The organism is Sphaerotilus sp. FB-3 (assembly GCF_023706025.1).
GTDB lineage: Bacteria > Pseudomonadota > Gammaproteobacteria > Burkholderiales > Burkholderiaceae_C > Sphaerotilus > Sphaerotilus sulfidivorans.
Genome location: NZ_BQWE01000031.1, coordinates 1 through 112,478 on the forward strand (window position 1 = coordinate 1; position 112,478 = coordinate 112,478).

A 112,478-nucleotide genomic window follows, 5' to 3' on the forward strand; every position below is an offset into this window, starting at 1 on the left:
TACCTGCAAGGGCTCTTCGGCTTGACGCCCGGTTCAGTCAGCCATGCACAAATTTCGAGCGATGGCTAATGCAATCGCCCTGAGCGTCCGCCTAGCCTGCTCGTCGCGCATCCGGCGCAGGTCATCGCCGACTGCGACCCAGTTCGCCGGCAGTTGCACCTCGCCGTATCGTTCCAGTTGATACCGCGCCGCCGATTTCAGCTCCAGCATCAGCCGCGCCATGCCATCGCCACGCTTGGCGCTGCAATCGGCGACGCGCAGCCGCTCGAATCCGTGGTCGGCCGGTATCGGCGGCGCCCTGCTCACGTCGAGCTCGCGGTCGCACTGCGTCTGCACGACGATCACCGGCGCCTTCGGCCCCGCCAGCGAGCGCACATATTCCAGCCAGTACCGCAACGGCCGATTGCGCATCGGAACGCCGTTTTCCTCGCACTCGTCGGTGTTCTCGTGGCTCGGCGTCCACGCGATCACGTACACCGCCCGGTCGTCGAGGAACAGCGCGTGTGTGCCCAGATAGACATCTTGGCCGCCGAAGTCCCAGAAGCGGAGATCGACAGCCTGCTCGGGCGGATCGGCCTCGGTGTCGCCTTCGATCAGGCGGGTTTGGCCGAGGCTGATGCCATGCGTGGAAGGGATGGACGCATCAAAGCCCTCACCTTTCAAGCGGCGGCAGATCTGCGTCTTGCCGACGCGGCCGTTGCCGAGAACGAAGAGTTTCAGGTCAGCATTCGAGGCGACGCTATCGGCGAGATCGCGGAGCCAAGCCTTGATGCGAGGAAGGCAGTTGTCCGTGTGGGAATTCTCTGAACCCAATTCGACCGGGGATCCGATCAATCGATCTGCAAAGAGCGCTCTAAGATTAGGCCACCACGTCAACGGCAAATCGCCAAGACCAACAGGTAACGCGACAGACCCACACAAATTGAGCTGCTGCAAGCCCGTCAGGCTGCTCAGCACGCTCACATCCGTCAGTTGGCTGCACCAGCTCAGGTTGAGCTGCTGCAAGCCCGTCAGGCTGCTCAGCACGCTCACATCCGTCAGTTGGCTGCACCCGCTCAGGTTAAGCTGCTGCAAGCCCATGAGACTGCTCAGCACGCTCACATCCGTCAGTTGGCTGCACCCGCTCAGGTTAAGCTGCTGCAAGCCCATGAGACTGCTCAGCACGCTCACATCCGTCAGTTGGCGGCACTCGCTCAGGTCGAGCTGCTGCAAGCCCGTCAGGCTGCTCAGCACGCTCACATCCGTCAGTTGGCGGCACCAGCTCAGGTCGAGCTGCTGCAAGCCCGTCAGGCTGCTCAGCACGCTCACATCCTTCAGTTGGCTGCACCCGCTCAGGTCGAGCTGCTGCAAGCCCGTCAGGCTGCTCAGCACGCTCACATCCGTCAGTTGGCTGCACCCGCTCAGGTTGAGCTGCTGCAAGCCCATGAGGCTGCTCAGCCCGCTCACATCCTTCAGTTGGCTGCACCCGCTCAGGTCGAGCTGCTGCAAGCCCGTCAGGCTGCTCAGCACGCTCACATCCTTCAGTTGGCTGCACCAGCTCAGGTTGAGCTGCTGCAAACTCTTCAGATCGGACACCGGCTTTATGTCGGAGAGAGCAAATGACTGCTCCCACCAGCTCCCTGCATTTGTGTCCACGCCGCAGAGCAACGTTTTCAACCCCATGAGGCACGAGACAGCCCGGATATCCGCCAGCTTCTGGCATCCGCGCAGATCGAGTGTTTCCAGACGGGTCAATGTCCGCAGACTGTCCGACAGCCGATCAATGTCCAGCCCTCGCAGCGACAGCTCCCGCGCCCCGCTGGCCTTCGCCTCCGCAATCCGCCGCTCCGCTTCGTCGTAGTCGCCAGCCATCGACTGTCACCCGTGTTTTTCGCGCATCAAAACCAACAAGCCGCAGATGGTAAATCTGCGGCTCGTGCGGCGGGAAGATGCGGAAGGTCAGGTCACGCGGTCAGGAACAGCCTCTCCGCCGCCCCACCATCGGCCAGCCGCACGCGGCGCCAAGACGATCACCACGCCGGCATCCGCTGCAGCCGCTCGACCGAGCGCCGCAGCCCTTGCGTGACCGTCTCGAACACCCGCGCCGAGAACCCGGCGGGCAGCCGCGCCCCGACCTCATCCACCACGCGGTCGGTCGCCACCAGCACGCGCTCGATCAGCGACTCGGCATCCGGCCCATGCCCGCAGTGCGGCGCCATCGCGTTGAAATGCCGCCGCTGCACGTCCTTGAAGTGGTAGTGCCGGTGCTTGCCCACCACCGCCATCGCCAACCGGGCCTTGTGCCATGACCATTGGCTGGGGCCGCTGCCGACCACCGGCCAGATCGACATCACGTCGTACAGCGGCGCCAGCCGGTAGCGCCCGCCGGGCAGCAGGTGCAGGCTGAAGTTCTTCGCGTGACCGTCCGGTGCGGCGAGCAGCCAGAACAGGAGCTGCGCCAGCAGCAGGGTCTCGATGTCGCGTGCTGCCTCGTCCGACTGCCGCAGGATCTGCGCCAGATCACGCACGCCGGGGCCGCCATCCGACTCGTATTTCAGATGCGGTGGCAAACCCAGCGCCTGGCAGAAATCCTCCTGCGGCAGCCGCAGCCACCACCGCCCCGACGAGTGCAGCCGCCGATCGAACCGCTCGACGCTCAACACCTGCCGGGCGCCGAACGTCAGGATCTCGCACGAGGGCACCGCCAGACCGTACCAGCGCAGCAGGTTCAGGCACAGCCACTCGTTCTCGACCGACGACGACAAGTCCACCCGGCCATTGCCCACCAGCCCGAGCGGCAGCTTCAGGATGTGGGTGGTCGGCGTGGCGCGGTGCGGGCGCAGCCACTGGCCGCCGTGCCACAGCAGCGCCGTCTTCTCCTGTGCGCCGGCCAGCGACAGGCGGAAGTCATCCTCGTCCGCATCCTGCGCACCCGGCGCGGCGGCCGAGGTGACGCGCATCAGGTGCTGCTCGACCGCCTCGTCGCTCAGCGCCATGCCCTCGATCCGGTCGAAGCCGCTCGGCGTGTCGTCCTCGGGCAGGATCTGCACCGCCCCGACACAATCGCGCCCGATCGCCTGCAGCAGATCAAACGCCCCGGTGGACGCCGTCCTGAGCCGGCTGGCCAGACGCCTGCGGATGTCGTCGCTGTCGGGCAGCAGGTTCTCGAAGTAGTGCGCGACCTTCTCGCCGACGTGCGGCGCGTCGTCCGCCCGGAACGGCAGGGACAGCGAGAGCGGCCGGCCTTGCGGCGAGGCCATCCAGGCGGCGTCGTAGCGGAGTTCCATCGGGCCATTCACCGGCAGGCGCCAGGTGCCGACCCGCTCGCCGTTGGACCAGATCGACAGCACCCGGGTCGCGGATCGGCGGGCCATGCCTTGCCTCACCTCGGCCTGTTCACCACTCGGCCGGCGTCGCGGCCGGCTCGTCCGTCCCGCGCACCTGCAAGGTCAGGTCCAGCCCCAGGCTCCCGCACAGCGCCAGCAGTTGATCGACCGTCATCGACCCCGGGTTCTGCTCCAGCTTCGACAGCCGCGACTGGCTCAGGTTGATCCGCACGGCCAGTTCGGTCTGCGACCAGCCGGCGCGCTTGCGGGCCGATTGCAGCAACTGGCCGAGTTGGTAAGTGGTGCGCAGGAGGTGCTTCATGGGGACATTTTATTCTTCCGGAGAATAAGATGGTTTTATTCCCCAAAAGAATATCGCCTCTGACCGAGCGCAGCCTCTGCTCTCGAAGGCGTGGCAGCGCATGACCATGATTTGCCAACACCATGGCACCGGCAAGCTGCTGTCAACCGGCCAGCATCTCCATCGGCACCGAGAACCGCGCCGCCAGCGCCCGCACCTGCCGCAGGTTGAGCTGCCGCTTGCCAGCCAGCACCTCGGAGACCACGCCCTGCGAGCCGATCTCCGGCAGGTCGGATTGCCGCAGCCCGTGCTCGTCCATCAGGCTGGCGAGCACGCTGGCCGGGGTGCTGGTGTCAGGCCACGGATGGACGCGGCCTTCGTATTCGCGGATGCGGTCGGCCAGGATCTCCACCAGCCCGCCCAGCGGATGCGCCGGATCGGCGGCCACGGCGTCGAAAAGCTGGTCCACGACCGCCAGCATCCGTTCGTAGTGCGCGTCATCGGCGATCGGGGCGCCCAGGCCGAGCGCCTCGTGCAGCGCGACCCAGTGCGTCGAGATGTCGGAGAGGTTCATTTCCAGGCTCCTTTGTCGTCCATGCTCTGTGCTGCGCGTGCTCGCCAAGGCTGATCTCCCTCAGCTCGGATCCAGCCCATCCACCGACAGCCCGCTGTCGGCCATCCATTCCTTGGCGGCGCGGAAGGCCTCGATCGCGGCCGGGGCGCCGGCGTAGGGGGCGACGTGCAGCAGCACCTCGCGGATCTCGGCCAGCGTGGCGCCATTGTTCATCGCGCCGCGCAGGTGGCCCTTGAGTTCCTGGCTGCGGCCCAGCGCGGCCAGCATCGCCACGGTGCACAGGCTGCGCTGCTTGAGCTCCAGCCCCTCGCGCAGCCAGGTCGAGCCCCAGGCGTGCTCGTTGACATAGGCCTGCAGCGGCTTCGAGAAGGCGTCCGCCGCGCCCAGCGCGCGGTCGACGAAGGCGTCGCCCATGACTTGGCGGCGGCGCTGCTCGCCGGCGGACGGCGCGGGGGAGACGGCGGAATCGGGGCGATCGGTGCTCATGTCGGTCTCGTGTCGAAGGAAGAGGAAAAGGAAGAAGGCGGCTGCCGGGGCGGCATCAGGCGGCAGTATCGGGGCGGCCGTCGTCGGCCTCGTCGCCGGGCAGCCGTGCCCAGTGGCAGGGGCGCTCGCGCGTGGGCACGAAGGGGAGCGCAGGCACGGCGGCCTCGGTCGCGCCGGCGGGTCGGCTCGGCCGCGCCTGGCGCCAGACCGCCGGCGTCAGCCCGTGGCGGGCGCGGAAGGTGCGGATGAAGTAGCCCGAGGACGCGAAGCCGCAGGCCCAGGCCACCTCCTTGACCGCCAGCGCCGCCTCGTCGGCCAGCAGCCGCTCGGCACGGTCGAGGCGCAGGCGCACGATGTGCGCGGCCAGCGTCTCGCCGGCGTGGCGGTGGAAGAGGTGCGAGAGGTAGTCGGCGCTGCAGCCGCAGTGCGCGGCCAGATCGCGCACGCTCAGCGTGTGGTCGCCCAGGCGGTCGCGGATCAGCGAGCGCGCCCGCGCCAGCAGCGGCGGCTCGACGCTGACCTCGGTGGCCGCGCCGGCCTCGAGCACCCGGCGCACCCCGGCCAGCGCCGCGGCCACCAGCGCACGGCGCTGCAGCGCCAGCGCCGCGTCGCCCTCCTCGCCCGGCAGCGCCGCGTCGGCCAGCCAGTCCTGGATGCGCGCGACCTGCGCATGGCCGCGCACCTCCAGATGCAGGATGCCGGGGCGGCCGGGATGCACCTCGTGCGCCAGATGACTGCACAGCGAGCCGGCATCGGCGTGGATCACCAGGTTCTGGAAGGCCTGCGCCGGCGCCGGTCCGGCCGCGCGCACATGCTCGTCATGCAGCAGCTTCGGCGGCACCAGCAGCATCTCGCCGGGCTGCAGCAGCCGCTCGGCATGCGGGAAGACGAAGCGGGTCGTGCCCGAGACCTGCAGGAACAGCTCGGCGGCCAGATGGAAATGGCCCTGGCCGCGACCGGGCCAGGCCGCTGGATGCGGCGGCAGCCACAGCGGCGCACGCCCCTCGGCCGCCGCACGCGCGAAGCGCTCGACCAGCTCGCGCAGGCGCTGCGCCGGCTCGGCCGGCAGGTCGGCCGTCATCGCCGCGGCATCCAGGTTTTCTGACATGGTTCGAGGTTTTGTGCTGTCGGCAGCCGTTGCCGCCCAGCCGGGGAAAAACCTATTCTGCCGACATGCCAAGCCCCGCTCCCTTGCCCGCGCCACCAGCGCGGATTTCTGTCATCGTCTGGAACGAGTTCCGCCACGAGCGCACCCGGCCGGAGGTCGCCGCGATCTATCCGGACGGCATTCACGCCACGATCGCCGCCGCGCTGGCCGAGCGGCCCGGTCTGGGCCCGGGCGCACGCGCGCTCGAGATCCGCACCGCCACGCTCGACGAGCCCGAGCAGGGCCTGTCGGAAGAGCGCCTGGCCGGCTGCGACGTGCTGGTCTGGTGGGGCCACCGGGCGCATGCCGAGATCGAGGACGCGGTCGTCGACCGGCTGCAGCGCCATGTGCTGGCCGGCATGGGCCTGATCGTGCTGCACTCGGGCCACTTCTCGCGCCTCTTCCGCCGGCTGATGGGCACGCACTGCTCGCTGCAGTGGCGCGTCGCCGGCGAGCGCGAGCGGCTGTGGGTGGTCGAGCCCGCGCACCCGATCGCCGCCGGCCTGGACGACTGCATCGAGCTTGCGCAGGAAGAGATGTACGGCGAGCGCTTCGACATTCCCGCGCCCGACAGCACCGTGTTCATCTCCTGGTTCGAGGGCGGCGAGGTCTTCCGCTCGGGCTGCTGCTGGCAGCGCGGCCACGGGCGCATCTTCTATTTCAGGCCGGGCCACGAGACCTTTCCCACCTATCACCATCCGCAGATCCGGCGCGTGCTGGCCAACGCGGTGCAGTGGGCCGCGCCGAACTCGGCACGCCGGCCCGACCGCTGCCCGAAGGTCGAGCCGCGCGAACGCCTGCACACCCCGAAAGATTGAACAACATGACGACGACCTTCCCTGCCTCGCTCGGCCAGACCGGGCCCGGCCCCTCGCCCTCGCGGCTGTCGCGGGCGCGCCGCTCCACCCGGGTGCTGTTCGCGGCGCTCGGGCTGGTCGGCGGCGCCTGGGGCGTGCACATCCCGTCGGTCAAGATGCACTACGGCCTGGACGAGGCCATGCTGTCGCTGGTGCTGCTGTCGGCGGCGGCCGGCGCGGTGGTGTCGCTGTTCACCGCCGGGCGCATCGTCGCGTGGCTGGGCGCACGCGGCGCGGCGCGGGCCTGCGCGCTGGTGATGGGCCTGATGCTGGCGCTGGTGCTGCACTGGCCCTCGCTGGCGCTGCTGCTGCCGGCGATGCTGGTCTTCGGCGCGGCGATGAGCCTCTACGACGTGGCGATCAATGCCGAAGGCTCGGCGCTGGAGGTCATGGGCGGGCGCGCCATTCTCAGCGGCCTGCACGGCATGTTCAGCCTCGGCGCGATGGGCGGCGCGGCGCTGGCCGCGGGCCTGCTGCGGCTGCAGGTCACGCCGGAGCATCAGCTCGCCGGCTTCGGCCTGCTGATGGCGCTGGCGGTGCTGGCGGCCGCACGCGGCATGCTCGACACCCATCCGGCGCCCGAGCCGCACGAGGGTCCGCAGGCGCAGTTCGCCTGGCCGCGCGGCCAGCTGCTGGTCATCGGCCTGCTGATCTTCGCCGGCATGAGCGCCGAAGGCGTGATGTACGACTGGTGCGTGCTCTACCTGAAGCAGGAGCTCGGCATGCCGCAGGCCCAGGCCGGCCTGGGCTATGCCGCCTTCGCCGGCGCGATGGCGCTGGCGCGCTTCGCCGGCGACCGGCTGCGCGCGCGGTATCCCGAGGACCAGCTGCTGGCCTTCAGCGCCGGGCTGTCGGCCTTCGCGATGGCGGTGGTGCTGATCAGCGGCGATCCGTGGGTCTCGCTGATCGGCTACGCGCTGGTCGGTGCCGGCCTGGCGCCGGTGGTGCCGATCCTCTACAACGCCGCGACCCGGGTGCCGGGCACCAGCCGTGCCGCGGCGATCGCCTCGGTCTCGTCGATCGGCTACAGCGGCTTCCTGATCGGCCCGCCGCTGATCGGCGCGATCGCGCACGCGCTGACCCTGACTGCCGCGATGGGCGTGGTGGTGGTGGCGGCCAGCCTGCTGTCGATCTTCTCGCACCGGGTGCCGATGGCGGACCGCGCATCCAGGCCTTGAAATCCCGGCCAGGCCCCCGCAGATCGGCAGATCAGGACACCCCGCCGCAGGAGCCGACCATGCCGATCATGCCGACCCGTCCCGAACGACTTCACCACGATCTCGGTGCCGTGCTGGCGCTGGCGCGGCTGCTGGAGCGGCTCGACCCCGGCGCCTCGGAGCGTGCCGCGGCGCAGTACCGCCAGGTCGCCTCGACGCTGGGCGCGCTGCTCGACGCGGCCGAGCCCGGCCCGGCGCTGAATGCGCTGCTCGACGCGCATCCGGCCGCCGCCGAACTCTACGAGAACCTGCACTACGCGCAGGCCGGGCTGTGCCGGCATGCGCTGGGCGCCTCGCTCGGCAGCGAGATCGCCGCGGTCGACCTGATCCGCCGCGCCCGCACCCGGCGCTGAGGCGCGGCCGCGCTCAGGCCGGGACGCCGTCGGCCTTGAGCATCGCCTTGATGCCGCGCACGGCCACCATTGCTATCGTCCAGCTCAAAAAAGCGAGAATCGCCGTCTGGCAGAACATCACAGGGCGGCTCAGGCTGGATCACATTGGACGCGACACAACGCTACTGCTACGGCCTGAACTTCAAGAACGTGTTTTTGACCGAAAAAGGCAAGGCGTTCGAGAGCTTCTTCGCCCGCGTGATGACGTGCGGCTTCACTGGAGACTTCCAGCCTGTGCGGCCCTATGGCGCCCAGGGCGATCTGAAGTGCGATGGCTTCCGAGCAAGCGATGGAACGGTTTTTCAGTGCTACGCGCCGGACGCGATGAAGCTGGCCGATCTTCTGAAGAAGATCGACGAAGACTTCCACGGCGCAGTGGCGCACTGGGGAGCACGGATGCAGAGATGGGAGTTCGTTCACAACGATGTGCGCGGGCTTCCTGCGGAGGCCGTTCAGAGGCTGCATGACTTGCAAACAGCTCATCCCAGCATCAGAACCAGCGTCTTTGGTGAGGCAGAGATGCGCAACGTGGTCATGTCGCTCGCCTTGCACCAGCTTGAAGATTTGTTCGGTCCCGTTCCTTCGCAGCAGACTCTGGAACGGCTGGGCTTCGCACAACTGGCCCCCATCTTGAAGGCGATTAGCCGTCGGGAGCCGCCCGCTGATCCTCCGACGACTGCCCCTTCTGCTTCCAAGCTTGAAAACAATGCCCTGTCAATCGACGCGGCAGGACTGCTGCGCCAGGGGCGTCTGAGGGAAAGACTGGTTGAAGACTGTCTTGCTCAGTGGCCTGATCCCGGCTTGGGCGAGGAAGTCGCCGAGGGGTTCAGGAACCGCTATCGTGGACTCAAGGCGATCGGGCACACACCCGATGAAATCTTCGCAGACTTGCAAGAATTTGCGGGAGGCATGCACGGTGAGCCGGCCCGCCAGGGTGCCGTCCTCGCCGTGCTGTCCTATTTCTTCGAGCGTTGCGACATCTTCGAGGATGCCAAACCAGATCCGACCCCATCACCATGATCCTTCCCACCAAGCACATCCGGCCTGATCGAGCCTTGCTGACCGTCGGTGGGGAGATCCTCGGCTACCTGCACGAACCTGCGACCGTCTCGCGACTGTGGGATCTGGTGCGCAACGCCCGCAAAGAGACACACCAAGCGGCACCGATCAACTACGACTGGTTCATCCTGGCTCTGGATCTGCTTTTCATGGTGGGCGCGGTTGACCTCGACCGGGGACTGGTCCGCAAGGCCTCCGCACCATGATCCACACCATCACCAGTGACCTTCCCGGCTTCAAGTCCCTCACGTTCAAGCCGGGGCTGAACATCCTGCTGGCGGACAAGAGTGAAGGTGCCACGGATCGCCAGTCCCGCAATGGGGCAGGCAAGACCAGTCTGGTGGAGCTGATCCACTTCTTGATGGGGGGCACCGCGGACAAGGACAGCATTTTCCGATCTGCTGCGCTGGCGCCGTGGACGTTTGAGATGTGCGCAGACATTGGGGATACCCCTGTGAACATCGGACGTTCCGGCAGCAAGCCGTCCCGTGTTCGTCTCGACGGCTCTGTGGTGAATTGGCCTGTACAACCTGAGCGAGAGGCCAAGACAGGGGAGTTTCAGCTCAGCAATGACCAGTGGCGGCATCTCCTGGGTCGCTTGCTCTTTGGTTTGTCTTCCTCAAGCGCTGAGTCCAACCATCGTTTTGGCCCTACGTTCCGATCGCTCTTTTCCTATTTCGCCAGACGCCACAACAGTGGCGGCATGTTGCATCCCACCCAGCATGCGTCAAAACAGCAGGCGTGGGATCAGCAGGTCGCTGTGTCCTACATGCTGGGCCTTGATGCACACATACCGCAGGAATTCCAGAAACTGCGCACTGAGGAAAAAGCCATCGCAGAACTGCGCAAGGCCGCCAAGGACGGGGTGCTGGGGCGCTATTTCAGTTCGGCGGCAGATCTACGAACGCGCGTGGTCATCACGGAAGCACGTGTACGCCGCATGAAAGAGCAGTTGGCGACTTTCCGTGTGGTGCCGGCCTACGCAGAACTGGAGAAGGAAGCTTCGACCATCACGCGACAGATTTCATCACTCAGTGACGAGAACACCTCGGATCGCGAACTGATCCTGCAATTACAGGATTCCCTGACGACGGAAAGCCCGCCCGCTGTCACGAGCTTGGAACGAGTTTACCGGGAAGCCAAAGTTGTTCTGCCGGACACGGTCAGCAGGCGTTTTGCAGAGATCGAGCAGTTCCATCAGGCGATTGTGCAAAACCGCAAAGCCCATCTCGGCGCGGAGATCAGTTCGGCAGAACTTCGGATCACAGAGCGGGAGCGCACGCGCGAGCAGCTGGATATTCGGCGCCAGCAGATCATGGGCATTCTCCAGTCAGGCGGTGCCTTGGAGCACTACGCCCTTCTGCAGGAAGAGGCCAGCAGAGCCGAGGCAGAAGCCGAAGGCTTGAAGCAGCGGCTGCTCATCGCTGAGCGCATCGAGAGTACCAAGGCAGAACTGGAAATTGAACGGGCGAGGCTGCACAAGGCCCTTCAAGAGGATCAGCATGAGCGCAGAGAGTTGATTGATGAAGCCGTTCTGATTTTCGAAGACCTGTCCAATGCGCTGTACGAGAGGGCCGGCATCCTGACCATCAGTGCCACACACAATGGCCCCTCGGTCGAAGTGCGGATCGACTCGCAACGCAGCAAAGGCATCACCAACATGCAGATCTTCTGCTTCGATCTGATGTTGGCCGACCTGGCGACTCGTCGAGGCATGGGTCCAGGATTCCTGGTTCACGACAGCCATCTTTTTGACGGCGTCGATGAGCGCCAGATCGCCAAAGCGCTTCAATTGGGTGCGGACCACGCCAAGGCGGTGGGGTATCAGTACATCGTGACCATGAACTCCGATGCCTTGCCCAAGGATGGATTTCGCCCTGGATTCGACATCGGAGAGTTCATTTGTCCGGTCAGGCTGACAGATGCCACCAACAGCGGCGGCCTCTTTGGTCTGCGGTTCGATTAGTCGGCCTTGAACATCGCCTTGATCCCCCGCACCGCCTGCCGGATCCGCCCCTCGTTCTCGATCAGCGCGAAGCGCACATGGTCGTCGCCGTGGTCGCCGAAGCCGATGCCGGGCGAGACGCAGACCTTGGCGCGCTCCATCAGCTGCTTGCTGAATTCCAGCGATCCCAGCGCCGCGTACTTCTCGGGAATCTTCGCCCAGATGTACATCGAGGCCTTCGGGCAGTCCACGTTCCAGCCGGCCTCGCGCAGGCCCTTGACCAGCACATCGCGGCGCTTCTGGTAGGTCGCGGCGATGTACTTCACGCAACTCTGATCGCCTTCCAGCGCGGCGATCGCGGCGACCTGCAGCGGCGTGAAGGTGCCGTAGTCGTGGTAGCTCTTGATGCGCGCCAGCGCGGCGACCAGATCGGGATTGCCGACCATGAAGCCGATGCGCCAGCCGGCCATGTTGTAGCTCTTGGAGAGCGTGAAGAACTCGACCGCGATGTCCTTGGCGCCCTTGACCTGCATGATCGACGGCGCCTTCCAGCCGTCGAAGCAGATGTCGGCGTAGGCCAGATCGTGGACAACGAAGATGTCGTGCTTCTTCGCCAGCGCGATCACCCGCTCGAAGAAATCGAGTTCCACGCACTGCGCGGTCGGGTTGCTGGGGAAGCCGAGAATCATCATCTTCGGCTTCGGGTAGCTGCCGCGGATGGTCTTCTCCAGCTCGGCGAAGAAGTCTACGCCGGGCACCAGCGGCACCGAGCGGATGTCCGCGCCGGCGATCACCGCGCCGTAGATGTGGATCGGGTAGCTCGGGTCGGGCACCAGCACGGTGTCGCCGCGGTCGAGCGTGGCCAGCATCAGGTGCGCCAGGCCTTCCTTCGAGCCGATGGTGACGATGGCTTCGCTGTCCGGGTCGATGTCGACGGCGTAGCGGTCCTTGTACCAGTGCGAGATCGCGCGGCGCAGGCGCGGGATGCCCTTGCTGGCCGAGTAGCCGTGGGTGTCGGGGCGCTGGGCGACCTCGGTGAGCTTGGCGACGATGTGCGCGGGCGTGGCGCCGTCGGGATTGCCCATGCTGAGGTCGATGATGTCCTCGCCACGGCGGCGCGCGGCCAGCTTCAGCTCGGCCGTGATGTTGAAGACGTAGGGGGGAAGGCGATCGATGCGCGCAAAGCGGCGCTTGCCCGAAGAGCTGGAAGAGGACATTGGCAGAGATGAACGTGAGCGCCCGGAACCGTCCGAGCGACGCTGGCTGCTGGGCAGCCAGTGCACATCCTAGGGTCTGTTGACGCAGATTGACAAGCCCTGAACCTGGCCGGCCGCACCTTCTGCGATTTGTCGATCAGTCCCCCAGCATCGCCAAGTCGCGGCGCCACGCCTCGCGTGCAGCCCGATCACGCGCCTGCAGATCACCGGGCTTGCGCAGCACCAGCTTGTGCGGCGAGCCTTGCCGCAGCGTGGTCGCGGTGAGCGGTGCGCCCGCGGCCTCGAACTGTGACTGGACATGCTGGCGGCGCGGCTCGGCCATCGCCAGCACGAGCGGCTCGGCGCTGGCGGACTCGGCCCAGGGGATCATGACCATGCAGTCCTTGCAGCGGCACACCCACTCCACGCCGCACAGGCGGTGGTCCGTCAGGTCGCGCAGCGGTTCGTTCAGGGCGTTGCGGAGTGCCTTGGTCACGCGGTCGTGCAGCAGGCGATCCTGCGGCCACTGGCGCGACAGCGCACCGACGGACTGCACGAAGGGCGCCAGTTGCGTGGCGGGGTACAGACCCGGGTGCGCGAGCATATGGTCGATCAGGACGCGCAGATCCTCGATCCCATCATCCGCCCGCAGAACGAGGGACTGCGCCAGCTCATCCACCGCCTGCAGCATTGCGGGCTGCAGTTGCATCCGGTTGGCCGGCTTCGCCTGCACGCGGGCCTGATCGAAGCGCTTCAGCGCAGCCAGGCAGGCGTCGAACCAGTCGTCCAGCAGCACCAGACTCCAGCCCGCGTCCAGGGCAGCCTGCGTGAATGCCGGCAGCGGTGTCGGCCACAGCGCCGACAGGGACAGGTGCGAACCCCATTGCACACGCCATCCTGTCACGGCGGCGAATCGCCGCGCCTGCGGATCGTTCCAGCGCTGCAGCACGGTGCGCAGCCAGAGGGTGCCGCGCGCGTGCTGCAGCCGAGCCAGGACCGCCGCATCCTCCGGCAGGAAACCACTCGGATCGAAGCCGGCCAGCAGCGCCGTGGCGGCTTCAGAGTTCGGCAGGGCGGCGGCGATCTCGGCATAGGCGTCGAGCAATGTGCGACCCCGGGCACTCACCTGACCGGCCAGCGTGCGGGCCGCCACTTGCACGCGACCGGCCAGGGTGGCTGATTCTTCGGGCAGTCTGGCCAGCCGCTGCAGGTCTGCCAGGGCCGCGTCAAAATCGAGTGCGAACCGGTCCCGCTCGACCGCCAGCGGTGACTGGATCACCAGCGCGGCGCGCCGGTACCAGTAGTCCAGCGTATCGCCGTAGTTGCCCATGTAGCCTTCGTACTGCTCGTCCACAAGGTGGGCACTGCCGGTCTCGGTGAAGCTGGTGGTGTCGTCGAGCCTCACGGACAGGCTGCTGCGCGGGCCGACCTGGTCGTGTTCATCGACCCAGAAATCCAGCGACAGCGACTCGTCGATCAGCTCACCCCGTTGGGGATCATCCTCATCGCCATGGCGGCTCCAGCGCGATCGGGGCGCAGGCTCGGCGCTCCAGGTCTGGTGCAGCTCGGCCAGCGCCAGGTGCAGGCGCAGCCCGAGCGCCTCGGCCGCCGCCCGCAGCGCCGCCACGCGCCAGCGGTCATCGCCCTTGAGCAGCGGCCAGCGCAGGCCGTGTTCGGTGTATTCATGGTCCAGCAGCAGCACCCAGGGCGCCATGCCCGGCGTGTCGCCGTCCAGCGCGAACTGCTGCCGCAGCGCGTGTTCCAGCGCCGTCTGCAGCCCCGCAGGGACGGCCGGCCGCGCTGCCTCGGCGGGCAGCACCAGATCGAAGGTCAACGCGACGCGCCAGCCCTCCTGTACCGGCAGCACCTCGTGCCGGCAGTCGGCATAGAAGGCGAACCAGCGGAGGTCCTGTGCCTGCAGGTGCTGCGACGACAGGGCGGTTTCCTGCTGCCCCAGTTGCACCCGCAGCGTCCCGCCAATGTGCGGCGAAGGCCAGACCAGCACCAGCGTGGCGACCATGCCGGGGTGTTTCTCGGTGTCCTGGTGCGGCTTGAAGAACTGGCCGGGGCCGTAGATCAGCAGGTTGTGCAGCCAGGCGTCGAGTTGTTCCACGCCGAGTGCCTGGGCGACCGACTGCTTCAGCGCGGCGAAGGCGCCGGGCTGCCAGTCGAGGCTGAGCAGGTCGGCGCTGATCTCGCCGGTGTGGCGCACGGTGGTGTCCAGCAGGGTCTGGTCGCGCAGGCCGAATTGCGCGGGTTCGCTGAGGTCGTGCAACGCCTGGGCCTGGGCGGGCGGCAGCGGCTGGGGCAGCGGGCCGAGTCCTTCGACCTCGATCGCCAGGTGTCCGGCGGGCAAGCGGCCTTCCGCCCAGAAGCAGTCCGGGGTGGTGGAGCCGTCTGGCGAGGCGGGTCGCGGCGTGGCCGGCTGGCGCAGGAGGTCGAGCAGGGTGTTCATGGTCAGTCATTGTGGCAACACCGACCTGAGACCGTACACCGCACAGCCAGCCGTCCCCAGATTGAACCGCACCGGCTTCGTGCAGGCCAGTGGGTGTGAGTCAGACCTCGGCGGGCGAGACGTAGTCGATGGACTCCAGCAAGCGATGGCGGTTGAACCACGAGGCCCATTCGAGCGTGGGGTTTCCAACAGAAGGAGCCTCCTCGGAAGCCGGTGCGATTCATACCGCCGTCGGCCTCCTGGATCAGGCCGCGCTGGCCATCACGCCGCGCGCGTCGGTCAGCAGCACCACACAGCCCAGGCCGGCGACCTGGCGATAGAGCGGCTCCAGCCCGGAAGTCCTCCATCTGGTCCTGATGCTCACGCAGCCGGGACGGCATGGACGGATCTCCGGACGGCTGGCCGGCCACTGTGCCGTAGCCCGACCGGCACGCTTCATGCACATTTCGACCATGGCTTCCGATTCCGCTGTACCGACTCCCCCCGCCCCGCCCGCAGCCGAGACCGAGCGCGTGCGCCGCCACACCCTGTTCGAGGACGCGCAGGCGCTGTTCACCGGCACGCTGTTCGTGTCGCTGGCGCTGATCATGTTCCGCCAGGCCGGACTGATGACCGGCGGCACCGCAGGCGCGGCCTTCCTGCTGCACTACGCCACCGGGCTGAGCTTCGGACCGCTGTTCTTCGTGCTGAACCTGCCCTTCTACGGCTTCGCCTGGAAGCGCATGGGGCTGGCGTTCACGCTCAAGACCTTCCTGTCGGTGGGCCTGCTGTCGCTGATGACCTCCTGGTCGCCGGCGCTGTTCGCGATCGAGCGGCTGCATCCGGCCTACGCGGCGGTGCTCGGCGGTCTGCTGCTGGGCTCGGGCTGCCTGTTCCTGGCGCGGCACCACGCCAGCCTGGGCGGCGCCACCATCGTCTCGCTCTACCTGCAGCGCGCGCGCCAGTGGCGAGCCGGCCATGTGCAGATGGCGATCGACGGCACGATCCTGGCGCTGTCGTTTGCGCTGATCGAGCCGCAGAAGGCGCTCTATTCGATTCTCGCCGCGGTGACGATGAACCTCTTCATCGCGATCAACCACCGACCGGGGCGCTACGCGGTGCTCTGACACCGACGCCCCGGCATTCCAGGAGACAGACAAGATGGCCGTCAGCGTATTCGACCTGTTCAAGATCGGCATCGGGCCGTCGAGCTCGCACACCGTGGGGCCGATGCGCGCCGCACGGCTCTTCGTCGAGCGCCTGATCGCCGAGGGCCGGCTCGAGGCGGTGGCGCGGGTGCGCGTCGAGCTGCACGGCTCGCTGGGCGCCACCGGGCGCGGCCACGGCTCGGACAAGGCGGTGCTGCTCGGCCTGGCCGGGCATGATCCGGAGACGGTCGACGTCGACGCGGTGCCGGCGCTGCTGGCGACGATGCGCGCCGAGCGGCGCATCATGCTGGCCGGCCGCCATCCGGTGACCTTCGTCGAGCGCGACGACCTGGCGATGCTGCGCCGCCCGCTGCCCTTCCACGCCAATGGGATGCGCTGCCTGGCCTTCGACGCCGACGGCCGCGAACTCGATAGCCGCACCTACTACTCGGTCGGCGGCGGCTTCGTCGTCAGCGATCAGGTCGCCGCCGACGGCCAGCGCCAGCGCGTCATCGCGCCCGACGCCTCGGTGCTGCCGCATCCTTTCCGCAGCGGCGCCGAGCTGCTGGCACTGACACGCTCGCTGAGCACCTCGATCGCTGGCGTGATGCGCCTGAACGAGCGCCACTGGCGCGACGACGCCGAGATCGACGCCGGCCTGCTGCGCATCTGGCAGGTGATGCAGGACTGCGTGGCACGCGGCTGCCGCACCGAGGGCGTGCTGCCCGGCGGCTTCAAGGTGCGCCGGCGCGCCGCGGCGCTGCACGCTCAGCTGCTCGCGCACCCCGAGGCCGCGCTGCGCGACCCGCTGCAGACGCTGGACTGGATCAACCTCTACGCGCTGGCGGTCAACGAGGAGAACGCCGCCGGCGGTCGCGTCGTGACCGCCCCGACCAACGGCGCGGCCGGCATCATCCCGGCGGTGCTGCACTACTACGCACGCTTCCACCCTGGCGCCAGCACCGCCGGCATCGCCGACTTCCTGCTCACCGCCGCCGCCATCGGCCTGCTCTACAAGGAGAACGCCAGCATCTCCGGCGCCGAGGTCGGCTGCCAGGGCGAGGTCGGCGTGGCCTGCTCGATGGCCGCCGGCGCCCTGTGCGCCGTCATGGGCGGCACGCCCGAGCAGGTCGAGAACGCCGCCGAGATCGGCATGGAGCACCACCTGGGCCTGACCTGCGACCCGGTCGGCGGCCTGGTGCAGATCCCCTGCATCGAGCGCAACGCCATCGCCTCGGTCAAGGCGGTCAACGCCGCGCGCATGGCGCTGCGCGGCGACGGCTCGCACCATGTCAGCCTCGACAAGGTCATCAAGACCATGCGCGAGACCGGCGCCGACATGCTGACCAAATACAAGGAGACCGCCCGCGGCGGGCTGGCGGTCAACATCGTCGAGTGCTGAAGCGCCAGGGTGGCACCCACCAATTGACGTTTACGTAAACGTCATCAACAATCGCCGCGCTGTCGCATCCGGACCGCAGCCCGTCGGGCCGTACCCGCTTCGTGCCCGGATGTCAGCCACGGACAGGCCCCCTGACGCAACAATCGCTGTCCATGAGCACAGAACTGAACGAACTCTTCGAACGCAATCGCCAGTGGGCAGCCGACACCGAGACCCGCGAGCCGGGTTTCTTCTCGCGCCTGTTGAAGCAGCAGACTCCGCAGTACCTGTGGATCGGCTGTGCCGACAGCCGCGTGCCGGCCAACGAGCTGGTCGATCTGCTGCCGGGCGAACTCTTCGTGCACCGCAACATCGCCAATGTGATCGTGCCCAGCGACCTCAACGCGCTGTCGGTGATCCAGTACGCGGTCGACGCGCTGCGGGTCACGCATGTGATCGTCGTCGGCCACTCCAACTGCGGCGGCGTCAAGGCGGCGCTGAACAATCTGCGCGTCGGTCTGGTCGACATCTGGCTGCGTCATGTGCAGGACGTGCGCAACCAGCACCGGGCCTTTCTCGACAGGCTGACGCCCGAGCGCCAGGTCGACGCGCTGGTCGAGCTGAACGTGCTGGAGCAGGCGCGCAACGTCTGCCGCACCACCATCGTCGAGGACGCCTGGCAGCGCGGCCAGGAGGTGGTGATTCACGGCTGGGTCTACGGCCTGCACAACGGCCTGCTGGAGGATCTGCGCATCACGGTGTCGAAGCCTCAGGACATCGAGCCGGCCTACGAGCGCGCGCTGGAGGCGCTGAAGCAGCGCTTTGCCCCAGCCTCGACGGCTGAGGCGGCCGCCGACTGACCCGGATGCAGCGAAACGCGCCGATGTTCCCGCAGCAGCTCGACGACACCCGCGCCTTCGACATCGCCTGCGCGATGCTGGAGGGATTCAACCGCCACTACCAGCTGTTCCGGGAGGCCAGCGCCAGCGCACGCGCACGCTTCGAGCGAGGCGACTGGCACGGCCAGCACGAGGCGCAGCGCGAACGCCTCGCGTTCTTCCCGCGCCGGGTCGAGGAAACGGTCGAGCGGCTGCGGCGCGACTTTCACGCCGGCGCGCTGCAGATGGCAGTCTGGCAGCAGGTCAAGCTGCACTACATCGGCCTGCTGACCGGCCACCGCCAGCCCGAGCTGGCCGAGACCTTCTTCAACTCGGTGACGACCAAGATCCTGCACCGGGACTATTTCCACAACGACTTCATCTTCGTGCGGCCGGCCGTCTCGACCGAATACATCGAGAACGGCGAGCCGCAGCTGCGCCCGAGCTTCCGCGCCTGGTACCCGAGCCGCGAGACGCTGCGCGAGGCGCTGGCGCAGCTGGTCGGCCATTTCGGGCTGCAGGGCGCATGGGCCGACCTGGAACGCGACCTCGACGAGGTGCTGGCCGAGACCGAGGCGGCCATCGGCCCGGGTCGGCTACGCACCAATTTCCAGATCCAGGCGCTGAGCTCGCTGTTCTTCCGCAACAAGGGCGCCTATGTGGTCGGGCGCATCATCAACGGCTACAACGATCTGCCCTTCGCGCTGCCGATCCTCAAGGACGAACAGCAGCGGCTGTTCATCGACGCGGCGCTGTTCGGCGAGGACGATCTGCAGCGGCTGTTCAGCTTCGCGCGCGCCGACTTCATGGTCGACATGGAGGTGCCTTCGGCGTACGTGCAGTTCCTGCGCGCGCTGATGCCGCGCAAGCCGCGCAGCGAGCTCTACAGCCAGCTGGGCCTGCACAAGCAGGGCAAGACGCTGTTCTACCGCGACTTCCAGTCGCACCTGCGCCACTCGAGCGACCATTTCCGCATCGCGCCGGGCATCAAGGGCATGGTGATGCTGGTGTTCGACCTGCCGAGCTATCCCTATGTCTTCAAGGTCATCAAGGACCGCTTCCCCGCGCAGAAGGACACCACCCGGGAGCAGGTCAAGGGCAAGTACCTGCTGGTGAAGCAGCATGACCGGGTCGGGCGCATGGCCGACACGCTGGAGTTCAGCAATGTCGCCTTTCCGCGCGCGCGCTTTTCCGAAGCGCTGATCGAGGAGATCCGCCGCGAGGCGCCCAGCCAGCTCGAGATCTCCGACCGCGACGGCGACGGCCAGGAAGAGGTCATCCTCAAGCATGTCTACATCGAGCGCCGCATGGTGCCGCTGAACATCTACCTGCAGGAGGCCACGCCCGAGCAGCTCGAGCATGCGGTCGTCGAGTACGGCCAGGCGATCAAGGACCTGGTGGCGGCCAACATCTTTCCCGGCGACATGCTGTGGAAGAACTTCGGCGTGGTGCGCAACAACAAGGTCGTCTTCTACGACTACGACGAGATCGAGTACATCACCGACTGCCACTTCCGTCGCGTGCCCGCGCCACGCCACGAGGAAGACGAGATGTCGGGCGAGATCTGGTATTCGGTCGGCCCGAAGGATGTCTTCCCGGAGACCTTCGGCCCCTTCCTGCTCGGCCACCGCGGCGTGCGCGAGGTGTTCATGCGCCATCACGCCGACCTGCTCGACCCGGCCTTCTGGCAGGCGCACCAGGCGCGCATCCGCGCCGGCCATGTGCACGATGTCTTTCCCTACGATCCGGAGCGCCGCTTCCTGCACCGCCGGCGTCCGGTCGAACCCGCCGTTCCCCCTGCCCCCACCGTCCCCACCGACTGAATCCCGAAGGAGCGCCGCCATGAGCGTCAGCATCAGCCGCAGCCACGACCCCGTCGTCATCGTCTCCGCCGCCCGCACGCCGATCGGCGGCCTGCTGGGCGACTTCGCCGCGCTGCCCGCCGCCGAGCTGGGCGGCGTGGCGATCCGCGCCGCCATCGAGCGCGCCGGCCTGCCCGGCGACGTGGTCGACGAGGTGCTGATGGGCAACTGCCTGATGGCAGGCCAGGGCCAGGCGCCGGCGCGCCAGGCCGCGCTGGCCGCCGGCCTGCCGATCTCGGCCGGCGCGGTGACGCTGTCGAAGATGTGCGGCTCCGGCATGCGCGCGATGATGTTCGCGCACGACATGCTCGCCGCCGGCTCGGCCGACGTGATGATCGCCGGCGGCATGGAGAGCATGACCAACGCGCCGCACCTGAGCTTCGTGCGCCAGGGCGTGAAGTACGGCGCCGCGCAGCTCTTCGACCACATGGCGATGGACGGCCTGGAGGACGCCTACGAGCGCGGCCGGGCGATGGGCGTCTTCGCCGAGGCCTGCGTCGAGAAGTACGGCTTCACCCGCGAGGCGCAGGACGCCTACGCCATCGCCTCCACCACCCGCGCCAAGACCGCCAACGAGGACGGCTCCTTCGACTGGGAGATCGCGCCGGTGACGCTCAAGGGCCGCGGCGGCGACACGGTGGTCCGCCACGACGAGCAGCCCTTCAAGGCCCGTCTGGACAAGATCGCCGGGCTGAAGCCGGCCTTCAAGCGTGACGGCACGATCACGGCCGCCAACGCCAGCAGCATTTCCGACGGCGCCGCCGCGCTGGTGCTGATGCGCGAGTCGACCGCCGCCGCGCACGGCCTGCAGCCGGTCGCGCGCATCGTCGCGCATGCGGTGCACGCGCAGGAGCCGGCCTGGTTCTCGACCGCGCCGGCCGGCTCGATCCGCAAGGTGCTCGCACGCGCCGGCTGGCAGGTCGGCGAGGTCGACCTGTGGGAAGTCAACGAGGCCTTCGCGGCGGTGACGATGGCGGCGATGCACGAGTTCTCGCTGCCGCACGAGATCGTCAACGTGCACGGCGGCGCCTGCGCGCTGGGCCACCCGATCGGCGCCTCGGGCGCGCGCATCGTCGTGACGCTGCTGGGCGCGCTCAGGAAGCGCGGCCTGAAGCGCGGCGTCGCCAGCCTGTGCATCGGCGGCGGCGAGGCCACCGCGCTGGCCGTCGAGATGGCGTGACGCACGGCATCGGCATGGCCCTGGGTCTGCACGATCCGGCGCTGTTCGCGCTGTCGGTGCTGGTGCTCAACGCCACGCCGGGCGTCGACCTGGTCTTCGTGGTCGGGCGCACGCTGCAGTGCGGACCGCGCACCGGGCTGGCCGGCGCGGCCGGCATCAGCCTGGGCTGCGTGGTGCACGCGCTGGCGGCGGCCTCCGGGCTGGCGGCGCTGCTGGCGATGTCGGCCACCGCCTTCTCGGCGCTGAAGTGGCTGGGCGCGGCCTATCTGGTCTGGCTGGCCGCGGGCATGCTGCGCGCGGCATGGGCCGATCCGGCACGGGCTCCCGCGGCCGCGGTGTCGCCCGGCGCCGCCGACGAGGCCCCGCCGCTGGGCCGCACCTTTCGCCAGGGCCTGCTGACGAATGTGCTCAACCCGAAGGTCGCGCTGTTCTTCCTCGCCTTCCTGCCGCAGTTCATCGATGCCGCCGCGCCTGACAAGGCCTTCAGCTTCCTGGTGCTGGGCGCGTGGTTCGCGGCGCAGAGCGCGCTGTTCCTCGCCGTGCTCGTGGGCATCACCGGCCTGCTCCGGCAGCGTGCACGCTCTTCCATCTTCGGCTCCGCCTCGGCCGGCCGCTGGCTGCAGGGCCTGGGCGGCCTGCTCTTCCTGGGCCTGGCCGCACGGCTGGCCCGCACCGAGGCGCCCGTGCCCTGAGGGCGCAGCGCCGTTCAACACGCCGAAAGAGGCCCACCCATGCTGCTCTCCGACGACCACCGCGCCATCCAGGACGCCATCCGCACCTATGTCCAGGACCAGATCGCCCCGCACGCGGCGCGCTGGGACAAGGAGCACCACTTTCCCGCCGAGCAGCTCAAGGGCCTGGCCTCGCTGGGCTGCTACGGCGTGGCGGTGCCGACCGAGCACGACGGCGCCGGCCTCGACTACCTGGCGCTGGCCCTCATCCTCGAGGAGATCGCCGCGGGCGACGGCGGCACCTCCACCGTCATCAGCGTCAACAACTGTCCGGTCTGCTCGATCCTGATGGGCTTCGCCAGCGAGGCGCAGAAGCAGCAGTTCCTGAAGCCGCTGGCGCGCGGCGACATGCTCGGCGCCTTCTGTCTGACCGAGCCGCACGTCGGCTCGGAGGCCGGCGGCCTGAAGACCACCGCTGTGCGTGACGGCGATCACTATGTGCTCAACGGCGTCAAGCAGTTCATCACCAGCGGCAGGAACGGCGACGTCGCCATCGTCATGGCGGTGACCGACCGGAGTGCCGGCAAGAAGGGCATCAGCGCCTTCATCGTGCCGACCACCACGCCCGGCTACACGGTGGCGCGCCTCGAGGACAAGATGGGCCAGCGCAGCTCGGACACCGCGCAGATCCTGTTCGAGAACTGCCGCGTGCCGGCGGCCAACCGCATCGGCGACGAGGGCCAGGGCCTGAAGATCGCGCTGGCCGGGCTGGAGGGCGGGCGCATCGGCATCGCCTCGCAGTGCGTCGGCATGGCGCGCGCGGCCTTCGAGGCGGCGCTGCGCTACAGCAAGGAGCGCGTGGCCTTCGGCGTGCCGATCTTCGAGCACCAGGCGGTGCAGTTCCGCCTGGCCGAGATGGCGACGCAGATCGAGGCCGCGCGCCAGCTGATCTGGCACGCCGCCTCGATGAAGGACGCCGGCATCCCCTGCCTGAAGGAGGCCGCGATGGCCAAGCTCTTCGCCAGCGAGATGGCCGAGCGGGTCTGCTCGATGGCGATCCAGACCTTCGGCGGCTACGGCTATGTCAGCGACTTTCCCGTCGAGCGCATCTACCGCGACGTGCGCGTCTGCCAGATCTACGAGGGCACGAGCGACGTGCAGAAGATCCTGATCGGGCGCGCGCTGGCGGGCTGACGCGGCCCGGTCACGCCACGATCACGTCCCGATCACGCCGGCGTCATGCCCGCTGCCGACACTCGGCCGGGTGACGACGTCGCTGCCCCTGCCCGCCGCCCTGAGCGGCTTCCGACTGCTGATGTCGGCCCAGTTCGTGTCCGGACTGGCCGACAACGCGCTGCTGCTGGTGGCGATCGGCCGCCTCGCGGCCGAGGGCGGGCCGGTCTGGCTGCCGCCGCTGCTCAAGCTGGCGTTCACGCTGGCCTATGTGCTGCTGGCGCCCTTCGTCGGGCCGCTGGCCGACCGCGCGCCGAAGGCCGCGGTGATGAGCGCGGCCAATGCGCTCAAGGCCGGCGCCTGCGCCGCGATGGCGCTGGGCGTGCCGATGGGCCTGCTGCTGCTGCTGCCGATGCCGCACATCGACCACTGGCTGCCGGCACTGCCGCTGCTGGCCTGCGCCGGCCTGGTCGCCGGGCTGTTCGTCGTGCCGATGAACGCGCTGCTGCAGCACCGCGGCGCCGCGCTGCTCAGCGCCGGGCGCTCGATCGCGGTGCAGAACTTCAACGAGAACGCCAGCGTGCTGCTGATGCTGGCCGGCTACGCCTGGTTCAGTCGCCAGGACCTGCCGCTCGAGCTGCTGATCCGCGGCTTCGGTCTGGGCATCGCGCTGCTGATGGCGCTGATCGCGCTGCATCACCGCCACCACTACCGGCACCACCACCGGCAACCCCATCGCCACAAGGAGATCGCCTGATGAGGATCGTCATCGTCACCGACGCCTGGGAGCCGCAGGTCAACGGCGTGGTGCGCACGCTGAAGATGACCACGCACGAGCTCGGCCTGCTCGGCCACGAGGTGCACATCGTCTCGCCGCAGGGCTGGCCGAGCGTGCCCTGCCCGACCTATCCGGACATCCGCCTCGCCGCGGTGACGCCGCGCGGCATGGCGCGCCGGCTCGACGCGCTGCAGCCCGACTGCCTGCACATCGCCACCGAGGGCCCGCTGGGCTGGGCGGCGCGCGCGGTGGCGCGCCGGCGCGGCTGGCCCTTCACCACCGCCTATCACAGCCGCTTCCCCGAATACCTGCAGCTGCGCACCGGCCTGCCGGTGAACTGGAGCCACGCGCTGCTGCGCCGCTTCCACAGCAGCGGCGTGGCCACGCTGGTGCCCACGCCGCACATGGGCGAGGAGCTGCGCCGCCACGGCTACCGGCACCCGGTGCACTGGAGCCGCGGCGTCAACCTGGAGATGTTCAGCCCGCACGGGCCGGTGCTGGCGCGCCCGGCCGGCCACGGCCCGGTCTTCCTGTACGTGGGCCGGCTGGCGGTCGAGAAGAACATCGACGCCTTCCTGCGGCTGGCGCTGCCCGGCGAGAAATGGGTCGCCGGCGCCGGCCCCGAGGCCGCGCGGCTGCGCCGCACCTACGGCGACGGGGTGCGCTGGTTCGATGTGCTCTCCGGCCCGGACCTGGCGCAGCTCTACCGCAGCGCCGACGTGATGGTCTTCCCGAGCGAGACCGACACCTTCGGCCTGGTGCTGATCGAGTCGATGGCCTGCGGCACGCCGGTGGCGGCGCTGCCGGCGACCGGCCCGATCGATGTGGTCGGCACCAGCGGCGAGGGCGGCGTGATCGACACCGACCTGAAGGCGGCCTGCCTGGCCGCGCTGCGCTGCGACCGCACGCGCGTGCGCGCCTTCGCCGAGCGCTACACCTGGGCGGCGGCGACGCGCCAGTTCGAGCAGGCGCTCCGACCGATCCCGCGGCCGGCCGCGCTGATCGCGGCGACCTGAGCCCGGGGCCGGAGCCTGGGCAGCGCCGGGCCGGCTCGGGCTCAGGCCGGTTGCGGCAGCGCCGCCATCGGCGCGCGGCGCGCGCGCCGGTGCATCGCCTCGGCCCAGTCGTTGATGAAGCTGACCGCCCGCTTGACCTTGAGCTTCAGGTAGCGCGAGAGCGACCAGTAGGGCAGCCCCAGGCGCGCGCGGGCCGAGTTCAGCATCCGGTTGAGCCGCAGCGCCAGCTGGTAGAGGCCGTCGCCGACATGGGCCAGCCAGCGCGCGCACTGGATCACGCCGTCGAACAGGTCGCCGTGCATCACCCAGAGCCGGCGGCCGTCGGCGGTCTGGTGGATGCAGTCCTCCACCACCTCGATGCCGCCGAAGGCATGGCCGGCGTAGCGGCGCGCGAACTCGTCATGGTTGCCGGGCACGAAGATCACCCGGGTGCCCTTGCGCGCCTTGCGCAGCACCTTCTGCACCACGTCGTTGTGCGCCTGCGGCCAGAACCAGCGCCGCTGCAGCTGCCAGCCGTCGACGATGTCGCCGACGAGGTAGAGCGTCTCGCACTCGACCGCGCGCAGGAAGTCGAGCAGCGCCTCGGCCTGGCAGCCGGACGTGCCCAGGTGCACGTCGGAAATGAACACGGTGCGGACCGACAGCGTCTCCTGCGGGAAGGCACTGTCCGGCGCCGCGGCGGCGGGGGCGGTGATGGCGTTCATGGGGCCATCGTCGGCACCCGGGATGACCCCCCGGTGAAGCGCGGGTGACAGCGGCACGACGCGGTATCGGCACGACAAGCCCCTGTCATCGAGCCCCCGGACACTGACAGGCAGGACGCACGACGCCCACCCGAAGGAGCCCTCCGCGATGATGCCGAACCCCGCCGACACCCCTGACGCCGACGATCTGCGCGCCGCACGCCTGCTGCAGCAGGCCCTGGCCCGTCCAGGCGAGATTCTCGAGATCGAGCCCTCCAGCCCGCCGCAGCCCGTCCGGCCCTTCGTGCGCCAGGGCACCGGCCGGCTGTCGCCGGCGATGAAGACGGTGCTGCAGGCCCTGTCCGGTCATGCCGCGCCGCTGCGGCTGGCGCTGACCACCGCCGCCGAGGTCGACCCGGCGGTGTGGCAGACGCCGGCCGGCACGCCGGCGATGCTGCTGATCGAAGTGCCGGCGCTGCGCGACGGCCGCAGCGCCGAGCGCGCCCGCGACGACGAGGATCCGGACCTCACGCCCTGCCTGTGCATCGACGGCACCCGTCACCTGAGCGTGGCCGGCATCGCGCGCCATTTCTGGCGGCGCCGGCCCGAGGCCGATCCGGCCGACCCGGGGGTCGATCTGGTGCTGTGCAGCGATCGCCGGCTGGTGGCGATCGGCCGGCAGTCGCGGGTCTGGCTCTGCAGCTGAGGCCGCGGCGCGCAGCCGCCAGATGAAACCGCGTGAAACAAGAGCGGGCAAGCACAGGGGCAGGCACTGCGGCTACCATCGCGCCCCCCGGTGACAACCGGGCGACATCCGTCTAAAACAATGAATTCCTTAACGCTCGAGGAATGCCCATGACCCACAGGATCTTCCAGCGCACCGACCGGGGCCGTGCCGCCCTGCTCGAGGAGCATGAACTGCCCGCCGAGGCCCTGCGCCTGCTGATGCGCCTCAACGGCTACACCCCCCTGGACCAGCTGCTCGGCCCGGACGAAGGCCGGGCGCAGGCGCTGGCCGCCCTGACGCCGCTGCTGGAGGCGGGCCTGGCCGAGCCGGTCACGCCGAGCACATCGGCGCCGCGCCCCTCGGCCTGGAGCGACTGGTTCTCCGGCAAGCCGGTGGCGCTGCCGGCCTGATCCCGGCCTGATCCCGGCCTGATCCCGGACAAGCCCGACGCGGCAGCGCGCGCCCGGCGTCAGCGCCGCTGCCGATAATCGCGCCATGAACATCCTGATCATCGGCGCCGGCCGGGTCGGCACCAGCGTGGCAGAGCACCTGGTGTCGGAGCGCAACGACATCACCGTCATCGACACCGACCCGCAGCGGCTGCGCGAGCTGCAGGAGCGCCTGGACCTGCGCGGTGTCTGCGGCAACGCGATCCAGCCCTCGGTGCTGCGCGAGGCCGGCGCCGAGGACTGCGACCTGCTGGTGGCCTGCGCGCCGCAGGACGAGACCAACCTGACGGTCTGCAAGGTCGCGCACGACCTGTTCAACGTCACCACCTCCATCGCGCGGCTGCGCTCGCCCGAGTTCGTCGAGGGCGCGCCGCTGCTGGCGCGCGAGGGCGGCTTCGCGGTCGACCATGTGATCTGCCCGGAGCAGTCGGTCACCACCTACATCCGCAAGCTCGTCGAGTATCCGGAGGCGCTGCGTGTCATCGAGTTCGCGGGCGGCCGGGTCACGCTGGCGGGCGTGCGCGCCGGTGCCGGCAGCCGGCTGGTCGGCCACCGGCTCGACGAGATCCCGACGCTGGTGCCGAACCTGGACATGCGCGTCGTCGGCCTGTTCCGGCGCGACCAGCCGTTGAAGGCCGACGGCAGCACCCGCATCGAGGCCGGCGACGAGGCCTTCGTGCTGACCCGCACCGCCGCGGTCACCGAGGTGCTGTGCGCGCTGCGCGAGCGCGACCGGCCGGTGCGCCGCGTCATGATCGCCGGCGGCGGCAAGGTCGGCCTGCGCCTGGCGCGCGAGCTGCGCGGCCGCTGCGAGATCCGCCTGATCGAGCTCGACCGCCAGCGCTGCGAGTACCTTGCCGCCGAGCTGGGCTCGGAGGTGCTGGTGCTGCACGGCGACGCCACCGACGAGGAGCTGATGACCGACGCCAATGTCGGCGAGACCGATGTCTTCATCGCGCTGTCGAGCGACGACGAGGACAACATCCTGTCGGGCCTGCTGTCCAAGCGCCTGGGCGCGCGCCGCGCCATCGTGCTGATCAACCGCCGCGCCTACACCGAGCTGGTGCAGGGCACGCAGATCGACGTGGCGATCTCGCCGCAGCATGCGGTCATCGGCGAGCTGCTGGCCTATGTGCGCCGCGGCGATGTCGAGGCGGTGCACAGCATGCGCCAGGGCGCGGCCGAATCGCTGGAGATCATCGCGCGCGGCGACCGGCGCAGCTCCAAGGTGGTGAGCCGGCGCATCGAGCAGATCGACCTGCCCGAGGGCGTGCAGATCGGCGCGATCGTGCGCGGCGACGAGGTCATCATGGCCCACCACGACACCGTCATCCAGACCGACGACCATGTCATCGTCTTCCTGCCGAGCAAGCGCCAGGTGCGTGCGGTCGAGAAGCTGTTCCAGGTCGGCGCGACCTTCTTCTGACACCGGCCGGCCGATCCGATGCGCTACTACTACCCGGTCTTCAAGGTGCTCGGCGGCGTGCTGATGCTGTTCGGGCTGACGATGGCGGTGCCGCTGGGCTTCTCGCATTTCCTGCATGACGGCATCGAGGAGGGCTTCGCGCTGTCGATGGCGATCACGATGGCGATCGGCGCCGGCCTGTTCCTGCACTGCCGCCATCTCGACCGCGAACTGCAGCCGCATGACGGCTTCCTGCTGGCGACGCTGGTCTGGACGGTGCTGCCGGTCTTCGGCGCCATTCCGCTGCTGCTGCACATTCCCGGCCTGAGCCTCACCGATGCCTACTTCGAGGCCGTCTCCGGGCTGACGACAACCGGCGCCACCGTGCTGACCGGGCTGGAGAAGCTGCCGGTGTCGCTCAACATCTGGCGCTGCTTCATGGTGCTGATCGGTGGCATGGGCATCATCGTGCTGGCGGTGGCGATCCTGCCGCTGCTGGGCGTGGGCGGCAGCCAGGTCTTCAAGGCCGAGACACCCGGCCCCATGAAGGACGACAAGCTCACCCCGCGCATCGCCGAGACGGCGCGCGGGCTGTGGGCGGTCTATTTCGCCATCGCCACCGCCTGCCTGCTGGGCTATCGCTGGGCCGGCATGAGCTGGCCGGACGCCTTCATGCACATGTGCTCGACGATGGGTCTGGGCGGGCTGGCAGGCTATGACGCCAGCTTCGCCGCCTTCGACTCGCTGAAGGTGGAACTGGTGGCCATCGTGTTCATGCTGCTGGCCGGCGTGAACTTCGCGCTCTATTTCCGCATCTGGCAGCGCCGCTCGATGCGACCGCTGTGGCGCGATCTGGAAGCGCGGCTGTTCTTCGCGCTGATGGCCGCCAGCGTCACGGTGGTCACCGTCTTCCTGGTCGCGCACGGCGTCTATCCGGAGTGGACGACCGCGCTGCGCCACGCCGCATTCAACGTCATCTCGGTGGCGACGACCACCGGCTTCGCGACGGTCGACTACGCGCAGTGGCCGATCTTCGCGCCGATCCTGATGCTGTTCCTGTGCGGCTTCGCGACCTGCGCGGGCTCGACCGGCGGCGGCATCAAGCTCAGCCGCTCGCTCTTGCTGATGAAGCAGGTGCAGCGCGAGTTCACCCGGCTGCTGCACCCGCGCGCGGTGCGGCCGGTGACGCTGGGCGGCGCGGTGGTGGAGCCGCAGGTGCTGTTCTCGGTGCAGGCCTTCATGCTGGTCTACGGCGCGGTGCTGACCGCCGGCACGATGGCGCTGCTGCTGACCGGGCTGGACATCGTCAGCGCGTTCACGGCGGTGGTGGCCTGCGTCAACAACACCGGCCCCGGCCTGGGCCAGGTCGGCCCGGCCAACAACTACCAGGGGCTCACCGACGCGCAGACCTGGATCTGCACCGTGGTGATGCTGCTCGGGCGGTTGGAGCTGTTCGCGGTGCTGGTGCTGTTCACGCCGCAGTTCTGGAGACGATGACGATGACCGCCCCGCGCCACCCCAGCTTCGGCGAGGCCTTCCTCTACTGGCTGCGGCTCGGCTTCATCAGCTTCGGCGGCCCGGCCGGCCAGATCGCGCTGATGCATGCCGAGCTGGTCGAGCGCCGGCGCTGGATCAGCGAGGGCCGCTTCCTGCATGCGCTGAACTACTGCATGGTGCTGCCCGGCCCGGAGGCGCAGCAGCTCGCCATCTACCTCGGCTGGCTGCTGCACCGGACCTGGGGCGGCATCGTCGCCGGCACGCTGTTCGTGCTGCCCTCGCTGCTGATCCTGGCGGGGCTGACCTGGGTCTACCTGGCGTTCGGCGATGTGCCCGTCGTGAAGGGTCTCTTCGACGGGATCAAGCCGGCCGTGGTCGCCATCGTGGTCTTCGCGGCGTGGCGGATCGGCACGCGGGCGCTGAAGAACCGGGTGCTGCAGGCGATGGCGGCGCTGTCCTTCATCGCGCTGTTCGGCTTCGATGTGCCGTTCCCGGCGATCGTGCTGGCGGCCGGACTGATCGGCGCGCTCGGCGGGCGGATCGCGCCGCAGCATTTCCAGACCGGCGGCAGCCACGGCGCGGCCCAGGCCGGCCACGGCCCCGCGCTGATCGACGACGACACGCCCGCACCGCCGCACGCCCGGTTCCGCTGGGGCTACCTGCTCGTGCTGGTGGGCGTGGCGCTCGGGCTGTGGTTCGGGACGATGGCGCTGCTGCTCGGCCAGCCGGTGCTGCGCGACATGGGCGGCTTCTTCACGAAGGCGGCGCTGCTGACCTTCGGCGGCGCCTACGCGGTGCTGCCCTATGTCTACCAGGGCGGTGTCGAGACCTTCGGCTGGCTGAGCGGCCCGCAGATGATGGACGGCCTGGCGCTGGGCGAGACCACGCCGGGGCCGCTGATCATGGTGGTGGCCTTCGTCGGCTTCGTCGGCGCGTGGACGAAGGAAATCTTCGGGCCGGACGCGCTGGCACTGGCCGGTCTGGCCGGGGCCACGGTGGCGACCTTCTTCACCTTCCTGCCGAGCTTCGTCTTCATCCTGGCCGGTGCGCCGCTGGTCGAGTCCACCCGCGGCAAGCTGCAGTTCACCGCGCCACTGACCGGCATCACCGCCGCGGTGGTCGGCGTGATCCTGAACCTCGCGGTGTTCTTCGGCTGGCATGTGGTCTGGCCGCGGGCGACGGCCGCCGCGCCCTTCTCGGGCGGGGTCGAGGTGTTCTCGGCAGCGGTGGCGGTGGTGGCCTTCGTGGCGCTGTGGCGCTACCAGCAGGACATCGTGAAGGTGCTGGCGGTCTGCGCCGGGATGGGGTTGCTCAGGAGCCTGAGCCTGGTCTGAGCCGGCCGGCGCCACTCAGCTCGCCCAGCGAGCGACGCCCCATGCCACGCAGCCGGTACAGCAGCCGCCGCAGCCGCCCCGCCCAGATCGACGGCGCCGCGCCGAAGGCCGCGGCCACGGTGCCGGGCGGCACCGCGCGCGCATGGCGCACAAAATCCTGCCCGATCTCCGGGTCGTGATGCTGCTCGCCGCGCAGGAAACCGGCGCGCGCGTAGAACGCCAGCCCCTGCGGATTGCCGACATGGCACTGCAGCGCCAGCCGCGTCAGGCCCTGGCCGGCGGCCAGCGCCTCGCAGTGCGCCAGCAGCCGCGCGGCCACCCCGCCGCGGCGCGCCTCGGCCTGCACAGCGATCAGGTTCAGCCACAGCTCGCCGGCCGCCGGCCGGGGCTGCACATGAATGAAGCCGACCGGCCGCCCGCCCAGCTCGGCGACAAAGACACGGTGCGACTCGTGGCAGAGCCAGTGGCACAGCGCCGATTCGGCCACCAGGCCGGTGAAATGCTGCGCGACCAGCGCATGAATGAAGGCCCAGTCCTGCGGACCGGCCCCGCGGATCGACACCGGAGATGGATTCATGTCTGCTCTGTCGAGGCTCTGTGCTGCGGCGATGTGCCGCTGCTCTGCAGGAAACCGGCGGGAGGCCGGCACCCGTGAAACATCCGGTGACAATACGCCACTCAGGCTGAGCGTGCGCTGATCGAGGCCGCCAGCGCCTCGATCACCCCCTGACCCAGGCCCCGGGCCAGCTCCCTTTCGCAGGTCAGCACCGTGCCCAGGCCCTCGCCGCGCAGCAGCTCGGCCTCGTCCTCGCTGGCGGCGCGCAGCAGCACGCGGATGGCGGGATTGAGGGTGCGGGCGGTCTCGACCATGCGGCGCAGCGCCAGCGCGTCGCCCGCGGTGACCACCAGCATCGCCGCCTGGGCGACATGGGCCTGCACCAGCACCTCCGGCTCGGCCGCGTCGCCGCAGACCGCCGCCAGACCCTCGGCACGCAGACGGTCGACCCGCTCGCGGCCGAGGTCCACCACCACCAGCGGCACCTGGCGCTCCTGCAGCGTCTGCACCAGCGGCCGGCCGACCCGGCCGTGGCCGACGACGATGACCTGATCGCGCAGCAGCTTCTCGTCGGTCGAGATCGGCAGCGCCGACAGCGGCTCGATGCGCGCATCGAGGCGACGGGCCAGGGCGGAGCGCGCCAGCAGCCAGCGCTCGAAGGGCGCGATCAGGGAGAACAGCGCCGGATTGAGCGCGATCGACAGGATCGCGCCGGCCAGCACCAGGCTCTGCGCCTCGGCCGGCATCAGGCCGAGCGTCACGCCCAGTCCGGCCAGGATGAAGGAGAACTCGCCGATCTGCGCCAGGCTGGCGCCGACGGTCAGCGCAGTGCCCAGCGAGTAGCGCAGCATCAGCACCAGCGCCACCGCCGCGACCGTCTTGCCCACCAGGATGACCAGCACCACCGACAGCACCCGCAGCGGCTCGGTCCACAGGACCGCCGGATCGAACAGCATGCCCACCGAGACGAAGAACAGCACCGCGAAGGCATCGCGCAGCGGCAGCGTCTCGTCGGCGGCGCGGTGGCTGAACTCCGACTCGCGCATCATCATCCCGGCGAAGAAGGCGCCGAGCGCGAAGGACACATCGAAGAGCTTGGCCGCGCCGAAGGCCACCCCGATCGCGGTGGCGACCACGCCCAGCGTGAACAGCTCCTGCGAGCCGGTGCGCGCCACCCACCACAGCAGCCGCGGCAGCAGCCGCCGCCCGACCACCAGCATCAGCACGACGAAGGCCGCCACCTTGGCCAGCGTCAGGCCGATGGCGCTCCACAGCGCGGCGGATCCGCCGGCCGCGGCCGCCTCGGTCGTGCCGGAGGCCGGCGCGCCCAGCAGGCCCGAGAGCGCCGGCACCAGCACCAGCACCAGCACCAGCACCAGGTCCTCGACCACCAGCCAGCCCACCGCGATGCGGCCCTGCTCCGACTTCAGCAGCCCGCGCGCCTCCAGCGCACGCAGCAGCACCACGGTGCTGGCCACCGACAGGCACAGCCCGAAGACGATGGCCGCGCCACCGCTCCAGCCCCAGAGCATCGCCGCGCCAGCGCCCAGCAGCGTGGCCACGACGATCTGCACGATCGCGCCAGGCACCGCGATGCGGCGCACCGCCATCAGGTCATCGAGCGAGAAATGCAGCCCGACGCCGAACATCAGCAGCATCACGCCGATCTCGGCGAGCTGGCCGGCCAGGCCCACGTCGGCCACATAGCCCGGCGTGGCCGGACTGACCACCACGCCCGCCAGCAGATAGCCCACCAGCGGCGGCAGCCTGAGCTTCATCGCCAGCAGGCCGAGAATCAGGGCCAGCCCGAAGGCGGCGGCGATGGTGGCGATCAGGCTGACGTCATGGGGCATGGACGGCGCAACTCCCTCGGGTGATGTGTGATGGAACCGGGCGATGGATCCCGATTCTTCCCGACAGTTCAGCCCCAGCGTTCAGCCATCGGCGGGAGACCCCAGACGGCGGGCGCTCAACGGCCGGCCACCTGCGCCGCGATCGCCTCGCCCACCGCCACCGTGTCGGCCGTGCCGCCCAGGTCGGGCGTGCGCGGGCCGTCGCGCAGCACGGCCTCGATCGCGCCGACGATGGCGTCGTGCGCGGCGCGGCCGGCGCCAGTGCCCTCGGTCAGGAAGTCCAGCAGCATCGCCGCCGACCAGATCATCGCGATCGGGTTGGCGATGCCCCGGCCATAGATGTCCGGCGCCGAGCCGTGCACCGGCTCGAACAGGCTGGGGAAGCGCCGCTCCGGATTCAGGTTGGCCGAGGGCGCGATGCCGATCGTGCCGGTGCAGGCGGGCCCGAGGTCGCTGAGGATGTCGCCGAACAGGTTGGTCGCCACCACCACGTCGAAGCGCTGCGGCTGCAGCACGAAGCGCGCGGTCAGGATGTCGATGTGCTGCTTGTCCACGGCCACCTGGGGATAACTTGCGTGCATCGCGTCGGCGCGGCCGTCCCACCACGGCATGCTCAGCGCGATGCCGTTGCTCTTGGTCGCCACCGTCAGGTGCCGGCGCGGCCGGCGGGAGGCCAGCTCGAAGGCGTACTGCAGCACCCGGTCGGCGCCGAAGCGGCTGAAGACCGATTCCTGGATGACGATCTCGCGCTCGGTGCCGGCGAACATCGTGCCGCCGAGGTTGGTGTACTCGCCCTCGGTGTTCTCGCGCACGATCATCATGTCGATGTCGCCGGGCTTCCTGCCCGCCAGCGGGCAGGGCACGCCGTCGAACAGCCGCGCCGGGCGCAGGTTGATGTACTGGTCGAACTCGCGGCGGAACTTCAGCAGCGAGCCCCACAGCGAGACGTGGTCGGGCACCGTCGCCGGCCAGCCGACCGCGCCGAACAGGATCGCGTCCATGCCTTCGAGCTGCGCCTTCCAGTCGGCCGGCATCATCTCGCCATGCTCGACAAACCAGTCGCAGCTCGCCCACGGGAATTCGGTCGTCTCGATCGCCAGGCCGAAGCGCTCGGCCGCGGCACGCAGCACGCGCAGGCCCTCGGGCATCACCTCCTTGCCGATGCCGTCGCCGGCGATGACGGCGACGCGGAACGGGCGAGCGGCGAGGGAGGGTTGAGAAGACACGGAGGTCGGCAGGGTCGAGGACATCGGGACTCCAGGAACGGCAGGAAAACCGGCAGAAGAAGGAATGCCGCGATGCTAGGCCCGCACGGCCGGTTTCCAATGCCCCGGATCGTTGATCCATCGTGCACGATGCGTTGACAATCCGCTGGATGACGACCTCGCCCGCCACGCCCCATCCCGACGATCTGCGCCTGTTCCTGACCGTGGTGCGCCGCGGCGGCTTCTCGGCGGCTGCGACCGAGCTGGGGCTGTCGACCGCCGGCGTGAGCAAGCGGGTGCGGCTGCTGGAGGCGCAGCTGGGCGCGACGCTGCTGCACCGCACCACCCGGCGCATCGGCCTGACGCCGCAGGGCGAGCAGCTCTGCCTGCGCGCGCAGCCACTGCTCGACGCGATGGACGATCTGGTCGGCCAGGTCTCGGCGGTGCGCGCCGAGCCGCGCGGCGCGCTCAGGGTGTGCAGCAGCTTCGGCTTCGGGCGGCGCCATGTCGCGCCGGCGCTGGCGGCGCTGGCGCGGGCCTGTCCGCGGCTGACGGTGCGCTTCGAGGTGCTCGACCGGCTGGTCGACATCGCCGCCGAGGGCTACGACCTCGACATCCGCGTCGGCGACGAGATCGCGCCGCAGTGGGTGGCGCACCGGCTGGCGGCCAATCACCGGGTGCTGTGCGCCGCGCCCGACTACCTCGCGCGGCGCGAGCCCCCGCGCAGCCCGGCCGAGCTGGCCGGCCACGACTGCCTGGTGGTGCGCGAGCGCGACCATCCCTTCGGCGTCTGGCGGCTGCAGCACGCGCAGCAGGGCGAGCGCGAGCAGACGGTGCGCGTCACCGGCCCGCTGTCGACCAACCACGGCGAGATCGCGGTCGACTGGGCGCTGCAGGGCCACGGCATCGTGCTGCGCTCGCTGTGGGATGTGGCCGCACCGCTGGCCGAGGGCCGGCTGGTGCAGCTACTGCCCGACTGGCGCCAGAACGCCAGCATCTGGGCGGTGCATGCGGGCCGGGCCGACGAATCGGCCCGGCTGCGGGTGGCGCTCGACTTCCTGGCGGACTGGTTTGCGCGATCGGCTCAGCTGCGGATGTAGCTCTCGAGCTGGGCGATCATGAACTGCTGCTCGGAAATGATCTCCTTGACCAGGTCACCGATCGAGACCATGCCGACGACCTGACCGCCGTCGAGCACCGGCAGGTGGCGCAGGCGCTTGTCGGTCATCAGCGCCATGCACTCCTGCGTCGTGGTGGCCGGCCCGACATGCAGCACGTCGGGCGTCATCACCTCGGCCAGCCGGGTGTCGGCCGAGGAGCGGCCGCGCACCTCGATCTTCCGGGCGTAGTCGCGCTCGGTGAAGATGCCGACGATGCGATCGCCCTCGGCGACCAGCAGCGCACCGATGCGGTGCTCGGCCATCAGCTCGATGGCCTCGCGCACGGTAGCCTGCGGCGGCAGCGTGCGCACCGGCTGGTTGACGGGCTTGGACTTCAGGATCTGGGCGACGGTGCTCATGGCGACTCCTTGGCGGCGATCAGCGGATCGATGGCCCATCTTCGCGTAATCGCGGCGCCGGCGGGCTGATGGTCTTTCCGGATTCGAGCCCGGAAATGAAACTTCAGCCTCGGGCTGCCTTCGGAATTCAGGAAACGCGACACGGGCGCCGATCTCATGCAAGGATCGCGCCCCGCGGCCGTCCGAACCGCCTTTCGCTCCGACCTCCGAACCGCTCCTCCACCTGATTGCCCCCGATGGCCCAGTTTCCCCAGGGCTTGCGCCAGATCGAATCCCGCTGCAACGCCGGCGAGCGCCGCGTGCTCGACCAGCTGCGCCAGTGCCTCGACGACCAGCACATCGTCTGGCATGACCTGCCGGTCGGCGAGGCCGCGCGCCAGCCCGACTTCATCGTGCTCGGCCCCGGGCTGGGGCTGCTGCTGCTCGAGGTCAAGGACTGGAAGCTCGCGACGATCCGCCAGGCCACGCCCGACCGGGTCGAGCTGGCCACCGCCAGCGGCCCGGTGATGACCGCGCATCCGCTGCGCCAGGTGCGCGATCATGCGATGGCGCTGGCCGACCTGCTGCAGCGCGATCCAGCGCTGGTGCACGACGACGGCCCGCACCGCGGCCGGCTGGCGCTGCGCTACGGCTGGGGCGCGGTGATGTCGAACCTGCGCCGGGCCGAGGTCGCCGCCCTGCCCGGCTTCGACGCGGTCTTCCCGCCAGCGCGCACGCTGCTGCGCGACGACCTCGACGACAGCGTCGATCCGGAAACCTTCGTGCAGCGCCTCTCCGGCCTGTTCACCGTCGACCTGGCGCAGCGGCTGACGCCGGCGCAGCGCGAGCGCATCCGCTGGCACCTGTTTCCCGAGCTGCGGCTGGGCGAGCCGGCGCCCGCCCCCGCCGCGATGCCGCCCGAAACGCTGCCCGAGGTGCCCGACCTGCTGCAGGTGATGGACCTGCAGCAGGAGCAGGTCGCGCGCACGCTGGGCGACGGCCACCGGGTCATTCACGGCGTGGCCGGCTCGGGCAAGACGATGATCCTGGTGCACCGCGCTCGGCTGCTGGCGCGCGAGGCCGAGCCGGCACGCCCGGTGCTGGTGCTCTGCTACAACCGCGCGCTGGCCGACCGCATCGAGGCGCTGGTCGCCCCCGACGAGCCCTTGCGCGCACGGCTGCAGGTGCGCACCTTCCACGGCTGGTGCGCCGAGCTGGCGCGGCGTCACCGCATCGCGGTGCCCGCCCCACCCGAGGGCCAGGACGACGCGGACGCGCCGGCGCGGCTGGCGCAGGCGGTGATCGCCGCGGCCGATGCCGGCCGGGTGCCGCTGGGCGGCCACCATGCGGTGCTGATCGACGAAGCCCACGACTTCGAGGACGACTGGCTGCGCCTGGCCGCGGCGATGACCGATCCGGCCGCGCGCCGGCTGCTGGTGCTCTACGACGATGCGCAGTCGATCTACCAGCGTCTGCGCCGACGCTTCAGCTTCACCAGCGTCGGCATCCAGGCGCGCGGCCGCACCAGCGTGCTGCGGCTGAACTACCGCAACACCGCCGAGGTGCTCGGGCTGGCGCTGCGCTTCGCGCGCGGCCTGCTGCCCGAGCGCGGCCGCGACCGCGAGGCCGGCCGCGACGACGAGGACGACCGCGTCACCGGCGTGGCGCCGAGCAGCTCCGGCCGGCGCGGCCCGCGCCCGGTGCTGATCCGCGCCCGCAGCGCGCACGAGGAGGCAGAGCTGCTGGCCGCGCGCATCGCCGACGCGGTGGTCGCAGGCACGCCGCTCGGCGAGATCGCGGTGCTGTGCCGCACCCGGGCGCAGATGGCGCCGATCGCCGAGGCGCTGGCGCGGCGCGGCCTGCCGCTGCAGTCGATGGGCAGCGCCGGCTTCCAGCATTTCGACTGGAGCCAGGCCGGCATCCGGCTGGTCACGCTGCACAGCGCCAAGGGGCTGGAATTCGCCCATGTGCATGTCGCCGGCCTGCAGCGCCTGCCCTGGCGCGACGAGACGCTGGAAGACGCGGTGCGGCTGGTCTATGTCGCGATGACCCGCGCGACGCAGTCGCTGGTGCTGTCGTGCTGCGGCAGCTCGCCGGTGGTGGAGCGGCTGCAGGCGGCGCTGCAGGAGCAGGGACTAGAGTCTGCGCTCCAATGATTGCTGCAGTGCAGCAAAACCCTTGCACCCCGGACCGGGAGGTCTCTATACTGAAGCCATGCTGCAGTGCAGCAAAACTTCTTCAGTTCTCATCCTCGCGGAGCCCGACCATGTCCCTGACGCCCGAACAAATCGCCGCTGCCAACAAGGCCAACCTCGAAGCGCTGGTGTCGCTGACCCACAAGGCCTTCGAGAGCATCGAGAAGCTGGTCGAGCTGAACATGCAGGCCGCGCGCAACACGCTGGAAGAGAACGCCGCGCACGCCAAGGCGGTGCTGTCGGCCAAGGGCCCGCAGGAGCTGGCCGCGCTGCAGACCGAATACGTCAAGCCGGCCCAGGAAAAGGCGCTGGCCTATGGCCGCCAGGTCTATGACATCGCCGCCTCGACCCAGGCCGAAGTGAGCAAGCTGGCCGAAGCCCAGCTGGCCACCGCCAAGGAAAAGTTCACCGAGCTGGTCGACCAGGCCGCCGAGAAGGCCCCGAAGGGCAGCGAGAGCGCCGTCGCCGCCGTCAAGACCGCGATGGCCAATGCCGACGCCGCCTTCGAGAGCGTGCAGAAGGCCGCCCGCCAGGCCGTCTCGCTGGCCGAGACCAACCTCAAGACCCTGAGCGAGACCGCGGCCAAGGCCACCGGCCGCCGCTGATCGCGCTCCGTACCGCTTGTCTCCTCGGTACCTCCTCGGTACCGTTCAAGGCCCGACCCGACAACGGTCGGGCTTTTTTTCAAGGAGACACGCCGATGACCCCCACCTGGCAGGCCGCCCCCGGCCGCTACGAGACCATGCCCTACCGCCGCTGCGGCACCAGCGGCCTGAAGCTGCCGGCCCTGTCGCTCGGCCTGTGGCACAACTTCGGCGACACCACGCCGCTGAGCGTGCAGCGCGAGATGGCGACCACCGCCTTCGACCTCGGCATCACGCACTTCGATCTGGCCAACAACTACGGCCCGCCCTACGGCAGCGCCGAGATCAACTTCGGCCGCCTGCTGCGCGAGGACTTCAGGCCCTACCGCGACGAGCTGATCATCTCGACCAAAGCCGGCTGGGACATGTGGCCCGGCCCCTACGGCCAGGGCGGCGGCTCGCGCAAGTACGTGCTGGCCAGCCTGGACCAGAGCCTGAAGCGCCTGGGCCTCGACTACGTCGACATCTTCTACTCGCACCGTTTCGACAAGGACACGCCGCTGGCCGAGACCGCCGGCGCGCTGGCGCAGGCGGTGCGCGCGGGCAAGGCGCTGTACGTCGGCATCTCGTCGTACTCGCCGGGCAAGACGGCCGAGATGGCGGCGCTGCTCAAGGCCGAGGGCGTGCCGCTGCTGATCCACCAGCCCAGCTACAACCTGCTGAACCGCTGGATCGAGCGCAACCTGCTCGACACGCTGGCAGCCGAGGGCGCCGGCTGCATCGCCTTCACCGCGCTGGCGCAGGGGCTGCTGTCGGACAAGTACCTGAACGGCATTCCTGCCGACGCGCGCGTCAACCGCCCCGGCGGCGGCTCGCTGATGCGCGAGCACCTGAGCGAGGCCAACCTGGCGCGGGTGCGCGCGCTGCACGCGATCGCGCAGCGGCGCGGCCAGAGCCTGGCTCAGATGGCGCTGGCCTGGGTGCTGCGCGACCCGCGGGTGACGACCACGCTGATCGGCGCCAGCAGCGCCGCGCAGATCCGCGAGAACGTCGCCGCGCTGCAGAACCTGCACTTCAGCGCCGAGGAGCTGGCCGAGATCGACGCGCATGCCCAGGACGGCGGCGTCGACCTGTGGCGGGCGCCGAACACCGACTGGGCCTGAGCCCGCCTCAGTCCCCGCCCGGCACCGGCAGCGCCAGCCCGACCTTCAGCGGCTCGATGACCACCTGCGTGGTGATGCGGCCGATCTGCGGCACCTGCGCCATCCAGCGCGCGCAGAGCCGGTCGTAGGCCGGCATGTCGGCCACGCGCAGGATCACCACCAGATCGTCGTCGCCGGTGGTGCTGTAGGCCTGCTGCACCGCGGGCTCGGGCGCCAGGAGCGCGCGCAGCCGCGCCAGCGCCGCGTAGTGCTCGCGCTCGAAGCCGATGCCGGCGATCAGCGTCAGGCCTGCGCCCAGCGCGGCCGGATCGAGCAGCGCGACCTCGGCGCGGATCACGCCGCGCTCGCGCAGCCGCCGCAGCCGGCGCTGCACCGCCGAGGCCGACAGGCCGATCTCGGCGGCGATCGACTCGGCCGGGCGGTGGCAGTCGGACTGCACCCGCGCGAGGATGCGGCGGTCGAAGGCATCGAGCGCGTGGCCGGGCTCGGCGGCGGTGCTCAGGTCATCGGAATCGGACATGGAAACGCAGTCTAGCGGCGCCACAGCCCCGGCAGATGCGGCCGGCCGGCGCCCGAGCGCGGCGAGACTGGCGGGATGAACCCGCCCGTGCCCGCCGCCCCCGCCCTGCCCTCCGATGCGCTGCCGACGCTGGCGCTGCACGCCGGCCTGCAGATCGACGCCGCCACCGGCGCGATCGCGCCCGGCCTGTGCGCCTCGGTCAACCATCTGGTGAAGCCGGGCGAGGCCGCCTTCTCGGCCGAGGGCGTCGAGGATCTGGCGCAGCTGCCCTACATGTACGCGCGCTGGACCAACCCGACGGTGCGCCAGCTCGAGCAGCGCCTGGCCGCGCTGGAAGGCGGCGAGGACGCGCTGGCCACCGCCACCGGCGTGGCGGCGATCGCCGCAGTCTGGCTGTCGCTGCTGCGCGCGGGCGACCACCTGATCGTCAGCGACGTCTGCTACGCCGGGGCCCGCGAGCTGGCCTCGCGCATGCTGCCGGACTTCGGCATCGAGGTGAGCGCGGTCAACCTCGCCGACCCGGCGGCGCTGGAGGCCGCGCTGCGCCCCAACACCCGCTGGGTCCATGCCGAGACGCCCTGCAACCCGCTGCTGCGCCTGACCGACCTGCGCGCGCTGGCCGCGCGGGTGCATGCGCACGGCGCGCGGCTGTCGGTGGACTCGACGCTGGCCACGCCGGTGGTGAGCCAGCCGCTGGCGCTGGGCGCCGATCTGGTCGTGCACTCGCTGACCAAGTTCATCAACGGCCACGGCGACGCGCTCGGCGGCGCGGTGATCGGGCCGCGTGCGCTGATCTCGACACTGAGAGCGCGTGCCGGCGTGCACCTGGGCGCGGCGCTGTCGGCGCAGGCCGCCTGGCTGATCCTGCGCGGCATCGACACGCTGGACGTGCGGCTGCGCCGCGCCTGCGACAGCGCCGGGCGCCTCGCGCGCTGGCTGCAGACGCACCCCCAGGTGGAGGCGGTCGTCTGGCCGGGGCTGGAGAGCCACCCGCAGCACGCGCTGGCGCAGCGGCAGATGCCGCTGGGCGGCGCGGTGCTGACCTTCCGCACCGCGCGGCCGCAGGCGATGGCGCGCCAGCTCGCCGCGCGGCTGCGGCTGGTGCACTACGCCTTCTCGCTCGGCCACCAGCGCAGCCTGGTCGTGCTGCTCGACACCGCCGCGATGATGGAAAGCTCCTACGATCTGCACGGCGAGGCGCTGGCCGAGTACCGGCGCTGGGCCGGCGAGGGCAGCTTCCGCCTGAGTGTCGGCCTGGAGCACCCGGACGACCTGATCGCCGACCTCGACCAGGCGCTGAACACGCCCCTCGACACCGAATGAAGCCCACCATGACCTCGCCCCTCGACCCCATCGACCCGATCGATCCGATCGCCCAGTGGCTGGCCCGGCGCCCGCACCTGATCCTGGACGGCGCGCTCGCCACCGAGCTGGAGCGCCGCGGCGCCGACCTGCGCGACGCGCTGTGGTCGGCGCGGCTGCTGATCGAGCAGCCCGAGCTGATCCGCGCGGTCCACCTCGACTACTTCCGTGCCGGCGCCGATGTCGCCACCAGCGCCAGCTACCAGGCCACCTTCGAGGGCTTCGCCCGGCGCGGCCTGGACGCGGACGCCGCCGCCGCGCTGATGCGCCGCTCGGTCGAGCTGGCGCAGGAGGCACGCGCGCAGTGGCTGCAGGAGCGCCCGGCCAGCGATGCGCGTCCGACGCCGCTGGTGGCCGCCTCGGTCGGTCCCTACGGCGCGATGAAGGCCGACGGCTCGGAATACCGCGGCGACTACGGCCTGGACGAGGAGGCGCTGATGGCCTTCCACCGCCCGCGCCTGGAGGTGCTGAAGGCGGCCGGCGCCGACCTGATGGCCTGCGAGACCCTGCCCTGCCTGGCCGAGGCGCGTGCGCTGGCGCGGCTGATGGACGCGCTGGGCCTGCGCGGCTGGATCAGCTTCTCCTGCCGCGACGGCAAGCACACCAGCCAGGGCGAGCCGATCGGCGACTGCGCGGCGGCACTGGCGCCCTTCGCCTCGGTGGTGGCGATCGGCGTCAATTGCACCGCGCCGCAGCACATCGCGTCGCTGGTGCGTGCGATCCGCGCCCGCAGCGACCGGCCGGTGCTGGTCTACCCGAACGCGGGCGAGGTCTGGGACGCGCAGGCCAAGGTCTGGCGCGCCGGCCCCGAATGCGCGCACCGCGCCTTCGACGCACAGGCGATGGACTGGGCCGGCGCGGGCGCGCGGCTGATCGGCGGGTGCTGCCGCACCTCGCCGGCCGACATCGCCGCGCTGTGGCGGCGCTGGGAGCAGCAGGGCTGAGCGGCCCCGTCCGGTCGCTCAGCTGACCGGCAGGAAGCCCATCGGTGCATTCGCCGCGGTGACGAAGCGCGACAGGTTGGGCAGCACCGTCGTCAGGTCGGAGGCCGAGGCGCCGAACCAGCGCGCCAGCGTCGCCGCGTAGCGGTCGACCGGCGTGGTCGGCAGCAGCCGGCCCTGGCCGACATCCTCCGGCCCGCCCAGCGCCACCGTCGGCCACTGGCCGTAGAGCCGGTTGCCGTTGACCGCGCCGCCCATGACGAAATGGTGCCCGCCCCAGCCGTGGTCGGAGCCGCGGCCGTTGGACTGCAGGCCGCGGCCGAAGTCCGAGGCGGTGAAGGTGGTCACGTTCGAGGCCACGCCCAGCTCGACGGTGGCGTCATGGAAGGCGGCCATCGCGCTGGCCAGCTCGCCCAGGCGCAGCGCCTGGTTGTCCAGCAGGTTGTCGTGGAAGTCGTAGCCGCCCTGCGCGACGAAGAAGATCTGGCGCCGGTGGCCCAGGCCGCTGCGCGCGGCGATCAGCTGCGCGACCATGCGCAGCTGCGCAGCCAGGCCATTGGCCGGGAACACGGTCGACAGCGCCGGCACCGACGCCAGCGCCTCCTTGGCGCGCTGGCCGGTGGCGATCGAGCGCGCACCGATGGTGGTGTAGGCCTGCTCGAGCATGTGGCTGCGCGGCTCGGTCAGCAGCTTGTTCATCGCCGCGGCCATGGCCGGGTCATGGCGCCAGTGGCCGGGCGTCATCGTCTCGATCACCACCGGGCCCTGGGTGGTGACCTGGTACTGCACCACCGAGGCACCGGCCTGCATGATGTTGTTGCCGGCCAGGGACATGCACATCGACACGCCTGCGCCGGCGTTGTAGGCGCTGGTGGTCATGTCGGCGACCCGGCCGAGCCAGCCGGTCGTCGAGGCCCGGGTCGGCAGGCCGGTCTGCCAGGACGACTGCTGGTCGGAATGGGAGAACAGGCCCAGCGGCGTCTGGACCGTGCGGTTCTTGTACTGGGTCAGCGTCGTCGGCCAGGCCAGCGTGCCGACATTGGCGACGATGGCGCAGCGGCCCGCATCGAACAGCGGCCGGATCGGCGCCAGCGCCGGATTGAGGCCGAGCTGCGGCCCGGTGAAGCCGCTCAGCGACAGCGGCAGCAGCGTGGCCTGAGGCAGCGCGATCGCCGGCCGGGCGCTCAGGTAGCGCGAGTAGGCGCTCGACTCGACCGGCACGATGGTGTTGCTGTTGTCGTTGCCGCCGTGCAGGAAGATGCACACCAGCGCCTTGTGGTCGCCGGCGGTCTGCGCTGCGGCCGCGCCGATCGCGGCGAGGTTGGCGGCGAAGGGCGTGCCGGCCCAGGCCGTCGCCAGGGCCGTGCGGCGCAGGAAGTCGCGGCGGGCCAGATGCTTGTGGATGTAGCTCATGGGGAAGGGTCCTGTCCGTCGCGCGCTCAGCGCTGCACCACATACTCAGGCGAGGTCATCACCAGATAGACCGCCTTCCAGACCCGCAGCCGGCGGGCGTTGGGCAGCGTCACCGGCAGGGTGTTCATCACCTCGGTGATGGTCGCCTTGGTCGAGGCGCTCATCTGCCCGGCGGTCAGCTCCAGGTCGAGCAGGCTCAGCAGCGTCTCGGCGTTGTCGGCCACCGCCTCGTAGCGGCTGTAGCTCGGCAGGATCTTGCCGCCGAAGCCGCGCTCGGCCAGGTAGGACATGAAGTTGCTGTAGCCGGTCAGCGTCGTCTCGTGGGTGATCTGGAACTCCGGCGCCGTCAGGCCGGCGCCCAGGATCGGCCCCGGCGGCGCATAGTCGGGCCGGAAGAAGTTGAAGACGCTGGGCGAGCGCTGCGGGTTCTGGCCCAGGCTGGTCACCGGGTCTTCCAGATTCCAGATCGTCCAGACGCCGTCGTTCGGCCGGGCATTGAAGGCGCGCAGCCAGTGGCCGAAGCGCATCATCGGCTCGCGCAGCTTGCCGTAGCGGGCATCGGCCAGCATCGTGTCGCTGCGGGCCTCGGTGTCGAGCAGGATGGCGCGCAGCACCGCCGCCAGATCACCGCGCACGCCACGGCCGTTGTTGGCCCAGACCGCCGCGACCCGGGCCACATAGGCGCGGCTCGGATTGCTGGTGACGAAGCGCTTGATGAGCTGCTCGCTCATGAAGGGCGCGACGTTCGGATGGTTGGCCAGGGTGTCGAGCGCGATCTTCAGCGAGGTCGGCCCGTCGGTGCCGGCCGGGATCACCACCCCGTTGACGATCGCCTTGGCCGAGGTCGAGGTGATCGCCGGGTTGTTCATCATCGGCGCGTTCCAGGCCCGCACGCCGTTGAAGGTCCAGCCGGTGAAGACCTTGGCCATGCCCATGACCTCGGGAATGCCGTAGGTCGGGATCGGGTTGCCACTGGCGTCGAGCTGGCGCGAACCGTCCTGGTTGAGCTTCCACAGGCCGATGCTGAAGAGCTGCATCACCTCACGCGCATAGTTCTCGTCGGGCAGGCGGCCGGTGGCGGCGTCCTCCTTCTGATTGTTCATGTGCGACAGGTAGATGCCCATCGCCGGACTGAGCGACACCGCCTCGAGCAGCTGGCGGTAGTTGCCGAAGGCATGCCGGGCCAGCAGGTCGATGTAGGCGGCATGCGCGGCCGGCTGGGTGTCGATGCCGCTGTTGACCGCGCTGGTGACGAAGATCTCGGCCAGCGCGATGGTCATGCGCTGGCGCAGCTGGTCCTGGCCGGTGACCGCCTGCGACCAGAAGCTCTCCATGAAGGCGTTGATGTGCTCCGAGGTGCCCAGCGGGCCCTTCATCGCCACATAGTCGAAATGGCTGGGCGTGCTCAGCGGCCGGGCCAGCTGGTCGTCGATCCAGGCCGCCGGCGTCATCGTCGCGGCCCGGGCGATCTCGCTGGCGGTCGCGCCCCAGGTCGCCTGGTTCAGCAGCCGGGCAGCCTGCTTCTGCGCCGGCGTCAGCGGCGCCGGGTACGGCGTGGTCGGCGGAATCAGCACCGTCGAGGCGGTGGCGTAGCAGAACTTCTTCTTGCCGAAGGCCGGATCCTTGCCGAAGGCCGGGCTGGAGCAGGCCTGGCTGCCGGTGGCATAGCGGTAGAGCCACTTGCCCGGAATGCCGTAGGCGATGCGGCGGGTGCCCTCGAAATAGCAGGTGCCCCACTCGGCAGCGCAGGCGGCGCTGGTGTAGGGCACACCGTCGATCAGGAAGGTGGCCCCGGTCTGGGCGACGGCGGGTGCGCCCGCCAGCAGCAGCCCCCCCAGTGCAGTCGCCGCGCGGGCCGCGAGGCGGATCGGCAGACGCCCGGAGCGCCGCTGTCGTCGTTCTTCCACGATCTTCTCCAAATCCTGTTGCCGCGCGAACCCCCGTTCACGCCCGATGCTTTTGCATTTTCGGCAACAGTCCGTGACATATCAGTAACCGAGCGTCAGGCGGCTGGCGAGATGCCCCCCGCAAATCAGGTGCCGCACGGGAAGTCGTGCGATGCATCACGCCCGGACACCGGGGCCGGTGTTGTCCGGGCGGCACACCCGGTCGGGCAGAGCGGGCGGGATGCGCCTATCGTGGCGGCATGCTGATGCGCATCGTCTCGATCCTGTTCCCGCTCTTCGCGATCACCGCGCTGGGCTATCTCGTCGGCCGGCGCTACCGGCCCGACCTGGCCGAAGCCAACCGGCTCAACATGGAGGTCTTCACCCCGGCGCTGGTCTTCGCCGCGCTGGCCGGACGCGAGATCCGGCCGGCCGACGATCTGCCGCTGCTGGGCGCGACGCTGGCGGTGCTGGCCGGCAGCGGACTGGCGGGCTGGGCGGTGGCGCGCTGGCGCGGCATCGACCCGCGCACGCTGGTGCCGCCGATGATGTTCTGCAACAGCGGCAACCTCGGCCTGCCGCTGGCGGTGCTGGCCTTCGGCCCGGAGGCGCTGGCCCCGGCGGTGGTGATGTTCGCGGTGACCAATCTGGTGCACTTCTCCTTCGGCGTCTGGCTGCTGGACCACCACGCGCGGCTGGTCGACGCCTGGCGTTCGCCCTCGGTGCTGGCGGCCTTCGCGGGCGTGGCGGTCAGCCTGTCGGGCCTGGGCGTGTGGCCGCCGCTGATGACCGCGGTCCGCATGGTCGGCGACATCGCGGTGCCGCTGATGCTGCTGGCGCTGGGCGTGCGGATGGCGGAGTCGCGCATCGGCGCGATCGGCTTCGGGCTGAAGGGCGCGCTGCTGCGCCCGCTGGCCGGGACAGCCGCGGCCTGGATGGCGGCACACGCCTTCGGCCTGCCCAAGCGCGAGCAGGGCCTGCTGCTGATCTACGGCGCGCTGCCGCCGGCGGTGCTGAACTACATGTTCGCCGAGCGCTACGCTCAGGAGCCCGACCGGGTGGCGTCGATCGTGCTGATCGGCAACGCCATCGCGCCGCTGGTGCTGTCGGCCGCGCTGGCGGTGGCGCTGCGCTGAGCCGCCACGCACAGCGCGGCGCACAGCCAGGCGCTCCACAGCGTGTGGCTGGGATAGTGCGCGCCGCGCAGCGTCTGCGCCAGCCCGAACAGCACTCCGGCCAGCAGCGTGCCGGCCAGCCAGACCCGCGCCAGCCGCGGCCGGTGCGCGCGCAGCAGGAAATAGCCGCTCAGGAAGCAGAAGGCACCGGCCGCATGGCCGGACGGAAAGCAGTGGCCGGCGCCGCCATCGAACACGCCCCAGGCCCAGTGCGAGACATGCAGCACCGGCGTGGCGGCCTGAGCGCCGAACTCGGCCAGATCCCAGGGGCAGCTGGTGCGGCTGATGCGCTTGAGGCCCGGCACCAGCAGCGCCGCGGCCAGCGTGACCGCCAGCCAGCGGCAGCGCTCGGCGCGCGACGGGCCGGCCAGCAGCGGCCGCCAGGCATCGAAGGCCAGCAGCGCCAGCAGCATCCAGCCGAGCCAGCGACCGCCGTCATGCAGCAGCGAGCGGGTCCACCAGGCCTGGCGCAGCGGAAAGCCGCCGGCATCGCCCAGCAGGCGCATCACCGCCAGGTCCAGCCCGGAGGCATCCCAGGCCAGCACCGCCAGCAGCGCCGCCAGCAGGACAGGCAGGTCGCGCCGGTGCACGGCCGGGGATGCGGGCAGCGTCACGAGCGGCGGCATCCGGCCAGCAGGTCCAGCGCCGGCTCGTGCAGCGCGGTGCGCACGTCGAGCAGGCCCAGCAGCGTGTGGAACAGATGGTCATGCGCGGCCGGCTGCGCGGCGCGCCGGCGCAGGCAGTCGAGGTCGAGCCGCTCCTGGCGCGCCAGGCCGTCGGAGAACCACATCACCATCGGCACGCGCTTCTGCACCTCCGGCGCGATCGCCCAGGGCAGGCCGTGCAAAAAGAGATTCGACTCGCCCAGCGACTCGCCGTGGTCGGAGAGATAGATCATCGCGGTGTCGACCTGGGACGACTGCGCCTGCGCCTGCAGCCGTGCGATCAGCGTGACCAGCACATGGTCGGTGTAGAGCAGTGCGTTGTCGTAGGCATTGGCGATGGCGGTGCTGTCGCACTGGCGCAGGTCATCGCTCTGGCAGGCCGGCTGGAAGCGGGCGAAACGCTCGGGATAGCGGCGGAAATAGGACGGGCCGTGGTTGCCCAGCATGTGCAGCACGATGAGGCCGCTGCCCCTGGCGCTGGCCAGCCGCTCGTCCAGGCCGGCCAGCAGCGCCTCGTCGAGGCAGCGGCCCTCGGCGCACAGCCCTGGCGGGTCGAGACGCACCATCTCCTCGCTGGGCAGGCCGTCGCAGACACCCTTGCAGCCGGACTGGTTGTCGCGCCAGAGCACGTCGACGCCGGCCCGCGCGAGCACATGCAGCAGCGACTCGCTGCCGCGGATGCGGTCCTCGTCGTAGTCGCGCCGGCCCACCGGCGCGAACATGCACGGCACCGAGACCTCGGTGTTGGTGCCGCAGCTGGAAGTCTGCGGGAAGTTGATCAGGCCGGGCACGGCCGCCAGCTCCGGCGTGGTCTGGCGCGCATGGCCGTTCAGGCCCCAGTTGGCCGCGCGTGCGGTCTCGCCGACGACCAGCACCACCCGCATCGGCCGAGTGCGCGCGCTCATGCGCGGCCCCGGCGCGGCATCCAGCCCGATCGGCTGGCGCGGCCTGGCTGCGCCCTTGAGGTCGGCGGCGATGACGCTGCCGGCCGACCACAGCACGTTGGCCGGCGTGATCAGGTAGCGCAGCTCGCGCTGGTTGCGCATCATCGACGACAGCGGCCGGAACTCGATCATCACCGCCGCCACCAGCAGCACCAGCGCGCCGAGCAGCCACAGCGTGCGCGCCAGCGCCGCCTTCGCGAACGGGCGCCGGCGCAGCGGCAGCCACGCCAGCAGCGCGATCGGCAGCGCGGCCTGCAGCCCCAGGCGCAGCGCCAGCGCCGGCCCGATCAGCTCGCGCGCCTCTGCCGGATCGGTGCGCAGCGCGTTGCGCAGCATCGACGGATCGAGGTAGACGCCGAAGGTCCCGATGAAGTGGGAGCCGCCCGCGGCGACCAGGATCAGCAGCGCCGCCACCGGCTTGAGCAGCCGACCGTGGCAGAACAGGCCCAGCACCAGGAAGTTCAGCGCCAGCAGCGCCAGCGCCAGCGCCAGGCCGAAGCCCCAGGAGGACGGATCGCCGAGCGCGCGGCCGGTCAGCGCTTGGCGGAAGAAGGCGGAGTTGGCGCTGAGCAGCAAGAACACGCTGACGGCCAGCAGCAGCCCTTCCGACGACCACGATCGGCGCCAGGACGGCGGCAGCCGCACCGGGGCGGGAAGGGCGAAGAAGGCGGAAAGATTCATGCGGTCGACCCATCCAGGGCGCCCGATTGCGCCGAGCGCCGATGAAGCCAGGCTGAACCTGCGTGAAGGTGCAGCCGCCCGCCGGGACATCGCCCCGCAGCGGAGGCGGAAATGCTAGCGTCGCGCGTCATGAGACTGCTCCTTCTTGAAGACGACCCCATCCTCGGCGAAGGCCTGCGCGATTTCCTGCGGGTGGAAGGCCACGGCGTCGACTGGTTCCAGCGCCTCGGCGACGCGATGCTGATGGCCGGCGAGCCCTATGACGCGCTGCTGGTGGACTGGCAGCTGCCCGACGGCTCCGGCATCGACTGGGTGCGCACGCTGCGCCGGCGCGGCCTGAGCACGCCGATCCTGATGCTGACCGCACGCGACCGGCTCGGCGACCGCATCAACGGCCTGGACGCCGGCGCCGACGACTACCTGGTCAAGCCCTTCGAGCCGGAGGAAATGGCGGCCCGGCTGCGTGCGGTCTGCCGCCGCTCGGCCGGCAGCGCCAGCGACGTGCGGCGCATCGGCGCGGTCGAGATCGAGCTGAGCGGGCGCACCGCCCGGCTCGAGGGCCGGCGCGTCGAGCTGACCGCACGCGAATGGGCGGTGCTGGAGGCGCTGGTGCTGCGCGCCGGGCGCATCGTCTCGAAGACCGATCTGGACGCGCTGGTGCTGGGCAACGATGCCGAAGTGGTCAGCAATGCGCTGGAGGTGCACATCTCGGCGCTGCGGCGCAAGCTCGGCCGCGAGCTGATCGAGACGGTGCGCGGCATGGGCTACCGGCTCGCGACGACATGAGCCGCACCGCCGTCGCGGTGCAGTCGATCGGCGCCCGGCTGTCGTCGGCGCTGCTGTGGATCGCCGTCACCTGGGGCCTGCTGGCCGCGCTGGCGGTCTGGCTGGTGGTCGAGCACGAGGTCGACGAGCTGCTCGATGACGCGCTGATCGCCTCGGCCGGGCTGATCTCCGGCCTGCTGCCGGATGCGGCCACCCAGGACGCGGTGCTGCAGCAGGCCGCGGCCACCGTCTCGCTGGCGCCGGGCAGCAGCCGCTTCTCCTGGCAGGTGGTCGACCGGGGCGAGCATGTGGTGATCCGCTCCTCGCGGGCGCCGGCCGAGCCGCTGCTGCCGCGCCACCGCGAAGGCCTGAGCCATTCGCCCGAGGGCTGGCGGGTCTATGGCCTGGCGCTCGGCCGCGAGGGGCGCATTCTCTATGTCGCCCAGTCGCGCGAGGAGCGGCTGGAGGCGCTGGGCGATGTCACGCTGGGCACGCTGGTGGCGGCGCTGCTGGTCGGCGTCGGCGGTGCGACCGCGCTGCGCCGGCGCGCCCGGCGCGAGCTGCTGCCGCTCGACCAGCTCTCGGCCCAGGTGCAGCACCATGATCCGATGGACAGCGGCACCGCGCTGCCTCCGGCCGAGCGGGTGGAGCTGCAGCCGATCCGCGACGCGATCGACGAGCTGGGCCGACGCCTGGCGCAGCGCATCCGCCAGGAGCGCGCGGTGGTCGCGCATGCGGCCCATGCGCTGCGCACCCCGCTGGCCGGCATGGACGCGCAGCTGGCGGTGGCCCTGCGCGAATGCCCGCCGGAGGCGACCGGCACCCACCAGCGCCTGCAGCGCACCCGGGAGGCCGCCGCGCGGCTGTCGCGGGTGGTGACCGCGCTGCTGACGCTGTTCCGCTCCGGCGTGGACATCGAGCGCCGGCCGGTGGATGCGGCCGAGCTGCTGGCCGACATCCCGATGCCGGGCCTGCGGCTGGACTTTGCCGCGGCCTTCACGGCAGAGGGCCCGGCACGGGCCACGCCGCTGCCCGCCGATGCGGATCTGCTCACCGCCGCGCTGGCCAATCTGCTCGACAACGCGGTGCGCCACGGCGCGCGGCAGGTCAGCGTCGAGCCGGTCGACGGCGGTCTGCGCCTGGTCGACGACGGCCCCGGCATCGATCCGGTGCGGCTGCAGGCGCTGCAGCAGGCGCTCGACACCCAGGCCTACGAGGGCCGCACCGGCCTGGGCCTGATGCTGGCCGACCTGGTGGCGCGTGCGCACGGCGGTCGGCTGCGCCTGGGCCCCTCGCCCTACGGCAGCGGCCTGGCGGTGACGCTGACGCTCAGCGAGCCGGCGGATCAGCGCGACGACGGCGCCGTCGCGGCCGGCAGCGGGCCGAACTCGGCCGGCACCCAGCGGTAGGTCGCGCCCTCGCGGCCGACCCGGCCCAGGCCGGGAAAGGGCAGGTGCGCACCGGCGATCGACCAGCCCTGGCTGGCGGCCTGCTCGAACACCTGGCGGCGGGTGGCGATCGCCTGCGCCGGATCGGTGTCGAACTCGATGCTGACCGCGGGCCGCGCGAACTGCACCGCATGCGAGTGCACCAGATCGCCCCAGACCAGCAGCCGGCGGCCCTGCGACTCGAACAGGAAGGCGCTGTGGCCGGGCGTGTGGCCGTTCGTCGCCATCGCGGTGACGCCGGGCAGCAGCACCTCGCCCGGCTCGAAGGTCGACAGCCGGCCGGCCTCGCGATAGGGCGCCACCGCCTCGCTCGCCATCCTGAAGAAGCCCTGCATCTCCTTCGGTGCGCTGGCGGCGGTCTTCTCGTCGAGCCAGAAGCCGGCGTCGCGTGCGGCGACACGCACGGTGGCGTTCGGGAAGGCCGCGCGGCCCTGCGCATCACGCAGGCCGCAGAGGTGGTCGGCATGCATGTGGGTCAGCAGCACCGTGTCGACCTGCTCGGGCCGGTAGCCGGCGGCCTTCAGGTTGTCCTGGATGCGGCCCAGCGTCGGACCGAAGCAGGCGGCGGCACCGGCATCGACCAGCACCAGCTTCTGCCCGGTATGGATCAGGAAGGCATTGACCGCGGTCTGCACGCCCGGCGTGGTCTCCAGGAACATGCGTGCCAGCAGCGTCTGGATCTCGTCGGCGGCCAGCCCCTTGAGCAGCCCCGGCGCCAGCGGCACGACGCCATCGAACAGCGCGGTGACCTCGAAGTCGCCGAAGGCGGCGCGGTAGTAGCCCGGGACCTGGCTGCGCTGCTGCGCGGGCGCCGCCGCCTGCGCCTCGGCCAGCGGAGCCAGCGTCGCGCCCAGCGCGGCCAGCGGCAGCAGCGCGGCAGCCAGGGCGCGGCGCAGCGGGAATCTCGTCGTCTTCGTCGTCGTCTTCGGCATGATCGTCATCGGGATCTCTCCTGGGTTGGGCGCAACATCGATGTCGACAGCGTAGGCGGGCCGGCATGCGCGCGGCGCTCAGAGTCGTGCGCGAAACGCTCAGCAGGCCCCGTGCTCAGGCCGCCAGCGGCTCGGGCAGCGGCGCGCCCAGACCGATGCGCGAGGGCTCGACGCCGTAGCGCTCGCCGAAGCGGCGCACGAAGCTCGACACCGAGCGGTAGCCGACCCGCTGCGCCACCGTCTTGACCGGCAGCCGGGTGGTGTAGAGCAGCTGCAGCGCGCAGGCCAGCCGCGCCTCGACCAGCACCCGGCGCAGGCTGGTGCCCTCGTCGGCCAGGCGCCGGCGCAGCGTCGCGCCGCTCAGGCCGGTGGCGCGCTCGATGTCGTCGGAGCTCCAGTCCCGCGCCGGTCGCTCGGCCACCATCGCGTGAATGCGTGCAGCCAGCCGCAGCTCCACCGGCGCAAGCAGGCCGGCGTGGCCCAGCTCGCACAGCCGCAGCACCAGCCCGAGCAGCGCATGGTCGGCCTGCAGCGCGCGCCCCTGCTCGACCGCCAGCGCCCACTGCCGCCAGCCCTCGGTCAGCTCGGGATGCACCGTCAGCGCCAGCACCGCCACCTCGCCGGCCAGTCCGGGCACCGGCCGGTCCCAGAGCCGGCGGGCAGCGGCGCGCACCGACTCCGGCACGAACAGCCCGACCGCGACATATTCGCCCGTCAGCCTGTCCGGCCGGTGTTCCATGTCGACCCGCCGGGCCCCCGGCACCACCATCAGCTGGCCGGGACCGACGTCCTGCCACGGCGTCTCGTCGCGCAGGCGCTTGCTGCCGAGCAGCGGCAGCACCAGCACCGGCTGGCTCAGCTCGGCAGACTTGATCGCGTGCCCCTGCACCGCACGCAGGCAGCCACAGGGCGGACGCGTCTCGTCACGGCTCAGCGCCAGCAGTCGCGACAGCAGCAGATCGATCGGAGCGGCGGGAGCATTCATCGGCGGACCTCGGCAGATCCGCCCATGATGCCGCGAGCGGGCCCGGCGCGCCGCTCAGGCCGCGCGGCGCAGCGCCCGGCGGGCGCGGCCGCGGCGGGTGTGGCGGAACAGGTCCTTCGGATCATCGGCAGAGGGCACCAGCTCGATCGTCTCGCCCAGGCCGAGCGCCTCGGCGCGCTCGGCCACCAGCCGCAGCGTCGAGAAGTCCTCCAGCGCGAAGCCGACCGAATCGAAGACCGTCACCTGGTCCGCCCGCTGGCGGCCCTCGGCCTGTCCGGCCAGCACCCGCCAGAGATCCACGACGGGAAAGTCGGCCGGCAGCTGCTGGATGTCGCCCTCGATGCGGGTCTGCGGCTCGTATTCGACGAAGACGCGGGCGGCGCGCAGCACGTCGGCATGCAGCTCGGTCTTGCCGGGGCAGTCGCCGCCGACGGCGTTCAGGTGCATGCCGGGCTCGATCAGGTCCGGCGTCAGGATGGTGGCGCGGGTCTTGTCGGCGGTGATCGTCGTGACGATGTCGGCGCCGCGCACCGCCTCGCGGGTGCCTGCGGCGCGGCGCACCCGCAGGCCCGGTGCAGCCTGCGCGAGGTTGCGCATCAGCTTGTCGGTCGCGGCCGGGTCGACGTCGAAGGCGACGATCTCCTCGATGCCCAGATGGGCGTGAAAGGCCAGCGCCTGGAACTCGGCCTGCGCGCCGTTGCCGATCAGCGCCATGCGGCGCGCGTCGGGCCGGGCCAGCGCACGCGCCGCCATCAGCGAGGTCGCGGCGGTGCGCAGCGCGGTGGCCAGCGTCAGCTCCGACAGCAGCACCGGCCAGCCGGTGTCGACATCGGCCAGCACGCCGAAGGCCATCACGGTGTAGAGGCCGCGCCGGGTGTTGGCCGGGTGGCCGTTGACGTACTTGAAGGCGTAGCGCTGGCGGTCGGCCGCCGGCATCAGCTCGATCACGCCGACCTCGGAATGGCTGGCCACGCGGGCCGACTTGTCGAACTCGGGCCAGCGCACGAAGTCGGCCGCCAGCGCATCGGCCAGATCGCCGAGAAAGGTCTCGAGGCCGCATTCGGCCACCAGGTCGGCCATCGTGGCCACGTCGATGAAGCGGGTCATGGGGGACTCCCCTGCCGGAAAGATTGCGGGATGACGGGCATTCTTCCGGTGCCTGCGGCCAGAAAGAAGCCCACAGACCGATCGAAGCGATCGCAAAATCGAGCGTTTCGCTCACCCGATTGCGCAACATGAGCACACCCAGCCTGGACGAGACCGACCTGAAGCTGATCGCGCTGCTGCGCCGCGACGCCCGCACGCCGGTGGCGGCGCTGGCGCGCGCGCTGGGCGTGACCCGCGCGACGGTGCAGAACCGCATCGCGCGGCTGGAGCGCGAGGGCACGATCGTCGGCTACACCGTGCAGCTGCGCCCGGACGTCGAGCGCCATGCGATCCGCGCGGTGATGAGCATCGCGGTGGAGGGCAACCGCGCCGCCGAGGTTCGCCACGCGCTGACCGGCCACCCCAGCGTGGTGGCGCTGCACACCACCAACGGCCGCTGGGACCTGATCGCCGAGCTGCGCACCGACAGCCTGCAGGCCTTCGACCAGGTGCTCAACACGGTCCGGCTGCTCGACGGCATCTCGACGACCGAGACCAGCCTGCTGCTGGGGACCTACAAGTAGGCGTGCCGCGCCAGCTGCTCGGCCAGCAGCAGCGCCGCCACCGCGATCATCGCCACGCCCGACAGGCGACTGACCCGGCGTGCGGCCGCCGGTCGGGTGCGCAGCACCAGCCGCGAGGCCACCGCCACCAGCGAATAGACCACCGCGCAGTTGAGCATCTGCACCAGGCCCAGCGCGCCGATCTGCAGCTCCACCGCCCAGGGCGCCTGCGCGCGGGTGAACTGCGGCAGCAGCGCCAGCATCAGCAGCAGCGCCTTCGGATTCATGCCGCTGACCAGAAAGCCGCGCCGCACCCAGTCCCGCGGACGATCCGCCGCCCCCTGCCCCGCTTCGGGCACCGCCGGATGGCGGATGACCTGCGCGCCCAGCCACAGCAGATAGGCCGCGCCGGCCAGGCTCATCAGCGTCAGCAGCTCCGGGTGCCGGGTCACCAGCGCGCCGACCCCGGCCGCCACCACCAGCGTGATCGCCAGATAGCCCAGCAGCATGCCGGCGATCGCCGGCGCGATGGCCCGCTCGCGCAGACCGGCGGCGATCGCGTACGCCCAGTCGGCGCCGGGCACCAGCACCAGCGAGATCGACACGGCCCAGAACGCGAGCAGCAGAGCGGCAGACATCGTGGCTTTTCCTTTCATCCTTGCCAGGGATCGTAGGAATTCCGGCCGGGAAAGTGCTGCCGATCTTTCCCGCCACGACGCGCATCCTGAGTAGAATTTTCCGCATGGACGCGATTGACCGGAAGATTCTTGCCGAGCTGCAGCAGGACGGGCGCATTTCTGTCACCGACCTGGCGCAGAAGGTGGGCCTGAGCCTGTCGCCCTGCCACCGCCGGCTGCGCGCGCTGGAGGCCGGCGGCGTGATCACCGGCTATGCGCCGAAGATCGACGCGGCGGCGGTCGGGCTGCAGTTCTCGGCGATCGTCTTCGTCTCGCTGCGCGACACCAGCGGCGAGAGCGTGCAGGCCTTCGAGGAGGCGGTGCTGGGCGTGCAGGCGGTGATCCGCGCCGAGCGCCTGTTCGGCGACCCGGACTTCATGCTCCATGTCGTGACCCGCGACCTCGGCGCCTTCCAGCTGCTGTACGACCGCGAGCTCTCCAGGCTGCCGGGCGTGCTGCGCCTGTCGTCCACCCTGGTGATGAAGAGCATCGTCGCGGACCGGCCGCTGCCGCTGTGAGCGGCTGACACGGCCGCTTCACCGCGCTGTCACCCCCGCTTTACAGAATCTCCGTCGACATCGACACGCACGGAGACCCCTCATGCGCATCCGCATCCGGATCCTGGTGGCCGCGGCCACGCTCTCGCTGCTGCAGGCCTGCGGCGGCGGCGACGACGACGCCACCCCGGCGCCCGCCGCCGCGCCCTACAAGACCCTGAGCGGCGCGGCCCCGCTGGTCATCGGCCACCGCGGCGCCAGCGGCGAGCTGCCCGAGCACACGCTGGCGGCCTACGAGCGCGCGATCGCGCGCGGCGCCGACTTCATCGAGCCCGACCTGGTGCTGACCAAGGACGGGGTGATGATTGCCCGCCACGAGCCGATGCTCGACGACACCACCGACGTCGCGACCAAGTTCGACGCCAGCCGCAAGACCACGAAGCTGGTCGACGGCGTCTCGACCACCGCCTACTTCGCCAGCGACTTCACGCTGGCCGAGATCAGGACGCTGCGCGCGAAGCAGTCGCGCTCGACCCGCTCCAGCGCCTTCGACGGCCTGTACGAGATCCCGACGCTGGCCGAGGTGATCGCGCTGGCGCAGACCGAAGGCGCCAAGGTCGGCCGCAGCGTCGGCATCTATCCGGAGATCAAGCACTCGACCTTCCACAAGGGCCTGTTCGGCGCCAATGTCTTCGAGGACAAGCTGCTCGCCACGCTGCACCCGATCTACGGCAACAGCGCGAGCGCGCCGGTCTTCATCCAGTCCTTCGAGGTCTCGAACCTGCAGTACCTGCGCACGAAGACGAAGATCCGCCTGGTGCAGCTGATCGACGCCGACGATGTCAAGGACGACGGCTCGATGTCGCTGGTGGCGCCCTACCGCCAGCCCTACGACTTCGTGGTGTCGGGCGACACCCGCCAGTTCTCCGACCTGCTGACCAGCTCGGGCCTGGACTTCGTCAAGACCTACGCCGACGCGATCGGCCCGTGGAAGCCCTATCTGGTCAAGACGGTCAACGATCAGGTCGACCGCAATGGCGACGGCAAGATCACGATCAACGACCGCCGCGTCGACGGCAGCACCGGCGTGATCGAGATGGCGCACGCCAAGGGCCTGATGGTGCACACCTGGACCTTCCGCGACGACGCCAGCGGCTACGGCTTCGCCGATCCGAAGGCCGAGATGCAGTACTACATGAAGCTCGGCGTCGACGGCGTCTTCACCGATTTTCCCGCCACTGGCGTGGCGGCGCTGAAGGGGCTCTGAGTCCGCCCCAGGTCGCCCCGCGGCCTGGAACCTTCAGGCGGCCCGCAGCGCCGGCACGGCCTGCTGCTGGCGCGCCTGGCCCAGGCGCCCGAGCCGCTCGGTCACGCCGAGCACCTGGCCCGGCATCACGGCGGGAATGGCGATGTCCATCAGCGCCAGCAGGGTCGGCGCCACGTCCAGGTTGCTGCAGTCAGGGAGGCGCTGGCCGGCGGCGACGCCGCGGCCGAAGAAGGCCAGCAGACCGTCCGGATGGTGCATGCCCTGCTTGACCGTCGGCGCGTCCACCGCCATCAGCTCGGTGATCGGGAAGCCTTCGGCGCGGTCGCCCGGCGCGCCGGGAAAACGGTAGCGCCAGCGGCCGCCGGCCTGCGTCAGCCCGAGCGGAGTCAGGGTCAGGATGGCCTCGGTTTCCTGCACGACGAAGGCCGCCTCGCGCTGGCCATCGCCATTGCCATTGCCCTCGCACTCGCGCCAGGCGTTCTCGAACAGCGCCTTGATCGCGGCGCGGCGCGCCGGATCGGCGACGCGCAGGTTCCACTGCGGCACCATGGTGGGCACCACCTCCGAGATGCCGTCGCGGCCCACCACCGCCAGCAGCCGCTCGATGTCGCGCACCCGCACGATCACCTTGCCCTCGCGGTAGCGCTCGCTGATGTAGGGCTGCTGGCCCATGCTGGAGGCCACCACCAGCACGGTGTCGTCGTCGATCGCCGCCATCGCCCGGCCGATCAGCTCGTCGCACAGCCGGTAGCCCTCGGGCACCGCCTGGCCGTAGCCGCGCCGCTCCTCGGGCGAGGACTTGACCGGGAAGACGCCGTCATCCCAGGCACGCCAGTAGTGGTGCATGAAGTGCGCGGCATGGTTGCTGTGCCATGTGGCGAAGTCGGGACGCTCCCGGCGGTACAGCGCCGAGAAGATGTCCCAGTTCAGCCGCGGCTGCAGCAGCACCCGCCGCCAGCGCTCGGCGCTGCCCAGGCGCTCGCCGACCAGCTGCCGGGCCACATGCGCCATCGTCGACAGGCTCAGCCCCATGCGCAGCAGCGCCAGGCCGGTGGCGGCGTTCTCGGCCAGCGTCGGCGCGCGGGTGGTGCGGTTGTGGACCTGGGTGTAGCGGCGGTTGATCGCCTGCACCGGCTCGAGCCGCGAGGGCCAGGTCGCGTCGCTCGGCGCAAACGGTCCGGGCACGACAAAGCCGTCGAGCGGCGGCGGCGGGTAGGAGCTGATGCTGCCGAACACGCCGACCCGACGGCCGGCCTCGGCAGCGTGATGCCACAGCCGCGGCGCCGCGATCGAATCGGAGGACTGCTCCAGCACCGAGGCGCCATGCACCGCCGGCGGCACGCCGGTGTGCAGCGTGACCCAGGTGATCCAGGGATCGAGCAGCGGCGGGCGCTCCACCGCCGACTGCACCGCCCAGGCGCCCTGCTGGCGCAGCCGGCGGAAGTTCGGCAGGAAGTCCTCGCCTCGCTGCTCGATCAGCCGGTCGACCACGCGCCAGTTGATCTCGTTGAGCTCGACCAGCAGCACCTTGTGCCTGACATCCATCTGCATGTGCATGCGTCCCCCTGGTGGGCGCATTGAAGCCAGCAGAAGGAAATCTTCAAAGTACCGGATGTATCAGGGCGTTTTTTTCCATCTCTCCAGCAGGTCCAGAAACCACCCGCTCATTCGCGGGATGGCAACAAGGCCTGATTCAGGCGTGATCCGCCCGAGGGCCGGCCGGACACGGATTTCATCCGTCTGACAGCGCCCGATCTGAACCTTTTCCGATGACAAGCGGAGCGACCCTGCCCTGCGGGCCCGGACACGGTGAAACAAATTGACACGAAGCGGCTGGCCGGCTGAAAAAGAGGCTCGCCTGATGAGCCACCCAGTCCGGATCGTCCAGCGGCAGATCATGCCCAGCCTGTGCATGCTCGAGCAGCGGCACCTGCCAGGTGCGGGCCAGCCGGCGGCTGCAGGCGGGATCGACCAGCCGGTCGCCCGCGCCGGCCAGCAGCAGCAGCGGCACAGGCGGCGCCTGCTCTGGCGCATGAAAGCGCGCCGCGGCCAGCAGCTGGCGCAGCACATTGCTGTGGCGCACCGGCCAGGCCTGCTGCCAGCCGACCCAGTCGTCCAGCAGCGCTTTCACCCCGGGCGAGTCGGCCGCGATGCGGCTGGTCAGCGCCAGGATGGCCGCTTCGCGCTCGGGCAGGGACATCAGGCCGAGCTGGCTGCGCAGCAGCACCGGCCAGGCGCGCGGCCGCAGGCGCTGCCAGAAGGGATTGAGCGGCCGCACACTGGTGTTGATCAGCACCATGCCGGCCAGCTCGCCGGGATGGCGCTGTGCCCAGGCGATGGCCACCATCGCGCCCAGCGACATCGCCAGCAGATGCAGCGGTCGACCGCCCAGGCCTGCCGCGCCCAGCTGCGCGCGGACCTGCTCGCGCAGCGGCTCGACCATGTCCTCGACCCGGCTGGCGCAGGTCTGCAGATGCGCGCGGCCGTTGCCCGGCAGATCGGGCTTCAGCAGCAGAGGCCGCTCGCCCGACCAGGCCCGCGACAGCCGCGCCGGGAAATCGCCCCAGTGGCGCGCATCGCGGCCCAGCCCGCGCAGCAGCACGCAGACCGGCGCCGTGCCTGATACCGCCACCGACGCACCCGCCGAAACCCGCTCAGGCCAGCGTGACGCCATCTCGCTCAGATCCATCATCGATCGCCTCATGATCGGGATTCACGTTCGGGATTCATGCTCGGGATACCAGTGGGCCAGCGCCGCGCGGCGACAGCGTTCGCGCTCGGCGCCCTGCGGCAGCCACAGCGCATGGCCGCTGGCCGCCCGGGTCAGGAAATCCAGCCAGCCGATGTGGCGGCGCAGCACGCGCTGCTGCCGGTGCGCGATCAGCGGGTTGAACAGGCCGTCGCGCGAGAAGAGCTGGCGCGGGTTCTTGCGCACCCACAGCCAGGAGCCCATCTCCAGCGTCAGCGACAGGAAGACCGCGCGGGCGTCGCGCGCCTGCGCGCCCAGGCTCAGGTGATCCCACAGGTCGCCGTGCGCGAGGTAGAGCCGGCTCTGCGGCTCGAAGACATAGGGGTGATGCACCTGGCTGGCATCGAGCAGCGCCTTCAGCGCATGCAGCTCCGGCAGCCACCCGATCGGCTCGCGGCGGCAGGCGTACGGAAACCAGATCCGGTCATGCAGCCCGAAGCCGGAATGGCAGTCCACCGCCAGGCTGAAGGGCCGGCCGAGCAGTTCCTGCTCGACCACATCGCACAGCGCCTGGCTCTCGGCCTGCATCGGCGCACCGGCCGGGCCGCGGTACCAGGGCAGGGCCGCACTCAGGCGCTGGCCGCCGACCAGGAAGGGCACCCGGCCGACGGCATCCTGCGGCGCATTGCGCATCAGGTCGACGCCCTGCGGATTGGCGCGCGTGCCCAGCCACAGCCCGCCCGGATTGACCAGCGGCATGAAGACCAGCCTGAGCGACTCGAGCTGGCGCTGCTGCACCCGGTCCCAGGGCAGGCGGCTGACCAGCGTGCGCAGATAGGCCAGCACCACCTCGGCGCCGATGCGCTCCAGGCCGTGCACGCCGCCGAACAGGCCGACCGCCGGCGCCTGCGGATCCTCGCTGCCCATCGTCACCACCGGCACCGGCAAACGGCGGCCCGCCACCTCGACCTCGCAGGCGGTGCGCACCCGAACCCAGGGGCCGGCCTCGGCAATCAGCCGCTCCAGCTCGACCAGCGCAGCCAGCTCCAGCCGCGCTGCCTGCCGATGGACCTGATCTGCTGCCGTCACTCCGCCCTTTCCGTGCTGCTCGTTCGTGCAGCTTCTTCTGTCGTCTTCGGGTCGGACAGGCTAGCAACCGGAAATGACAGAACCGCGACAGCTCGAACACGTCACGGCGCTGACACCGGCGCCCGCCACGATCGCGCCTTTCCCCACCCGCCCAGGAGCCCGCCATGACCCGCGCCCGCCTGCCTCTCACGATGCGCGTGCTGACCCATCCGCTGCTGATCCTCGGCGCAGCGGCGCTGGCCGGCGCCGTGGAGATCTTCGCCCTGTGGAAATGTCGCCGCCAGCGCCAGCGCTGAGCTGTGGACAAGTCGAAAAATGCAGCAGGCTGCGCGGCCGTTCTTGCGATCGAGTCCTGTGGACAAGTCTGTGCATAACTCTGATGATCGTGTGCACAAGCATGATATTTCCTGTGGACAAGTTGATCTCCTGAATCGAGCCATCAGATTTTTTATCCAATTGAATCAATGACTTGCCATCAAGTCCCCGGTTTTTCTGGACAAGTCTGTGCATGACCTGAAGAGAAGCTGTGCACAGCTTCGATGATCTGACGGCTTCTGGCTCACCTCCTTGTGATGACCTGTGGATAAATCTGTGGACAAGATTGTGGAGAACTGAGCCTCGCCGCTGATCTTCATGCGCAGAACGCCGCACGGCGGCCCGCTGACGACAGGCCGCCGTGCTGTGGATAAGATGCCGTCGCCCCCCTGGCTTTCCGACTTTTCGATCAGGAGCGACGACATGGCGACCCCTCTGCCTTCCCTGTTCTGGACCGCGCTGGATACCCCGCTCGGCACGATGATCCTGGCGGCCCGCGGCCGGGACGAGCGGGCTGCACTGGCCGGCGCCTGGTTCGTCGGCCAGCGCCATTTCGACGGACCGCAGGCCGACTGGCAGCGCGACGATCATCACCCGCTGCTGCGCGAGGCGGCCACCCAGCTGCACGACTGGCACGCCGGCCGGCGAATCGACTTCGACCTGCCGCTGGCGCCCGAAGGCAGTGCCTTCCAGCAGAGCATCTGGCAGGCCCTGAGCCGCATTCCACATGGCCGCACCTGCAGCTACGGCGAGCTGGCCGCCGCGGTCGGACGCCCGGGTGCAGCCCGGGCGGTGGGGGCGGCCACCGGACGCAATCCGCTGTCCATCCTGGTGCCCTGCCACCGGCTGGTCGGGCGTGACGGCGCCTTGACCGGCTATGCCGGCGGCCTCGAGCGCAAGCGCCAGCTGCTCGCCTTCGAGGCCGCCACAGAGCGCTGATTCCTCCTCGGAGCCCCATGGGGACGATTGATCAATAATTCAGCCATTTTCTTGATTCCTGTTCTGGCTTCAACCCCAGGAAAAATGGCTCTGAACGATCGTCTGGCAGCGCTCCTGCCCTGTTTTCCGCTGCGCGCCGGGCCGCTGTCCGCCCTGGATCTGACCCAAGGGTCGCGGGTGCTGGCCGATTCGGGCCGTCTGCATCTGCTGCTGCGCGGTCCGGTGCAGATCGAGGGCGATGGCGAGGATGCCGAGCGCCTGCCGCGCGAGCAGTGGCTGCAGCCGGTGCTGGTCTGGCTGCCGGCCCCCGCCCGCCATCGGCTGATGCCGATGAGCGACCAGCCGATGCAGGCCTTCGATGTGCCTGTGGATTTCGGCGAATCCGGGCTGAATCCGCTGCTCGACGCACTGCCGCACCGGCTGGTGCTGGCGCGGCGCGATCTGCCGGCCGCGATGGGCGCCACGCTGGCCCTCATCGTCGAAGAGGTCGAAGGCCAGGGCTGCGCGCACGCGCCCATGCTGTCGCGGCTGGTGGAGGTGCTGCTGCTGCAATGGCTGCGCCATCAGCTCGACCGGATGCGCGGCGGCAGCGGCAGCCTGCTGGCCGGCCTGAGCGATCCTGCGCTGCGCCCGGTGCTCGATGCGATCCACCGCCAGCCGGAGCATGCCTGGTCCCTGGCGGAACTGGCCCGGCTGGGCGGCCTGTCGCGCACCGCGCTGGCCGAGCGCTTTGCCCGCGTCGTCGGCCAGCCGCCGGGCGACTATCTGCTGGACTGGCGCCTGCGCCGCGCCCGGCTGCTGTTGCGCGAGGGCCTGGGCGTGGCCGAAGTGGCCACGGCCGTCGGCTATGGCTCGGCCGCGGCACTGACCCGCATCTTCAGCCAGCGCCTGGGGCAGGCTCCGGCGCGCTGGCGGCAGGAGCAGACCGTCCGCTCCAGGGTGTCAGCACAGTGACGCGCAACGACTGAGATCGCGCCTCACGCGCGCTCACATCCCGGCCTTCGCGCTCGGCCGGGCGGCGACGCGGTCCCGCCAGGCCTGAAGGTTGGGCAGACCCTGCTCGCCGGGCTGCCAGCGCATCAGCCCGCGCACGAACTCGATCGCGCAGAAGGCGGTGATGTCGGCGATGCTGAAACGATCGCCGGCCCACCACGGGCGCGTCGCCAGTTCGGCATCGAAGACCTGGGCGAACTCGCGCAGCTTGCCGGCCTGCGCCGTAGCGAAGTCCGGAAACTGCGGCTGCTCCAGCGGCGCCAGGCCCGGATGGCCGTGGCGGATCCAGTTCGCGATCGGCAGCAGCAGGTGGAACTCGGCGCGGCGGTCGTGCATCTCGATGAAGGCCCGCTCGTCGACATCCGAGCCCATCAGGTTCGGCTCGGGGTGATGGCCCTCGATCCAGGCACAGATCGCGCGGGTCTCGCCAAGACAGCGGCCGTCGTCGAGCTCCAGCACCGGCACCCGGCCGAAGGGGCTGCGCGCCAGCAGCTCGCCCGAGCGGTTGGCAACGCCATCCAGCGCGACCTCGACCGTCTCGATCTCCAGGCCCTTCTCGGCCAGGAACATGTGAACGCGGCGCGGGTTGGGCGCGCGGCGGGTGGTGTGCAGTCTCATCGCGGGTCTCCTCGGTTCGGAACTCACAAGCATGAGGGCGACCTCAGCCCGCGTCAGTCCGCTGCGCGACGCCCCGGCAGCTCATGAGCCGGGTCCGGGTCCGTCTGCGGACAGGTCTGATCCTCCAGATGCCCGAGCCAGCGCAGCGCCTGCTCGCGGCTGCTGCCGCACATGTCCTCGTCCGGCTGCAGGCCGCCGCAGACCGCCGGGCGCTCCGGTCGGCCGAAGAGGCGGCAGCGCAGTTCCTCGTCGAGCTGCACGCAGGGCACGCCCGCCGGCTTGCCGTCCGGCATGCCGGGAATCGGGCTGGAGATCGAGGGCGCGATGCAGCAGGCGGCGCAGCGAGGACGACATTGCATGGTGACCTGATCGTGCCACACTGCGGCCTCCCCTTCAGCGAGGCCCTTCACGTGAAATTGCCCCAGTACAACCCTGCCGTCGACAATCCGCCGCTGACCGAGCAGGAGATGGACGAGCTCGACGAGCTGCTGTCCTTCATCGAGGCCGAGGATGCGGTCGCCGACATGGAAAGCCTCGACGGCTACCTGACCGCACTGCTGCTGTCGCCCGCGCTGCCCGAGGCCGATGTCTGGGTCACGCGCGTCTGGGGCGGCCAGGATCCGGCGAAGGCGCCCTTCGGCAGCGGCAAGCAGACCAAGAAGGTCGCCCAGCTGGTGCTGCGTCATCTGGCCTCGATCGACCGCCAGCTGCGCGCCGATCCGGAGACGCTGGAGCCGCTGTTCGGCATCGCCGAAGTCGAGGCCGAGGACAGCGACGAGGTGCAGGAGATCGTCGATGCCGAGCTGTGGTGCATCGGCTTCCTGCAGGGCACGGCCATGACGCCGGAGCACTGGAACCGCATCTTCGATGACGCCGAGCTGGCCGACGCGCTGACCCCGATCGTGCTGCTCGGCAGCGATCCCGAGACCCTGACGCCGCAGCAGCAGGAGCTGGTCGGTTCGCCGGAAGGCCGTGACACGCTGAGCCGCCAGGTGCCGGACGCGATCGCCGAGCTGGCGCGCCACCCGCTCTGCGCCAAGGCTTGAGCATATCTATCGCAGCCATTTGATAGTCTCATCCAATGATGCAGGTCGGCATGGGAAGATGCCTCCATCGCCATCCCGCCCGCATCACCAGGACAAGGAGACCCTCATGGCCAAGTCAGCGACCTTCGGCGTCATGCACATCGGCATCGCCTTCGGTGTCAGCTACTCGCTGACCGGCAGCTGGACCATCGCCGGCGCGATCACCTTCGTCGAACCGGTGGTCAACACCGTCGCGCACTACTTCTTCGACCGCTGGTGGAACCGGCGCGAGGACAGCGGCGAGATCGTCGCCGCCTGAGGCCACCCCGATGCTGACGCGGAACGCGGTCAAACCTAGAATAGAAGGTTTGTCCGCGCGCCCCGCGCGGGCCCCATTTCAGGGAGCCCGTGATGCTCTACCCCCAGGAATTTGACGTCATCGTCGTCGGCGGCGGCCACGCCGGCACCGAGGCCGCACTGGCCGCTGCCCGCATGGGCTGCGCCACGCTGCTGCTGACCCACAACATCGAGACCCTCGGCCAGATGAGCTGCAACCCGTCGATCGGCGGGATCGGCAAGGGCCATCTGGTCAAGGAGGTCGACGCACTCGGCGGCGCGATGGCGCTGGCCACCGACGAGGGCGGCATCCAGTTCCGCATCCTCAACTCGAGCAAGGGCCCGGCCGTGCGCGCCACCCGCGCGCAGGCCGACCGCATTCTCTACAAGGCCGCGATCCGCCGCCGCCTGGAGAACCAGCCCAACCTGTCGATCTTCCAGCAGGCAGTCGACGACCTGATGGTCGAGGGCGATGGCGAGGGCGCACGCGTGGTCGGCGCGGTCACGCAGATCGGCATCCGCTTCAAGGCGCGGGCGGTCGTGCTGACCGCCGGCACCTTCCTGGACGGCAAGGTCCATGTCGGCCTGCAGAACCACCCGGCCGGCCGCGCGGGCGACCCGCCGGCGGTGAGCCTCTCAAGCCGGCTGAAGGAGCTGAAGCTGCCGCAGGGACGGCTCAAGACCGGCACGCCGCCGCGCATCGACGGCCGCTCGATCGACTTCTCGAAGTGCGAGGAGCAGCCTGGCGATCTCGACCCGGTGCCGGTGTTCAGCTTCCTCGGCTCGGCCGACCAGCATCCGCGCCAGGTGCCGTGCTGGATCACGCACACCAATCTGCGCACGCACGAGATCCTGCGCAGCGGCTTCGACCGCAGCCCGATGTTCACCGGCGTGATCGAAGGCGTGGGCCCGCGCTACTGCCCGTCGATCGAGGACAAGATCAACCGCTTCGCCGACAAGGACTCGCACCAGATCTTCCTGGAGCCCGAGAGCCTGACGACGACCGAGTTCTATCCGAACGGCGTCTCGACCTCGCTGCCCTTCGATGTGCAGCTGGCGGCCATCCGCTCGATGGCGGGCCTGGAGAACGCCTACATCACCCGCCCCGGCTACGCGATCGAGTACGACTACTTCGACCCGCGCGAGCTGCAGTCGAGCTTCGAGACGAAGGCGATCCGCGGCCTCTATTTCGCCGGCCAGATCAACGGCACCACCGGCTACGAGGAAGCCGCCGCGCAGGGCCTGTTCGCCGGCATCAATGCCGCGCTGCAGGTGCGCGAGCAGGGCCCCTTCACGCTGCGCCGCGACCAGGCCTATCTGGGCGTGATGGTCGACGACCTGATCACCAAGGGCGTGACCGAACCCTATCGCATGTTCACCAGCCGCGCCGAGTTCCGGCTGCAGCTGCGCGAGGACAACGCCGACCTGCGCCTGACCGAGCTGGGCCGCACCATCGGGCTGATCGACGACGCCCGCTGGGAGGCCTTCAACCGCAAGCGCGACGCCATCGCGCGCGAGAGCGAGCGGCTGAAGTCGACCTGGGTCTTCCCGGCCATCCTTCCGGCCGAGGCGGCCGAGCCGCTGCTGGGCAAGGCGATCGAGCGCGAGTACAGCCTGGCGGACCTGCTGCGCCGCCCCGGCATCACGCACGACACGCTGACCCAGCTGATGCAGACCACCGACCGGTACCGCCCGAACCCGGCACCGGAACTGATCATTTCACGTGAAACGCTCCAGTCCCAGCTCGGTGCCACGCTGGCCGACGCGGTGATCGAGCAGGTCGAGATCGCCACCAAGTACGCCGGCTACATCGACAAGCAGAACGACGAGGTGCAGCGTGCCAGCCAGTACGAGCACCTGAAGCTGCCACCCGAGCTGGACTACGCCCAGGTCACCGCACTGTCCTTCGAGGTCAGGCAGAAGCTCGACCGCCACCGCCCGGAAACGCTGGGCCAGGCCTCGCGCATCTCCGGCGTCACGCCGGCGGCCATCTCGCTGCTGCTGGTCCATCTGAAGAAGAACCGCTTCCGCGGCTTCACCCCGCAAGGAGCCGTCGATGTCGATGCAGCCTGAACTCCGGCCTGAACTTCTGCGCGGTGCCGATGCACTCGGCTGTGCGCTCGACGAGGCCCAGGCCGATCGCCTGCTCGGCTACCTGGACCTGATGGCACGCTGGAACAAGGTCTACAACCTGACCGCGCTGCGCGACCCGGCACAGATGCTGACGCACCATCTGCTCGACAGCCTGGCGGTGGTCGCACCGCTGCGGCGCCACCGTGCGCAGGCGCCCGGCGCGGACACGCTGCTGGATGTCGGCAGCGGTGGCGGCCTGCCCGGCGTGGTGCTGGCCGCCACCGATGCGGCGCTGAAGGTGACCTGCGTCGACGCGGTGCAGAAGAAGGCGACCTTCGTGCGCCAGGTCGCCGCCGAGCTGCGTCTGCCCAACCTGCAGGCGCTGCACGCCCGCGTCGAGACGATCACGACGCAGCGCTGGCCGGTGATCACCGCACGCGCCTTCGCCTCGCTGCCCGACATCGTCGCGCTCACCCGGCCGCTGCTGGCCGAGGGTGGCGTCTGGATGGCGATGAAGGGCCAGCATCCGGCCGACGAGATCGCCGCGCTGCCGGCGGACATCGAGGTCTTCGCGATCGAGCCGCTGACGGTGCCGGGCCTCGGCGCCGAGCGCTGCATCGTCTGGATGCGACCGCGCTGAGCGGCCGAGCCTCGCCATGCACGGCATCGCCGACTTCTGGGCCTTCTGCGCCGCCATCGTCGTCTTCCTGGCCCTGCCGGGGCCGGGCACCTTCGCGCTGCTGGGCGCGACCTCGAAAGGCGGCTTCAGGGCAGGCGCGGCGGCCACCCTGGGCCTGATCCTGGGCGACCAGATCCTGCTGTGGCTGGCGGTGGCCGGCGTGGCGGCGGTGCTGGCGGCGCATCCGGCCTGGTTCGAGGCGATCCGCTGGGCCGGCGCCGGCTACCTGGGCTGGATCGGCTGGAAGCTGCTGCGGGCCCGCGCGGGCGAAGCCGCCAGCCCGGTCGAGATCACGCCTGGCCGCTACCTGCGCCAGGCGCTGCTGATCACCGTGCTGAACCCGAAGGCCATCGTGTTCTACATGGCCTTCTTCCCGCTCTTCATCGATCCGGCCCGTCACCAGGGCCTGCCGACCTACGCAGCGATGGCGCTGACCATCGCGCTGATCACCGCGCTCTGGTGCCTGACGCTGTGTGCCTTCGCCGAGCGCATCGCCGCGCGGGTGCGTGCGCATGCGCGCATCGGACTGGCCTTGCAGCGCCTCGCCGGCCTGTGCATGATCGGCTTCGGCCTGCGCCTGCTGCGCAGCTGAGGCCGCCACAAGAACCACATCCTCTCTCTCCACGACCCATGGCACGCATCTTCTGCATCGCGAACCAGAAAGGTGGCGTCGGCAAGACGACCACCACCGTCAATCTGGCCGCCGGTCTGGTCCGCATCGGCCAGCGCGTGCTGGTGGTCGATCTCGACCCGCAGGGCAACACCACGATGGGCTCGGGCCTGGACAAGCGTGCGCTCGAGGCCACCGTCTATGACGTGCTGATCGGCGCGGCGCCGGCCGCCGACGCGATCCAGCATGTCGAACGGGTCGGCTACGACGTGCTCGGCGCCAACCGCGAGCTGGCGGGCGCCGAGGTCGAGCTGGTCGAGATCGATCAGCGCGACCGCCGGCTCAAGCTCGCGCTGGCCGAGGTCCAGGACGACTACGACTTCATCCTGATCGACTGCCCGCCCTCGCTGAGCCTGCTGACCCTCAACGGCCTGACCTGCGCACACGGCGTGATCGTGCCGATGCAGTGCGAGTACTTCGCGCTGGAGGGCCTGTCGGACCTGGTCAACTCGATCAAGCAGGTGCACGCCAACCTGAACCGCGAGCTGCACCTGATCGGCCTGCTGCGGGTGATGTTCGACCCGCGCATGACGCTGCAGCAGCAGGTCAGCGACCAGCTGCAGGCGCACTTCGGCGACAAGGTCTTCAAGACCATCATCCCGCGCAATGTGCGCCTGGCCGAGGCGCCCAGCTACGGCCTGCCCGGCGTGATCTTCGATCCGACCGCCAAGGGCTCGCTGGCCTTCATCGAGTTCGCGCGCGAGATGGTCGAGCGGGTCGGCCTGCACGGCGGCCGGGGCAGCGCTGCGCCAGCGCCTGCACCGACCGCGAAGCGCAAGGCCTGAGCGCGGTCAGGCCGGCGCGAAGCGCCAGACGCCGTCGGCGCCGCGCAGCCGGCGCAGATCGCCCGACAGCCACAGCGCATGCAGATGCGCGATCGCCTCGCCCATCGCGAAGGTGGTCTGATGCAGGTCGAGCGCACGCCGGAACAGCACCGGCAGGATGTCCGAGGCCGAGCACGGCGCCTGCGCGCAGGCGCGCAGCACATCGGCCAGCCGCTCCTCATGGTGCTGCTGCAGCTGCGCGATGCGCTCGTGCAGGCCGCGGAAGGGCTTGCCGTGCGAAGGCAGCACCAGCGTCGTCGCCGGCAGCCGGCGCATGCGCTCCAGCGAGGCCAGGTAGAGCGGCAGCGGATCGGCCTCGGGCTCCAGGTCGATCACGCTGACATTGGTCGAGATGCGCGGCAGCACCATGTCGCCGGAGATCAGCAGGCCCAGCGCCTCGCAGTGCAGGCTGATGTGCTCGGGCGAGTGGCCGTGGCCGGCATGGCAGGTCCAGACATGCTCGCCGATGCGCAGCGCCTGGCCGTCCATCAGCCGGCGGAACTGGCCCGGCACCTCCGGCACCATGCTGCCGTAGTAGTTGCCGCGCTCGCGCACCTTCTGCTGCGCGACCGGATCGACCAGGCCGTGGCTGCCGAAGAAGGCCGCCGCCGCCTCACCGCCGAAGCCGGTGGTCTGGCGCGAGGCGGTGCGCGCGGCGTTCCAGTCGGTGGCGCTGATCCACAGCCGGCAGGGCTGCTCGGGGGTGCTCCAGCGCTGGGTGATCCAGTGCGCCAGACCGATGTGGTCCGGGTGCATGTGGGTGACGATGACCCGCAGCACCGGCAGACCGTCGAGCCCCTCGGCGAAGATCTGCTCCCAGGCCTGGCGGGTCAGGTCGCTGGTGATGCCGCAGTCGACCACCGCCCAGCCCTCTCGGCCGTCGGGACCGGCCTCGCGGTCGCGCAGCAGCCACAGGTTGATGTGGTCCAGCGCGAAGGGCAGACCCATGCGCACCCAGCGCACGCCCGGCGCGATCTCCAGCGTCGTGCCGGTGGCCGGCAGCTGGTCGCCGAAGGGATAGGAGAGCTGATGTTCCAGCGGATTGGCCATGGAGAACTCCGGGCTAGACTATGACTTACGTTAACGTCAACGGCAGTGTATCCATGACCTCCCCCGCCCGAGATGTCGCGCCGGCGACTTACACCATCAGCGAGCTGGCCGCCGAGTTCGACATCACCCCGCGCGCGATCCGCTTCTACGAGGACATGGGCCTGCTGGACCCGGCGCGCGACGGTCGCAACCGGGTCTACTCGGTGCGCGACCGCACCCGGCTGAAGCTGACGCTGCGCGGCAAGCGCCTGGGCCTGAGCCTGCAGGAGATCCGCCAGCTGGTGGACATGTACGAATCGCCCTCGGACACGGTGCAGCAGCTCACCGCCTTTCTCGCGATCCTGCAGACGCACCGCGACCAGCTCACGCAGCAGCTCGAGGACATCCGGGTCACGCTCGAGGAGATCGAGCAGCATGAGGACCGCGCGCGTGCGCTGCTGGCCGAAGCCGGCCACGGCGACGCAGCACCATGAAGCCGCGCGACCTGCTCGACCTGACGCTGCTGGCCGCGCTCTGGGGCGGCTCCTTCCTGTTCATGCGCTATGCGGTGCCGGACTTCGGCGTGGTGCCGCTGATCTGGCTGCGCGTCGCGCTGGCCAGCGTCTGCCTGCTGCCGCTGCTGCTGCTGAAGCGCCAGTTCGGCGCACTGCGCCAGCAGGCCGGTGCGCTGACGGTCATGAGCCTGTTCAACTCCGGCCTGCCCTTCCTGCTGATCGCCTGGGCCACGCTGTCGATCACCGCCGGGCTGGCCTCGATCATGAACGCGATGACGCCGGTCTTCACCGCGCTGATCGGCGCGCTCTGGCTCGGCGACCGGCTGGACGGGCGCCGCGGCCTGGGGCTGCTGCTCGGGCTGGCCGGCGTGGCGCTGCTGGCGGCCGACAAGGCGGATTTCCGCCCCGGCGGCTCGGGCTGGGCGATCGTGGCGATGCTGCTGGCCACCGCCTGCTACGGCTTCGCGGCCAATCACACCCGCCGCTACCTGCAGGGCGTGCCGGCGCTGGTCAATGCCACCGGCACGCAGCTGGTGTCGGCGCTGGTGCTGCTGCCGCCGGCGCTGTGGAGCTGGCCGGAGCGCATGCCCGGCCTGGGCCCGTGGCTGGCCACGCTGGTGCTGGGCGTGGCCTGCTCGGCGCTGGCCTATCTGCTGTTCTTCCGGCTGATCGCGCGGGTCGGCGCCAGCCGGGCGGTCACGGTGACCTTCCTGGTGCCGGTGTTCGGCACGCTGTGGGGCGCCCTGTTCCTGGGCGAGCCGGTCACCGCGTCGATGCTGGCGGGCGGCGCCGTGGTGCTGCTGGGCACCGGGCTGGCCACCGGCGTGATCGGCGGCCAGCGCAGCCCCTGATCACTTCGCCGCGCGCAGCTTCGTCAGCGCCGCCTGCGTCTCGTTCCACAGGTCCATGCCGACATTGACGCCGATGCTGGCGTTGACCCGCGTCAGGCGGTCGCGCATGCGCGCGGCCTCGGCCGGCGAGAGTTCGTTGATCTGCATGCCCTTGGCCTTGAGTTCGGCCAGCGCACGGCCGGCCTCCTCGCGGGTGTCCCTGCGCTCGAAGTCGCGGCTGGCGCGTGCGGCGTCCTGCAGCACCTTCTGCTCGGCCGGGCTCAGGCCGTCCCACCACTTCTTGCTGACGGTGATGATCCACGGGCTGTAGACATGGTTGGTCACCGTCAGGTACTTCTGCACCTCATGGAACTTGCTCGACAGGATGGTGTTGTACGGGTTCTCCTGGCCGTCGACCGCCCGGGTCTCCAGCGCCGAGAACAGCTCCGAGAAGGGCATCGGCACCGCGTTGGCGCCCAGGCTGCGGAAGCTCTCGAGAAAGACGTTGTTCTGCATCACCCGCAGCTTCACGCCGTCCAGGTCTTCCAGCTTCGTGACCGGGCGCTTGCTGTTGGTCAGGTTGCGGAAACCGTTCTCCCAGTAGACGAGGCCGACCAGGCCCTTGTCCTGCAGTTTGGCCTTGACCTTCTCGCCGATCGGGCCGTCGAGAATGATGTCGGCCTCCTTCGCGCTGTTGAACAGGAAGGGCGTGTCCCACAGCGCCATCTCCTTGGTGATGCCCACCAGCGTGGCGGTGGAGCCCACCATCATCTCCTGCGCGCCGCCGATCAGCGCCTGCTGCATCTGCGTGTCCGGGCCGAGCGCGGCCGATCCGATCGCACGCACCCGCATCCTGCCGCCGGAGGCCTTCTCGACCTGCTCGGCGAAGAACTTCACCGCACGGCCCTGGTTGCTGTTCTCGTTGAGGCCGTAGCCGAAGCGGATCAGGCGCGGCTTGATGTCCTGCGCGCTGGCCAGCAGCGGAGCGGCAAGGGCAGCCACCGCAGCAGCGGCGACGACGGCACGACGGATCGGATTCATCAGGTTCTCCTTCGGGACAAGGTCAGGGACAGGATCAGGATCAGGGACAGAGGCGATCAGCGCATCCACACCAGCGGCGCGGTGACGATCTGCGGGAAGAGCACGAACAGGGTCAGGATCAGCGCGTAGGTGATCAGGAAGGGATTGACGCCACGGATCACCTGCGCCAGCGGCATGCGCCCCACCCCGGCCACGACATTGAGCACCGTGCCCACCGGCGGCGTGATCAGGCCGATGGCGCCGTTGAGCACGAACATCAGGCCGAAGTAGACCGGGTCGATGCCGGCCTTGACCGCGATCGGCAGCATCACCGGCGCGAAGATCAGGATGGTGGGCGTCAGGTCCAGCGCGGTGCCGATCAGCACCAGGACGATCATCATCACCGCCATCAGCAGCCGCGGACTCTCGACCAGGCCACCCAGCCAGCCGGTCAGCACACCCGGCAGATCGGCCAGCGTGATCATGTAGCTGGCGACCTGCGCGCCGGCGCACAGGAACATCACCACCGCAGTGGTGCGCCCGGCATTGACCAGCACCGGCAGCAGCTCGGCCAGACGCATCTCGCGGTGGATGAACAGCGCCACCACCAGCGCGTACATCGCCGCCACCACCGCCGCCTCGGTCGGCGTGAACACGCCGCTCTTCATGCCACCGATGATGATCAGCGGCATCAGCAGCGCCCAGAAGGCGCGGCCGGTGATCTTCAGGCGCTCGGCCAGCGGCACCTTCGGGTCGGCCGGCAGGGTCATGCCGCGCAGCACCCAGCGCCAGGCCAGGATCAGGCCCGCACCCATGATCAGCCCCGGCACGATGCCCGACAGGAACAACGCCGAGATCGAGGTGTTGGTGGTCACGCCGTAGATCACGAAGGGCATCGACGGCGGAATGATCGGCGCGATGATGCCGCCGGAGGCCAGCAGACCGCCCGAGGTGGGCAGCGGATAGCCGCGGTCGCGCATCATCGGCAGCAGGATGGTGGCCAGGGCCGCGGTGTCGGCCAGCGCCGAGCCGCTCATCGAGGCCATCAGCACCGCCGCGCCGATCGCCACATAGCCCAGGCCGCCGCGCACATGTCCGACCCAGGCCTGCGCCATGTCGATGATGCGACGGCTGATGCCGCCGGCATTCATCAGCTCGCCGGCCAGCACGAAGAAGGGCACCGCCAGCAGCGCGAAGCTGTCGACGCCACCCACCAGGTTCTGCGCCAGCAGCTGCGCGTCCCAGAAGCCCAGCACCCAGGCCATGCCGGCGCCGGTCAGCACCAGCGCCAGGCCCATGTTCATGCCGATGCCCATCAGCACCAGCATGCCGACGCAGAAGACGACGAAGGCCTGCGCCTCCGGCGTGAGTCCGAGAAAGTCCATCACGTGATCCTTGGCGCGCGGGCGCTCATTCGATGTCGGCCGCGTGGCCGAGGTGCAGCGGCGTGCCGCGCAGCAGCTCGACCAGCGCACAGACGCCGATCACCGCCGAGCACAGCAGCGCCGGCAGCGGCAGCAGCGCCAGCGGATAGCCCATCACCGCCGAATGGCTGCCCCAGCCCACCGCCACCTGCTGCCACGCGCCCCAGCCCAGCAGCACGGCGGCCAGCAGCACCAGCAGCCGGATCAGCGCGGTGGCCAGGCGCAGGGCCAGCGGCCGCCCGGCCAGCATCGCCACCAGGCTGGTGAAGGCCATGTGCTCGCCACGCGGATAGGCCGCCGCCGCCCCGATGAAGACCATCCAGACGAAGAGCAGCCGCGCGAGTTCCTCGCTGGCCGCGATGCCGCTGCCGAAGCCGTAGCGCAGCACCACGTTCAGGAAGACCGCCAGCGACATCACCGCCAGGCAGGCCGCCACCGCCCACTGCGCCAGACGCAGCGGCAGCGGCAGCGGGGAAGACGTGTTCGAGGTCGGGGGCAGACTCATGGGCGGACTCCGTCGGCAGAAATCGGTGCTGCGACGACCGCCGCGCACAGCATCTCGAGCGGCTGCGTGGCCGACAGCATCAGCACGTCGGGCTCCAGCGCGGGGTCGGGCCGCTCCAGCGTGGCGAACTGGCTGTCGACCAGGCTGCTGGAGAAGAAATGCGTCGCACGCGACGCCACCCGGCGCAGCGCCTCGTCGCGGTCCAGCTCGAGAAAGACGAAGCGCAGGCCCGGACAGGCCGCACGCAGCCGGTCGCGGTAGGCGCGCTTCAGCGCCGAGCAGCTCAGCACCGCGCCACCCTCCTGCGCCGCATGGCGCGCCAGCTCGGCCCCGAGCCGGTCGAGCCAGCCGGCGCGGTCGGCATCATCCAGCGCGATGCCGCGGCTCATCTTGGCGCGGCTCTCGGCGCTGTGGTGGTCGTCGCCCTCGATCAGCGGCAGCGCCAGCGCAGCAGCCAGCGCCGCGCCCAGGCTGGACTTGCCGCAGCCGGCCACGCCCATGACGACGAAGGTGCGATGTCGGGAACGGGAATCGGTCATCGGGAAGAAGTCGTTCGAATCTCGTGTTTCGGGTCACAGTCCGGATCGCACATTGGACAGCGCTATCCGAACTGGAAAAACAAAAAGGCGCTCAGGGAGAACCCGTCTGCCGCCTTTGTTGGACAGCGCTATCCTAGAAACGCCATGCCACACTTCGCATCCGTGCTAACCCTGATCCTGCCTGCTGCATGAATTCCGATCCCCGCGCCTCCGCCCGCCGCCGCGCCACCGGGCGGGTCACGCTGGCCGATGTCGCCCAGGCCGCCGGCGTCAGCCCGATCACCGTCTCGCGCGCGCTGCGCGGCGAGCGTGCGGTCGACCCGGAGCTGGTCGAGCGGGTGCGCGCGGCCGCCGCCCGCCTGGGCTATGTGCCCGACCCGGCCGCGCGCGCGCTGGCCTCGCAGCGCGGCACGCATGTCGCGGTGCTGATTCCGCTGCTGTCGAACACGCTCTTCGTCGACCTGATCGAGGCGCTGCAGCACACGCTGCGCCCGGCCGGCTACCAGGCGCTGATCGGCATCACCCACTACGACCCGTCCGAGGAGGAGCAGCTGCTGCGCGAGCAGCTGATGCACCGCCCGGCCGGCCTGATCGTCACCGGCCGCAGCCACAGCCCGGCCGCGCAGGCGCTGATCGACGCCAGCGGCGTGCCCTGCGTGCATGTCATGGAGACGATCGACGCGCCCGGCGTGCACAGCGTCGGCTTCTCGCAGAAGGCGGCCGGCGCGGCGGTGGTGCGCCACCTGATCGAGCGCGGGCGCCGGCGCATCGCCTTTGCCGGCGCGCAGCTCGACGCGCGCACGCTGCAGCGCCTGGAGGGCTGGCGCGAGGCGCTGGGCGAGGCCGGCCTGCATGACGCGCGGCTGGAGTGGCTCAATCCGGCGCCGTCATCGATGGCGCTGGGCGCCCGGCTGCTCGAGCAGATCCTGGCGATGAAGCCGGCGGTCGACGCGATCTTCTTCTGCAACGACGACCTGGCGCAGGGCGCGCTGCTGGCGGCGCAGCGGCTGCGGCTGGCGGTGCCGAAGCGGCTGGCCATCGTCGGTTTCAACGACCTGACCGGCAGCGACCAGATGGTGCCGGCGCTGACCACGGTGCGCACGCCGCGCGGCGAGATCGGCCAGCGCGCCGCGCAGATGCTGCTGACGCTGATGCGCGGCGGCACGCCCCCGGAGCGCTGCGTCGACGTCGGCTTCGAGCTGGTGGTGCGCGAGAGCAGCTGAGGCGCCCCGGCACTTGCACGCTTGCACGCTTGCACGCTTCAGGCCGCCGGCACCGCCACCGGCAGCCGCGCCTGCGCCTTGATCTCGCGCAGCACCACGCTCGAGCGCACATGGGTCACGCCGGGCAGGCGGAACATGGTGTCGTGCAGGAAGCGCTCGTAGGCCTTGATGTCCGACACCAGCACCCGCAGCACATAGTCGCTCTGGCCGGTGGTGCTGTAGCCGCTGACGATCTGCGGGCAGGCGGCCACCGCACGCTCGAAGCGCTGCACCGTCTCCTCGGTGTGCGGCGCCAGATTGACCTCGGCGATCACGCACAGCGACAGCCCCGCCTTCTCGCGGTCGACGGTGACGGTGTAGCCGGTGACCACGCCGCGCGCCTCCAGCTCGCGCAGCCGCTTCCAGCACGAGGTCGAGGACATGCCGACACGCTCGGCGATCTGCGCCACCGACTGGCGCGAATCGCGCTGAAGCTCGTTGAGGATCAGCGCGTCGCGCCGATCCAGCCTGTCGGGCTGATCCGGACTGTCCATTCATCGCTCTCCGCAGCAATCGGAATGCCTGTTCTAGAACCAGCGATCCTGCGCGAAAGGAAAGAACGACGCTACCGGCATCGATCCCTAGAGTCATCCGGCATCAGGACAAGAACCGGAGACACAGGATGAACGCCCCTTTGCCCGCACACGCGCTGCTGCGCCCCGAGGTCAGGCTGGAGGACGCGCTGCTGGCGCACGGCGGCACGGTGCTGCTCAGCGGCACGCAGGCGCTGGTGCGGCTGCCGCTGATGCAGCGCGCACTCGACGACGCCGCCGGCCTGGGCACGGGCGGCTTCGTCAGCGGCTACCGCGGCTCGCCGCTCGGCCAGGTGGACCAGCAGGTCTGGAAGGCGAAGGCGGCCTATGACGCGGCCGGCGTGCGCTTCCTGCCGGCGATCAACGAGGAGCTGGCCGCCACCGCGGTGCTGGGCACGCAGCGCGTCGAAGCCGATCCGCAGCGCGAGGTCGAAGGCGTGTTCGCGCTCTGGTACGGCAAGGGGCCCGGCGTGGACCGCGCCGGCGACGCGCTGCACCACGGCAACGCCTACGGCGCATCGCCGCACGGCGGCGTGCTGGTGGTGGCTGGCGACGACCACGGCTGCGTGTCCTCGTCGATGCCGCACCAGAGCGACCGCGTCTTCCAGGCCTGGAAGATGCCGGTGCTGTCGCCGTCCAGCATCGCCGAGCTGATCGAGTTCGGCCTGCATGGCTGGGCGCTGTCGCGCTTCTCGGGCGCCTGGGTCGGCATGACCGCGCTCTCGGAGGTGGTCGAGAGCAGCGCCACCGTCGACCTGGACGCCATCGCCCGCGCGGCGGCGCGCTGGCATGACGCCGACACGGTGCGAGCGCGAACCGGCTTCACGCCGCCGGCCGACGGCCTGCACTACCGCTGGCCCGACCTGCCCTCGCTGGCGATCGAGCAGCGCCTGCACGCCAAGCTCGACGCGGTGCGCGCCTTCGCGCGCGTCAATCCGGTCGACCGGATGGTGATCGAGTCGGCGCAGGCCACGGTCGGCATCGTCACCGTCGGCAAGGCGCATGCGGACCTGATGGAGGTGCTGCGCCGGCTCGACCTGTCGCCGGTGCAGCTCGCCGCCGCCGGCGTGCGGCTCTACAAGGTGGGCCTGAGCTGGCCGGTCGAGCCCACGCGGCTGCGCGCCTTCGCGCACGGCCTGCGCGAGATCCTGGTCATCGAGGAGAAGGCGCCGATCGTCGAGGAGCAGCTGCGCGAGCTGCTCTATGCCGCGCCCGCCGATGCCCGGCCGGCGCTGATCGGCAAGCGCGACCGCTCGGGCGCGCCGCTGCTGAGCGAGCTGGGCGAGCTGCGCCCCTCCCGGCTGATCGAGCCGGTCGCGGCCTGGCTGGCGGCGCATGATGCGCGGCTGGACCGCCGCACCCTCGTCGTCGATTTCACCGTGCCGCGCCTGCCCGCAGGCGCACCCGAGGCGCCGCGGCGCGCGCCGTGGTTCTGCGCCGGGTGCCCGCACAACCTCTCGACGAAGGTGCCCGAGGGCTCGCGGGCGCAGGCCGGCATCGGCTGCCATTTCATGGCGAGCTGGATGGACCGCGACACCGAGGGCCTGATCCAGATGGGCGGCGAGGGCGTCGACTGGGTCTCGCACGCGATGTTCACCCGCGAGCCGCATGTCTTCCAGAACCTCGGCGACGGCACCTACTACCACTCCGGCTACCTCGCGATCCGCCAGGCGGTGGCGGCGAAAGCGACGCTGACCTACAAGATCCTGTTCAACGACGCGGTGGCGATGACCGGCGGCCAGCCGGTCGACGGCGTGACCAGCCCGGACCGCATCGCCCGCCAGGTCGAGGCCGAGGGCGTGGTGCGCATCGCGCTGCTCAGCGACGACATCGGCAAGTACGACGGCCAGCGCGAGCGCTTTCCGGCCGGCACCACCTTCCACGACCGCGACGCGCTCGACGAGGTGCAGCGCGAGCTGCGCGCCACGAAAGGCGTGACGGTGCTGATCTACGAGCAGACCTGCGCCGCCGAGAAGCGCCGCCGGCGCCGCAAGGGCGAACTGGCGACGCCACCGCGCCGGCTGCACATCCACCCCGGCGTCTGCGAGGGCTGCGGCGACTGCAGCGCGCAGTCCAACTGCGTCGCGGTGCAGCCGATCGACACGCCGATGGGCAGGAAGCGCCGCATCGACGCCTCGGCCTGCAACCTCGACGAGTCCTGCGCCCAGGGCTTCTGCCCGAGCTTCGTCGGCCTGGTGGGCGCCACGCCCCGGCGGCGGCGCGGTGCGCTGGGCGGCGCGACCGGCGCCGGCAGCGACTTCCGCCGCCGGGTCGACGCGCTGCCTGCGCCGGCCATGCCCGACACGCTCGGCGACGCGCCCTGGGACCTGCTGGTCACCGGGGTCGGCGGCACCGGCGTCATCACCGTCGGCATGCTGATCGCGATGGCGGCGCATCTGGAGGGCCGCGCGGCCAGCGTGCTCGACTTCATGGGCTTCGCGCAGAAGGGCGGCGCGGTGCTGAGCTTCGTGCGCCTGGCCGACCGGCCGGAGGTGCTGCATCAGGTGCGCATCGACGCGCAGCAGGCCGACGCGCTGCTGGCCTGCGATCTGGTGGTCGGCGCCTCGCCCGAGGCGCTGCAGACGCTGCGCCACGGCCGCACCCGGGTGGTGGCCAATCGGCACGAGGTGCCGGTAGCCTCGACGATGCAGCAGCCCGACGCACGCGTGCCGGTCGACGACCTGCGCCGCCGGCTGACGCTGGCCGCAGGCGACGATCGGGTCGACACGCTCGACGCGCAGCAGCTCGCCGAAGGCTTTCTCGGCGACGCGATCGTCTCCAACATCGTCGCGCTCGGCTTTGCCTGGCAGCGCGGGCTGGTGCCCGTCGGCCGCGCCGCGCTGGAACGCGCGATCGCACTCAACGGCGTCGCGATCGAGGCCAATCTGGCCGCCTTCGCGCTCGGCCGGCTGGCCGCAGGCGACGCCGAGGGCTGCCGCGCGCTGCTCGACCCGGCCGACGCCCTCTCCTCGCCGACCGGCCCGGCCAGCGCCCCAGCCGGTGCCCCGACCGAGACGCTCGACGCGCTGATCGCCCGCGGCACCGCGCACCTGAGCGCCTACCAGAACGCCGCCTGGGCCGCACGCTGGCGCCACCGCGTCGAGCAGGTGCGCGCCTTCGAGGCCGCGCTGCCCCCGCTGTCGTCGCCGCCAAACCCTCCGGACGACCCGCTCCGTCATTCCCGCGAAGGCGGGAACCCACCCTCCGCCGCCCCCCTGCCCTTGCCCCTCACCCACACCATCGCCACCCAGCTGCTGCGCCTGATGAGCGTGAAGGACGAATACGAGGTCGCGCGGCTGCTGAGCGACCCGGCCTTTCGCGACAGCCTGAAGGCGCAGTACGAGGGCGACTGGCGGCTGGAATTCCACCTCGCGCCGCCGTGGCTGGGCACGAGGAAGCGCCGCTTCGACGCGCGCTGGATGCAGCCGCTGCTGCGGCTGCTGGCGCACGGCCGCATCTTGCGCGGCCGCTGGCTCGATCCCTTCGGCCACAGCGCCGAGCGCCGCGGCGAGCGCGCGCTGCTCGCCGCCTACGAGGCGCGGGTGGACGAGCTGATCGAGGCGCTGCGCCAGGACGCCGCGCCGGCCCGGCGCCGGCTGGCGCAGCAGATCGCCGCGGTGCCGGCGACGATCCGCGGCTACGGCCATGTGCGCCAGCGCCACCAGGCCATCGCCCAGGCGCAGGAGGCCGAACTGCTGCACCGGTTCGACCCGGCGAAGCACCCGAAGCCGGCCGGCGGCGCGCAGGCCGGGCAGTTCCGGGGGATCGCGATCAGCGCCGCACGATGAGACGCATGCACCGCACCCGGCCGCGCACAATCTCGCCATGAACACCCTCGACGATCCCCGCCACGACCGTGAAGCCGGCTCGCGCCGCAGCACCCACGACACCACCCGCATCGACGACACCCGCATCGATGCGGTGCGACCCCTGATCACGCCGGCGCTGCTGCACGAGCGGCTGCCGGTCGGCGAGACCGCGCAGGCGCTGGTCGAGCAGGCACGCAGCGAGATCGCCGACGTGCTGCACGGCCGCGATGACCGGCTGGTGGTCGTCGTCGGGCCCTGCTCGATCCACGACCATGCTCAGGCGATGGAATACGCCACGCGCCTGAAGCCGCTGGCCGACGCGCTGCGCGGCGAGCTGCTGGTGGTGATGCGCGTCTACTTCGAGAAGCCGCGCACCACGGTGGGCTGGAAGGGCTACATCAACGACCCGCACCTGGACGGCAGCTTCGCGATCAACGAGGGCCTGGAGCGCGCCCGCGCGCTGCTGCTCGACATCCTCGGCGCCGGCCTGCCGGCGGCCACCGAGTTCCTCGACCTGCTCAGCCCGCAGTACATCGCCGAGCTGATCTCCTGGGGCGCGATCGGCGCACGCACCACCGAGAGCCAGAGCCACCGCCAGCTCGCCTCCGGCCTGAGCTGCCCGGTCGGCTTCAAGAACGGCACCGACGGCAGCATCCGCATCGCCGCCGACGCCATCCTGGCCGCCAGCGCGCCGCACGCCTTCATGGGCATGACCAAGATGGGCGCTGCCGCCATCTTCGAGACCCGCGGCAACGAGGACTGCCATGTCATCCTGCGCGGCGGCTCGAAGGGCCCGAACTACGGCGCGACCGACATCGACGCCGCCTGCGCGATGCTGAAGGCCTCGGGCCTGCGCGAGCAGGTGATGGTCGACCTGTCGCATGCCAACAGCAGCAAGCAGCACCGCCGCCAGATCGAGGTCGCCGAAGACCTCGCCGCGCGCATCGCCGCCGGCGACCAGCGCATCACCGGCGTGATGATCGAGAGCCACCTGGAAGAAGGCCGGCAGGACCTGGTCGCCGGCCAGCCGCTGAAGCACGGTGTATCGATCACCGACGCCTGCATCGGCTTCGAGCAGACCGAGCCGGTGCTGCGCCGGCTGGCCGAGGCGGTGCGCGCGCGCCGCGGCTGATCAGGCCTGCGCGTCGAGCGCCGCCGCCGCCCCAGCCGGGGCACAGCCCAGCACCGCCGCGAAGGGCTCGGGGCGGTGCAGCAGATGGCCCTGGGCAAAGTCGATGCCCAGCTCGCGGAGCTGCTCGAGCACGCCGGGCGCCTCGACGAACTCGGCCACCGTCGTCATCCCGACCACCTGCGCGATGTCGCGGAAGCACCGCACCGTCGCCAGGTCCAGCGCATCGCGGCCCAGCTCGCGGATGAACTGGCCGTCGATCTTCAGCACATCCACCGGCAGCGTCTTCAGATAGCCGAAGGACGAGGCACCGGCGCCGAAGTCGTCCAGCGCGATGCGGATGCCCAGCGCGCGCATCGCCGCCATGAAGCGCGCCGCATCATGCGGCCGGGTGATCGCCGCGGTCTCGGTGACCTCGAAGCACAGCACCTGCACATCGAAGCGGGCCTCGCGCACCAGGTCGGTCACATAGTCGCGAAAGCCCCCGTCGCTGAGCGACTGGCCCGACAGGTTGATCGCGACGCGCTCGGGGTGCAGCCCGGCGACGGTCGCCCGGTCCAGCTGCGTGAAGACCTGTCGCACCACCCAGCGATCGATGCGGGCGGCCAGCTGGAAGCGCTCCGCCGCCGGCAGGAAATGGCCGGGCGGCACCAGCGCGCCGTCGTCGCCGTCACGCAGCCGCAGCAGCACCTCGCAGTGCAGGCCGCCGTCCTGGCGGCCGATCGGCAGGATGCGCTGCGCGTGCAGCTCGAAGCGGTCCTCGTCGAGCGCCTGCTCGAGCCGACGCGCCCAGTGCATCTGACCCTGGTGCTGGCGCAGCGTCTCGTCGGTGTCGAACCAGAGGTGGACCCGGTTGCGCCCGGCCTCCTTGGCAACATAGCAAGCCGAATCGGCGGCCTGCATCACCGCATCGGCCTGGCGCCAGCGGGCATCCAGCGGCACCAGGCCGATGCTCGCTCCCACCCGGAAGCGCCGGCCGTCATGCACGAAGCGGAATTCCTCCATGCGCTCGCAGATCAGCTGCGCGACACGCTGCGCCTGATGAACGCCGCAGCGCTCCAGCAGCACGCCGAACTCGTCGCCGCCCAGACGCGCCAGCGTGTCGCCCGGTCGCACGCAGTCGCCCAGCAGCTGGCCGATCTGCAGCAGCAGCCGATCTCCGGTCGGGTGGCCGCAGGCATCGTTGATCAGCTTGAACTGGTCCAGATCGAGATAGAGCAGCGCATGGCGGGTGCCCTCCTCGCGCGAACGCTGCAGCACCTGCTGCAGGCGCCGGTCGAACTCGCCGCGGTTGAGCAGACCGGTCAGCAGATCGTGACTGGCACGCCAGCGCATCTCGCGGTCGAGCCGGCGCTGCTCGGTCACATCATGGAAGACCAGCACCACGCCGGACAGCCGCCCATGCACATCATGGATGGGCGCAGCCGAAGCCTCGATGCCGCATTCGTCGCCGCTGCGGGAGATCAGCCGCAGCGGCTGGCTGCCGCGCACCGCACGGCGCTCGGCCAGACAGCGGTGCAGGGGATGCATGCCGAGCGGCAGGCCCTGCTCCTCGTCGACCGGCTGGTAGACCGCCTCGACCGGCAGGCCCTGCGCAGCCCCATGACACCAGCCGGTCATGCGTTCGGCCGCCGGATTCATCCACAGCACATGGCCGGCGGCATCGGTGGTGATGACCGCATCGGCGATCGAATGCAGCGTGACCTGCAGCAGCTCGCGGCTGTGGTGCAGGGCCTCGACCGTCTGCGTCACCTGCCCGCGCAGCCGGGTCAGCTCGTCAGGGCAGGATGCGGTCAGGGTGTCGAGAATGTGCAGCGCGGACGTCAGATCGACAGGAGACATGGAGGGTTCAGGGATTCAGGACGGCAAGGTTGATCTCGTCAGCCAGGTACAGCACTGATCCACGGGCCGAGTGTGTCCGCAAATGAAGAAATTTCCGTTTCCGCCATTGTTCCTGTTATGTGAACAAATTGCGAACAAATCAAAAAATGATCAATCCTTTGAACATGATCAAACCAGAATCCACGCTGGCGGCGCTGCGGCGCGGCGATCTGGCCGGCGCACGCCGGCTCGACCTGCGCGGCTGCGGTCTCGAGCAACTGCCGCAGGAGGTCTTCGCGCTGGCCGACACGCTCGAGGAACTCGATCTCGGCGACAACCGGCTGAGCGCGCTGCCCGCCGAGCTGCCGCGCCTGCACCGGCTGCGGGTGATCTTCGGCTCGGGCAACCCGTTCACTGAGCTGCCGGAAGTGCTCGGAGCCTGTGGACAACTTTCGATGGTCGGCTTCCGTGGCTGCCGGATCGACACCGTTCCCGGCACAGCGCTGCCGCCGGCGCTGCGCTGGCTGATCCTGACCGACAACCGCATTGCACAGCTGCCGGGCACGCTGGCTGAACGCCCTGATCTGGAAAAGCTGATGCTGGCTGGCAACCGGCTCGAGGCCCTGCCCGACCTGTCCGCCAGCCCGCATCTGGCGCTGCTGCGCCTGGCCGCGAACCGCTTTTCCACCGTCCCCGACTGGCTGGTCAGACACCCTGGTCTGGCCTGGCTGGCACTGTCCGGAAATCCATTTATCCACAGACTTGTCCACAGCCCCTCATCGCCTGACATCGCCACGCTATCCCCTTGTCAGGTCGAGGAAGACCAGCTTCTTGGCGAAGGCGCTTCCGGACTTATCCACAGGGCATGGCTGCGCGAGAATTCGACGATTCCGGCCCACCCGGTCGCGCTCAAGCGCTTCAAGGCAGCGATGACCAGCGACGGCCTGCCCGACTGCGAACAGGCCGCCTGCCTGGCCGCTGCCGGCCATGCGTCGATCGTCGCCGCCGAGGCCCGGGTCGCCGATGCGCAGGGGCGCACCGAGGCGCTGGTGCTGCCGCTGCTCGGCCCGGAATTCCGCCCGCTGGCCGGCCCGCCGAGCCTCGCCTCCTGCAGTCGCGATGTCTATGTCGACGGTCTGGCCATGCCTGTGGACAAGCTGTGGATAATCCTGTCCTCGATCGCATCGGCAGCCGCCCATCTGCACCGCGTCGGCCTGATGCATGGCGACCTCTACGCCCACAACATCCTGTGGAACGGCGAGGATCGCGCGCTGCTGAGCGACTTCGGTGCCGCCAGCTTCCTGCCCGAGGAGGCCGGACTGCGCGCCGGCCTGGAGCGGCTGGAGGTGCGCGCCTTCGGGCTGCTGGTCGAGGAGCTGCTGCAGCGCGCCGACGATCCGGCCGACGCCCGCTGCACCCGCCTGGCCGCACTGCGCGAGGACTGCCTGCAGCCGGAGGTGGTACGGCGGCCGGCGTTCGGCGAGATCAGCGCGCGGCTCGGGCCTGCCAGCGCGCGATGAAGCGCTCGAAGCCGTCCAGCATCGGCTGGTAGCGCGCGGCATCCTGCTCCAGCTGCGCCAGCGCGGCGCAGACCGCCTCCAGCGTCGAGAGCTGGTCCGCCCGGCGGGCGCGGCGCATCGCACGGTAGCGCGGCGGCGGCAGATCCTGCAGGGCCAGCCGCGGCAGCGCCATCAGCAGCGGGTTGAGGTGCAGCATCTTCAGGCTCTTGCGCCAGGTCGCATCCAGCGCCACCAGCCGGGTCACCGCGCCGGATCCTGCCCGACAGGGCTCTGCAGACGGCTCGGCAAGTAACCGTAATTTCGTGTTTTCCACAGCCTGCGGCGATGTCGGCGGCATCGACGTCTGTGGATAAAGCAGCCAGGCGCCCGCACCAAGCCACTCCGACAGCGCCTGCGCATCGAAGCGCTCGCCGATCTCGAGCCGCACCCGTGCCAGACCGAGCGCCAGCAGCGCCACGCTGTTCTTCGCCTCGTGAGCCTCCAGCGGATGCTGCAGGATCAGCACCTCGATGCGGTTGTCCACAGGCGTCACCAGATCGCACAGGCAGGCGGACACCGGCCGGGCGCAGCGCGGGCAGAGCGGGCGACGGGGCGTTGTTGTGAGTAACTTTATTTCAGTCAAATCGGTCATGGGGACATGTCGCGGCCACGCGGACGCCGGCGGCGATCCGGCGCAAGATGACAGGATGATCCCAGCCTCCGAACCGATTCCGCTGTCCGTGCTCGATCTGGTGCCGATCGCCGAGGGCGGCGACGCCGCCACCGCGCTGAAGCAGGCGCTCGAGCTCGCCCGCCATGCCGAACGCTGCGGCTACCACCGCTACTGGCTCGCCGAGCACCACAACATGGACGGCCTGGCCTGCTCGGCCACCGCCGTGCTGATCGCGCACATCGCCGCGCACACCCGCACGATCCGGGTCGGCGCCGGCGGCATCATGCTGCCCAACCATGCGCCGCTGGTGGTGGCGGAGCAGTTCGGCACGCTGGCAACGCTGCATCCGGGCCGCATCGAGCTGGGCCTGGGCCGCGCGCCCGGCACCGACCGCGCGACGATGCGGGCGCTGCGGCGCTCGCTCGACAGCCGCGGCGAGGATGCCTTTCCCGAGGATGTGGCCGAGCTGATCGGCTACCTGGACGAGGCCCGGCCCGGTGCCCCGGTGCGCGCACTGCCGGGCCAGGGCACACAGGTGCCGATCTGGCTGCTGGGCTCGAGCCTGTACGGCGCGCAGCTGGCGGCCTGGCTGGGCCGGCCCTACGCCTTCGCGGCGCATTTCGCGCCCGACCTGCTCGAGCAGGCGGCCGAGATCTACCGCAGCACCTTCCGCCCCTCGCCGGCCTGCCCGCGCCCGCTTCTGATGGTCGGCACGCAGGTGATCGTCGCCGACAGCGATGCGGCGGCGCAGCGCCTGTTCAGCTCGACGCAGCAGCGCTTTCTCGGCATGGTGCGCAACCAGCGCGGCCCGCTGCCGCCGCCGGTGGACGACTTCGACGCACTGTGCAGCCCGCAGGAGCGCCGCCAGGTCGACCGGATGCTGGCCGAGGCCATCGTCGGCGCACCGCACACGGTGCGCTCCGGCCTGCGAGCGCTGGTCGAACGCACACAGGCCGACGAGATCATCCTGACCGGCGCGACCTTCGATCCGGCCGCACGGCTGCGCTCGCTGGAGCTGGCCATCGGCTGTGCAGAGCCGAATTGATCACAGCTTTTCAACAAGCTTGATCACACCTTGTCCACAGACTTATCAACAGGCTCGACATCAGTCGACATCAGTTTCATCAGGAGCATCTCCCGGTTCTGCGCCATCCTTGTGCAGTCGATCCGGGTCCAGAAGCTCGATGACACGCCGACGGCGACGGATCAGTCCATCCGCCTCCAGCCCGGCCAGCACCTCGTTGACCGTCTGGCGCGACAGCGACAGCATCCGCGCGAGCTGCTCCTGCGACAGCAGGAGTTCGCGGCGCAGCGTCGGCCGGTCGACCTGGTGATCGGCGGCCATCATCACCAGCCGACGGGCCACCCGGGCGCGCGGCGGCAGCATCTGCATCTGCTCGAAGGAAACGAAGACGCTGCGCATCTTGCCGGCCAGCATGCGGCCCAGATGTCGCCAGCCCTCGGGCTCGCGCTCGAGCACCGCCAGCATGACGGTCTGCGGCAGATGCAGCAGCACGACATCGGTCTCGGCATGCACATCGTGCGTGCGCGGCGAACCGTCGAACAGGCCGACCTCGCCGAACCAGTGCGGCGGCTGGACCATCGCCAGCAGCGCCTCGCCCCCGTCGCCGGTGCTGCCGACCCGCAGGATGCCGTCGGACAGGCCGTAGAGTCCGTCGGGCGGATCGCCGCGTGCGCACAGCCGCTCGCCGGCCCGCAGGAACAGCGGCCGGGCACGGCACGCCAGCTCGGCCTGCAGCGCGGCCGGCAGCGTCTGGAACCAGCTTCCAGGCGCGATCAGCGCGCGTCCGACCCTCGGATCGCCGAGTTCACGGTGCAGCATGTTCACGGTGCACCGCCTTCCAGGAATGATTGCGCATGGCCCCCCTCCATGCGGATCATCACTCGGCGGCAGCGGCGCGCAGCGCGTCCAGCGCCTGCGCCAGCTCCTCGGCCGCCACCCCCTCGATCGGCACGACCGGCGCGCCGGCCAGCGCCGCCGACCCTTCCGTCTTCAGCCGCTTGACCCACTCGCCGGCCTCGCGACCGCCCGCGAAGGCGCTGCTCTGCAGCAGCACGCGGCCGTCCGCGGCGGCGAGCTTGAAGTAGAACCGGCCGTCGGCCTCGCGGTACTGCTTGAAGACCGGCAGCGCCGCCTTCTCGGTCTTGGCCTTCGGGGCGGCGGCGACCGGCGCGCCGACCATGCGGCGCAGGCCGACCGCATCGCGCAGTGCGGCCAGCAGCGGCGCGGCCGTCGCGCGCGCCTTCGCGGCGCCGGCCATCAGCAGCGCCTCCAGCTCGGCCGGCTGCGCGATCAGCGCCTCGTAGCGCGCGCGCATCGGCGCGATCTCGGCGTCGATCAGCTCGAACAGGCGCTGCTTGGCCTCGCCCCAGCCCAGGCCGGCGACCAGCTCGGCGCGGAAGGCGGCGGCCTGCTCCGGCGTCGCGAAGGCCTCGAACAGCGTCACCAGCGCGCTGCTGTCCGGATCCTTGGGCTCGCCTGGCAGCTTCGAGTCGGTGACGATGCGCGCGATCGCCTCCTTCAGCGCCTTCGGGCCTCCAGCGAACAGCGGCACCGTGTTGTCGTAGCTCTTGCTCATCTTGCGGCCGTCGAGGCCGGGCAGCACCGCCACCTGCTCCTCGATCACCGCCTCGGGCAGCACGAAGAACTCGCGGCCGATCGCCGCGCCGAACAGGTGGTTGAAGCGCTGCGCGACATCGCGCGCCATCTCGATGTGCTGGATCTGGTCGCGACCGACCGGCACCTGGTGGGCGTTGAACATCAGGATGTCGGCCGCCATCAGGATCGGGTAGCAGTACAGCCCCATCGTCACGCCGGCGTCGGTGTCCTCGCCGGCGGCCGCGTTGGCGTCCGCCGCGGCCTTGTAGGCATGCGCGCGGTTCATCTGGCCCTTGGCGGTGACGCAGGTCAGCAGCCAGGTCAGCTCCGGGATCTCGGGAATGTCGCTCTGGCGGTAGAAGGTGACGCGCTCGGGGTCGAGGCCGGCGGCCAGCCAGGTCGCGGCCAGCTCCATGCGCGAGCGCTCGATGCGCGCCGGGTCGTCGCACTTGATCAGCGCGTGGTAGTCGGCGAGGAAGAAGAAGCTCTCGACGCCGTCGCGGCGGCTCGCGGCGATGGCCGGGCGGATCGCGCCGACATAGTTGCCGAGATGGGGGGTGCCGGTGGTGGTGATGCCGGTCAGGACGCGGGTGATGGCCATGATGGAAAGGGTCGGATCGTCGCAGTCGTTGGGTCGCATGATTGTCGCGGGATCGGAGCGGGGTGACAGAACCTCGATCGATCCAGATGGAAACCCTCGGGCTGCACACATCCGGCGACGACCGGAGCAAGAAGCCGGGTCAGCGCGGCGCGACCCGGTGCGGGCGAATGTTTCCGCCAGCTTGTCCCCGACTCCGGCACGGCGCCCGCGACGGTCGGCGCGGGGCATCATCCCGCCGTTGAGATGAGGAACCCGCGCTCCGGCGGGTTCTGCCGAAGAACCGCTGCTGGAGGAATGCCGCGATGTCCCGCTCCCCGTCGTCCGTCGACCTGATGATCGCCCCGGCCCGTCTGCCCCGCCGCGGGCTGCTGGCGCTGGGCCTGCTCGGCCTGGCGCCCTTCGCGCTGCGTCCGGCCCACGCGCTGGGCGAAGGCGAGGCCGCCCAGGGCCTGCGCGCCGCGCTCGAGCGCGGTGCGGGCGTGGCGGTCGACACGCTCGGCCGCGACGGCGGCTACCTGAACAACCCGCTGGTGCGCATCGCACTGCCCGAGGGGCTGCAGCAGGGCGCGCAGCTGATGCGCACGCTCGGCCAGGGCGCGCGCGTCGACGCGCTCGAGACCGCGATGAACCGCGCCGCCGAGCAGGCGGTGCCGCAGGCGAAGTCGCTGCTGGTCGGCGCGGTCAAGTCGATGTCGGTCAAGGATGCGCTGCAGGTGCTGCAGGGCGGCGAGACCGCCGCGACCGAGTTCTTCCGCGAGCGCACCCGCACGCCGATGGGCGAGAAGTTCCTGCCCATCGTCACCGCCGCGACGCAGCAGGTCTCGCTGGCGCAGAAGTACAACGCCATCGCCGGCCAGGCGCAGAAGCTCGGTCTGCTCGGCGAGCAGCACGCCAGCATCGAGCGCTATGTCACCGAGCGCGCGCTCGACGGCGTCTACACGATGATCGCCGAGGAGGAGAAGAAGATCCGCCAGGATCCGATCGGCACCGGCAGCAGGATTCTCAGGTCGGTGTTCGGCGCGCTGAAGTGAGCGCCGAGGCCGGCGACGGCCTCAGCCTGCCAGCGCCGGCGTCTCGCCTGCCGGCCAGCCGAAGGCGGTGTAGGCCTTGACGAACGGGCCCTTGAGCGCCGCGCCGGCCTGCAGCAGCTCGGCCTCGGGCGCACCGGCGGCCAGTGCCCGCGACAGCCGGGCCAGCGCACGGTCCTCGTCGGCCAGGCCCTGGCGAAGCTGCGCCTGCCGCGCCGGCGACAGGCCCCAGCGCGCCGGGTCGAGCTCCAGCCGCTCGATGCGGCGCCACAGCGCCCGCGCACGGGCGTAGTCGCGCTCGAGCGCCTCGCGCTGCGCCGGCGGCACCGCGCTGCGGTTGGCGATCGCCTCCATCGCGCCGTGGAAGGCGGTGAAGTCGTCGAGCGCGTAGTCGATGCCGAGCGAGCGCCGGGCCTCGAACAGCGTCTCGCGCACCCGCTCGAGCGTCTCGTGCGAGGCTTCCCAGCGGCGCTCGCCGACCTCGGCGGTCGCCCGGGCCAGATGACGGTCCACCGCCGCCAGCGCCTCGCGCCACGGGCGCGCCGACGGCGCCAGCGCCTGCAGCGCGAGGCGCTGCTGCGGCCACGCCTGCTGCAGGCGCTGCATCGCCGCGCCCGCGCGGGCCGGGCCCTCTTCGGACTTCGGCGCGGCGCCGGTCAGGAACAGCGCCGGAATGTAGAGCCCGTCGAACGCGACCATCGCCGCATGCGATCCCTGCGGCAGGGCCGCGCGCGCCGGGCGGGCGGTCGACAGCGCCAGGGCCGGCAGCGACAGCAGCGCGAGCGCCTGCGTCAGGCGGCGGCGCGAGACCGGCAGGGCAAGAGAGCGCGGAAAAGACGAGGCAGGCATGACGGACTCCGGCAGGACGGCCGCCGCCGGTGCGGCAGCCACTTCGTCAATATGCCCCATCGGGTATCAGGCGTCTTGATCGGCGTCACGCGCCGGTGTGCCCTCGGCCGGCCGGCCGGCGCGGTTCGAGCCGGCGACCAGGTCGAAGCGCAGCAGCCGGCACTCGATCGGGCCGTTCCACATCGGCACGCGCCGGCTCTCCTTCAGGCGCATCGCCTGGCCGAGCTTCGCGTCCGGCGTCAGCACCCAGGCGGTCCAGCCGGCGTGGTGGCGCTTCCAGTGCGCCGCCAGCGACGAGAAGAAGGCCTGCGAGGTGCCGCCGCCATCGAAGTCCTCGCGCACCAGGCGCGCGGCCTGGCCGGCCGAGCCGGTGCCCTTGGCGTCGATGCGCTCGCCGTAGGGCGGGTTGAGCACCAGCACGCCGCGCTCGGCCGGGCAGGGGCGCTGCAGCGCGTCCATCGTCTTGAACTCGATCGCATGCGCGACGCCCGCCCGCTCGGCATTGCGGGTGGCGAAGTCGGTCATCCGGAAGGACACATCGCCGGCGAAGACCGGCACCGCCGGCGCATGCACCCGCGCGCGCGCCTCGGCCTTCATCGCCTGCCAGGCCGGGGCCTCGAGGCGGAAGGGCTGCAGCCGCTCGAAGGCGAAGCTGCGCTGCAGGCCCGGCGCGATGCCGCAGGCGATCTGCGCCGCCTCGATCGCGATGGTGCCGGCGCCGCAGCAGGGGTCGAGCAGCGCGCCGTCCTCGGGCCGGCCATGCCAGCCGGCGGCGGCCAGCATCGCCGCGGCCAGCGTCTCCTTCAGCGGCGCCTCGCCCTTGGCCTCGCGCCAGCCGCGCTTGAACAGCGCCTCGCCGCTGAGGTCGACCGAGATCGTCGCGTGGTCCTCGTGCAGGTGCAGCACCAGCGACAGGTCGGGGCGGTGCGGATCGACATTGGGGCGCTCGCCGCTGTCCTCGCGCATCACGTCGCAGACGGCGTCCTTGATGCGCAGCGAGGCGAAATGCAGGCTCTGCAGCGGCGAGCGCACTGCGGTGGTGTCCACCCGCAGCGTCTGGCGCGGCGTGATCCACTCGGACCAGCGCACGCTGCAGGCCAGCTCGTAGAGATCGCGCTCGTCGCGGTAGCCGCCCTCGGCGACCTGCCACAGCACGCGCTGCGCCAGACGGCTCTCGAGGTTGAGCCGCATCGCGGTGGCGGCGCTGCCGATCAGCGAGACGCCGCCCCGCTCGGCGCGCACCGACTCGGCCGCACGCGGCGCGCCGGCGGCCGTCAGGATGGCGCGGACCTCGTCGGCCAGCAGCGGCTCGACGCCAGCGGCGCAGGGAAGAAACAGGGGCGAGGGGTTCAGGACGGCAGGCATGGCGCGATTGTCGCCGCCCCAGGCCGCCGCCATGCGGCCAGACGCGACGCAAGGAACAGATACAGCCGTTGCAGTGCGCCAGCGCCCTTCTTAAGCCAGCCGGAATCGAAGCCCGGTCAACCGCGACAGACTCTGCCGCGTCATAGAGACACCGGTGCGTCCTGCCTCTGCACCCGCCGCATCTGCAGCGCGCCGGCCCACCTTGCCTGGAGAACACGCATGAACAAGACTTTCCTCCGTCCCGCCTCGCCCGCTCTCGTCGCCACCGTCGCTGCCGCGCTGCTGCTGGGCGGCTGCGCGAACATGAGCGAGCGCCAGAAGGGCACCGCGGTCGGCGCGGGCATCGGCGCCGGCGTCGGCGCGGTGATCGGCAAGACCACCGGCGGCAAGGCCGGCACCGGTGCGGTGGTCGGCGGCGCCATCGGCGCGGTCGCCGGCAACCTGTGGTCCAAGCGCATGGAGGACAAGCGCCGCGAGATGGAGCAGGCCACCGCCGGCACCGGCGTGACGGTCGCCCGCACCGACGACAACCAGCTGCGCGTCAACCTGCCCGGCGACATCTCCTTCGACACCGGCCGCTCCAACATCCGCCCCGACATGGCGCCGATCCTGAGCAAGTTCGCGCAGGGGCTGGACGGCTCGATGAACGTGCAGATCACCGGCCACACCGACAGCCAGGGCAGCGACGCGATCAACAACCCGCTGTCGAAGGACCGCGCCGATGCGGTGCGCGACTATCTGGTCGCCCAGGGCGTGCCGGCCACCCGCATCAGCACCGTCGGCCGCGGCGAGCATCAGCCGATCGCCGACAACACCACCGCCGAAGGCCGCGCGAAGAACCGCCGCGTCGAGATCTTCCTGCGCGAGCCGGCCAAGACCGGCGGCTGAAACCGGCTGAGGCCGCCTCAGTCCCGCCTCAGTCCCACATCAGCAGTTCGGCCAGACGGCGCGTGACCCAGCGCGCCTCGTCCTCGGAGAAGCCGGACTCGGGCTGCGCCAGGCCCTGCTCGATGCGCACCAGCACCTCGTCCTCCGACACGCCCAGGTCGAAGTGGATGTGCTGCGCCTGCGCCACCAGCTGCTGCGACAGGTCCTCGCACAGCTCGTAGCGCTCGCGCACCTGCGCCACCGGCGTGCGCAGCCGGGTGCGGCTGCGGTCGCGGTGCAGGTCGAGGAAGGATTCGGGGAGGAGGATCTGGTTCTCGTCGGACATGGTGGCGCCAGTGTAGGCGCGCCGTCCTACAGCCTCCCGCGCCCACCGCCGATGCAGCCCGACCCGCCACGCGGCGACCATGACTCCCATGGAACGGCACTTCGCCGCACCAGCCAACACCCCCAAGGAGTCATGCCATGAACAAGGATCAAGTCGAAGGCCGTCTGGAAACCGTCAAGGGCCACATCAAGGAAGCCGCCGGCAAGGTGGTCGGCAACAAGGCGCTGGAGGCCGAAGGCCGCATCGACCAGGTCGCCGGCAAGACCCAGTCGAACTACGGCGACGCCAAGGAAAAGGCCGCCGACGCGGTCAAGAAGATCTGACCGGCCTGACGCCGGGCGCCTGACCCCTCGCCACCACGCCACGCTCGCCGGGAGAGCCTCCATGCTGCTGATCAATCGGGACCAGATCCAGGGCCGCCTCATGACAGCCCGCGGACTGATGAAGCGGGCCCTCGGCTGGGCCAGCCTGAACACGCTGATGCAGGCCGACGGCGAGCTCGACCGCATGGCGGGACTGCAGCAGGCACGCTTCGGCGACGCCTGCTGGCGGGTGGCGCGGCGCTCGGAGCAGGAACGCCTGCAGCGGATATGGTGACCACGCCCCGGCACCGATGGGCTGACGCCCTTTCCGACTCATTCGACCAGGAGACCGATCATGCTCAAGTGGGCTCTGATCTTCGCCGTGATTTCGCTGGTGGCCGGCCTGTTCGGCTTCACCGGCATGGCCGCCGGCGCGGCGGGCATCGCCAAGGTGCTGTTCGTGCTGTTCCTGCTGGTGGCCGTCGTGTTCCTGGTGCTCGGCTACAAGGGCGTGCGCGCCATCAGCCGATAGCGCCCGGCGTGGCCGCGGCCGACGACAGCGCGGGCCGGCCGACCAGGCTGGCCAGCAGCGCGCAGCCAGCCACGCCCGCCACCATCGGCAGCGCGCCGTGCGCATGGCCGCCCAGCGCCGACACCAGCGCCATCACCAGCGCGCCGCAGACCATCTGCACCGTGCCGATCAGCGCCGAGGCGGTGCCGGCGATCGCGCCGTGGCGGTCCAGCGCCAGCACCGGCACCGTCGGCGCCACCAGCCCCAGGCCGCCGTAGGCGACGAAGAGCAGCGCCACCAGCACCTCGAGCCGGTCGACGCCGGCGAGCGTCAGCGCCAGCAGCAGCGCGCTGGCCGCCAGATAGCCCGCCAGGCCGCGCCGGATCACCCACGGCAGACCGTGGCGCTGGCACAGCCGCACATTGAGCTGCGCCGCGCCGATGAAGGCCACCGCGTTCAGCCCGAACAGCAGGCCGTACTGCGTCGGCGTCACGCCGTGGTGCTCGATCATCACGAAGGACGAATGGCCCAGATAGGCCATGAAGCCCGACATCGCGAAGGCGCCGGTCAGCGCCAGCGCACGGAAATGGCCGTCGCGCAGCAGCTCGGCCACCGCCGCGAGCGTGCCCGCCAGCGTGGTGCCGCGGCGCGCCTCGACCGGGCGGCTCTCCTGCAGCTGCGTCAGCACCAGCGTCAGCGCGAGCAGCCCCAGCACGACGATGCAGCCGAAGATCCAGCGCCATCCCGCCAGCGCCACCACCAGGCTGCCGGCCAGCGGCGCCAGGATCGGCGAGACGCTGAACACCAGCATCAGCATCGCGCCCAGCCGCGCGGCCTCGACGCCGGTGTGCAGGTCGCGCACGACCGCGCGCGGAATGACCATGCCGGCGCAGGCGCCCACACCGGCGATGAAGCGCATCGCGATCAGCGTGCGCGCATCCGGCGCCAGCGCGCAGCCCAGGCTGCCCAGCACGAACAGCCCCAGCCCGACCATCAGCGGCACCCGCCGCCCGAAGCGATCCGACAGCGGCCCGTAGAGCATCTGGCACAGCCCGAGCGCGACGAAGAAGGCCGTCAGGCTCATCTGCACCTCGCCCGCGCTCGCGCCCAGCGCCTGCGCCATCTGCGGCATCGCCGGCAGGTACATGTCGATCGCGAACGGCCCGATCGCGGAGATCAGGCCCAGGATCAGGGCGTGGCGGAGCAGGGCAGCTTGGAACATCGGGCGGCAGGGCGGGCAAAGAGGGCATTGCACCATCTTCCGCGCGGCCGCGCCGGATCACACCCGTCATGCCAGCGCACCACCGCCCCCGTCATGCCCGCGCTCCCTCCCCGTCATGCCCGCGAAGGCGGGCACCCACGCAGGGCACGGCGGACGCCCATCGTGGGCCCTCGCCTGCGCGAGGGTGACGGGTGTCTCCAGTGTTTGTTGCGCAGTTCTTCACATTTCTTCGGCACACCGTCCAGCACAGGGATCAAGAACACAGCCTCCCTGCCACGCAATCCGGAAAAGGGAATTTCATAATTCGCAGCACTCTCCAGACATCCGGTACCGCAATTGACCCCCTACAACAGCCAGTACGTCGCATGGCAGCTTTCTCGTCGAATGAGCGGGGGCGGTCAGTCCGCAGATCTGCTGGCCTCCACGCTGGTGGATGCGCAGGTCGATCTGAACCCGCATCAGGTCGAGGCCGCGCTGTTCGCCTTCCGCAACCCGCTGTCGAAGGGCGTGATCCTGGCCGACGAGGTGGGGCTGGGCAAGACGATCGAGGCCGGCCTGGTGATCGCGCAGCGCTGGGCCGAGCGGCGCCGGCACATCCTGATCGTCGTGCCGGCCAACCTGCGCAAGCAGTGGCATCAGGAGCTGCTGGAGAAGTTCGGCATCGAGGCCCTGATTCTCGACAGCGACAGCCACAAGGGGCAGCGCGCCCAGGGCAACCCGCAGCCCTTCTTCCAGACCGCACGCCCGGTCATCTGCTCCTACCAGTTCGCCCAGCGCAAGGCCGATGAACTCCAGAGGGTGCGCTGGGATCTGGCGGTGCTGGACGAAGCCCACCGGCTGCGCAACGCCTGGCGACCGAACAACGTCATCGGCCGCACGCTGAAGGCGGCGCTGGGCTCGGTGCAAAAGGTGCTGCTCACGGCCACGCCGCTGCAGAACTCGCTGCTGGAGCTGTACGGGCTGGTCAGCCTGGTCGACGAGCGGGTGTTCGGCGATCTGGCGAGCTTTCGCGACCAGTTCGGCAACCTCCACCAGGCCGAGACCTTCGCCCGGCTGCGCAGCCGGCTGCAGAACGTCTGCACGCGCACGCTGCGCCGTCAGGTGCAGCCCTATGTCTCCTACACCCGTCGCATCCCGCTGGTCGAGACCTTCACGCCGTCGCAGGATGAGCAGGTGCTGCGGGAGCTGGTGGCCGAGTACCTGCGGCGGCCGTCGCTGAACGCCTTGCCGGCGGGACAGCGGCAGCTCATCTCGCTGGTGCTGTGGAAGCTGCTGGCGTCGAGCAGCTTCGCGATCGCTGGTGCGCTGGGCACGATGCTGGAGCGGCTGGAAGCGCAGCTCGCGGACCAGGGCGGTGACCCGTCCGGCCGGAACGATGGGCTGGTCGAGCGACTCGATCAGGACTACGAGGCGCTTGACGAGACCGCCGAGGAATGGAGCGAGCCGGAGCCAGCGCAGGATCGGGACCAGGATCAGGCGCTGCTCGACGAGGTCACCCGCCACGGGCTGGCGGCGGAGGTGGCCGAGCTGCAGGCCTTCCGGCATCTGGCGCTCAACATCCGCGACAACGTCAAGGGCGGCACGCTGCTGCAGGCGCTGGCCAAGGCCTTCGAGCAGACCGCCCGGCTCGGGGCGCAGCCCAAGGCCCTGATCTTCACCGAGTCGCGGCGCACGCAAGACTACCTGCTCGACCTGCTGGAGCGCGAGGGCAGTCCGTATGCCGGCCAGGTCGTGCTGTTCAACGGCACCAACACCGGGCCGCAGGCCCAGCGCATCTACCGCGACTGGCTGGCGCGTCATGCCGGCACCGACCGGATCACCGGCTCGAAGACCTCGGACATGCGCGCGGCGCTGGTCGAGCATTTCCGCGACCACGCCCGGATCATGATCGCCACCGAGGCTGGCGCCGAGGGCATCAACCTGCAGTTCTGTTCGCTGGTCATCAACTACGACCTGCCGTGGAACCCGCAGCGGGTGGAGCAGCGCATCGGCCGCTGCCACCGCTACGGGCAGAAGCACGATGTGGTGGTGGTCAACTTCGTCGATCTGAGCAACCCGGCCGACCGGCGGGTGTACGAACTGCTGGCGGTGAAGTTCCAGCTCTTCGAGGGCGTCTTCGGCGTCAGCGACGAGGTGCTGGGCACGATCAGCAGCGGCGTGGACTTCGAGCGCCGCATTGCCGAGATCTACCAGTCCTGCCGCACGCCGGAAGAGATCGAGACCTCGTTCCGGCAACTGCAGTCGGATCTGGCGGCCGAGATCAGCGATTCCATGATCAAGACGCGGCAGTTGCTGCTGGAGAACTTCGACGAGGCGGTGCAGGAGCGCCTGAGGCTGCGCGCGGTCGAGAGCCAGCAGGCCCGCGACCGGCACGAGCAGTGGCTGATGCAGCTCACGCGGGCCGAGCTGGGCGACGCAGCCCGTTTCGATGTGCAGGGCGACAGCTTCGCGCTGCGGCAGCCACCGGCCGGGCTGTCGCCCGAGGAAGCGCCGGCCGGGCGCTACGAGCTGCCCCGGCATGGCAGCGGCGAGGCGCATGTCTACCGGGTCGGGCATCCGCTGGCGCAGCACCTGATCGCCCGGGCGCGCGACCGGGTGCTGCCGGTGGCGCGGCTGGTGCTGGACTACGAGGCCTACGGCCGCAAGGTCTCGACGCTGGAGCCGCTGCGGGGCGCTCAGGGCTGGCTGGCGCTGAGCGTGCTGACGATCGCGTCGATGGGCGCGGCCGAGGACATCCTGCTGCTGGCGGCCACCGATGCCGACGGCCGGCCGCTACCCGACGAGGACGCCGAGAAGCTGCTGCGGCTGCCGGCTCGGGGGGTGGAGGAAGGCTCGGACGCGACGGCGCAGGTGCCGTCCCTGCTGGCGCTGGCGCTGGAGCGGCAGCAGCAGACCCGCGTCGAGGAGGTCAACCAGCGCAATCTGAGCCACTTCGACACCGAGGTGCAGAAGCTCGACGCCTGGGCGGACGATCTGAAGAACAGCCTGGAGCAGGAGGTCCGGGAAATCGACCGCGAGATCAAGGAGGTGCGGCGCACCGCGTCGGTGGCGGCCACGCTCGACGAGAAGCTGAGCCGGCAGAAGCGCCAGAAGGAGCTGGAAGGCAAGCGCAACCAGTTGCGGCGGCGCATCTTCGACCGGCAGGACGAGATCGACACGCAGCGGGGCCGTCTGATCGATGATCTGGAAAGTCGCCTGCAGCAGCGCCATGAGGTGCGCCGCCAGTTCGCGGTGCAATGGCAACTGGGCTGAGTCATTGGGCTGACCACGGGAGAACACATGTCCGCCACCAACTTCAAGACCGAGAACAACACCTACCGCAAGCTGATCGGCAACGGCCTGACCTACCGGATTCCGCGTTTCCAGCGCGACTACAGCTGGACGGACGAGGAATGGGAGGACCTGTGGGCTGACATCCTCGGCACCGTCTGCGATGGTGGGGAGCCGGCGCATTACATGGGTTATCTCGTGCTGCAGTCGCGCAACGAGAAGAGTTTCGATGTCATCGACGGCCAGCAGCGGCTCACCACGCTGAGCCTGATCGTGCTGGCGGTGCTGAGCAACCTCAAGCGGCTGGTGGCGGAGGGCAAGAACCCGGACCACAACCGCCAGCGGCTGGACCAGATCCGCAGCACCTACATCGGCTATCTGGACCCGGTGACGCTGGTGACGCAGAGCAAGCTCACGCTCAACCGCAACAACGACAGCTATTTCCAGAGCTATCTGGTGCCGCTGGGGCATCTGCCGGTGCGGGGTTTCCGGGCGTCCGAGCACAGCCTGCGCAAGGCGTTCGAGTGGTTCGAGCGGCGGGTGCGCGACCATGTGCGCAAGCAGGGCGGCGACGAGGGCGTGGCACTGGCAAGCCTGGTCGAGACGATGAGCGACCGGCTGTTCTTCACCGTCATCAGCGTGACCGACGAGCTGAACGCCTACAAGGTGTTCGAGACGCTCAACGCACGGGGCGTGCGGCTGTCGTCCACCGATCTGCTGAAGAACTACCTGTTCTCGGTGCTGCACAAGCAGCATGGCGAGCACCCGCACGAGATGCAGGCGCTGGAGGACCGCTGGGAGTCGATGGTCACGCGGCTGGGGGCGGAGAGTTTTCCGGATTTCCTGCGCAGCCACTGGAACAGCCGACGCACCTTTGTGCGCACCGGTGATCTGTTCAAGTCGATCCGCGGCAAGGTGGGCGACCGGGCAGCGGTGTTCGATCTGCTGCGTGGGATGGAGGAGGACATGGACACCTACCTCGCACTGACCAACCCGGAAGCGTCGCACTGGCCCGAGAAGCTCAAGGCCAGCGCCCAGCAGTTGCGCATGTTCCGGGTGCGGCAGTCGTTTCCGCTGATCCTGGCGGCGGCGCGGCATCTGGGCCTGGACGACCTGGGGCGGGTGCTGCGGGGTTGCGTGGTGATCGCCTTTCGCTACAACGTGATCGGCAACCTGCCCACCAACGATCAGGAGCGGGTGTATTACGGCGCAGCGCAGCGCATCATCGTGGCGGGCGCCGGGGGCGTCACGGCCAACACCATCCTGGAATCGCTGCACGAGATCTATCCGCGTGACGAGGCGTTCCGGGTCGCGTTCTCGGAGAAGGTGATTCGCACCAGCGATTCGCGCAACAACCGGGTGGTGCGCTACATCCTGTGCGCGCTGGAGCACCAGCACAGCGGGCAGGACTACGAGTTCGAGAGCGCCACGTTCAATGTCGAGCATGTGCTGCCGCAGCACCCGGGGCAGGGCTGGGAGCGGTTTTCCGAGGAGGAAATCGAGGCGATGACCTACCGCATCGGCAACATGGCCCTGCTGACGAAGGGCGCGAACAAGGATCTGGGCAATCTGGCGTATGAGGCCAAGCGGGCGGTGTACCAGGCGAGCAATTTCGGCCTGACGCAGAAGCTGGGGGACGAGAACGATCACTGGTCGCCCGAGCGCATCGAATCCCGCCAGAAGGGCCTGGCCAAGATCGCGACGGCCGTGTGGCGCATCGATCAACTTTCCTGAGCTGACATTTTCATGACCCGACAAAAACTCGAACTCACCTGGATCGGCAAGGACCAGCGCCCGCGCCTGGAGCCGCGCATCCTGCTGGAGAATCCGGCGCGCAGCCACCACGCGGCGCAGCGTGTCTCTGAAAACGACCTGTTCGACAACCGGCTGATCAAGGGCGACAACCTGCTGGCGCTGAAGGCGCTGGAGGCGGAATTCACGGGCAAGGTGAAATGTGTCTTCATCGACCCGCCGTACAACACGGGCAGCGCCTTCACGCATTACGACGACGGCCTGGAGCATTCGATCTGGCTCGGCCTGATGCGCGACCGCCTCGAAATCATCCGCAACCTGCTGTCCGACGATGGCTCGCTGTGGATCACGATCGACGACAACGAGGCGCATTACCTCAAGGTTCTGTGCGATGAGGTTTTTGGGCGTTCAAATTTCGTCGCAAATGCTGTTTGGCAAAAGAAATACACGATTTCCAATGATTCAAAATGGCTTGCGGAAACTCATGACCATGTTTTGATTTATGCAGTCCATAAGGAGAAGTGGCGCCCCAATCGCTTAGGCCGGACGGCGGAAATGGATAGCCGGTATAGGAATCCAGACAATCATCCCAAGGGTCCGTGGAAAGCAACGCCACTGTATGCAAAACGCACAGGCTCAGAAAAAGAGCAGGCATTTCAATTTAAATTTAAGAATGGGGTCGTTTGGTCGCCTCCTCCCGGGAACTCACCGCGATTTCCTGCGGATGCATTACGCCGAATGGACGAAAATAATGAAATTTGGTTTGGCATTGACGGCTCTGCCAATCCATCAAGGAAAACATTCCTTTCTGAACTAAAACTGGCTGACCCTCCTGCCCCCACGATTTGGTTACATACAGAGGCTGGCCACAATCACGAAGCACGAGACGAAGTCAAGAGTGTCAATCCAACTGACTCGTTCGCAACACCAAAACCAGAAAAGCTAATGAAGCGAGTGCTAGATCTAGCAACCAATCCGGGTGATCTGGTTCTTGATTCCTTCGCCGGTTCCGGCACGACCGGCGCCGTGGCGCACAAGATGGGTCGGCGGTGGATCATGGTGGAGATTGGCGAGCACGCCGACACGCACATCGTGCCGCGGCTGAAGAAGGTGATCGACGGGCAAGACCCGGGCGGCGTGACCGACGCGACCGGCTGGAAGGGCGGCGGCGGCTTCCGCTACTACACGCTCGCCCCCACGCTGCTGACCACCGACGCCTGGGGCAACCTCGTCATCAACCCCGAGTACAACGCCCCCATGCTCGCCGAGGCCATGTGCAAGCTCGAAGGCTTCACCTACGCCCCCTCCGAAACCCTGTGGTGGCAGCACGGCCGCAGCAGCGAGCGCGACTTCCTCTGCGTCACCACCCAGACCCTCGGCCTGCAGCAGCTCGAAGCCCTCGCCGACGAGGTCGGCCCCGAACGCTCGCTGCTGGTGTGCTGCAGCGCCTTCACCGGCATCAGCGCCACGGAGGCCGCCACCCGCTGGCCGAACCTCACGATCAAGAAGATCCCCAAGATGGTCAAGGACCGCTGCGAATGGGGCCACGACGACTACAGCCTGAACGTGTCGAACCTGCCGATGGCCAAGAAGCCAGCCGGGCCCGCGCAGGACGATCTGTTTGGTGGGGACGGCGCATGAGCGACCCGAACGCAGCCCCAGCGCCAGCACAGGAAGGCGAGTTCCTGCTCTACCAGACTGCCGATGCGCAAAGCAGAGTTCAGACCAGGCTTGTGGATGGCTCTCTCTGGTTGTCGCAACGACAGATGTCCGAGCTTTACCAGAAGGACGTGCGCACCATCAATGAGCATCTCAAGAACATCTACAACGACGGAGAGCTGGATCCTGCCTCAACTATCCGGAAATTCCGGATAGTTGCCCAGGAAGGCATCCGCACCGTTGAACGACAGGTAGACCACTACAACCTTGACGCCGTGCTGCATGTCGGCTATCGAGTGAGATCCCTCCGCGGAGCCCAGTTCCGCCAATGGGCCACCGAGACGCTGAAGGGCTATCTGACCAAAGGCTTCGTGCTGGATGACGATCGTTTCAAGCGTGGCGCAGATGCAGACTACTTCGAGGAGCTGCTGGCACGCATCCGCGACATCCGCTCCTCCGAGCAGGTTTTCTGGCGCAAGGTGCTCGACATCTACGCCACCAGCATCGACTACGACCCCCGCGCTGAGGCCGCACAACGCTTCTTTGCCACGGTGCAGAACAAGATGCACTGGGCTGCCCACGGCCACACTGCCGCAGAGCTGATCGCCCTGCGGGCCAATGCAGACCAGCCACAGGCCGGGTTGCTGACCTGGGCCGCCGCCTCCGAAGGGGGGGCGCCACGCAAGGCAGATGCGGTGATCGCCAAGAACTATCTGAACGCCCAAGAGCTGGAGGTCTTGAACCGCATCGTCACCGCCTACCTGGAATTTGCCGAGCTGCAGGCCCTGAACCGGCAGGCCATGACCATGGCGCAGTGGATCACCAAGCTGGACGATTTCCTGCGCCTATCGGGTCGCGAGGTGCTGCAACACGCCGGTCGCATCACCGCCGAGGCTGCACAGCAGAAAGCCACCACCCAGTTCGAGCTGTACCGCGAACGCCAGAAAGCGGTGCCAAGCCGAGCCGAGCAAGACTTCGAGGCCGCCTTGCTGCAGCCAGTCAAGGCACTGGAACGCACGCGCAAGATCACATCCGAACCAAAGAGCAAGACCAAGTCCGTCACACGGACCAAGAAGGGGAGCAGCGCATGAGCCAGCGCGACGTCAACGCCATCACCGGCCGCCTGAGCCTGCGGCCGCCACAACAGGAATCCCTGACCCGACTGGCCCGGGCCCTCACCGAACAGCCCGGCCTGCTGCGGCACGAGCGCAGCCCCGCCGACGTGGCGAACCTGCTCGCCGCGCTCAAGCCGCTGTTCCCGACGCTGCAGGACTTCGAGCGCGAGTTTCCGTCGCTGTGTTTCGCGCTGGCCACCGGCGTGGGCAAGACGCGGCTGATGGGGGCCTTCATCGCCTACCTGCACCAGGCGCACGGCATCCGCAACTTCTTCGTCCTCGCCCCCAACCTGACGATCTACGACAAGCTCATCACCGACTTCACCCCCAACACGCCCAAGTACGTGTTCAAGGGCGTCTCCGAGTTCGCCTTCGCCCACCCGGTCATCATCACCGGCGACACCTACGAGGAACGGGCCTCGGCGCTCGGCGACCTGTGGAGCGGCGTGCGCATCAACATCTTCAACATCGCCAAGATCAGCTCCGAGGTCCGTGGCGGCAAGGCCCCGCGCATCAAGCGCCTGTCGGAATACATCGGCCAGAGCTATTTCGACTATCTCGCCGCCCTGCCCGACCTCGTGCTGCTGATGGACGAGTCGCACCGCTACCGCGCCACGGCCGGCCTGCGCGCCCTCAACGAGCTGAAACCGGTGCTGGGGCTGGAGCTGACCGCCACCCCGTTCGTGGAAACCACGAAGGGCCCGGTGCCGTTCAAGAACGTCGTGCTCGACTACCCGCTGCGCCGCGCGATGGAAGACGGCTTCGTCAAGGAACCGGTCGTCGTCACGCAGCGCAACTTCGACGCCAAGGCGCTGCCGCCCGAGGAGGTCGAGCGCGTCAAGCTGCGCGACGGCGTGCGCCTGCACGAGGCCACCAAGGTCGAGCTGAAGACCTACGCCCGCACGCACGACGTGCGCGAGGTCAAGCCCTTCATGCTGATCATCGCCCGCGACACGGTGCACGCCGGGGCGCTGCTGGCGCACCTGCAATCCACCGACTTCTTCGAGGGCCGCTACCGCGGCAAGGTCATCCAGGTCGACAGCAGCAAGAGCGGCGCCGACGAGGAAGAGATGATCCGCAAGCTGCTGGCCGTCGAGCAGGTCAGCGAGCCGACCGAGATCGTCATCCACGTCAACATGCTGAAAGAGGGCTGGGACGTCACCAACCTCTACACCATCGTGCCGCTGCGCGCCGCCAACGCCCGCACGCTGGTGGAGCAGTCGATCGGCCGCGGCCTGCGCCTGCCCTACGGCCGGCGCACCGGCGTCGAGGCCGTGGACCGCCTGAACATCGTCGCGCACGACCGCTTCCAGGAGATCGTGGACGACGCCAACAAGCCCGACTCGCCGCTGCGCCAGATCCGCCGCATCGAGCTGGACCCGGAGCACGAGCAGCCGCAGCGCGCCCAGAGCCTGACCGTCGTGCCGAATCTGGCCAGCCGGCTGGGCCTGGCGCCCGCCACGTCCGGCGGCAGCTCGCCCGCGGCGGTGCCCCAGGAACAAGCCAACGCGACCACAGCGCCAGACAGCCCCCGCCTGCCATCGCCCGCGCCGGTCTTCACGACCGAGCCGGAGCGGCAGGCCGCCGTCAAGGTCATGGAGGTCATCGGCCGCTACGAGGCGCGCACGGCCGACACGCCGAACCGCCAGGCGCTGCTCAGGCCCGAGGTGCAGGCCCGCATCACCGCCGAGGTCCGGGAACTGCTGCCTCCGGCACAGGACAGCCTGCCGGGCATCGACGCCCCGACGACGGAAGTCGATCTGCAGGCCGTCGTGGCCCTGACCGTACAGGAGGTGGTGCGCCAGACCATCGACATCCCGCGCATCGCCGTGGTGCCTCAGGGCGAGGTCACCAGCGGCTTCACGCCGTTCACGCTCGACCTGACCGGCCTGCACCTGCAGCCGAAGGATCGTGCGCTGGTGCTGCAGCGCCTGCGAGACAACCAGCAGACCATCTTGTCAGCGGATACCGGCCCAAAGGAAAAACGGCTGGAGGACTACATCGTCCATGCGCTGATCGACTTCGACGACATCGACTACAACACCCAGGCCGGGCTGCTCTACGACCTGGCCAGCCAGATGGTGGCGCACCTGCGCAGCTACCTGAAGGACGACGACGAGGTTCACAACGTGCTGAGCCTGGACCGCAAGCTGATCGCGGACGAGATCCATGCCCAGATGATGGCCCACCATGTCGAGTCCGCCACCGCCTATGCGGTCGAGGTGCGCCGTGGCTTCACCGCGCTCAAGGAGCCCACCTTCACGATGGGCCCGGGCGAGCAGGTACGCCACTACCGCGACACGGTGCGCGAGCCCGGCCGCATCAAGCAGATGGTGTTCGGCCACTTCGAGCGCTGCCTGTTCCCGCTGCAGAAGTTCGACTCCGACACCGAACGCCGCTTTGCGGTCCTGCTGGAGCGTGACAGCGAGAAGTGGTTCAAGCCGGCCAAGGGCCAGTTCCAGCTCTACTACAAGTTCGGGGTGAACCAGCCGGAATACCTCCCGGACTTCGTCGCCGAGACGGCGGACACCCTGCTGATGGTCGAGACCAAGGCCAGCACCAGCCTGAACGATGCCGAGGTGCAGGCCAAGGCCGAGGCCGGCGCGACCTGGTGCAGCCACGCCACAACACACGCCAGCAAAACCGGCGGCAAGCCCTGGAAATACCTGCTCGTTCCGCATGAGCAGGTCACCGAGGACAAGGCGCTGGCGGACTTCCTGCGCTTCGAGCGTCAGGCCTGACCGGCCTTCACCTTCAGACGCCACGCATGCAGCAGCGGCTCGGTGTAGCCGCTCGGCTGTTCCTTGCCCTTGAAGACCAGATCCAGCGCGGCCTGGAAGGCGGCGCCCTGCGGGTTGGCGACCAGCGACTTGTAGGCGGCGTCACCGGCGTTCTGTGCGTCGACCTTGGCGGCCATGCGGCTGAAGGACTCGCGCACCTGGCTTTCAGTCACCACGCCGTGGTGCAGCCAGTTGGCGACGTGCTGGCTGGAGATGCGCAGCGTCGCGCGGTCTTCCATCAGGCCGATGTCGTTGATGTCGGGCACCTTCGAGCAGCCCACGCCCTGGTCGACCCAGCGCACCACATAGCCCAGGATGCCCTGGATGTTGTTGTCGATCTCCTGCTGCTTCTCGGCCTCGGACCACTTGGCTTCGGCGACCACGGGAATGGTCAGCAGGTCGGTCAGCAGCTTGTCGGTGACGGCCGCGTTGCCGGCGTCACCGCTGGCCTCGATCGCCTTCTGCACGTCCGACACCAGCACCTGGTGGTAGTGCAGCGCGTGCAGCGTGGCGGCGGTCGGGCTCGGGGTCCAGGCGGTGTTGGCGCCGGCCTTCGGGTGGCCGATCTTTGCCTTCAGCATCTCGGCCATCAGGTCCGGCATCGCCCACATGCCCTTGCCGATCTGGGCGCGGCCGCGCAGGCCGCAGGCCAGGCCGATCAGCACGTTGCGGCGCTCGTAGGCGGCGATCCAGCTGCTCGTCTTGATGTCGCCCTTGCGCATCATCGGGCCGGCCAGCATGGCGGTGTGCATCTCGTCGCCGGTGCGGTCGAGGAAGCCGGTGTTGATGAAGGCCACGCGCGACGAGGCGGCGGCGATGCAGGCCTTCAGGTTGACCGAGGTGCGGCGCTCCTCGTCCATGATGCCCAGCTTGACGGTCGAGTCGGCCAGGCCCAGCAGCTGCTCGACGCGGCCGAACAGCTCGGCGGCGAAGGCCACTTCGGCCGGGCCGTGCATCTTCGGCTTGACGATGTAGACCGAGCCCTTGCGCGAGTTGCGCAGGCCCGGCGTGCCCAGGCCCTTGAGGTCATGCAGCGCGATGGTCGTGGTGATGACCGCGTCCATGATGCCTTCGGGGATCTCGCGGCTGTCGGCGCCCCACAGGATGGCCGGGTTGGTCATCAGGTGGCCGACGTTGCGCACGAACAGCAGGCTGCGGCCGTGCAGCACCACTTCGCCCTGGCCGCTGGCGGCCGAGTAGACGCGGTCGGCGTTCAGGCCGCGCGTCATTTCCTTGCCGCCCTTCGAGAAGGTCTCGGTCAGCGTGCCGCGCAGGATGCCCAGCCAGTTGCGGTAGCCGACCAGCTTGTCCTCGGCGTCCACCGCGGCGACCGAGTCTTCCAGGTCGAGAATCGTCGACAGCGCGGCTTCCACCACCACGTCGGACACGCCGGCGGCGTCGCTGGCGCCGATGACGGTCGAGCGGTCGATGCGGATGTCGATGTGCAGGCCGTTGTGCGCCAGCAGGATGCTGGTCGGGCTGGCGGCCTCGCCCTGGTAGCCGACCAGCTGGGCCGGGACTTCCAGGCCGGTGAGGGCGCCGCCGGTGGTCTTGACCACCAGCTGGCCGGCCTCGACCGCGTAGCCTGCGGCGGCCTTGTGGCTGGCGTTGACCAGCGGCGCGGCCTGGTCGAGGAAATCGCGGGCGAAGGCGATGACCTTGGCGCCGCGCGCCGGGTTGTAGCCACGGCCCTTCTCGGCGCCGCCTTCTTCGGAGATGGCGTCGGTGCCGTACAGCGCGTCATAGAGCGAGCCCCAGCGCGCGTTGGCGGCGTTCAGCGCATAGCGGGCGTTCAGGATCGGCACCACCAGCTGCGGGCCGGCCTGGATGGCCAGCTCGTCGTCGACGTTGGCGGTCGTGGTCTGCACCTCGGCCGGCACCGGCACGATGTAGCCGATCTTCTCCAGGAAGGCGCGGTAGGCGGCCATGTCGGCGACCGGGCCCGGGTTGGCCTGGTGCCAGCCGTCCATCTCGGTCTGGATGCGGTCGCGCTCCAGCAGCAGCGCGGCGTTCTTCGGCGCCAGGTCGCGCACGATCGCATCGAAGCCGGCCCAGAAGGCGGCCGAGTCGACGCCCGTGCCCGGCAGGACCTGGTCCTCGACGAAGCGGAACAGCTCGGTGGCCACTTGCAGGCCGTGGATGGAGGTGCGGTCGGTCATGGTGTCAGCCTCGGATGAACGGTGAAGGAGGTGGAACGGATCAGATCAGGTCAGAAGAAGCCGAGCACGTCGCGCAGGCTGGTGCCGGTGCGGGTGGGCTCGGTGCCGAGCGGGTCCAGCGGCAGGCCGGCGCGGTTGACCCACAGCGTGGTGTAGCCGAACCAGGTGGCGCCGATGGCGTCCCAGCCGTTGCTGGAGACGAAGAGGATCTGGCGCGCATTCAGGCCCAGCGTCTTCGGGCCGAGCGCGTAGGCGCGCGGGTCGGTCTTGAAGGCCCGCGCCGGCTCGACGCTGATGACATGGTCGAGCAGCGGCCCCAGGCCGGCGCTGCGCACCGCGATGCCGAGCATGCCGGGATCGCCGTTGCTCAGGATGCCGGCCGGAATGCCGCGCGCCTTCAGGCCTTCGAGCACCTCGCGCACCTCGGGGAATGCGCTCAGGTGCCGGTACTGGTTCATCAGCGCCAGTTCGACATCGGTGTCGAGCACCTGGCCGAGCCGCGCGCAGGCGAAGCGCAGCGCATCGCGCGTCAGCTCCCAGAACGGGCGATAGCGCGAGCCGTCGGGCGCGCTCATCGTCACCAGCCGGGTGTATTCGATCTGCTTGTCGCGCCACAGCAGCGCCAGCGCCTCGCCGCGGCCGGGAAAGCGCTGCTCGGCCACCAGCGCCACGCTGTAGACATCGAACAGCGTGCCGTAGGCGTCGAACAGGACGGCCTGGGGGGCGGTGGTGGCGGACAGCTTGTGCATGGTGGACGCCACTGTATTGCAACCTTACAAGATCATTGATGGCTTGAAAATCCAATGATTTGTGACTGAAATGCGTGTAATTCCTGAACTGAGGACTTGTCGCCCGCGCGCTCCCCGAGGGACCGGAGAGAGGGAAGGAGGGAGCGAAGGGGCAAGCCTCGACCCAGCACGCCGCGGCGGTGAAGCCGCGCAGGCGTGTCGGGCTGGCCCCTGGGCGTGGACGGCATGACGCGGACCATCGGTCGGTCAGTCGGTCGCATTCGGGGGTCGCGGGCGGTTTCGACGCGCGCGACAGGCTGCCTTCAGGGCTCGAACGCCCCACCACACCCGTGGCAGCTTGCGCCTCTGGGTCGCCGGTGTCGTGGTTCCCGCTCTACCGGCGTGGGTGGCCCGCGCGCCGAGCCGGGACGCGCACAGGGGGCGACAAGTCCGTGGAAGAGAACCCCTGTGGCGTGACGTGCAGACGCGCGAACGCCGACGGGCGCCCCACGGTGTGCGGGGCGCGCGGAGTCGGTCGGTCCGTGGTGAGCGGGGTCAGCGCAGGCGCGGCGGGCGGCGCAGCCAGCAGGGGATCAGACGAGCGGGGAAATGGAGGGCGTCAGCCATGAATGGCTCCTTGCGACAGGTTCGAACCTGCCTCCCTCCCTGCCAAGAGAGGGGTGGCAGACCGTGCGGGTTGGCAGACCGGGCAAGGACCGGCAGGGGTTGCCCCCTCCCACACGGCCCGCCATAGACGAAGCCATGCGCGCAGCTCACGCGCCGTAGGGACGTGAAAAAGCCGCGTCGGGCGCGGCTGCTGCGCCTTGCTTCCGGGCTGCCAAGCCCGTGCTCGCAGTAGGTGCGAGCGGCGCGAATCGTACATCAACAACGGCCGAAACCGCCGCGTCGGTCGATCAGACTTTGATTTGGAACCTCCGATAGTCCCCCAGGCGTTCGGACTCCTTGACGCTGTCGTGTGGGATCAGCAGGTACATCCACGGCTTCGCCCCCACGGATGCGGCATGGTCCGAGGCGTGTTGGCACCACTTCGCTGCCGCCGCAGCCTTGGCCTGCACTTCCTGCGTGTCGATGTCCGTGCGTGCCTTGGTCTCGGCCATGAAAATGACCGACTCAGTTTCCACGACAAAATCAGGCACGTATTCAGGCTGCTCTGATCCGAGCTTGTAGTAGATCTGGAACTGCCCCTTGGCGGGCTTCATCCATTTCAATGCGTCGCGCTCCAGAATAATGGCAAACCGGCGCTCGGTGTCGGAATCGAATTTCTGCAAGGGATACAGGCAGCGTTTGAACTCGCCGAACAGCATCTGCTTGATCTTGCCCAGATCGGTCACGGTTTCGCGGACGTTCCGAATGGGCTGCCCTGCCGTGGTGGTGTAGTGGCAAGGTTTCAATGCGGTGAATCCTCGACTGACTTCGACCGTGTAATCGGTGGCGGTTTCCCAGAAATGGGACAGCATGTCCGCACGGATCAGGCGGGCCAGCTCGCCGCCGAATGTGTCCAGAATCTGGTGAAGCTCGCTGTCGGCGTAATTTTGCTGCTGATAGTGGGCGACGGCTTGCCCGGCCAGGTCGTACAGCAGCTCGGCCTGTGTGAAGTAGTCAATGTCATCAAAGTCCACCAGCTTTTTGACGATGTAGTCTTCCAGACGTTTTTCCCGGATGCCGCTTTCTCTTTTTAAGGTGAACTGAGTATCAGTTCGCAGCTCTTTTCCATAGATTTCACGCTCACCCGGCTGGAAATTGGGCAGGGTTCCCAGTTTGAAGGGGTGGAATCCGGTGGTGACTTGACCTGTCGGGACTACCGTGATGCGCGGGATGTCGATGGTCTGCTGAACCACGGCAGCGGTGGTTTTCTCGACCACGGCAGAAAGGTCCAAGGGTGGTGTGCCTGCTTCGGTTTCTGTCAGCAAGCTGCCTTGGCCGGGTTGGAGCTGGGCGGTGACTTCGGCCAGGATCTCACGTTGAACTTCTGGTGTCAGCAAGGCGCCGCTGGTTGGGGCAAACTCGGGCTTGGCTTCATAGCGCCCGATGACTTCCATCACCACGCGAGCAGCCTTTTTCTCCTCCTCTGTCGTGAAGATTGGGGCCGGCTGGTCGGCTTGACCCTTCTCCGCTGAATCGGCTGTATCGGCCAGGCCCAGCGTGGCCATCACGTTGGGATTGGTCTGCTTGCTGATTTTCTTTTCGTCCGCATTGGTTGCTTCAAGAATCACCTGCTTGAGGCGTATCGGTGAATCTCCCCGATTGGCCTCGTCGATGATTTCCTGAAACTTGTCGTGCGCGACGATGTTCAGCCGGTCCACGGTGGCGACGCCGGTACGCTTGCCATAAGGCAGGCGCAGCCCTCGGCCGATGGATTGCTCGATCAGCGTGCGTGCATTGGCGGCCCGCAGTGGCACGATGGTGTAGAGGTTGGTGACATCCCAGCCTTCCTTGAGCATGTTGACGTGAATCACGATCTCGGTGGACGAGTCCGGGTTTTCAACTTC

The 112,478-nt window shown here is 69.8% G+C and carries 101 protein-coding genes and 1 pseudogene (1 of these 102 running past the window's edge); 58 read left to right on the plus strand and 44 right to left on the minus strand.

Annotation, left to right across the window (positions count from 1 at the left end; genetic code table 11):
• Positions 1-33 precede the first annotated feature (33 nt).
• From NFT33_RS12030 to NFT33_RS12055, 6 genes are all read right to left on the minus strand, one after another.
• A complete protein-coding gene (locus tag NFT33_RS12030) occupies positions 34-1,851 on the minus strand; it encodes a leucine-rich repeat domain-containing protein (RefSeq protein ID WP_251675588.1) in 1,818 nt (605 codons plus the stop codon).
• A gap of 158 nt (positions 1,852-2,009) precedes the next feature.
• Entirely contained in the window at positions 2,010-3,353 is a 1,344-nt protein-coding gene (locus NFT33_RS12035; protein WP_251675590.1) for a type II toxin-antitoxin system HipA family toxin, read from the minus strand.
• A 22-nt stretch (positions 3,354-3,375) separates the two neighbouring features.
• Positions 3,376-3,627, minus strand: coding sequence for a helix-turn-helix domain-containing protein (locus NFT33_RS12040; protein ID WP_149505092.1), 252 nt, complete (start codon positions 3,625-3,627; stop codon positions 3,376-3,378).
• A 142-nt stretch (positions 3,628-3,769) separates the two neighbouring features.
• On the minus strand, positions 3,770-4,180 hold the full coding sequence (locus NFT33_RS12045; protein ID WP_149505091.1) for a helix-turn-helix domain-containing protein: 411 nt from the start codon (positions 4,178-4,180) through the stop codon (positions 3,770-3,772).
• A 60-nt stretch (positions 4,181-4,240) separates the two neighbouring features.
• Entirely contained in the window at positions 4,241-4,666 is a 426-nt protein-coding gene (locus NFT33_RS12050; RefSeq protein ID WP_173803277.1) for a carboxymuconolactone decarboxylase family protein, read from the minus strand.
• A 55-nt stretch (positions 4,667-4,721) separates the two neighbouring features.
• Complete coding sequence (locus NFT33_RS12055) at positions 4,722-5,774, minus strand: helix-turn-helix transcriptional regulator (protein WP_251675592.1); 1,053 nt, start codon at positions 5,772-5,774, stop codon at positions 4,722-4,724.
• Positions 5,775-5,839: 65 nt separating this feature from the next.
• Between NFT33_RS12055 and NFT33_RS12060 the strand changes: the two genes are divergently transcribed.
• From NFT33_RS12060 to NFT33_RS12085, 6 genes are all read left to right on the plus strand, one after another.
• Positions 5,840-6,631, plus strand: coding sequence for a ThuA domain-containing protein (locus NFT33_RS12060; RefSeq protein WP_251675594.1), 792 nt, complete (start codon positions 5,840-5,842; stop codon positions 6,629-6,631).
• 5 nt (positions 6,632-6,636) lie between these two features.
• On the plus strand, positions 6,637-7,848 hold the full coding sequence (locus NFT33_RS12065) for an MFS transporter (protein WP_220786440.1): 1,212 nt from the start codon (positions 6,637-6,639) through the stop codon (positions 7,846-7,848).
• 59 nt (positions 7,849-7,907) lie between these two features.
• A complete protein-coding gene (locus NFT33_RS12070; RefSeq protein ID WP_244954380.1) occupies positions 7,908-8,240 on the plus strand; it encodes a soluble NSF attachment family protein in 333 nt (110 codons plus the stop codon).
• Between the two features lie 144 nt (positions 8,241-8,384).
• On the plus strand, positions 8,385-9,299 hold the full coding sequence (locus tag NFT33_RS12075; RefSeq protein ID WP_251675596.1) for an ABC-three component system protein: 915 nt from the start codon (positions 8,385-8,387) through the stop codon (positions 9,297-9,299).
• On the plus strand, positions 9,296-9,544 hold the full coding sequence (locus NFT33_RS12080) for an ABC-three component system middle component 6 (RefSeq protein ID WP_251675598.1): 249 nt from the start codon (positions 9,296-9,298) through the stop codon (positions 9,542-9,544). Before NFT33_RS12075 ends, NFT33_RS12080 begins: the two co-directional genes overlap by 4 nt.
• On the plus strand, positions 9,541-11,304 hold the full coding sequence (locus NFT33_RS12085; protein WP_251675600.1) for an ABC-three component system protein: 1,764 nt from the start codon (positions 9,541-9,543) through the stop codon (positions 11,302-11,304). The genes NFT33_RS12080 and NFT33_RS12085 overlap by 4 nt, the downstream gene beginning before the upstream one ends.
• Here NFT33_RS12085 and alaC read toward each other — a convergent pair.
• Entirely contained in the window at positions 11,301-12,500 is a 1,200-nt protein-coding gene (gene alaC / locus NFT33_RS12090; RefSeq protein WP_251675602.1) for an alanine transaminase, read from the minus strand. The two genes, NFT33_RS12085 and alaC, sit on opposite strands and share 4 nt — an antisense overlap.
• A gap of 136 nt (positions 12,501-12,636) precedes the next feature.
• Positions 12,637-14,934 carry a 2OG-Fe(II) oxygenase gene (locus tag NFT33_RS12095; protein WP_251675604.1) on the minus strand — a complete coding sequence of 766 codons (2,298 nt, stop codon included), beginning with the start codon at positions 14,932-14,934 and terminating at the stop codon, positions 12,637-12,639.
• Positions 14,935-15,386: 452 nt separating this feature from the next.
• Between NFT33_RS12095 and NFT33_RS12100 the strand changes: the two genes are divergently transcribed.
• The 9 genes from NFT33_RS12100 (at position 15,387) to NFT33_RS12140 (ending at position 25,000) form a co-directional block, all read left to right on the plus strand.
• Entirely contained in the window at positions 15,387-16,040 is a 654-nt protein-coding gene (locus NFT33_RS12100) for a YitT family protein (protein WP_251675606.1), read from the plus strand.
• A 34-nt stretch (positions 16,041-16,074) separates the two neighbouring features.
• Entirely contained in the window at positions 16,075-17,463 is a 1,389-nt protein-coding gene (locus NFT33_RS12105) for an L-serine ammonia-lyase (protein ID WP_251675609.1), read from the plus strand.
• A gap of 152 nt (positions 17,464-17,615) precedes the next feature.
• Positions 17,616-18,302, plus strand: coding sequence for a carbonate dehydratase (can, locus tag NFT33_RS12110; RefSeq protein ID WP_220786434.1), 687 nt, complete (start codon positions 17,616-17,618; stop codon positions 18,300-18,302).
• 23 nt (positions 18,303-18,325) lie between these two features.
• Positions 18,326-20,143 (plus strand): bifunctional isocitrate dehydrogenase kinase/phosphatase, encoded by a 1,818-nt coding sequence (aceK, locus tag NFT33_RS12115; protein WP_251675865.1) that lies wholly within the window; start codon positions 18,326-18,328, stop codon positions 20,141-20,143.
• 19 nt (positions 20,144-20,162) lie between these two features.
• Positions 20,163-21,362 (plus strand): acetyl-CoA C-acyltransferase, encoded by a 1,200-nt coding sequence (locus NFT33_RS12120; RefSeq protein ID WP_251675611.1) that lies wholly within the window; start codon positions 20,163-20,165, stop codon positions 21,360-21,362.
• Positions 21,359-22,054, plus strand: a complete 696-nt coding sequence (locus tag NFT33_RS12125) for a LysE family translocator (protein WP_251675613.1) — start codon at positions 21,359-21,361, stop codon at positions 22,052-22,054. The genes NFT33_RS12120 and NFT33_RS12125 overlap by 4 nt, the downstream gene beginning before the upstream one ends.
• Before the next feature lie 39 nt (positions 22,055-22,093).
• A complete protein-coding gene (locus NFT33_RS12130) occupies positions 22,094-23,227 on the plus strand; it encodes an acyl-CoA dehydrogenase family protein (protein ID WP_251675615.1) in 1,134 nt (377 codons plus the stop codon).
• A 70-nt stretch (positions 23,228-23,297) separates the two neighbouring features.
• Positions 23,298-23,963: an MFS transporter gene (locus NFT33_RS12135; protein ID WP_251675617.1), complete on the plus strand. Its 666-nt coding sequence runs from the start codon at positions 23,298-23,300 to the stop codon at positions 23,961-23,963.
• The gene (locus NFT33_RS12140; protein WP_251675619.1) at positions 23,963-25,000 is read left to right on the plus strand and encodes a glycosyltransferase family 4 protein; all 1,038 of its coding nucleotides are present in this window, start codon (positions 23,963-23,965) and stop codon (positions 24,998-25,000) included. The genes NFT33_RS12135 and NFT33_RS12140 overlap by 1 nt, the downstream gene beginning before the upstream one ends.
• Before the next feature lie 74 nt (positions 25,001-25,074).
• On the opposite strand, the pseudogene NFT33_RS12145 reads toward NFT33_RS12140, so the two are convergent.
• A pseudogene (locus tag NFT33_RS12145) lies at positions 25,075-25,704 on the minus strand (UDP-2,3-diacylglucosamine diphosphatase); the annotation flags it as partial.
• Positions 25,705-25,852: 148 nt separating this feature from the next.
• Here NFT33_RS12145 and NFT33_RS12150 point away from each other — a divergent pair.
• From NFT33_RS12150 to chrA, 5 genes are all read left to right on the plus strand, one after another.
• Positions 25,853-26,389, plus strand: coding sequence for a hypothetical protein (locus NFT33_RS12150; protein ID WP_251675621.1), 537 nt, complete (start codon positions 25,853-25,855; stop codon positions 26,387-26,389).
• Positions 26,390-26,538: 149 nt separating this feature from the next.
• Positions 26,539-26,820, plus strand: a complete 282-nt coding sequence (locus NFT33_RS12155) for a hypothetical protein (protein ID WP_251675622.1) — start codon at positions 26,539-26,541, stop codon at positions 26,818-26,820.
• An 85-nt stretch (positions 26,821-26,905) separates the two neighbouring features.
• The gene (trkA, locus tag NFT33_RS12160) at positions 26,906-28,285 is read left to right on the plus strand and encodes a Trk system potassium transporter TrkA (protein WP_251675625.1); all 1,380 of its coding nucleotides are present in this window, start codon (positions 26,906-26,908) and stop codon (positions 28,283-28,285) included.
• Positions 28,286-28,303: 18 nt separating this feature from the next.
• The gene (locus tag NFT33_RS12165) at positions 28,304-29,761 is read left to right on the plus strand and encodes a TrkH family potassium uptake protein (protein ID WP_251675627.1); all 1,458 of its coding nucleotides are present in this window, start codon (positions 28,304-28,306) and stop codon (positions 29,759-29,761) included.
• Positions 29,758-31,095: a chromate efflux transporter gene (chrA, locus tag NFT33_RS12170; RefSeq protein WP_251675629.1), complete on the plus strand. Its 1,338-nt coding sequence runs from the start codon at positions 29,758-29,760 to the stop codon at positions 31,093-31,095. Before NFT33_RS12165 ends, chrA begins: the two co-directional genes overlap by 4 nt.
• On the opposite strand, the gene NFT33_RS12175 is transcribed toward chrA, so the two are convergent.
• From NFT33_RS12175 to NFT33_RS12185, 3 genes are all read right to left on the minus strand, one after another.
• Positions 31,073-31,672: a GNAT family N-acetyltransferase gene (locus NFT33_RS12175; RefSeq protein ID WP_251675631.1), complete on the minus strand. Its 600-nt coding sequence runs from the start codon at positions 31,670-31,672 to the stop codon at positions 31,073-31,075. The genes chrA and NFT33_RS12175 overlap by 23 nt on opposite strands.
• A gap of 101 nt (positions 31,673-31,773) precedes the next feature.
• Positions 31,774-33,504, minus strand: a complete 1,731-nt coding sequence (locus tag NFT33_RS12180; RefSeq protein ID WP_251675633.1) for a cation:proton antiporter domain-containing protein — start codon at positions 33,502-33,504, stop codon at positions 31,774-31,776.
• 116 nt (positions 33,505-33,620) lie between these two features.
• Entirely contained in the window at positions 33,621-34,754 is a 1,134-nt protein-coding gene (locus tag NFT33_RS12185; protein ID WP_251675636.1) for a tartrate dehydrogenase, read from the minus strand.
• Positions 34,755-34,879: 125 nt separating this feature from the next.
• Here NFT33_RS12185 and NFT33_RS12190 point away from each other — a divergent pair, with 125 nt between their 5' ends.
• Positions 34,880-35,809, plus strand: coding sequence for a LysR substrate-binding domain-containing protein (locus tag NFT33_RS12190; protein ID WP_251675638.1), 930 nt, complete (start codon positions 34,880-34,882; stop codon positions 35,807-35,809).
• Here the strand turns inward: NFT33_RS12190 and NFT33_RS12195 are convergent.
• Positions 35,794-36,228 (minus strand): CBS domain-containing protein, encoded by a 435-nt coding sequence (locus tag NFT33_RS12195; protein WP_251675640.1) that lies wholly within the window; start codon positions 36,226-36,228, stop codon positions 35,794-35,796. The two genes, NFT33_RS12190 and NFT33_RS12195, sit on opposite strands and share 16 nt — an antisense overlap.
• Positions 36,229-36,464: 236 nt before the next feature.
• On the opposite strand from NFT33_RS12195, the gene NFT33_RS12200 reads away from it, so the two are divergent.
• The 3 genes from NFT33_RS12200 (at position 36,465) to mgrA (ending at position 40,149) form a co-directional block, all read left to right on the plus strand.
• Positions 36,465-38,363 carry a 3'-5' exonuclease gene (locus NFT33_RS12200; protein WP_251675643.1) on the plus strand — a complete coding sequence of 633 codons (1,899 nt, stop codon included), beginning with the start codon at positions 36,465-36,467 and terminating at the stop codon, positions 38,361-38,363.
• Between the two features lie 110 nt (positions 38,364-38,473).
• Complete coding sequence (locus NFT33_RS12205; protein ID WP_149505063.1) at positions 38,474-39,007, plus strand: phasin family protein; 534 nt, start codon at positions 38,474-38,476, stop codon at positions 39,005-39,007.
• 95 nt (positions 39,008-39,102) lie between these two features.
• On the plus strand, positions 39,103-40,149 hold the full coding sequence (gene mgrA, locus NFT33_RS12210) for an L-glyceraldehyde 3-phosphate reductase (RefSeq protein WP_251675645.1): 1,047 nt from the start codon (positions 39,103-39,105) through the stop codon (positions 40,147-40,149).
• 7 nt (positions 40,150-40,156) lie between these two features.
• On the opposite strand, the gene NFT33_RS12215 is transcribed toward mgrA, so the two are convergent.
• Entirely contained in the window at positions 40,157-40,669 is a 513-nt protein-coding gene (locus tag NFT33_RS12215; RefSeq protein WP_251675647.1) for an Lrp/AsnC family transcriptional regulator, read from the minus strand.
• A gap of 87 nt (positions 40,670-40,756) precedes the next feature.
• Between NFT33_RS12215 and NFT33_RS12220 the strand changes: the two genes are divergently transcribed.
• Together NFT33_RS12220 and mmuM are read left to right on the plus strand one after the other, a co-directional pair.
• A complete protein-coding gene (locus tag NFT33_RS12220) occupies positions 40,757-41,992 on the plus strand; it encodes a trans-sulfuration enzyme family protein (RefSeq protein ID WP_251675649.1) in 1,236 nt (411 codons plus the stop codon).
• A gap of 8 nt (positions 41,993-42,000) precedes the next feature.
• On the plus strand, positions 42,001-42,975 hold the full coding sequence (mmuM, locus tag NFT33_RS12225) for a homocysteine S-methyltransferase (RefSeq protein ID WP_251675651.1): 975 nt from the start codon (positions 42,001-42,003) through the stop codon (positions 42,973-42,975).
• Positions 42,976-42,993: 18 nt separating this feature from the next.
• Here mmuM and NFT33_RS12230 read toward each other — a convergent pair whose 3' ends face one another.
• Both NFT33_RS12230 and NFT33_RS12235 read right to left on the minus strand, forming a co-directional pair.
• Positions 42,994-44,385 carry a DUF1501 domain-containing protein gene (locus tag NFT33_RS12230; protein ID WP_251675653.1) on the minus strand — a complete coding sequence of 464 codons (1,392 nt, stop codon included), beginning with the start codon at positions 44,383-44,385 and terminating at the stop codon, positions 42,994-42,996.
• 26 nt (positions 44,386-44,411) lie between these two features.
• Positions 44,412-46,292, minus strand: a complete 1,881-nt coding sequence (locus NFT33_RS12235; protein ID WP_251675655.1) for a DUF1800 domain-containing protein — start codon at positions 46,290-46,292, stop codon at positions 44,412-44,414.
• A 239-nt stretch (positions 46,293-46,531) separates the two neighbouring features.
• Here NFT33_RS12235 and NFT33_RS12240 point away from each other — a divergent pair, with 239 nt between their 5' ends.
• Positions 46,532-47,407 carry an AEC family transporter gene (locus NFT33_RS12240; protein WP_251675657.1) on the plus strand — a complete coding sequence of 292 codons (876 nt, stop codon included), beginning with the start codon at positions 46,532-46,534 and terminating at the stop codon, positions 47,405-47,407.
• Here NFT33_RS12240 and NFT33_RS12245 read toward each other — a convergent pair.
• Positions 47,314-48,072, minus strand: a complete 759-nt coding sequence (locus NFT33_RS12245; protein WP_251675659.1) for a phosphatase PAP2 family protein — start codon at positions 48,070-48,072, stop codon at positions 47,314-47,316. The two genes, NFT33_RS12240 and NFT33_RS12245, sit on opposite strands and share 94 nt — an antisense overlap.
• A complete protein-coding gene (locus NFT33_RS12250; RefSeq protein WP_251675661.1) occupies positions 48,057-49,736 on the minus strand; it encodes a phosphoethanolamine transferase in 1,680 nt (559 codons plus the stop codon). The genes NFT33_RS12245 and NFT33_RS12250 overlap by 16 nt, the downstream gene beginning before the upstream one ends.
• 129 nt (positions 49,737-49,865) lie before the next feature.
• On the opposite strand from NFT33_RS12250, the gene NFT33_RS12255 reads away from it, so the two are divergent.
• Complete coding sequence (locus NFT33_RS12255) at positions 49,866-50,522, plus strand: response regulator transcription factor (RefSeq protein ID WP_251675663.1); 657 nt, start codon at positions 49,866-49,868, stop codon at positions 50,520-50,522.
• Positions 50,519-51,910 (plus strand): sensor histidine kinase, encoded by a 1,392-nt coding sequence (locus NFT33_RS12260; RefSeq protein ID WP_251675665.1) that lies wholly within the window; start codon positions 50,519-50,521, stop codon positions 51,908-51,910. Before NFT33_RS12255 ends, NFT33_RS12260 begins: the two co-directional genes overlap by 4 nt.
• On the opposite strand, the gene NFT33_RS12265 is transcribed toward NFT33_RS12260, so the two are convergent.
• From NFT33_RS12265 to NFT33_RS12275, 3 genes are all read right to left on the minus strand, one after another.
• A complete protein-coding gene (locus NFT33_RS12265; RefSeq protein ID WP_251675667.1) occupies positions 51,847-52,890 on the minus strand; it encodes an MBL fold metallo-hydrolase in 1,044 nt (347 codons plus the stop codon). The two genes, NFT33_RS12260 and NFT33_RS12265, sit on opposite strands and share 64 nt — an antisense overlap.
• 106 nt (positions 52,891-52,996) lie before the next feature.
• The gene (locus NFT33_RS12270) at positions 52,997-53,866 is read right to left on the minus strand and encodes a helix-turn-helix transcriptional regulator (protein WP_251675669.1); all 870 of its coding nucleotides are present in this window, start codon (positions 53,864-53,866) and stop codon (positions 52,997-52,999) included.
• A 54-nt stretch (positions 53,867-53,920) separates the two neighbouring features.
• The gene (locus NFT33_RS12275) at positions 53,921-54,973 is read right to left on the minus strand and encodes an ornithine cyclodeaminase (RefSeq protein WP_251675671.1); all 1,053 of its coding nucleotides are present in this window, start codon (positions 54,971-54,973) and stop codon (positions 53,921-53,923) included.
• A 128-nt stretch (positions 54,974-55,101) separates the two neighbouring features.
• Here NFT33_RS12275 and NFT33_RS12280 point away from each other — a divergent pair, with 128 nt between their 5' ends.
• Positions 55,102-55,536: an Lrp/AsnC family transcriptional regulator gene (locus NFT33_RS12280; RefSeq protein ID WP_180692987.1), complete on the plus strand. Its 435-nt coding sequence runs from the start codon at positions 55,102-55,104 to the stop codon at positions 55,534-55,536.
• Here the strand turns inward: NFT33_RS12280 and NFT33_RS12285 are convergent.
• A complete protein-coding gene (locus NFT33_RS12285; protein ID WP_251675673.1) occupies positions 55,527-56,153 on the minus strand; it encodes a LysE family translocator in 627 nt (208 codons plus the stop codon). The genes NFT33_RS12280 and NFT33_RS12285 overlap by 10 nt on opposite strands.
• A gap of 104 nt (positions 56,154-56,257) precedes the next feature.
• Here NFT33_RS12285 and NFT33_RS12290 point away from each other — a divergent pair, with 104 nt between their 5' ends.
• Both NFT33_RS12290 and NFT33_RS12295 read left to right on the plus strand, forming a co-directional pair.
• A complete protein-coding gene (locus tag NFT33_RS12290) occupies positions 56,258-56,710 on the plus strand; it encodes an Lrp/AsnC family transcriptional regulator (RefSeq protein WP_149505047.1) in 453 nt (150 codons plus the stop codon).
• Between the two features lie 82 nt (positions 56,711-56,792).
• A complete protein-coding gene (locus NFT33_RS12295) occupies positions 56,793-57,956 on the plus strand; it encodes a glycerophosphodiester phosphodiesterase (protein WP_251675675.1) in 1,164 nt (387 codons plus the stop codon).
• 33 nt (positions 57,957-57,989) lie between these two features.
• Here NFT33_RS12295 and NFT33_RS12300 read toward each other — a convergent pair whose 3' ends face one another.
• The 3 genes from NFT33_RS12300 to NFT33_RS12310 form a co-directional block, all read right to left on the minus strand.
• Positions 57,990-59,513 carry an alkaline phosphatase family protein gene (locus NFT33_RS12300; RefSeq protein WP_251675677.1) on the minus strand — a complete coding sequence of 508 codons (1,524 nt, stop codon included), beginning with the start codon at positions 59,511-59,513 and terminating at the stop codon, positions 57,990-57,992.
• Positions 59,514-59,688: 175 nt separating this feature from the next.
• Positions 59,689-60,660: an alpha/beta fold hydrolase gene (locus NFT33_RS12305; RefSeq protein WP_251675679.1), complete on the minus strand. Its 972-nt coding sequence runs from the start codon at positions 60,658-60,660 to the stop codon at positions 59,689-59,691.
• A gap of 9 nt (positions 60,661-60,669) precedes the next feature.
• Positions 60,670-61,734 carry a M14 family zinc carboxypeptidase gene (locus tag NFT33_RS12310; protein WP_251675682.1) on the minus strand — a complete coding sequence of 355 codons (1,065 nt, stop codon included), beginning with the start codon at positions 61,732-61,734 and terminating at the stop codon, positions 60,670-60,672.
• 164 nt (positions 61,735-61,898) lie between these two features.
• On the opposite strand from NFT33_RS12310, the gene NFT33_RS19170 reads away from it, so the two are divergent.
• The 3 genes from NFT33_RS19170 to NFT33_RS12320 all read left to right on the plus strand — a co-directional run bounded on the left by NFT33_RS19170 (position 61,899) and on the right by NFT33_RS12320 (position 63,942).
• Positions 61,899-62,030 carry a hypothetical protein gene (locus tag NFT33_RS19170; protein ID WP_256365861.1) on the plus strand — a complete coding sequence of 44 codons (132 nt, stop codon included), beginning with the start codon at positions 61,899-61,901 and terminating at the stop codon, positions 62,028-62,030.
• A 442-nt stretch (positions 62,031-62,472) separates the two neighbouring features.
• Entirely contained in the window at positions 62,473-62,988 is a 516-nt protein-coding gene (locus tag NFT33_RS12315; RefSeq protein WP_251675683.1) for a methylated-DNA--[protein]-cysteine S-methyltransferase, read from the plus strand.
• Between the two features lie 84 nt (positions 62,989-63,072).
• The gene (locus NFT33_RS12320) at positions 63,073-63,942 is read left to right on the plus strand and encodes an AraC family transcriptional regulator (RefSeq protein ID WP_251675685.1); all 870 of its coding nucleotides are present in this window, start codon (positions 63,073-63,075) and stop codon (positions 63,940-63,942) included.
• Positions 63,943-63,975: 33 nt separating this feature from the next.
• On the opposite strand, the gene NFT33_RS12325 is transcribed toward NFT33_RS12320, so the two are convergent.
• Positions 63,976-64,599: a glutathione S-transferase family protein gene (locus NFT33_RS12325; RefSeq protein WP_251675687.1), complete on the minus strand. Its 624-nt coding sequence runs from the start codon at positions 64,597-64,599 to the stop codon at positions 63,976-63,978.
• Positions 64,600-64,652: 53 nt separating this feature from the next.
• Positions 64,653-64,958, minus strand: coding sequence for a YkgJ family cysteine cluster protein (locus NFT33_RS12330; protein ID WP_251675689.1), 306 nt, complete (start codon positions 64,956-64,958; stop codon positions 64,653-64,655).
• 51 nt (positions 64,959-65,009) lie between these two features.
• Here NFT33_RS12330 and NFT33_RS12335 point away from each other — a divergent pair, with 51 nt between their 5' ends.
• The 6 genes from NFT33_RS12335 (at position 65,010) to NFT33_RS12360 (ending at position 70,167) form a co-directional block, all read left to right on the plus strand.
• Entirely contained in the window at positions 65,010-65,645 is a 636-nt protein-coding gene (locus NFT33_RS12335; RefSeq protein ID WP_149505041.1) for a UPF0149 family protein, read from the plus strand.
• Positions 65,646-65,751: 106 nt separating this feature from the next.
• Complete coding sequence (locus NFT33_RS12340; RefSeq protein WP_149505040.1) at positions 65,752-65,943, plus strand: DUF2061 domain-containing protein; 192 nt, start codon at positions 65,752-65,754, stop codon at positions 65,941-65,943.
• Between the two features lie 92 nt (positions 65,944-66,035).
• A complete protein-coding gene (gene mnmG / locus NFT33_RS12345; protein ID WP_251675691.1) occupies positions 66,036-68,033 on the plus strand; it encodes a tRNA uridine-5-carboxymethylaminomethyl(34) synthesis enzyme MnmG in 1,998 nt (665 codons plus the stop codon).
• A complete protein-coding gene (gene rsmG, locus NFT33_RS12350; protein WP_251675867.1) occupies positions 68,023-68,673 on the plus strand; it encodes a 16S rRNA (guanine(527)-N(7))-methyltransferase RsmG in 651 nt (216 codons plus the stop codon). The genes mnmG and rsmG overlap by 11 nt, the downstream gene beginning before the upstream one ends.
• Before the next feature lie 16 nt (positions 68,674-68,689).
• Positions 68,690-69,304 carry a LysE family translocator gene (locus NFT33_RS12355; RefSeq protein ID WP_149505037.1) on the plus strand — a complete coding sequence of 205 codons (615 nt, stop codon included), beginning with the start codon at positions 68,690-68,692 and terminating at the stop codon, positions 69,302-69,304.
• A gap of 38 nt (positions 69,305-69,342) precedes the next feature.
• Complete coding sequence (locus NFT33_RS12360) at positions 69,343-70,167, plus strand: ParA family protein (RefSeq protein ID WP_149505036.1); 825 nt, start codon at positions 69,343-69,345, stop codon at positions 70,165-70,167.
• Positions 70,168-70,173: 6 nt separating this feature from the next.
• On the opposite strand, the gene NFT33_RS12365 is transcribed toward NFT33_RS12360, so the two are convergent.
• The gene (locus NFT33_RS12365) at positions 70,174-71,256 is read right to left on the minus strand and encodes an MBL fold metallo-hydrolase (RefSeq protein WP_251675693.1); all 1,083 of its coding nucleotides are present in this window, start codon (positions 71,254-71,256) and stop codon (positions 70,174-70,176) included.
• Between the two features lie 53 nt (positions 71,257-71,309).
• Between NFT33_RS12365 and NFT33_RS12370 the strand changes: the two genes are divergently transcribed.
• Both NFT33_RS12370 and NFT33_RS12375 read left to right on the plus strand, forming a co-directional pair.
• A complete protein-coding gene (locus NFT33_RS12370) occupies positions 71,310-71,729 on the plus strand; it encodes a MerR family transcriptional regulator (protein WP_149505034.1) in 420 nt (139 codons plus the stop codon).
• Positions 71,726-72,601: a DMT family transporter gene (locus NFT33_RS12375; protein ID WP_251675694.1), complete on the plus strand. Its 876-nt coding sequence runs from the start codon at positions 71,726-71,728 to the stop codon at positions 72,599-72,601. The genes NFT33_RS12370 and NFT33_RS12375 overlap by 4 nt, the downstream gene beginning before the upstream one ends.
• Here the strand turns inward: NFT33_RS12375 and NFT33_RS12380 are convergent, their stop codons facing one another.
• The 4 genes from NFT33_RS12380 to NFT33_RS12395 are packed head-to-tail and all read right to left on the minus strand — an operon-like array spanning position 72,602 to position 76,068.
• Positions 72,602-73,621 carry a TRAP transporter substrate-binding protein gene (locus tag NFT33_RS12380; RefSeq protein ID WP_251675696.1) on the minus strand — a complete coding sequence of 340 codons (1,020 nt, stop codon included), beginning with the start codon at positions 73,619-73,621 and terminating at the stop codon, positions 72,602-72,604.
• A gap of 56 nt (positions 73,622-73,677) precedes the next feature.
• Positions 73,678-74,985: a TRAP transporter large permease gene (locus tag NFT33_RS12385; protein WP_251675698.1), complete on the minus strand. Its 1,308-nt coding sequence runs from the start codon at positions 74,983-74,985 to the stop codon at positions 73,678-73,680.
• Positions 74,986-75,010: 25 nt separating this feature from the next.
• The gene (locus NFT33_RS12390; protein WP_251675729.1) at positions 75,011-75,529 is read right to left on the minus strand and encodes a TRAP transporter small permease; all 519 of its coding nucleotides are present in this window, start codon (positions 75,527-75,529) and stop codon (positions 75,011-75,013) included.
• Entirely contained in the window at positions 75,526-76,068 is a 543-nt protein-coding gene (locus NFT33_RS12395) for a gluconokinase (protein ID WP_251675731.1), read from the minus strand. The genes NFT33_RS12390 and NFT33_RS12395 overlap by 4 nt, the downstream gene beginning before the upstream one ends.
• 188 nt (positions 76,069-76,256) lie before the next feature.
• Between NFT33_RS12395 and gntR the strand changes: the two genes are divergently transcribed.
• Positions 76,257-77,291, plus strand: coding sequence for an HTH-type transcriptional regulator GntR (gntR, locus tag NFT33_RS12400; protein WP_251675733.1), 1,035 nt, complete (start codon positions 76,257-76,259; stop codon positions 77,289-77,291).
• 38 nt (positions 77,292-77,329) lie between these two features.
• Here gntR and NFT33_RS12405 read toward each other — a convergent pair whose 3' ends face one another.
• Positions 77,330-77,824, minus strand: a complete 495-nt coding sequence (locus NFT33_RS12405) for an Lrp/AsnC family transcriptional regulator (protein WP_251675736.1) — start codon at positions 77,822-77,824, stop codon at positions 77,330-77,332.
• Between the two features lie 128 nt (positions 77,825-77,952).
• Between NFT33_RS12405 and NFT33_RS12410 the strand changes: the two genes are divergently transcribed.
• Together NFT33_RS12410 and NFT33_RS12415 are read left to right on the plus strand one after the other, a co-directional pair.
• Complete coding sequence (locus tag NFT33_RS12410; RefSeq protein ID WP_251675738.1) at positions 77,953-81,651, plus strand: indolepyruvate ferredoxin oxidoreductase family protein; 3,699 nt, start codon at positions 77,953-77,955, stop codon at positions 81,649-81,651.
• A 37-nt stretch (positions 81,652-81,688) separates the two neighbouring features.
• On the plus strand, positions 81,689-82,804 hold the full coding sequence (locus tag NFT33_RS12415) for a 3-deoxy-7-phosphoheptulonate synthase (RefSeq protein WP_251675741.1): 1,116 nt from the start codon (positions 81,689-81,691) through the stop codon (positions 82,802-82,804).
• On the opposite strand, the gene NFT33_RS12420 is transcribed toward NFT33_RS12415, so the two are convergent.
• Positions 82,805-84,643 (minus strand): EAL domain-containing protein, encoded by a 1,839-nt coding sequence (locus NFT33_RS12420; RefSeq protein WP_251675743.1) that lies wholly within the window; start codon positions 84,641-84,643, stop codon positions 82,805-82,807.
• Between the two features lie 164 nt (positions 84,644-84,807).
• Between NFT33_RS12420 and NFT33_RS12425 the strand changes: the two genes are divergently transcribed.
• Positions 84,808-86,142 (plus strand): leucine-rich repeat-containing protein kinase family protein, encoded by a 1,335-nt coding sequence (locus NFT33_RS12425; RefSeq protein ID WP_251675746.1) that lies wholly within the window; start codon positions 84,808-84,810, stop codon positions 86,140-86,142.
• Here the strand turns inward: NFT33_RS12425 and NFT33_RS12430 are convergent.
• Positions 86,108-86,698, minus strand: coding sequence for a tRNA-uridine aminocarboxypropyltransferase (locus NFT33_RS12430; RefSeq protein WP_251675748.1), 591 nt, complete (start codon positions 86,696-86,698; stop codon positions 86,108-86,110). The two genes, NFT33_RS12425 and NFT33_RS12430, sit on opposite strands and share 35 nt — an antisense overlap.
• Before the next feature lie 130 nt (positions 86,699-86,828).
• Here NFT33_RS12430 and NFT33_RS12435 point away from each other — a divergent pair, with 130 nt between their 5' ends.
• The gene (locus NFT33_RS12435; RefSeq protein ID WP_251675750.1) at positions 86,829-87,839 is read left to right on the plus strand and encodes an LLM class flavin-dependent oxidoreductase; all 1,011 of its coding nucleotides are present in this window, start codon (positions 86,829-86,831) and stop codon (positions 87,837-87,839) included.
• Positions 87,840-87,899: 60 nt separating this feature from the next.
• Here NFT33_RS12435 and NFT33_RS12440 read toward each other — a convergent pair whose 3' ends face one another.
• Both NFT33_RS12440 and NFT33_RS12445 read right to left on the minus strand, forming a co-directional pair.
• A complete protein-coding gene (locus NFT33_RS12440) occupies positions 87,900-88,637 on the minus strand; it encodes a Crp/Fnr family transcriptional regulator (RefSeq protein WP_251675870.1) in 738 nt (245 codons plus the stop codon).
• A 58-nt stretch (positions 88,638-88,695) separates the two neighbouring features.
• Positions 88,696-90,015: a tryptophan--tRNA ligase gene (locus NFT33_RS12445; protein WP_251675752.1), complete on the minus strand. Its 1,320-nt coding sequence runs from the start codon at positions 90,013-90,015 to the stop codon at positions 88,696-88,698.
• A 302-nt stretch (positions 90,016-90,317) separates the two neighbouring features.
• On the opposite strand from NFT33_RS12445, the gene NFT33_RS12450 reads away from it, so the two are divergent.
• Complete coding sequence (locus NFT33_RS12450; RefSeq protein WP_251675755.1) at positions 90,318-91,046, plus strand: DUF4197 domain-containing protein; 729 nt, start codon at positions 90,318-90,320, stop codon at positions 91,044-91,046.
• Positions 91,047-91,067: 21 nt separating this feature from the next.
• Here NFT33_RS12450 and NFT33_RS12455 read toward each other — a convergent pair whose 3' ends face one another.
• The gene (locus tag NFT33_RS12455; RefSeq protein WP_251675757.1) at positions 91,068-91,892 is read right to left on the minus strand and encodes a hypothetical protein; all 825 of its coding nucleotides are present in this window, start codon (positions 91,890-91,892) and stop codon (positions 91,068-91,070) included.
• A 66-nt stretch (positions 91,893-91,958) separates the two neighbouring features.
• Positions 91,959-93,257, minus strand: coding sequence for a THUMP domain-containing class I SAM-dependent RNA methyltransferase (locus tag NFT33_RS12460; protein ID WP_251675758.1), 1,299 nt, complete (start codon positions 93,255-93,257; stop codon positions 91,959-91,961).
• Positions 93,258-93,476: 219 nt separating this feature from the next.
• Here NFT33_RS12460 and NFT33_RS12465 point away from each other — a divergent pair, with 219 nt between their 5' ends.
• On the plus strand, positions 93,477-94,145 hold the full coding sequence (locus NFT33_RS12465) for a YiaD family glycine zipper/OmpA-like lipoprotein (RefSeq protein ID WP_037483123.1): 669 nt from the start codon (positions 93,477-93,479) through the stop codon (positions 94,143-94,145).
• Between the two features lie 28 nt (positions 94,146-94,173).
• Here the strand turns inward: NFT33_RS12465 and NFT33_RS12470 are convergent, their stop codons facing one another.
• Entirely contained in the window at positions 94,174-94,470 is a 297-nt protein-coding gene (locus NFT33_RS12470) for a hypothetical protein (protein ID WP_251675760.1), read from the minus strand.
• A gap of 137 nt (positions 94,471-94,607) precedes the next feature.
• On the opposite strand from NFT33_RS12470, the gene NFT33_RS12475 reads away from it, so the two are divergent.
• The 3 genes from NFT33_RS12475 to NFT33_RS12485 all read left to right on the plus strand — a co-directional run bounded on the left by NFT33_RS12475 (position 94,608) and on the right by NFT33_RS12485 (position 95,304).
• The gene (locus tag NFT33_RS12475) at positions 94,608-94,793 is read left to right on the plus strand and encodes a CsbD family protein (protein ID WP_220786369.1); all 186 of its coding nucleotides are present in this window, start codon (positions 94,608-94,610) and stop codon (positions 94,791-94,793) included.
• A gap of 61 nt (positions 94,794-94,854) precedes the next feature.
• Positions 94,855-95,067 carry a CsbD family protein gene (locus NFT33_RS12480; protein WP_251675762.1) on the plus strand — a complete coding sequence of 71 codons (213 nt, stop codon included), beginning with the start codon at positions 94,855-94,857 and terminating at the stop codon, positions 95,065-95,067.
• Between the two features lie 60 nt (positions 95,068-95,127).
• Positions 95,128-95,304, plus strand: a complete 177-nt coding sequence (locus NFT33_RS12485) for a DUF1328 family protein (protein ID WP_149505004.1) — start codon at positions 95,128-95,130, stop codon at positions 95,302-95,304.
• On the opposite strand, the gene NFT33_RS12490 is transcribed toward NFT33_RS12485, so the two are convergent.
• Complete coding sequence (locus tag NFT33_RS12490; protein WP_251675764.1) at positions 95,294-96,505, minus strand: multidrug effflux MFS transporter; 1,212 nt, start codon at positions 96,503-96,505, stop codon at positions 95,294-95,296. The two genes, NFT33_RS12485 and NFT33_RS12490, sit on opposite strands and share 11 nt — an antisense overlap.
• A gap of 336 nt (positions 96,506-96,841) precedes the next feature.
• Between NFT33_RS12490 and NFT33_RS12495 the strand changes: the two genes are divergently transcribed.
• From NFT33_RS12495 to NFT33_RS12515, 5 genes are read left to right on the plus strand one after another with little or no spacing between them, the layout of a single operon-like run.
• Positions 96,842-99,757 carry an SNF2-related protein gene (locus tag NFT33_RS12495; RefSeq protein WP_376744156.1) on the plus strand — a complete coding sequence of 972 codons (2,916 nt, stop codon included), beginning with the start codon at positions 96,842-96,844 and terminating at the stop codon, positions 99,755-99,757.
• A 27-nt stretch (positions 99,758-99,784) separates the two neighbouring features.
• The gene (locus NFT33_RS12500) at positions 99,785-101,509 is read left to right on the plus strand and encodes a DUF262 domain-containing protein (protein ID WP_251675768.1); all 1,725 of its coding nucleotides are present in this window, start codon (positions 99,785-99,787) and stop codon (positions 101,507-101,509) included.
• 12 nt (positions 101,510-101,521) lie between these two features.
• Positions 101,522-103,168 (plus strand): site-specific DNA-methyltransferase, encoded by a 1,647-nt coding sequence (locus NFT33_RS12505; RefSeq protein ID WP_251675770.1) that lies wholly within the window; start codon positions 101,522-101,524, stop codon positions 103,166-103,168.
• Positions 103,165-104,277 (plus strand): virulence RhuM family protein, encoded by a 1,113-nt coding sequence (locus NFT33_RS12510; RefSeq protein WP_251675772.1) that lies wholly within the window; start codon positions 103,165-103,167, stop codon positions 104,275-104,277. Before NFT33_RS12505 ends, NFT33_RS12510 begins: the two co-directional genes overlap by 4 nt.
• Complete coding sequence (locus NFT33_RS12515; RefSeq protein ID WP_251675774.1) at positions 104,274-107,042, plus strand: DEAD/DEAH box helicase; 2,769 nt, start codon at positions 104,274-104,276, stop codon at positions 107,040-107,042. The genes NFT33_RS12510 and NFT33_RS12515 overlap by 4 nt, the downstream gene beginning before the upstream one ends.
• Here NFT33_RS12515 and NFT33_RS12520 read toward each other — a convergent pair.
• The 3 genes from NFT33_RS12520 to NFT33_RS12530 all read right to left on the minus strand — a co-directional run.
• Positions 107,033-109,240 carry a malate synthase G gene (locus tag NFT33_RS12520; RefSeq protein WP_251675775.1) on the minus strand — a complete coding sequence of 736 codons (2,208 nt, stop codon included), beginning with the start codon at positions 109,238-109,240 and terminating at the stop codon, positions 107,033-107,035. The two genes, NFT33_RS12515 and NFT33_RS12520, sit on opposite strands and share 10 nt — an antisense overlap.
• Before the next feature lie 50 nt (positions 109,241-109,290).
• Positions 109,291-109,989 carry a haloacid dehalogenase type II gene (locus NFT33_RS12525; RefSeq protein WP_251675777.1) on the minus strand — a complete coding sequence of 233 codons (699 nt, stop codon included), beginning with the start codon at positions 109,987-109,989 and terminating at the stop codon, positions 109,291-109,293.
• An 893-nt stretch (positions 109,990-110,882) separates the two neighbouring features.
• Positions 110,883-112,478, minus strand: partial view of a DEAD/DEAH box helicase gene (locus NFT33_RS12530; protein WP_251675780.1) — the 3' portion only. 1,122 nt of this gene lie beyond the right edge of the window; only the last 1,596 of its 2,718 coding nucleotides appear in the window; its start codon lies off the right edge, out of view; the stop codon is at positions 110,883-110,885.

Bases quoted from the DNA above. Each gene is read 5' to 3' on its own strand.
- NFT33_RS12490 (WP_251675764.1), bottom strand. From the start codon at position 96,505: ATGTTCCAAGCTGCCCTGCTCCGCCACGCCCTGATCCTGGGCCTGATC.
- NFT33_RS12265 (WP_251675667.1), bottom strand. From the start codon at position 52,890: ATGACGATCATGCCGAAGACGACGACGAAGACGACGAGATTCCCGCTG.
- NFT33_RS12405 (WP_251675736.1), bottom strand. From the start codon at position 77,824: ATGGACAGTCCGGATCAGCCCGACAGGCTGGATCGGCGCGACGCGCTG.
- NFT33_RS12435 (WP_251675750.1), top strand. From the start codon at position 86,829: ATGATCCCAGCCTCCGAACCGATTCCGCTGTCCGTGCTCGATCTGGTG.
- NFT33_RS12425 (WP_251675746.1), top strand. From the start codon at position 84,808: ATGATCAAACCAGAATCCACGCTGGCGGCGCTGCGGCGCGGCGATCTG.
- NFT33_RS12055 (WP_251675592.1), bottom strand. From the start codon at position 5,774: ATGTCAGAAAACCTGGATGCCGCGGCGATGACGGCCGACCTGCCGGCC.
- NFT33_RS12070 (WP_244954380.1), top strand. From the start codon at position 7,908: ATGCCGATCATGCCGACCCGTCCCGAACGACTTCACCACGATCTCGGT.
- NFT33_RS12030 (WP_251675588.1), bottom strand. From the start codon at position 1,851: ATGGCTGGCGACTACGACGAAGCGGAGCGGCGGATTGCGGAGGCGAAG.
- NFT33_RS12390 (WP_251675729.1), bottom strand. From the start codon at position 75,529: ATGAGTCTGCCCCCGACCTCGAACACGTCTTCCCCGCTGCCGCTGCCG.
- rsmG (WP_251675867.1), top strand. From the start codon at position 68,023: ATGCAGCCTGAACTCCGGCCTGAACTTCTGCGCGGTGCCGATGCACTC.
- NFT33_RS12295 (WP_251675675.1), top strand. From the start codon at position 56,793: ATGCGCATCCGCATCCGGATCCTGGTGGCCGCGGCCACGCTCTCGCTG.
- NFT33_RS12415 (WP_251675741.1), top strand. From the start codon at position 81,689: ATGAACACCCTCGACGATCCCCGCCACGACCGTGAAGCCGGCTCGCGC.
- NFT33_RS12305 (WP_251675679.1), bottom strand. From the start codon at position 60,660: ATGAGGCGATCGATGATGGATCTGAGCGAGATGGCGTCACGCTGGCCT.
- NFT33_RS12395 (WP_251675731.1), bottom strand. From the start codon at position 76,068: ATGACCGATTCCCGTTCCCGACATCGCACCTTCGTCGTCATGGGCGTG.
- NFT33_RS12320 (WP_251675685.1), top strand. From the start codon at position 63,073: ATGGCTCTGAACGATCGTCTGGCAGCGCTCCTGCCCTGTTTTCCGCTG.
- NFT33_RS12150 (WP_251675621.1), top strand. From the start codon at position 25,853: ATGATGCCGAACCCCGCCGACACCCCTGACGCCGACGATCTGCGCGCC.
- NFT33_RS12105 (WP_251675609.1), top strand. From the start codon at position 16,075: ATGGCCGTCAGCGTATTCGACCTGTTCAAGATCGGCATCGGGCCGTCG.
- NFT33_RS12215 (WP_251675647.1), bottom strand. From the start codon at position 40,669: ATGTCCGATTCCGATGACCTGAGCACCGCCGCCGAGCCCGGCCACGCG.
- NFT33_RS19170 (WP_256365861.1), top strand. From the start codon at position 61,899: ATGACCCGCGCCCGCCTGCCTCTCACGATGCGCGTGCTGACCCATCCG.
- NFT33_RS12045 (WP_149505091.1), bottom strand. From the start codon at position 4,180: ATGAACCTCTCCGACATCTCGACGCACTGGGTCGCGCTGCACGAGGCG.
- NFT33_RS12255 (WP_251675663.1), top strand. From the start codon at position 49,866: ATGAGACTGCTCCTTCTTGAAGACGACCCCATCCTCGGCGAAGGCCTG.
- NFT33_RS12195 (WP_251675640.1), bottom strand. From the start codon at position 36,228: ATGAGCACCGTCGCCCAGATCCTGAAGTCCAAGCCCGTCAACCAGCCG.
- NFT33_RS12355 (WP_149505037.1), top strand. From the start codon at position 68,690: ATGCACGGCATCGCCGACTTCTGGGCCTTCTGCGCCGCCATCGTCGTC.
- NFT33_RS12485 (WP_149505004.1), top strand. From the start codon at position 95,128: ATGCTCAAGTGGGCTCTGATCTTCGCCGTGATTTCGCTGGTGGCCGGC.
- NFT33_RS12120 (WP_251675611.1), top strand. From the start codon at position 20,163: ATGAGCGTCAGCATCAGCCGCAGCCACGACCCCGTCGTCATCGTCTCC.
- can (WP_220786434.1), top strand. From the start codon at position 17,616: ATGAGCACAGAACTGAACGAACTCTTCGAACGCAATCGCCAGTGGGCA.
- NFT33_RS12200 (WP_251675643.1), top strand. From the start codon at position 36,465: ATGGCCCAGTTTCCCCAGGGCTTGCGCCAGATCGAATCCCGCTGCAAC.
- NFT33_RS12240 (WP_251675657.1), top strand. From the start codon at position 46,532: ATGCTGATGCGCATCGTCTCGATCCTGTTCCCGCTCTTCGCGATCACC.
- NFT33_RS12260 (WP_251675665.1), top strand. From the start codon at position 50,519: ATGAGCCGCACCGCCGTCGCGGTGCAGTCGATCGGCGCCCGGCTGTCG.
- NFT33_RS12275 (WP_251675671.1), bottom strand. From the start codon at position 54,973: ATGACCCGCTTCATCGACGTGGCCACGATGGCCGACCTGGTGGCCGAA.
- NFT33_RS12280 (WP_180692987.1), top strand. From the start codon at position 55,102: ATGAGCACACCCAGCCTGGACGAGACCGACCTGAAGCTGATCGCGCTG.
- mmuM (WP_251675651.1), top strand. From the start codon at position 42,001: ATGACCTCGCCCCTCGACCCCATCGACCCGATCGATCCGATCGCCCAG.
- NFT33_RS12520 (WP_251675775.1), bottom strand. From the start codon at position 109,240: ATGACCGACCGCACCTCCATCCACGGCCTGCAAGTGGCCACCGAGCTG.
- NFT33_RS12165 (WP_251675627.1), top strand. From the start codon at position 28,304: ATGCGCTACTACTACCCGGTCTTCAAGGTGCTCGGCGGCGTGCTGATG.
- gntR (WP_251675733.1), top strand. From the start codon at position 76,257: ATGAATTCCGATCCCCGCGCCTCCGCCCGCCGCCGCGCCACCGGGCGG.
- NFT33_RS12185 (WP_251675636.1), bottom strand. From the start codon at position 34,754: ATGTCCTCGACCCTGCCGACCTCCGTGTCTTCTCAACCCTCCCTCGCC.
- NFT33_RS12130 (WP_251675615.1), top strand. From the start codon at position 22,094: ATGCTGCTCTCCGACGACCACCGCGCCATCCAGGACGCCATCCGCACC.
- NFT33_RS12250 (WP_251675661.1), bottom strand. From the start codon at position 49,736: ATGAATCTTTCCGCCTTCTTCGCCCTTCCCGCCCCGGTGCGGCTGCCG.
- NFT33_RS12080 (WP_251675598.1), top strand. From the start codon at position 9,296: ATGATCCTTCCCACCAAGCACATCCGGCCTGATCGAGCCTTGCTGACC.
- NFT33_RS12190 (WP_251675638.1), top strand. From the start codon at position 34,880: ATGACGACCTCGCCCGCCACGCCCCATCCCGACGATCTGCGCCTGTTC.
- NFT33_RS12515 (WP_251675774.1), top strand. From the start codon at position 104,274: ATGAGCCAGCGCGACGTCAACGCCATCACCGGCCGCCTGAGCCTGCGG.
- NFT33_RS12300 (WP_251675677.1), bottom strand. From the start codon at position 59,513: ATGCACATGCAGATGGATGTCAGGCACAAGGTGCTGCTGGTCGAGCTC.
- NFT33_RS12410 (WP_251675738.1), top strand. From the start codon at position 77,953: ATGAACGCCCCTTTGCCCGCACACGCGCTGCTGCGCCCCGAGGTCAGG.
- NFT33_RS12445 (WP_251675752.1), bottom strand. From the start codon at position 90,015: ATGGCCATCACCCGCGTCCTGACCGGCATCACCACCACCGGCACCCCC.
- NFT33_RS12035 (WP_251675590.1), bottom strand. From the start codon at position 3,353: ATGGCCCGCCGATCCGCGACCCGGGTGCTGTCGATCTGGTCCAACGGC.
- trkA (WP_251675625.1), top strand. From the start codon at position 26,906: ATGAACATCCTGATCATCGGCGCCGGCCGGGTCGGCACCAGCGTGGCA.
- NFT33_RS12155 (WP_251675622.1), top strand. From the start codon at position 26,539: ATGACCCACAGGATCTTCCAGCGCACCGACCGGGGCCGTGCCGCCCTG.
- alaC (WP_251675602.1), bottom strand. From the start codon at position 12,500: ATGTCCTCTTCCAGCTCTTCGGGCAAGCGCCGCTTTGCGCGCATCGAT.
- NFT33_RS12315 (WP_251675683.1), top strand. From the start codon at position 62,473: ATGGCGACCCCTCTGCCTTCCCTGTTCTGGACCGCGCTGGATACCCCG.
- NFT33_RS12375 (WP_251675694.1), top strand. From the start codon at position 71,726: ATGAAGCCGCGCGACCTGCTCGACCTGACGCTGCTGGCCGCGCTCTGG.
- NFT33_RS12095 (WP_251675604.1), bottom strand. From the start codon at position 14,934: ATGAACACCCTGCTCGACCTCCTGCGCCAGCCGGCCACGCCGCGACCC.
- mgrA (WP_251675645.1), top strand. From the start codon at position 39,103: ATGACCCCCACCTGGCAGGCCGCCCCCGGCCGCTACGAGACCATGCCC.
- NFT33_RS12060 (WP_251675594.1), top strand. From the start codon at position 5,840: ATGCCAAGCCCCGCTCCCTTGCCCGCGCCACCAGCGCGGATTTCTGTC.
- NFT33_RS12370 (WP_149505034.1), top strand. From the start codon at position 71,310: ATGACCTCCCCCGCCCGAGATGTCGCGCCGGCGACTTACACCATCAGC.
- NFT33_RS12175 (WP_251675631.1), bottom strand. From the start codon at position 31,672: ATGAATCCATCTCCGGTGTCGATCCGCGGGGCCGGTCCGCAGGACTGG.
- NFT33_RS12140 (WP_251675619.1), top strand. From the start codon at position 23,963: ATGAGGATCGTCATCGTCACCGACGCCTGGGAGCCGCAGGTCAACGGC.
- NFT33_RS12365 (WP_251675693.1), bottom strand. From the start codon at position 71,256: ATGGCCAATCCGCTGGAACATCAGCTCTCCTATCCCTTCGGCGACCAG.
- NFT33_RS12325 (WP_251675687.1), bottom strand. From the start codon at position 64,599: ATGAGACTGCACACCACCCGCCGCGCGCCCAACCCGCGCCGCGTTCAC.
- NFT33_RS12465 (WP_037483123.1), top strand. From the start codon at position 93,477: ATGAACAAGACTTTCCTCCGTCCCGCCTCGCCCGCTCTCGTCGCCACC.
- mnmG (WP_251675691.1), top strand. From the start codon at position 66,036: ATGCTCTACCCCCAGGAATTTGACGTCATCGTCGTCGGCGGCGGCCAC.
- NFT33_RS12420 (WP_251675743.1), bottom strand. From the start codon at position 84,643: ATGTCTCCTGTCGATCTGACGTCCGCGCTGCACATTCTCGACACCCTG.
- NFT33_RS12205 (WP_149505063.1), top strand. From the start codon at position 38,474: ATGTCCCTGACGCCCGAACAAATCGCCGCTGCCAACAAGGCCAACCTC.
- NFT33_RS12230 (WP_251675653.1), bottom strand. From the start codon at position 44,385: ATGAGCTACATCCACAAGCATCTGGCCCGCCGCGACTTCCTGCGCCGC.
- NFT33_RS12450 (WP_251675755.1), top strand. From the start codon at position 90,318: ATGTCCCGCTCCCCGTCGTCCGTCGACCTGATGATCGCCCCGGCCCGT.
- NFT33_RS12480 (WP_251675762.1), top strand. From the start codon at position 94,855: ATGCTGCTGATCAATCGGGACCAGATCCAGGGCCGCCTCATGACAGCC.
- NFT33_RS12470 (WP_251675760.1), bottom strand. From the start codon at position 94,470: ATGTCCGACGAGAACCAGATCCTCCTCCCCGAATCCTTCCTCGACCTG.
- NFT33_RS12475 (WP_220786369.1), top strand. From the start codon at position 94,608: ATGAACAAGGATCAAGTCGAAGGCCGTCTGGAAACCGTCAAGGGCCAC.
- NFT33_RS12500 (WP_251675768.1), top strand. From the start codon at position 99,785: ATGTCCGCCACCAACTTCAAGACCGAGAACAACACCTACCGCAAGCTG.
- NFT33_RS12245 (WP_251675659.1), bottom strand. From the start codon at position 48,072: ATGCCGCCGCTCGTGACGCTGCCCGCATCCCCGGCCGTGCACCGGCGC.
- NFT33_RS12270 (WP_251675669.1), bottom strand. From the start codon at position 53,866: ATGAATGCTCCCGCCGCTCCGATCGATCTGCTGCTGTCGCGACTGCTG.
- NFT33_RS12460 (WP_251675758.1), bottom strand. From the start codon at position 93,257: ATGCCTGCCGTCCTGAACCCCTCGCCCCTGTTTCTTCCCTGCGCCGCT.
- NFT33_RS12180 (WP_251675633.1), bottom strand. From the start codon at position 33,504: ATGCCCCATGACGTCAGCCTGATCGCCACCATCGCCGCCGCCTTCGGG.
- NFT33_RS12510 (WP_251675772.1), top strand. From the start codon at position 103,165: ATGAGCGACCCGAACGCAGCCCCAGCGCCAGCACAGGAAGGCGAGTTC.
- NFT33_RS12040 (WP_149505092.1), bottom strand. From the start codon at position 3,627: ATGAAGCACCTCCTGCGCACCACTTACCAACTCGGCCAGTTGCTGCAA.
- aceK (WP_251675865.1), top strand. From the start codon at position 18,326: ATGTTCCCGCAGCAGCTCGACGACACCCGCGCCTTCGACATCGCCTGC.
- NFT33_RS12380 (WP_251675696.1), bottom strand. From the start codon at position 73,621: ATGAATCCGATCCGTCGTGCCGTCGTCGCCGCTGCTGCGGTGGCTGCC.
- NFT33_RS12360 (WP_149505036.1), top strand. From the start codon at position 69,343: ATGGCACGCATCTTCTGCATCGCGAACCAGAAAGGTGGCGTCGGCAAG.
- NFT33_RS12065 (WP_220786440.1), top strand. From the start codon at position 6,637: ATGACGACGACCTTCCCTGCCTCGCTCGGCCAGACCGGGCCCGGCCCC.
- chrA (WP_251675629.1), top strand. From the start codon at position 29,758: ATGACGATGACCGCCCCGCGCCACCCCAGCTTCGGCGAGGCCTTCCTC.
- NFT33_RS12085 (WP_251675600.1), top strand. From the start codon at position 9,541: ATGATCCACACCATCACCAGTGACCTTCCCGGCTTCAAGTCCCTCACG.
- NFT33_RS12290 (WP_149505047.1), top strand. From the start codon at position 56,258: ATGGACGCGATTGACCGGAAGATTCTTGCCGAGCTGCAGCAGGACGGG.
- NFT33_RS12050 (WP_173803277.1), bottom strand. From the start codon at position 4,666: ATGAGCACCGATCGCCCCGATTCCGCCGTCTCCCCCGCGCCGTCCGCC.
- NFT33_RS12100 (WP_251675606.1), top strand. From the start codon at position 15,387: ATGGCTTCCGATTCCGCTGTACCGACTCCCCCCGCCCCGCCCGCAGCC.
- NFT33_RS12285 (WP_251675673.1), bottom strand. From the start codon at position 56,153: ATGTCTGCCGCTCTGCTGCTCGCGTTCTGGGCCGTGTCGATCTCGCTG.
- NFT33_RS12525 (WP_251675777.1), bottom strand. From the start codon at position 109,989: ATGCACAAGCTGTCCGCCACCACCGCCCCCCAGGCCGTCCTGTTCGAC.
- NFT33_RS12340 (WP_149505040.1), top strand. From the start codon at position 65,752: ATGGCCAAGTCAGCGACCTTCGGCGTCATGCACATCGGCATCGCCTTC.
- NFT33_RS12440 (WP_251675870.1), bottom strand. From the start codon at position 88,637: ATGCTGCACCGTGAACTCGGCGATCCGAGGGTCGGACGCGCGCTGATC.
- NFT33_RS12455 (WP_251675757.1), bottom strand. From the start codon at position 91,892: ATGCCTGCCTCGTCTTTTCCGCGCTCTCTTGCCCTGCCGGTCTCGCGC.
- NFT33_RS12385 (WP_251675698.1), bottom strand. From the start codon at position 74,985: ATGGACTTTCTCGGACTCACGCCGGAGGCGCAGGCCTTCGTCGTCTTC.
- NFT33_RS12330 (WP_251675689.1), bottom strand. From the start codon at position 64,958: ATGCAATGTCGTCCTCGCTGCGCCGCCTGCTGCATCGCGCCCTCGATC.
- NFT33_RS12505 (WP_251675770.1), top strand. From the start codon at position 101,522: ATGACCCGACAAAAACTCGAACTCACCTGGATCGGCAAGGACCAGCGC.